Here is a 115,343-nt window from a genome sequence, read left to right on the forward strand (position 1 = left end):
CGGCACTTATTGCGAATTATAATTTAAGTTATGGGCATACTGAAAATAGTTCACGGTATAACTCAGATAGAAAAACCGATAACTTCTTTGCAACAGTAAGAGCTGGTTTGAACGCGGGGGCATGGCGTTTACGGAGCACGATCACCCATAGCCAAATAAAAACGGATGGTGGTGATAACCAAGATAATAACCAGCACTATACCCGTTTTACGAATACATATTTATACCGCGAATTATTCCCACTGCGCTCTGTGCTGTTAGTTGGTGAAAATAATACGGGGAGTGATGTTTTTGATAGTGTTCCTTTTCGCGGTATAAAATTGAGTTCTAGCGAAGAGATGCTACCAAGCCAGCTACGGGGCTATGCTCCACCCATAGAAGGGGTTGCGAATAGTAATGCAAGGGTAACCGTTCGCCAAAATGGGAATATTATCTATGAAACCTATGTCGCTCCAGGTGCTTTTTACATCAATGATATTCAAGAAGCAGGGCTTTCAGGTGACTATGATGTCACTATCACTGAGGCAAATGGTACTGAACGGAAGTTCATTGTGCCTTACTCATCATTACCTGTCATGCTAAGGCCCGGTGGCTGGAAATATGAAGTTACGGTTGGACGTTATGACGGTAATGTGACGAATCAATCCCGCGAGGCCGATTTTTTATTAGGAACGGCTGTTTATGGGTTACCTTATGACACCACAGTTTATGGTGGTGTATTAGCTGCTGAAGATTACCAAGCTGCAAACGTAGGAACGGGTATTTCACTAGGCAACATAGGTGCCATTTCTCTTGATATCACGGCTTCTGCTGCAAAATTAAATCACAACTCACGGAAAACGGGGCAGTCTTATCGCCTTCGTTACTCGAAAAGTATGATGAATACGGGAACCTCCGTAGATCTCACCGCATTACGTTATTCAACACGTAACTATTATAATTTTAGTGAATTTAACTCTGAAGGTTATCAGCTTGAAGACGGGGTTTACCCGTGGTCAATGCAAAGACGGCGTAGTAGTTTCCAAACTCAAGTCAGCCAGCGTATGGGAGAATGGGGAACAATTTACCTTCGAGCTACGCGTGATGATTATTGGGGAAGCTCTAGAACCCAAACTGGAGGTTCGATTGGCTACAGTAATAGCTATAAAGGGATAACTTATGGCAGTAACTTTACTATTGATAGGGTTAAAGATGATAACGGAAATTGGCCTGAGAATAGACAAATTTCCTTTAACATAAGTATTCCATTTAGTGTATTTGGTTATTCAGATTCCTTACAGTCTATTTATTCTACTAGCTACTATACACGCGATAACAATGGTAAATCGCAAATTCAAACTGGGATAAATGGTAGTTTGATGGATGGTGATTTTACCTATAGCGCTTCTCAAAGTTGGGAAAATAAAGATGGCGCTAATAGCAGTAATATTAATGCTGGTTATCAAGGAAGTAAGGGAAGTATTACCGCGGGGTATAGTTATAGTCGCCAGATGAAGGCATTTAATATGAACGCAAATGGCGGCATGCTGCTCCATTCCGGCGGACTTACACTGACAAAAAATATGGGGGAATCAGTCGCATTAGTTTATTTACCGGATGCACCGAATGTCAGTATTAATAATGGTTCCTCTTACTCTGATTGGCGAGGTTATGGTATAGCTCCTTATCTTTCTGACTATAAGAGAAATAGTATCAGTATCGACCCAACAACATTACCTGATGATGTCGATGTTGCTCAAACAAATATCAATATTTATCCGAGTAAGGGCGCAGTTGTTCCGGTTAAATTTGCGACAAAACGAGGGTATCAAGTGTTAATGACGTTGATTAAGAATAATGTCAATGTGCCGTTTGGTGCGATAGCTAGCTTACAAAATACGTCAGATAGTTATAGCAGCATCGTTGGTGATTCAGGGCTGGTTTATTTAACAGGATTACCTGAAAAAGGAAAATTATTGGTTAAATGGGGGGAGTCTACAGAAAAACAATGTGAAGTTCGCTTCGATTTAGCCAATATCGAGTTAGAGGCAGACCAACCAATACGCCAAGTAACTTATACATGTACCCCTGTGAAATTATAAAATAGATTAAGGTATTTGCCTGACCATGAAATATTATTATTTTAAATATAAAACCATGATGAGTTCAGTGTTTAATAAATATATGACTAGCACAGTCATTACCTTTGGTTTTATCCATCCAGTCGCGTTGGCTGCAAATTTTAATGCGATGCCTGGCCAAGAGATTATTTCACTTGGTAATGTGAACGCCGAAATAACCCTAACAAAAATTAGTGCCGTAAATTCATCTAGCGCGATTAGGGCCGATGGTTTTGGTATTAATACATCTTCTTCTAAGGTTGATTGCTTACCAAGCTCGTATGAAATGACGGTGGGTAAAATGAAAGGTTATAGGGTAGATCAGGACATAATTATTGGTTTTCGTAGTACAAATGCAACAGGGGTTGCGTCGGTTGGAGCAGGTGCGAGCACATCAGGACCTTTTCATGATGTTACTGTAAAAGGGGCGTGGGATAACTACGGTAATTATACACCGTCACCAGTACAAAATGCGTCGACCATGTGGTGTGGCTCTGCTTGGCCTGAAGCAACTCAGCATCAATGGAATACGAATAGGAAAAATAATAAGGCATCAATACGAGGGGAGTTATTTTTATATGTTGGTAATAATGCAAAGCCTGGCTCTTATACGTTACCGAGTCTTTATCTTATAAAATCAGCTTCATCGGGTGATTTGGTCTCCCATCTAATTTTTCCGAGCGGAACAGTGACGGTCAGTTATCCACCTTGTTCCATTTCAACGCCGACAGAAGTCTCATTTGATACGAGAAAAGGGCTTCCCGTTATCAATCCAACATCTTCAATTAGTGTGAATTGTGGTGCTAATGATGGGCGAGCTTTCCAAATTGCTATTTCAGGCCAGCCTGTTGCCCCATCAACTGCCGTCGGAAATCATGCAATTAGCTTACACTATAGTGATGGCACAATCGGGGGATTAGTGCGCGGCTATATTGGCAGTAATGCGGCAGCAGATGCAGTAGGCTGCGTGGATAGGACTTCAAGTATCCCTTTTTCAGTCAATAATCAAGGGTTAAATTTCATGCAAATAGGCGCACAAACCGCAAGCTCTTCACAATCTCAGCCGCTGGTATGGTCGCTATGTCCTAATAAGACGGAAAAACCAGGGAAAGCAACCGGCGCAGCACAGCTTGATATAATTTTCAAATAAAAATAAGTAAGATAAAAAAGTCCCCCATTGAAGGGGGAAAACAGAAGTATATTAATTGTTATCATAATCAAGTAGGAGTTGCTATTAGGTGTGGTTGTTGCACCTCTTACAAACTTGCTTTTCGATAATGGCACACAGTGCAGCAGAAAGGCAATATAGGTATAGGCGGTTATTATCACATTTCGAGACTAAATAATTCTTGGGCTATTAATTTCTTAAATTAATCATCTAGTTTAGGAAGAATAGTTTATTGGAATAGAGTGCAAATATTTCTCCTAATTCGGATGTCGGTCACAGATAAGTTATTCAGTTATAGCTCGTTGGTGGGATAAAGCTTACTCGCCTTCATTTTAAGATGAGATTGAGATGAGCCGACTCGGTGGTAAGTGAGAGAGAAAAGTATGTTAATAGAGAAAATGGCGGTAAAAGTAAGCTGATCTGCACATCAGCTTACTTGTTGGTATTTAGTCTTGAACTTTGATTTTTTGGTCGCCCATAGAAACTACTTTTCCTGCCGCGATTTTGCAACGCTTGCGAGTTTCTATTACGCCATCAACTTGCACTAAGCCTTCAGCGATCATGGCCTTAGCCATTGCCCCGCTTTCTGCCCATCCTTCTATTTTGAGCAAATCACACAGTTCTATGTGTGGGTGGCCTTCAAGCCTGAAAATATCCATGACAGCTCCTGATTTCATTAAATATCGTGATACTCTTCGCACGCTTGCAATGTATTTTGGATCAGTGTGGCTACCGTCATCGGGCCAACACCACCAGGTACAGGGGTGATCCAAGAGGCATATTTGGAGGCCTCATCAAAGTCTACATCACCGGTGACTTTACCATTTTCAAGGCGGTTGATGCCAACATCAATCACGATAGCACCCGGTTTAACCCATTCACCCGGAATAAAATTCGGTTTTCCTACTGCAACAACTAAAAGATCGGCATTGCGAACGTGTTGCTCAAGATCTTTTGTAAAACGGTGAGTCACGGTGGTTGTACAGCCAGCAAGTAGCAGCTCCAAGCTCATAGGGCGACCAACAATATTAGATGCACCAATGATAACGGCATTTAGCCCATAGGTGTTAATACCGTAGCGGTCGAGCAGGGTAACAATCCCTCTTGGTGTGCATGGGCGTAGACGTGGTGCGCGTTGGCATAAACGGCCGACATTATAAGGGTGAAACCCATCAACGTCTTTATCTGGGTGAATGCGCTCAATAACTTTAACGTTATCGATGCCCGCCGGCAGAGGTAACTGAACTAAGATACCATCGATTTCAGTATCTTGGTTTAAATCATCGATCAGTTTTAGAAGCTCTGCTTCAGTTGTTGTATCAGGCAAATCATAAGAGCGAGATAGGAAACCCACTTCTTCACATGCACGGCGTTTGCTGCCGACATAAATTTGTGAAGCCGGGTTTGCACCGACTAAGATAACAGCAAGGCCTGGTGCGCGTTTGCCCTGTTCTATACGTTGTTGGACTTTTTGGGCAACTTCCTGCCGAATTGTCTGCGCAATCGTTTTCCCATCAATAATTTTTGCTAACATCTGTGACTTAATCCATATATGAGACTTGGGGATGTGCCTATTTTGTCAGAAGTTAGCGCCAATGTCAGTTCAATCTGTAACATAAAATGAGCAGATAGTTATTTTAGTAGAGAAAAGCCATTGACTCAGCGCGTAGCAACCGTATAATTCAACGCCATCAACCGTATAGGTTGCCGCATTTCTCTTATGCGCCCTTAGCTCAGCTGGATAGAGCAACGGCCTTCTAAGCCGTAGGTCACAGGTTCGAACCCTGTAGGGCGTACCATTTCGAAGTCAATGGACATCAACCGATGTCTTTTTTTATGCCTAAAATTCAGTGAATTAATTGAATTACTGTGAAAATAATCAGATAGCGTTATGCCATATTCAACCCGATAAGCTACAGCAAAATGGCTTTATCGAGCGTTTTAATGGTTCGTTTTGTCGTAATTTTTTGATTTGCTTATTTATTTGAATCGTTGAGCCAAGCTAGAGAGTTAGCGTGGTATTATCATCATTGATTCTTACCTTTTCTATCAACTAGTACAAAAAGGAACAAATGGTTTATAAATAAAACATATTCGATTTGACGTATGTGTTTTTTAGGTATAATTTAAAGAAAAGGCTAAAGAGGTACACATGGAACCATTACAACTGTTTAAAATTTTAGGCGACCAAACTAGGCTCGATATCGTGCTGCTTTTGAAAGCATCCGGTGAGCTATGTGTCTGTGATATCTATACGGCCTTAAATTTATCGCAACCGAAGACCTCTCGACATCTAGCAATGCTTAGAGAGGCGGGTCTTCTACTCGATTCAAAACATGGGAAATGGGTTCATTATCGGCTATCTCCGGCATTACTACCGTGGGTAAAAAGTATCATTGATGTCACCTATGCCACAGAGAAAAATAGAGTCGCAGATTTACTCAAAAGCTTAGAGAAAAAAGAATCTGCTAATCGCTGTTCTATATAAAATTTTTTAAATTAACATATTCGAAAAATCATATATAAGGTTGAGACATGAAAAAACTCGAAGTATTTGATCCCGCGTTATGCTGTAGCACTGGCGTTTGTGGAACAGAAGTTGATCAAGCATTAGTGGACTTTGCAACAGATGCAGATTGGTTAAAAAAACAAGGAGCGAATGTAAAGCGTTTTAATTTAGCGCAAGAGCCTATGGCATTTGTTAACAACATAAAAGTAAAAACATTTCTGGAAACCGCTGGCGCCGAATCACTCCCACTCTTTATTCTTGATGGTGAGATTGTGCTGACAGGTCGATACCCTAAACGTCATGAGCTAGCAAGATGGTTTGGTATTCGCCTGAATATTGAGAAGGTGGAGACAGTTAAGTCGTGTTGCGGTAATGACAAAACATGTTGTTAACAGGGGCGATAAAATGAATTTTTTAGACAGCACACCTAATTATTTATTTTTCACTGGAAAAGGGGGGGGGGGTAAAACCTCTATTTCCTGTGCGACAGCAATCAAGTTGGCAGAGGAAGGGAAAAAAGTCTTACTGGTGAGTACGGATCCGGCTTCTAATGTTGGGCAGGTATTTTCTCAATCGATTGGCAACAATATTCAGCCAATAACATTGGTTCCAAACCTATTTGCCATTGAAATAGACCCTCAAGCTGCTGCCGAAGAATATCGAAATAAAATTATTAATCCAATCAAAGAAAATTTACCTGAAGCGGTAATTCAAAGCATTACGGAGCAGCTATCAGGCGCCTGTACCACAGAGATTGCGGCTTTCGATGAATTTACTGGATTGTTAACCAATACCGAAATTACCCGCCAATTTGACCATATCATTTTTGATACCGCACCTACGGGGCATACCATCCGTTTATTACAACTCCCGAGCGCGTGGAGTGATTTTATTAGTGACAATCCTGACGGTGCGACATGTTTAGGCCCAATGTCTGGCCTTGAAAAACAACGTGAGCAGTACAGCATGGCAGTGCAAGCGTTGAGTGATAACTCACTAACAAGGTTAGTATTGGTTGCACGTCCTCAGTCAGCCGCTTTGAGGGAGGTTGCGAGGACCTATAGTGAATTGTCTTCTCTGGGTATCAAAAATCAACAATTGATTATAAATGGTGTTTTCCCGGAAACGGCGATGACTGAAAATGATAAGTTATCCCATGCACTCTACTCTCGAGAGCAAGCCGCATTAAAGTCTCTGCCTGAGGCATTGCGTTCGTTACCCATTGATATTCTTTATTTACAAAATATCAATATGGTTGGTGTCGATGCATTGAAGCAGTTGTTATCGAATGACATGCCACAATTTTCAACCATTACTCCGACAAAACAACCTATTTCTTTACCCTCCTTGTCAGAACTGGTTGGGGAAATATCTCAGCAACAACATGGGCTGATTATGTTAATGGGCAAAGGCGGTGTTGGGAAAACAACGATTGCAGCATCAATAGCGGTTAAATTGGCAGAAAAAGGGCTTGATGTGCATCTGACTACATCAGATCCTGCTGCTCATGTTGAATCAACACTTGATGGTGTTTTACCCAATCTTCAAGTTAGCCGAATTGATCCCATCGCCGAAACTGAACGCTATCGTAATTATGTCTTAGAAACAAAATGGAAAGATTTAGATGCAGAGGGGCGTGCATTACTTGAGGAAGATTTGCGCTCTCCATGTACTGAAGAAATTGCTGTGTTTCAGGCCTTTTCTCGCATCATTAGAGACGCAGGGAAACGTTTTGTCGTCATGGATACTGCACCGACTGGACATACATTATTACTTCTTGATGCAACAGGGGCATATCATAAAGAAATTGCTAAGAAAATGGGCAAAAAAGGCCACTTTTTGACCCCTATGATGCAATTACAAGATCCTGAGCGCACCAAAGTCATTATTACGACACTCGCTGAAACAACGCCTGTGCTTGAGGCGGAAAACTTACAGAATGACTTAATACGAGCAGATATACATCCGTGGGCGTGGGTAATTAATAATAGCCTATCTATCACGGAAACTACCTCACCATTGTTACTTTCAAGGGCAGAGCAGGAAGTCGTTCAGATTGAAAAGGTGGCATCAACGTTAGCAAAACGTGTTGCTATCGTTCCTTTACTTGAGACTGAGCCTGTGGGGATATCCGCATTAAGTCAGCTCGCAGAATAAGTTTTATTTTTAGAAAATAAAAGGTGCACGAAAGCACCTTTTAAACGAGGTTGTTATGTTTATTGCCGCATTAATTTTTGTTCTAACGATTACGTTTGTTATATGGCAGCCCAAAGGGTTGGGGATTGGCTGGAGTGCTACAGTAGGGGCTGTATTAGCACTGATCTTTGGTGTGATCAGTTTTCAAGACATTCCGATTGTTTGGAACATTGTTTGGAATGCCACCGCGACATTTGTTGCAGTGATTATTATTAGCCTACTTTTAGATGAAAGTGGTTTCTTTGAATGGGCGGCATTACATGTTGCCAAGTGGGGCGGTGGTAAAGGAAGGCTGTTATTCAGTTATATCGTATTGCTTGGTGCAACTGTTGCAGCCTTATTTGCCAATGATGGTGCGGCATTGATATTAACGCCCATTGTGATTGCGATGTTACTAGCACTTGGTTTCAACAAAGGCACGACGTTAGCGTTTGTCATGGCGGCGGGTTTTATTGCAGATACAGCGAGCTTACCGCTTATCGTTTCAAACCTCGTGAATATTGTTTCTGCGGACTTCTTTAATATTGGATTTACTGAATATGCCTCAATTATGGTGCCAGTGGATATCGCGGCGATTATTGCAACGTTAGTGATGCTGCATTGGTTTTTCCGTAAAGATATTCCTAAGCAATATGATATGACTAAATTGAGTGAGCCTGCTTTAGCCATTAAGGACATGACAACGTTTAAAGCAGGTTGGCTTGTATTGGTGCTGTTGCTCATCGGTTTCTTTGTCTTAGAACCATTAGGTATTTCTGTTAGCGCTATTGCTGCAATTGGCGCCTTAATTCTTTGGGTGATTGCAGCCAGAGGCCATACGATTAATACCAAAAAAGTCTTACGTGGTGCACCGTGGCAAATCGTCATTTTCTCTTTAGGTATGTACTTGGTGGTTTATGGCTTAAGAAATGCAGGGTTAACCGATTATCTTTCTGAAACGCTCAATTACCTTGCCGATAAAGGGTTATGGGTAGCAACTCTGGGAACTGGATTTATTACCGCATTTTTATCATCCATAATGAATAACATGCCAACGGTATTAATTGGTGCTCTATCCATTGAAGGGAGTGAAGCGTCAGGGGTAATTCAGCAAGCAATGGTTTATGCCAATGTAATTGGCGCAGATTTAGGGCCAAAAATTACACCAATTGGTAGCTTAGCAACATTGTTGTGGTTACATGTGTTATCACAAAAGAACATGACCATTACATGGGGATATTATTTCAAAACAGGGATTATCATGACGATCCCTGTGCTCATTGTCACACTCGTTGCTTTAGTGCTTCGACTTTCATTGTTAAATTAAGGGTAACCCAATGAATGAGATCACCATCTACCACAACCCAAATTGTGGCACTTCACGTAATACCCTTGCAATGATCCGCAATAGTGGTATTGAGCCGGCGATTATTCATTATCTAGAAACACCACCCTCTAGAGATGTGTTAGTAAAACTTATTGCCGATATGAAAATCACGGTAAGGGCGTTATTACGAAAAAATGTCGAACCCTATGAACAATTAAATTTAGAACAAGATAGCTATACAGATGACCAACTCATTGATTTTATGTTGCAGTACCCGATACTGATTAATAGGCCGATTGTCGTCACTCCGCTAGGCGTAAAGTTGTGTCGGCCTTCTGAAGCCGTGTTAGATATATTACCTAATCAGCAACAAAATGAATTTATCAAAGAAGATGGTGAAGTTGTCGTTGATAAACAAGGGGGCAGAATAAAGTAAATGATGTTTTGAAATCATTGTTGTTGGTTAATGTTTATCAGCGACATTCTTTGTTGGAATAGACCAAATGCCCTTATGGCAAGTAGGGCAGTATTTTTGATTATTTGTAAAGTCGTCATGGCACGGTACACAAAACCAATCCATAACCTTTAAAATCGGTAAAACGGAATGAAATTACTGAGTAAGTTTATACGTTGAATGAGTTAACAATAAGGGCCATTTTAATAGATACATTAAAATGGCCCTTATTGTAATAAGTTGATTAATCAAGCGAAGATTAAAATGTCACTGTTACTTTTGAAGAGATTGTTTTATCCGTAGCTTCTAATAAGGCTCTTTCTATCTCTTTTGATGTAAGAAGGGGGGAAGATGCGTGATAGTTATCTTATTTTACCTTCTATTTTTATTGAAATTTTATTCTGTTTAAAAACAAAGTGTTATGATACCCTCTAAAAAATAAGGTATTTTGCACAAATTAGCCATAATTTATTGTTGCACGAAGGTTTTTTCCTGATAGTTTATAGTGTACTGCCGTATAGGCAGCTTAGAAAAAGGTAGCTGGCTGGATAAGCGCATCGCGAAAGTGTACTGCCGTATAGGCAGCTTAGAAAATGCATTGTTGTCATAATAGTTTCCCCATATTGTGTACTGCCGTATAGGCAGCTTAGAAAACAATTTCGGCACAGTTCGTCACAGTGATATCGTGTACTGCCGTATAGGCAGCTTAGAAAAGACCATCTACTCAATGATTGTTTGCCTGAATGTGTACTGCCGTATAGGCAGCTTAGAAATATACGCTCACGGCTCCAAATTACGTACTACTGTGTACTGCCGTATAGGCAGCTTAGAAAATGCCTAATGTTCTTGACGAGTTGGCGCGGGTGTGTACTGCCGTATAGGCAGCTTAGAAAACGAGGCGATGGAGGAATTAAGCCTTGACCACGTGTACTGCCGTATAGGCAGCTTAGAAATAAACCAGTCAGTGTTGAAATGGTTGGCGGTAGTGTACTGCCGTATAGGCAGCTTAGAAAAATGAAATGATAGGTGTGTTCGAACTCAGAACGTGTACTGCCGTATAGGCAGCTTAGAAATCAAGTATGACCCAAGCCTTTATATCCAAAATGTGTACTGCCGTATAGGCAGCTTAGAAAATTGCATCCAACGACTTGAAATCGCCTTTTTCGTGTACTGCCGTATAGGCAGCCTAAAAATGATAAATGATTATCCTGTGTGCTTTCCAATAAGCTGCACAGGCTTCTTTTTTCGCTATTTTAAGATTAATAATTAGATTATATTTATTGAGATTTCTAGTTTATTAAAACAGTGCAATTCCTTTAAACAATAAAATTAATCGGTGAGGCAGGATGAAGCTGCTAAATAAAACAATCTATACGCTTATTGTGGCATTTATATCAACAGCGGCAATGGCAGAGGAGTGTATAGGTGATAGTACCTATCAAGCATGTACAAGATCGAGTACTAATGCACAAGGCGATAATATTATTGAATCGTATGATACTGACGGTAACTCATATTCAATAACATCTGGCTCAAGAGACTATGCGGATGGTTCATCTGAAGTCTTTTCAGTTGATAGTGAAGGCAATGAATACTCGATAAAAAGTTGGTGTGACAGCTCTGGATGCCATACATCTGATAGCGAAGGGAATACGTGCACAATAACAAATACTGGCGAGATGATAGGCTGTTAAATGATAAAGAAAATACTAATAATATTTATTGTTTTAATCAGTGCAATATCTGTATTTGCATATAATAAGCTGACAATTTTTACTGTTCAGCCAATAGGCGCAATACCGGATGGTGTCACTGTTGTTATGTGGAAGAAAGGTGATATGCGTTTTTTTGAAAGTCCTGACGGATTATGTATGCAGAGAGTCGGCAAGGTTAATTTACTCTGTAGAATGACAATGTTAGGAAGCGCTATTGATAAAGATAATATTATTATCAGACTTCCCTATAGTGAATATGCCTATTTAAAATCAACAAATGGCAGAAAATTTGATAGATGATAAGACTCATAGCTATTATTAGGGATATGATGAGTTAGTGTTTTTAACTATTTTTGATATGTCTTCGCTAAATGGTGATTTAAACTTTTATACACATTAGGTGCGTGATATATAAAATCAATCATTACAAAGTGATTGATATCTTTTCTCTATCACTTATCTTATTGAAAACAAAGGGTAAATAGACGATGGCGGATTGATGAAATTTTTGAATTAAAAATAAGAATAACTGTCTAACTTACATTGCATATCGCAAAGACGAAGTGTTGAGATACATATGTACGCTAAAAACCTGTTTTCCCTAAAGTTACTCCATCCCAAATACGCTACAACATGGTTAGGAATTGTTATTTTATTTTTATTGGTTCAACTCCCTTATAAATGGCTTGTTCGGCTTGGTGCATTTTTGGGGGTTAATTCGAAGTATTTTATTAAAAGACGAGTTTCCATTATAAAAAGAAACTTAGAATTGTGTTTTCCAAATAAAAACCGCAAAGAAATAGACGATTTAGTTATCGAAAACTTGAGATCGCTAGGTATTGCGTTATTTGAAACCGGAATAGCGTGGTTCTGGAGTGATAAAAGAATTAAAAAGCTCTTTCAAGTCAAAGGAATATCTAATTATCAAGAAGCTATTGCCAAAAATAAAGGGGTAATTATCGTTGGGGTTCATTTTATGTCGCTGGAGTTAGGTGGCAGAATTATGGGGCTATGCTTTCCTGTAAATGCGATGTATCGACCACATAACAACAAAGCAATGGAATATATTCAAACAAAGGGTCGATGTCGTTCTGGCAAAGGAATGATTGATCGTAAAAATTTAAGATTTATGGTTCAAGAATTAAAAAGTGGCAAGGCCATTTGGTTCGCACCTGACCAAGATTTTGGTCGAAAGGGAACTGTATTTGCTCCGTTTTTTTCAGTCAAAAATACTTCAACGTCAAAAGGTACATCAACGCTTGCTCAATTATCTCACTCACCAACATTAACTGTCACACTGCTACGTAACCGTAATGGTATTAGTTATGACTTGGTGCTAGGGAAAGAAATAGTCAATTACCCAACTAGCGATACGCTACATGATGCCGCGACAATTAACTCTGTACTAGAGAAAGAAATAATGAAAGCACCAGAGCAGTACTTGTGGGCGCATAGAAGGTTTAAAACTCGCCCTGATGGGGAGCCTTCTCTCTATATTTAGAAAATGGTGACGCAAGATAAGGGGGATTCCCCCTATAATATAAGACCCGCATTGGTTGGGTCTTTTTAATTATTTGGTACTTCAAACATAAAGGGTATTTATTGGTAAGAGAGGGAATAGGAATAATTAATTATAGCAAATAATCCTATTTCTAGGTTACCCGTAATATTACATTTCCCAATGATCATCAACCCATGTAGCTTCTGAGTCTTCGATGCTAACACTCCATTGTGCTGTCGAAAACGCTAGAGTTAATTGCGAAAGACAATCTAACCAGTAATCGATAGACTCGAGCAAAATGGACTCATCATCAAGTGGTAATTTTGTTGAACCTTGTAGTAAGAATTGATCTGATGGCTCTTCATAAAAATAGAGAGTCTCCGCATCTTCTTTGTATGGAAAGGCTTGATTCAACTGATTTACCATGGTTTCAAACGTATTTTTTTCTTCAAAATTGAAAGGAGTCTTTTTTGTTGCGGAATAATAAATAGAAACGCCCATATTCGTACCTTGCTTGTAAGAATCCAATGTAAGAGATAAGTCAGATAATAAAAAAGAGGGGTAATATTTTAAATAAGAGTTAACTGAGATTGGCATGCTCAAGCAGAGCCTTTGCTTAAAATGTGACGTTAATTGATCGCTGTGACTGTGGTAGCTGGCTAACCTCTGGGCTAAGGCGAAACTAAATGCTGTTATTGAACTTATCGCTTAATCATTGGCTAGTCTGAATACCTCGATACTGAAAAATGACTTAAGAAGGTGAAAAGGCAAAGAATATTAAAAAACGTGTATCGCACAAAGAAGGAGACTATAAAAATAGCGAATTTTATTTTGCTAATTACCTTAATTTAAAAAAATATTGCCATACAGACGATAACATAAAAAATTATTGTAAGGCTGCTTAAGAAGGTCAGTAAGTTATTTTTATCTTCATTTATTATGACATAGACAAGCGGTGCGATAAAAAAGAGGATAGAAAAAATATAAAAATATAATGCGTAGCCGCGTAGAGAAAACATGAATGTCCAGCCTTTAATTTTACTGACTATCGTATGCTGCATACGAACAATAAAAATCAAAGTATAGTATTTAATTCTCTTGGTGAGTAGGATATTTCTTATTTTTAATGAAGTGAGAATTAAGATATATCTGACAAATTTAGTTATTAATACTTAATAATGATGTGTGTTTTTATTTTAAATTTCATTTTGTCGTGATGAACAAATCGAGAGTAGGAAAGAGACAGATCACAACCTCCGTCGACTTTTTATATAAACTCAGTGCCCATCATTAGGGCTATTGATAGAAATTTTATTTTTAAATATCGGATTAAATTGATGTGATAGTTTGTTTATTACCTTGTAGTTTCTATGCTTAATTTATCTGATAAATTTAATGGTAATTGATATTAAGGCACCTATTTGCAGATTATTTATTTCCTAGATACAATGAAAATACTTTAAAAATCATTGGTTACAAATCTATCGCGTACCATTAATCTTAACTTTTAGGGTAAAAATGAAAAAACATATTCTCTCAATTACAGTACTTAGCGCCGCCACATTGTTGGTTACAGGCTGTAGCTCAAATAATGATATGTGGGGTGAATTCGCGAATATTCTGAGCGACGCCAACCCAGTTGTTCAAGAGTCAGAGGAATGGGAAGCATATAGTATTAAAACAACACAGCAGGGTGTGACTTACGCTTCTGCTAGCTCTGCTGATCAACAGTTTGTCAGCAAAAAAATGGATGCTGAATATGCTGATGCTCTATATCGCGTATCAAGCCCTTTTGCGAGAAGCGATAAAACGAAAGAACAGTTAGCTAAAGACAACCAAGGTTATCGTTTTAAATATAATGAAATCATGGTGGTAAAAGATAAAAAAACGGCTAACACAATTGGGTATTGTGTGAATTATGACTCTGACCAAATAGAAAATGGTCAAGTAAAACCAGTGAAAGAAAAAGATAAGATTAGAAACCACTTTATCTATGTCGATAAAGTTAAGCCTTTATCTGTAATGACCGTTGGCAGCGACTTTACTAAAGTGATGTGCGGTGAAGAATTTTATAATAAATATAAAAAATAAGTTTCATCACAATCACTTCTTATAGGCAAAAAGAATTATTGTTGTGCCATCATTTAATATCCAATGAGTTAGGAGGAAGCTCCTAACTCGGACTGGGGGATTTTTATATCAGACTAAATTGAATATAGCACAGTTAGTTGATATCAGATCAGCACCTCTCTAGACCACCTTATTTTTAAGCATGATTTTTTTGATCAGCCTTGAAAGGGAAATACCGACAAAGCTAGGCCTAGCAATGAAAATGAATGAGTGAGAAAAGGTTGACAAAGGGCGCCTATTATTTGTTCTAGCTCCCAGTTTTATATCAATATAATTTATTCTTTGATTCGAAGAAAGTCGGGGTTTAGGTACTGATAATACAATACGTAAGCACTGTAGGTTAAATTGTGGTGAGATATGAGATAACCATTAAATAGCTTTAACTAACATGAATAGTCTCGTCATAACAGCTCAAAGAATAAGGTTAATTTTAGTGTGAAATTTAATCTTAAAATAATAGAGAGTAAAGTGCGATGGCATAAAAAGACCTTAATTAATAAGTGATCAATAATATCCGTAAGAGTGATTCAAGAGTCCCTCTTTTTTTAATGGTTATTGATATATTAAGCTAAAAATGAATTGATAAAATACTTAAGTAAAATAACGTATCCTGTTAGCTTTAATATTGCCCAAATCGTAGGTCTACGATAGGTTAATTTTCCTACAGATGTTACAAATTCTCCCTAGCGACCAAGTGTTTTTCTTTTAAATAATGAAAATAACTATTCATTTATAGTGACTTGTCATTTTTCTGTTAGCGCTAAATATATTATATCTTGCAGAAGTTCCGATATTGATAGAATAGGGGTTTTGCATTGCTGTTTGTCTAAAAAGTATTCAGTTTTATTTAGTTAATATTCTATTTTTATTTTATGAATAAACATTCATTAAAAATAATTTTTAACAAATAAATTTAATTTTAATCTAAATTAGAATACAATTACGTTACAAATAAAAATTAAATGATGATCTTATTATTTAGATACTGACGTTCATTTGATAAAAGGAAATGTTTTAAAATGGCAATAACTAGAAGAAAGTTTCTTATCGGCGGGGCTGTTGTAGCCGTGGCTGGTGGGGCGGGAATTTTAACCCCGATGTTAACTCGAGAAGGTAGATTTGTTCCTGGCACACCAAGACATGGGTTTGTTGAAGGAACCGCAGGTCCTCTACCTAAGCAAGCTGACGTTGTTGTGATTGGTGCTGGTATTTTAGGTATTATGACCGCTATCAATCTTGTTGAACGCGGCTTGTCTGTTGTAATCGTTGAGAAGGGGAATATTGCTGGCGAACAATCTTCTAGATTCTATGGCCAAGTCATTACTTACAAAATGCCTGATGAGACATTCCTGCTTCATCATATTGGTAAACAGCGTTGGAGAGAAATGAATGCGAAAGTGGGTGTCGATACTAGCTATCGTACTCAAGGGCGCGTAGAAGTTCCTCTTGATGAAGAAGATTTAGATCACGTCAGAAAATGGATTGATACAAGAAGTAAGAATGTCGGTTCAGATATTCCATTCAAAACTAGAATTATTGAAGGTGATGAATTAAATCAGCGCCTTCGTGGAGCTACATCAAATTGGACAATCGCCGGTTTTGAAGAAGACTCAGGTAGCCTAGATGCTGAGATTGCAACCTTTGTTATGGCGGAATACGCTAAAAAAATTGGGGTTAAGATCTACACAAACTGTGCTGCAAGAGGCTTAGAAACTCAAGCGGGTGCAATTTCTGATGTTGTGACAGAAAAAGGTGCGATTAAAACTTCTAGAGTGGTTGTTGCTGGCGGTGTATGGTCTAGACTGTTCATGCAAAATCTGAATGTTGACGTACCAACATTACCGGCTTACCAATCTCAGCAATTGATCAGTGGTTCACCTACTGCACCGGGTGGTAACGTCGCTTTACCAGGTAACATTTTCTTCCGTGAGCAAGCTGATGGCACCTATGCGACTTCACCTCGTGTGATCGTTGCTCCAGTCGTAAAAGAATCATTTATCTATGGTTATAAATATCTGCCATTGCTATCAATGCCAGATTTCCCAGTACACATTTCATTAAATGAACAGTTAATTAATTCATTTACACAACCGACACACTGGGAGCTAGACGAAGTTTCTCCGTTTGAGAAAAATAGGAATATGACCGCACTGCCAGATATTCCTGAGCTAAATTCTTCATTAGAGAAATTGAAAGCAGAGTTCCCTGCATTTAAAGACTCTAAACTTATCGACCAGTGGAGTGGTGCGATGGCGATAGCACCAGATGAGAATCCTATCATTTCTCAAGTTAATGAATACCCAGGTCTGGTGATTAACACCGCGACAGGTTGGGGTATGACAGAAAGCCCTGTTTCTTCTGAAATCACGGCAGATCTACTGTTAGGTAAAGAACCTTCATTGGATGTGAAACCATTTAGCCTTTACAGATTTTAGATTAAATCGATTTTAAGTTATCCGACCCATATTTGATAACAGCCCTCCTTGTGAGGGCATTTTTTGCTTTCTGCAATCTATTCCCTCATGCTAATGCTAAATAAGGCCGCTATTAGCGCATTCGAGAATCCATGCAGGAGGGGAGTCATCTCATTCGTGTAAAGGAAAATACAAAATATGTTAATCCTTTAATGGGGTCATTTAATTTCTTCTCTCTCTCTATGCAGAAAGGAATGATTGTATTTACGCTAACGGATACAGTTACTTTTTGAAGCTGTAGTAATACGGTGATGTACCATGATGGTAGAAATTTATATTGGTTGATTGGTTGTCGTAAGATATAGAAAGTGAGGTGACAAAGCAGCCATGGTTAATAGGTATTTAAAGGAAGAAACAGCGATTGAGCATCATTACAAATGAAGCTAACTGTATTTAAGGCGGGTCGTAGGTATTTACTCTGACTTTAAGGATAACAATACGCAGGCTTTTATCTTTGCTGATGTGATTAGTGACCATTGGTAGTTATTTTTACTGATTACGTATTGCTCTTTTGATTTATGGTAAAAAGTGAATTAGGTGCTAATACGTAATTTTTAATCAACTAACGGCAAAAACAGGTGCATGTGTGTTGTTAAAAAGACAAAGTCAAATGTTATAGCTCAATGTATTCAACGTTACTTAGTTTACCCTGTTCATTATAAATTTATATATTTCAGGTAGATATAGTGAAAAACTAATAAATATAAATGCGGCTATAAAATAGATGTTGATAGACTCCATGGTTACTGTTGTTGAAATCGTTGCGACAGCTAAGATTGTCACAATGATACGTCGGCTATTTGCAGTCATTATATTGGACAGCTCATTAAAAAATGTTTCAAAAAATCTAAACATAACAATTCCTTTTTATCGTTTCATGCTGAGTGTATATGATTTAAATAAATTATTGAAGTTTTTATTAGCTATTTGTGCTATTTAATATTACACCAAATTATCAAACTGGCTGATTTTTATCTTTTTTTAATGCAGGGCTATAAAAAGTAATTTATAAAATTTATTATTACGATGAAATATTTAAATTAAAATAATAAAGAGATATAAAAGGCAATGGATGTTGTTTCCATCTGATTGATTTGAATGGGTTATTTTTTATTCTTGTCCTTTCTAATAAGAATATTTCATGCTGAAATTATTATTAAAACATCAATGATTAAGTTGGTGTGGAAATAAGGTTAAGTGTTAATACTTAACTTTTTTATAGTGGTTTTCAGATTGATCGACTTCACAATTTTATTCTTTTAATAAAATATCTCGCGTATTCTAAATAAGCCTTCTATTAACCACTATATAGGTGATTTAATTATATTGTGATGCTATTATAATTAAAACGTCAGGTAATAATCACGATTTGATATCGATAAATTTAAGATAAGTTAGGGTTATTGGGCGATTTAGCATGTTTTCATTTAAAGGCAGTGAAAACATTTTTTAGCTTATCGATTGTATTTTAGTCATGACATAATATTGACAAAGGGGATAAATAGGTGGTGTATTTAATAGATGAGTTTTAACACGATTCTGATTGATAGTTTTAATTGGATTATTTATCCTGCTGAGAGCCATCAAAATGAGGAATGAGTATGCCAACAGTTGATATAACTGACCTACTAGGTTATTCCATTATCAATACCATAAATATGATTTTTAACCCATTGGAGTATTTCTGCCAGGAAAACATGATTGAGAGTATGGGCACCTTGTTGCTATCTTTTATGATTTAATCACCTTATTGCTTGAAACCACTATTTTAAAGATCAAAAAACGATAGTGGTATTTAGTAAAGCAAGTAAAAAATGATTGTTAACTAATTGATAGTATTGGGTTTTTGTGATTATGACGCTTTTTTTAATTTATCCTATCAATAAAAACATTATTCTCTAACAAAACTCCCCCCTTATAGATAAATATTGTAAATAAAATAATCAATCAAATGATTATTATTTTATCGATATGAATGATGTGGCATAGCGCTTTATTGCGTGTGTGGTTTTTTATTGTGTGTGGTGCATCACAAAAAATAATTACTATTCAAAATGGCATTGTTTTTATCTTTAATCGACGGATAGTTGTGGCTGTTACCGCAATGGTTTCTACTGATTTTGTGATTAATAAAGATGATTAATAGGGAGTTAATAGATATTACCGTCATTAATTATCAATAAATAATTAATAGGTAAGATTAAACAAAAACAGTATCGCCAAAGAAATATAAAAAATTTTTGTTAACCAGAAAGTAAATAATTTTTTCACTATTGAATGAGGGTAATTATGCCAGGATCTCTATTTCCTCAAGATTTTCTGTGGGGTGGTGCAATAGCGGCAAATCAAGCGGAGGGGGCTTGTTTTGAAGGGGGAAAAGGACTCAGTATTGCAGATGTTATTCCTTATGGAGCTAACAGGCATCCGGTAAAAATGGGGATCGAAAAACGTTTTAAATTACGAGATGATGAATATTACCCAAGCCATTTGGCAATTGATTTTTATCATCAATACAAGCGTGATATTGCGCTAATGGCAGAAATGGGATTTTCGGTGTTTCGCACATCGATTGCATGGAGCCGTTTATTTCCGCGTGGGGATGAAGTCACTCCAAACCCAGAAGGTATCGCCTATTATCTCGACTTATTTAATGAATGCAAAAAATATCATATTGAACCGCTAGTAACCTTGTGCCATTTTGATGTTCCGATGCATTTGGTCACTGAGTATGGCTCATGGCGTGACCGGAAGATGATTGATTTTTTTGTGACCTATGCCAAAGCCTGCTTTGAAGCATTTGATGGGATAGTGAAATATTGGCTGACATTTAATGAAATTAATTTGCTATTGCATACGCCGTTTTCATCATCAGGGTTAGTCTTTGAAGAAGGGGAAAATAGCGAACAAGTTAAATATCAAGCCGCTCATCATCAATTAGTTGCTAGCGCATTAGCGACAAAAATAGCCCACGAAGTCAATGCTCAAAACCAAGTCGGCTGTATGCTTGCAGGTGGTGGATATTACCCTTGGTCGCCTAAACCAGAAGATGTATGGGCGGCAATGGAAAAAGATCGTGAAAACTTGTTTTTTATTGATGTACAGGTGCGTGGGTATTATCCCGCCTATGCGCAACGTGTTTTTCGTGAAAACAAGGTGACACTTCTGGTCACGGAAGAGGACGAGCAAATCCTTAAAAATACCGTTGATTTTGTTTCGTTTAGTTATTATGCCTCCCGCTGTGCCTCAGCGGATATGGGGGATGGTACAAACCTGTCGATTAATGCTGCACAATCTTTAAGCTCTCCGTATATAAAACAGAGTGAGTGGGGGTGGGGAATTGACCCTCTCGGTTTAAGATTAACCGCAAACATGCTCTATGATCGCTATCAAAAACCATTATTTCTAGTAGAAAATGGTTTGGGGGCGCATGATAAGTTAAATGAGGATGGTGAAATTATTGATGATTATCGAATCGATTACCATCGTTCACACATTCAAGCTTTAGGTGATGCTATTGCTGATGGTATCCCCATTATGGGATATATTTCATGGGGATGTATTGATTTAGTCTCTGCTTCAACAGGCGAAATGAGTAAACGATATGGTTTTGTGTATGTTGATAAGGATGATCAGGGAGCTGGCTCACTAACAAGGATACGTAAAAAATCTTTTTGGTGGTATAAAAAAGTGATAGCAAGCCATGGTAATGATTTGTATTAATTGCTTTTTACCATATTAAAACATAAAAAAAAGAGTCCCTTTAGGGACTCTAACTGAATGAAATCACTACTACATGATTTGTTCTTTACAGCGATATTATAATTATGCAATCGGTACTATAGCATATCTACGTACATGATGAAGACGTTAGTTTTTAATAAATATCTTAGCTTTTCGTTGATACATAGCTTAAATATATAATGTTTATATGATAATAACTTAAGTATTCAACTTAGCGTGTTATTTTATATTACAAGCGTAATATTTTGTTACGCGCTATATCAGATAGGAAATGATATAACACTGGTACTAATAAATTCCCTGGTATTAGAATTCAGTATTCAACTGGTTAAATATTATACTTTTATTTTTGCGAATATTATTATTTACTATTTTATGGTGTAACGACATTGATACTGGTTAATGTGATTAAAGAACATCAACATTAATTTTTATTCCTCAATGATGAGATATCTCTCCCTTCGTTTGACTTGACACTAATGTACCGTATAAATCCGATGATAAAAATGTGAACTGTGTATCAAAACACACGTCAAGTGTTAATATTTTTAAAGATATTAATATTGCTTATGTAAAATTTTCTTGTGTATTCAATAGATTGGCTTTTTGGCTTATGTAATAAATAGACATGAATTGAAGGAGATTAACAATATTCATCAATGGGTTGAAGAAAAGAGGGCGTGCTGGTTTATTAAGAGTGATTTATTACTAAGCCAAAAAGGTGAGCTGATAAAGGTTAAGTTGCATACTACAGGCGTCAAAAGAGATTATTCTTTCTTATCAGATTGTTCACGGCAAAATTGATCCCAGATGATGTTGAAGTTGTCGTTAGGAAAAATATTTCCAGAACGTTCAATTAAAGGGATAGAAACGACATTTCTTCCATCTTGGTGCATATATGTTTTGACGAGGAATCGTTTATAGCCAAAGGAATTTTCGCTTTTAAAAACGAGTACCTCTCCACATACATAACCAAGTATTCCGTGATCGAGTGTTTGCCGAATTTCATAGTAATGAACATTTTTATATTCGGCGGTTTCGGGAAATGTAAGGAAATCCTCCACTGCTTTTTGTGATTTTTTAACGATATCCAGATCAGGGGTATAATTTGCCATCATGCCAGCAACAAATGAGCCGCCTGCGATAAGAGCAATAATTAAATATGAAAATATATTCTTTTTCATGAAGTTACTCTTTTTATATTTGAATAATAGTAGTAATTTTAGAATTAGGCGATATTAAGGTAGCATAAGCATAGGCGTGTTTATATGGGGATGAAATAACAATAGTCAATTAAAGACAAAGGGTTACAATTAATAATAAATTGTTATGTTAAGTTTATTTGAATAGTTATTGTTATTTTAAGTTTTTTATTGATGACGTGTATGTACTTTAAATGAAAAATAATCAAAAAATGATTTAATGATTATTTTTCATTATTGTTGCCATATTTATCGCTTCTATTAATTGTGAACGATTAATTCTAGGGCTATTACTATCGAGTAGTTGTTGCCATAGGCTAATGGCTTTTTCATAGTTGGCGTGCATAAAGGCGTCTGAGGCTAATAGCATTAAAGCGGTCACTTCATGTTTATCAATGGATAATGCATGCTCTATTACTTGCATTGTATCTTCAGTCATCTGTTGCCCCGCTTGATAATAGAGCACAGTCGCGATAGCTGAATAAAGTTGCGCGTTTTCTCCTGTATATTTAAGTGCTTGGTTATAGGCAATCAAGGCATTGTCATAGCTATTTTGATATAAATAATATTCACCGAGGATTGCCCAAAGGTCACCATTTTGGGGGGATTGTCGAATATTATTTTGTAAGCGTATCAGATCACTTTGTTGTTGCTGTAGTGGGGTCAATATATGTAATGGGTCTGAGATGCGCTGGTATTCATGATAAGTGGCGCTAAAGCGCGGTAGAAAAAAATACCCTGCTATTGTAAGGAGCAGTAATAGAGCTACGCATAAATGGATAGCATAATAAGAAAGGGTATCGTTGCGCTTCACTTCGGCGTGCTGTGATGGAATTTCATGAGTTAATTGTATGGACAGCTTAGACGCCGGAGTAATGGTAGCTTCCGTTGAATTATGTTGATTTGTTCGCGGTACTGAGGCTCTTTTTTTTATTAAATAATAGAGCAGGGCGATGACAAAGATGAATCCGATAAACGGCAGGCTCCAGAGTACAATGGTTCCCATGTGTAATGGCGGATTGTAGAGTACAAAATCACCGTATCGCTCGGTCATATAAGAGCGTATTTCAGCTTCAGTTTTCCCTTCCGCTACCATTTTATACACTTGATGGCGCATACTGACAGCGGTAGGGGCATTGGATTCGAGCAGGTTTTGATTTTGGCACTGAGGGCAGCGTAATTGAGCCGCAATTTGTAATGAAGTTGTTTGCTGTTCTGCGGTAGCAAATTGCCAAGTATCCACAATGTCGGCTTTGGCTATATTCGTCGCCATAAGTAATAATGTTAGAACAACATAATGCAAGAGTTTATTCATGCTGACTTCGCCCTTTAAACCACCCAATAAAGAGACCGATGCACATGATAAAAGCCCCTCCCCAGATCCACTGGATACCATCTTGCACATAGAATCGTAGCGCATAGCGGTTATTTCCCGTCTTTTCACCTAATACGGCGTACCAATTTCGCATCCATCCCCAGTGCATACCAGGTTCAATCATTATCTGTTGGCGAGCGGTATAAAATCGACGTTCAGTCTCAAGGTGTGTAATAAATGTATCTTTTTGATAAACGGCAATGAGCGCTTTTTCAGTGGTGTAATTGGATTGAGTATCCAACTGTAATTGCTTGAAATTAAATTGATAACCGGCGAGTGAAACGGTGTGATTAACCGTCATATTGGCACTGATTTCTTGTTTGCTTACAGTAGAAAAAGCAATACCAGTGGCAAAAATAATCACGCCAGTGTGTGCAAGTAATGAGGCTAGTCGCTTCTGTATTTCATTGAGAGGGCGTAGCCATAATAGCAACAGTAAGCCAACCATTATAGCCGTTGCGCTCGCGATAAATTTAGCATCACTCCATCGCAAAAGTAGGGCGATTACAGCGGCAATGATGCTAACAGACAAACGCCAACGGAAAAAAGAGCGGGTAGATGATTTGAGGCTCCCCACGGCCCAAGCGCCGATAACCATCAGCATAATTAAGCCAAAAGGCAGTAATGTTTGGTTAAAATAAGGCGCTCCGACTGATATCTTTCCCCACCCAAGTAGGCTGTAGAGCATGGGATATAACGTGCCGACTAACACAATAAACAGGACAACCACAAATAAAATCAATGTCATCTGTAAATAGATTTCGCGTAGGGTTAATGCCCGTTTAGAGGCTGATGCTGCGGGTTTCGCCTTACAACCATAAATAAGTAAGGCGACGATGCTCATGCTAATAAATAATAAAAATAATGGTATTGCACGAACATTATCTAGGGCAAATGCATGGACTGACACGAGTATGCCCGAACGAACAATAAGCGTGCCAAGTAATGATAAAATAAATGTGACTATGGCTAAGATCATCGACCAATGGCGGTAACTTCCCTGTTTTCGCGAAGCCGCTAAACTGTGTAGTAGGGCGGTTGCCGCTAGCCAAGGCAACAGTGAGGCATTCTCGACAGGATCCCAAAACCACCAACCGCCCCATCCTAATTCGCTATAGGCCCACCATGAGCCTAGCGTGATCCCCATGGTAAGTATGCACCAACTTGGTACGGCCCAACGCCAACAAACCCATGCAATAGTTTGGCTGAAATTTCCAGCAATCAGCGAAGCCAAAACGCATGATGTGACGACCATCAAGCCGCTATAACCCAAGTAAAGTAGCGGAGGATGTAAAATAAGCCCCCAATGTTGCAACATTGGGTTGAGGTCGCGACCTTCAATCGCGGGCGGAAAGAGCCGCATAAAAGGGTCTGAATAGAGCACGATAAACCAAAGTAGCGCTGCGCTCATTGCGGCAAGAATAGCTAAGGTTAAAGCAAAAAAGGGGTGATCTTGTTTGCGATAGCGCCAAGCGAATAACAGATGCCAAGTCGACAGTAAAAGCACCCAAAGAAGGAGTGAACCTTCATGCCCACCCCAAACCGCCGCTATTTTTATTAATAAAGGGGATAAACGGTGGCTATGTTGAGCAACATACACCACCGAAAAGTCACTTTGAATAAAGGAAATAGTTAGGCAAAGAAACGCAATAACGAGAAATATAAATTGCAGAGTAGACCAATAAACCCCAAGTAAGCGTGATTTTTGGGTGTGTTTGTAGGTACTAACCAACCCAAACAAGGCATGAAAATTGGTTATGCAGAGTGTTAACAGCAAGCTAATAAACCCGATTTCAGGGAGTATAAGTTCCAATGAGCACCTTGTTTGTGTTAATTAAGCGACCGTTAATTGCCCTGCATAAAGGACAAAGAAACGTAATAAAAAGACCCCAACCAAACTCGCACTACTGACAAAAACCACTCGGGCGGCACTTTGGCTATTATTGACCCATTTTTTCAAGGCCAGTGGGATCATAAAACCAATGCCAACCACACCAATCCAAAACCACCAAGTCCAAAAGCCTCCACCAAGTGCTGCGATAAGCGCGCGCATTTTGCCATCATCCCCTAATGCTAAACCGACAAAGAAAGCCGCTAATAAGAAGATTTCCAGCCAAACGACAAAGCCTTCAACGCGATGTAGAAAATGCGCTTCTGGGTTATGGACATTTTGGCGATAGCGCAATGCTAAAGCAATGAGCGCGACGGCAAGCCCCGATGAGATCCCTGAAAAGAGAAAGAGAGCAGGTAAGATAGGGTTATTTAAGAATGGATAGGATTTTAACGCGGAAAGTAAAAAACCGGTATAAGCCCCTAATAATACCGCCAGTACGAGCATGGTGATTTCAATGGCACGTATAGCAGGTGTGAATAAATTTAATAATGAGCGAATAAAGCCAAAACGCGGTAGCCATTTTTGCTGTATTGCGACCAGTTCAGTTTCGAAAACTTTAGCTAACCAGACAACGAGTACCACCATGTAGACTTGGAAGAGCATAACCCCCATCGACATGACGGAGGTCGGACTGTAGTGGAACATCAATTTCCAAAAGGTCCATGGGCGTGTTAAATGGAAAATTAAAATGAGTAATCCCAAAATAACGGTCGTCGGTGCCAGAAATAGAGTGGCTCTCATTAGTGTGCTCTTACTGGTTGCTTCAGACGGATAATATTGACGCAATAGCACGGCAAGCACCACTAACCCTGCTGAAATACCAATTAGAAAGAGGTAAACGGCAATGGGCCAATCCCAAACTAAAGATTCAAAATGGAAAGCAGAAGCAGTTGTCATTGGCTAACCTCCCCATATTTGAACGGAACTCGGTACATTTTGGGGCGAGTACCGAGGGCTATTTTATAGCGATACGTGGTTTTTTGACGCAACATAAGAGAAATATCACTGTTAGGATCATCCAGATTGCCAAAGACCAATGCCTTGGTTGGACAGGCTTCGACACAAGCCGGTTGTTTACCTTTTTTCAAGTTTGTTTTTCGGCAAAAATCGCATTTGTCGGCAGTTTTATTGACTGGGTGAATGAATCTTACTCTGTAAGGGCAAGCCGCAATACAATATTGGCAACCAACACATAGGTCTGGGTTAACATCGACAATCCCTGTCGTTTTATCAATAAATGATGCGCCCGTTGGGCAAACATCGACACAAGGTGCATGCTCACAGTGCTGACATGAATGCCGGAAAAAGCGATATTTGATATCTGGGAAGTGACCAATTGGCTCGCTGCGAATAATGGTTAGCCGAGAAACCCCTTCCGGGACTTGGTTGACTTCTCGACAGGCATCCATACAAGCAGTACAACCTATGCATAAGGTTTCATCGTGGATCATGCCGTAACGTACGCCATCCACTTTCATCGTATTTGCGAGGCTATGGAGTGTCGCACCTCCTGACGCCGCCAAGGCTCCTGCATAAATAATAAACTGACGACGCGAACAACTCATGGCTGCTCCTTAAGCAATTTTACCGCCGCTGGATTGAAGTCAGGGTTATTACGTTGGTCTGAGTGACAATCAACACAAATTTTTACGCGACCTTTGTCATTAAGTGTTTTCATCGTATCTTGTTTTGGATGCAGATCATGGCAACTGGCACAGGCAACTTTAGTCACATGAACATCGTGTGGCCAAAACGCTTTTTGTAGCTGTTCGGGTAAGTGACATGACATACAGACACTATTTTGTTGCTCCACCCTATACATAGGGTGGTTAAACCGCATCACATCTTTAGCCCCCTCACGGTGATGAGGGCCTGGGTTACCATGGCAGTTGGTACAGGTAACGGGAAGGTTATTATTAGGGTTAATGACCGATGCGTGAGTGCCATGCATACCTTCTTTGTCGGGTTTATGACAATCCAAACAGGCTGCATCTGGGTTACGTTGCTGAGTAACAACCCAACGTTCACCCGTCTCTGTCGCGGGAGGTGTCGCAGTAGAGGCTGCAATGCTCCATAACAAGCCTAATGCCAGCCCCCCAGCAGTGAATAACGAACGTAGTACGCTCATATTAACTCCATTGGTTATACCGCCTCTGTATGAGGCGGATCACGGTTATTGGCTTAACAGGTTGTTTTTACGAGCTTGCGCATCCCATTCGGGCACGACAGTTTTCAAAAACTCTTGTTTTTCAGCGTTGATTTTTTGCATATCCAGACCAATTGCTTGTTGCGCTTTTTCTTTGGTTGAAATGTCTGGAATAGCAATTTCATGTGTAATGCCTTTAGCACCTAATAGACGAACGAGTTTGGTGCGAGCATCAGCAGCTTTGTTCATTGCGCCACCGAGCATGCGCAAGCCTTCCTCTGGTGCGTGCATATGAATACCATGAGATGCAATAGCTAAATCCCAGCGCCATTGTGCATGGCGAATATCAGCTAAAATGGGCGCCATCTCTTTTTCGGTTGCCCCTGCATCCCAAGCTGCTTTAGCTTCAAAATGGGCATGAACAAGTTGATCTTCCACTTTGATTTTCATCTCTTGGATAGCTTGTTTGCGCTCGGCAACGACAGCTTGTAGCTCTTGCTTGCTTTGGGTATGGCAGTTACGACAGGTTTGTTCGAAATTATCGAATGGATTACCTATCTTATGGCTGGTGTAGAGCTCGCCTTTTTCATTTTGTAATTTAGGCATGTGGCAGTCGATACAGGTCACGTTGTTTTTACCGTGGATCCCCGCACTCCATGTTTCATACTCTGGGTGCTGTGCTTTTAACATAGGGGCTTTCGACAGTGAGTTTGTCCAGTCAGAGAAGGCGATATTGTCATAATAGACTTCCATATCCTCCACTTTCGTACCGTTATCCCAAGGGAATTTGACGGATTTATTTTCCCCTGCAAAGTAGTACTCAACGTGGCATTGCCCACACACCATAGATTGCTGATCAAAACGACTGGCTTTATCGAAGGGTTTACCAATCGCTTCCATGGCTCGAGCGGCATAAGGACGGGTGAGTGTTAAAGCGGGCTGGCCTTGCGCGAATTCTGGAGAGTCGGTTTTGTGGCAGTCAGCACACCCTAGTACGTTAACAATTTCAGGCCCACCTTTAGCCCATTTACCGTGGAAATATTCATCTTCCCCTTGCTCTTGGATAAGTCTGGCGACATCTGGGCTTTTACAGCTCCAACAAGCCATAGGGAGAGGGCCATCTTGTGCATCTTTCGGTGCACCAGTACGTAGTGTTTCTCGTACGTCAATTAAAGCATAAGCATGGCCTCGAGGCTTGTTGTAATCACGTGAAAAAGGGTAGCCAGCCCAGAGGATCACCAACCGGGGGTCTTCTGCCAGCGCATCTTCACGTTGTGATTGTTCGGATGTTGCACGCCACGAGTGATATTGATCAGGGTGAGCCTGAGCAAAGGATTCATTTTTAGTATTTATTGTTGATGATGCTTCCTTTGATGCAGTTTGTGCATGAACAGCAGGGGTTAACAACCATATCCCAGCCACCAAACTGAGTAAGTACAAAGTCCTGTTGATTATCTTTGCCATAAGGGCCTCGAGTGATATAAGCCAGCCATCCCATTGGCTGTGATATTATTATTTATAGGTGATGGCATAGGTTTTGATGCCATCATGACATGCTCAAGGAATAGCTCTAACAAATAACCACACTTAAAATATTGTTTTTGATCAAAGCTAAATTTACTAAAAGAAATGTCATTAAAATAATGTGATTAATATCGAATCGTGAATGTAAATTAGGAAAGAAAACATTGAGTCAGTTAAAATAAATGAGAGCAAAGCATTTAAGCGTCACTTTCATGTGAGTGAGGGTTTTTATTTATTGAATTCATATTGAAAGGCTTTATTATCAGTAGGATATGACTAAGTAATCTGCTTATCTATTATTTAACTAATAACCAAAGTGTGCAGCACCTCTAATATTTTCAATGTGGATATTCATCGTTGATGACTATAACTACTACTTTAGTGGTAGTTTGTAATGTTATATATATGAGGGTTTCATGAAACATTAGGATTAATTTGGTTTCTCATATTTAAAAAATGTTAATATTTTTTGTTTGAAGATAATTTATTTAAGTTCTAGTCAATAAGTTACATCGTTATTTCAAATAATACTTTCTGTATAAATTATTTCATTCTAAATAGCACATTCATTAATGTTACCTATTAGGTGGTATGTATTTTTTTACTCTCTATCGATAAGATTCTGCGTGAATACACATATAATAATTGCGGTTAATTTTTACTTTTTGCATTAATTTTGTTTGGGCAATGTTAAGGAAATCAACATGGCTGATATCACCCGTCGGGGAGTGTTGACTGGTGCATGGCGTCGCGCCGCACCCGTTATTCGACCGCCATGGAGTCGTAGTGAAGATCATTTCATTGAAAGTTGTACTCGTTGCAACCATTGCCTGACGCATTGTGAAACCTCAATTTTAATATCTGGCCCCGGTGGCTATCCCGTTGTTGATTTTTTGCAAGGGGAGTGCACGTTTTGTTATGCCTGTGCTGCCGCTTGCCCTGAGCCAATATTTCTTCCACAACTCTCCCAACCTTGGGATATTTCCATCTCAATTGCTCAAACCTGTCTGGCATATCGCTCTATTGAATGTCGGCGATGCGAAGACAATTGTGAGCCACAAGTGATCGCGTTTCGCCCATCACTGAGTGGAATTTATCAGCCCAATATTGATAAGCAAGGTTGTACAGGTTGTGGTGCCTGTGTTGCCGGTTGCCCCGTATCAGCCATTACTTTGGAGCATGAAAATGCGCAATAGCTGGCAAGTATGTAGTTTGATTGTACAAGTAAAAAGTGAACAGGCTTGCGCTGTGACGGCAGCTTTAAATCAATTACCCGGTTGTGAGGTGGCTATCAGTTCACCGGAAACAGGCAAATTGATTGTTGTTGTCGAGTCAGAACACAGTCGCACCCTGATTGAGACTATTGATTCAGTACGCAATGTTAATGGTGTGCTGGCTGTTTCGCTGGTTTACCACCAGCAGGATGAGCAATGTGAGGAAAATGATGAAACTCAGTCGTCGTAGCTTCATGAAAGCCAATGCTGTTGCGGCCGCTGCTGCGGCGGCAGGTATTGGCGTTCCGAGTATCGCTAAAGCGGTCGTCGGGCAACAAGAGGCCATCAAATGGGATAAAGCACCTTGCCGCTTCTGTGGTACAGGTTGTGGTGTACTTGTGGGAACGCAAAATGGTCGCATTGTGGCGAGCCAAGGTGACCCAGAAGCGCCAGTTAACCGTGGCTTAAACTGTATTAAAGGCTATTTTTTACCGAAAATCATGTACGGTAAAGATCGCTTGACTCAGCCATTGCTGCGAATGAAAGACGGTGAATATGACAAAAATGGTGAATTTACCCCGGTGACTTGGGAAAAAGCCTTTGATGTCATGGAAGAAAAAGTAAAAACCACATTAAAAGAGCGCGGCCCTGAAGGGATTGGCATGTTCGGTTCAGGCCAATGGACTGTGTGGGAAGGTTATGCTGCATCAAAATTGTTTAAAGGTGGCTTCCGCTCTAACAACTTAGACCCTAACGCACGCCATTGTATGGCCTCAGCGGTTGTTGGTTTCATGCGTACTTTTGGTATGGATGAACCTATGGGCTGTTATGATGACATCGAGCAAGCCGATGCATTTGTGCTTTGGGGTTCGAACATGGCAGAAATGCATCCTATCCTATGGTCACGTATTACCAACCGGCGTTTATCTGACCCTAATGTGCGTGTTGCTGTACTCTCCACATTTAAGCATCGTAGCTTTGAGTTAGCTGATAACGGTATTGTCTTTACCCCACAGTCTGACTTAGTGATCCTCAATTATATTGCTAACTATATTATTCAAAATGATGCGGTGAATCAGGAATTCTTCGATAAACACGTTAACTTACGTCGAGGAACAACGGACATCGGTTATGGATTGCGTCCTACTCATCCATTAGAACAAAGTGCTAAAAACCCAGGTTCAGATGCCTCTGTGCCGATGACTTGGGAAGAATATAAGGCCTTTGTGGCTGAATACACATTAGATAAAACCGCTGAAATGACAGGGGTGCCGAAAGATCAGCTAGAAGAACTAGCAAAATTGTATGCAGATCCAAACACAAAAGTCGTCTCTTATTGGACAATGGGCTTCAATCAGCATACTCGTGGTGTTTGGGCGAATAACCTCTGTTATAACTTGCACTTACTGACAGGTAAAATTTCTCAGCCGGGTTGTGGTCCGTTCTCATTGACGGGGCAGCCGTCTGCGTGTGGTACTGCTCGTGAAGTCGGTACGTTTGCCCATCGCTTACCCGCCGATATGGTGGTAACGAATGAAAAACACCGCGAAAAAGTGGAGCAAGTTTGGCAACTCCCCGCCGGCACGATCCCAGAAAAAATTGGCTTACATGCCGTGGCGCAAGACCGTGCATTAAAAGACGGCACGCTTAACTTTTATTGGGTCATGTGTAACAACAACATGCAGGCAGGCCCCAATATTAATCAAGAGCGGATGCCGGGCTGGCGTGACCCACGCAATTTTATTGTTGTTTCTGATCCTTATCCAACCGTGAGTGCTATCGCCGCAGATTTGATTTTGCCAACCGCCATGTGGGTAGAAAAAGAGGGGGCTTACGGGAATGCGGAGCGCCGGACACAATTTTGGCGTCAGCAAGTGAAAGCGCCGGGAGAAGCAAAATCTGACTTATGGCAAATGGTGCAATTTGCCCGTCGCTTTAAAACGGAAGAGGTTTGGCCTGAAGAGTTACTGGCTCAAAAACCGGAGTATCGCGGTAAAACCCTGTATGACGTGCTGTTTGCTAACCAAGCGGTTACCAAGTTCCCGATCACTGAGTTAGCTGAAGATCAGCTCAATGATGAGTCACGCGAATTGGGCTTCTATCTACAAAAAGGGTTATTTGAAGAGTACGCCAGTTTTGGTCGCGGTCATGGTCATGACCTTGCGCCTTTCGATGATTATCACAAAGCACGCGGTATCCGTTGGCCTGTGGTCGATGGCAAAGAGACGCAATGGCGTTACAGCGAAGGCCATGACCCCTATGTCAAAGCCGGTGCGGGTTATCAATTCTACGGTAAGCCAGATGGTAAAGCAGTCATTTTTGCATTGCCGTTCGAACCCGCGGCGGAAGTACCTGATAAAGAATATGACTTATGGCTATCAACGGGGCGTGTGTTGGAGCATTGGCATACCGGCAGTATGACTCGTCGTGTACCAGAACTGCACCGAGCTTTTCCTGAATCACAGGTCTTTATCCATCCTCTAGATGCGAAAGAGAGAGGGTTACGTCGTGGTGATAAGGTAAAAGTGATTTCACGCCGTGGTGAAGTGACCACTATTGTGGAAACACGAGGGCGTAACCGACCACCAAAAGGATTGGTGTATATGGCTTTCTTTGACGCATCTCAGTTAGTTAATAACTTAACGCTGGATGCAACAGACCCACTCTCTAAAGAGACGGATTACAAAAAATGTGCCGTTAAATTGGAAAAGGTGTAATTGCATATGTCCCAGAAACCTAAACCTCAAAATAGTCGTCGCCGTTTCTTACGCGATGCCGTTCGTGCGGCAGGCGGATTGGCGGCGGTTGGTGTGGTACTGGGCTTACAGCAACAAACTTCCCGCGCGAGTGGAATTCGTCTCCGCCCGCCGGGAGCCATTAATGAAAATGCATTTGCGAGTGCGTGTGTTCGTTGTGGGCAGTGCGTACAAGCTTGCCCTTATGACATGTTGAAATTAGCAACATTAGCATCAGGACTGGCAGCGGGAACGCCTTATTTTATTGCGCGAGAAAACCCTTGTGAAATGTGTGAAGAGATCCCGTGCGCCAAAGTGTGCCCGAGTGGTGCACTGGATAAAGAGATTGAGTCTATCAATGACGCACGAATGGGGTTGGCAGTGTTACTTGATCAGGAAAACTGTCTCAATTTTCAAGGGTTGCGCTGTGATGTGTGTTATCGCGTTTGCCCGCTAATTGATGAGGCTATCACGCTGGAGCTTGAGCAAAACCACCGTACGGGGAAGCATGCACGTTTTTTACCAACAGTGCATAGTCAAGCTTGTACGGGATGTGGTAAGTGCGAGCAGGCTTGTGTCCTCGAAGAAGCGGCCATTAAAGTCCTGCCGCTAACGCTTGCGAAAGGTGAATTGGGGCATCACTACCGTTTTGGTTGGCTGGAGGGAAATAATGGCAAATCGTAAACGTGATGCAGGACGCGAAGCGCTGGCGAAAAAGGGCTGGTGGCAGAGCCATAAATGGTTATGGATGCGTCGTATCAGTCAACTATTGGTAATCGCGATGTTTTTGAGTGGACCTTGGTTTGGGGTCTGGATCTTACATGGTAATTACAGTAGCAGTTTATTGTTAGATTCAATCCCGCTCACTGACCCTTTGATCACGTTAGAAAGTCTTGCTAGTGGCTATTTACCTGCTATTTCGACATTAATTGGTGCAGCAATAGTATTGCTAGTTTATGCATTACTTGGAAAACGTATTTTTTGCAGTTGGGTTTGCCCTGTAAACCCTGTTACGGATGCGGCAGCATGGTTACGCCGTAAGCTCGATTTTAATCAATCCGCAACGATCCCTCGTTATATCCGTTATGTGTTGCTTGTGGTGATTTTAATCGGCTCTGCGGTAACAGGGACTTTATTGTGGGAATGGATCAACCCCGTTTCATTAATGGGCCGAAGCCTCATCTTCGGTTTTGGTAGCGGTGCTTTATTGCTGCTCGCCTTATTTTTATTCGATTTACTCGTTGTGGAGCATGGCTGGTGTGGTCACCTTTGTCCTCTCGGTGCCTTATATGGGATCGCCGGTTGTAAAGGGGCACTGATGGTCACAGCGATAAACAAGCAAAATTGTACTCGCTGTATGGATTGCTTTCACATTTGTCCGGAGCCGCAAGTTTTGCGTACCCCGGTTTTAGATAAACAGGCCCCAGCATTCATTTCGGATAAGGACTGCATAACATGCGGTCGTTGTATCGATGTGTGTTCTGAGGATGTTTTTAAAATAACACTACGATGGAGTTCGGGAGCGAAATCATGAAAACCCATGCCCTGATTAAGACAATGAGCCGTTGGATGGCGGTAATAGGACTCGTTGCCTCGAGCCTTGCTTGGGCGACAAATGGCGTTGATCTGTCTAAGTCACCAGAAGTTTCTGGTACTCAAGAAGGTGGCATTCATATTCCTAAAGAGCAGGAAAGAATGGCTTTAAACTATGTGAATCAACCTCCAATGATCCCACATAGCGTTGATGGTTATCAAATTACCACCAATACAAATCGCTGCTTACAATGCCATGGTGTTGAAAGTTATCGAACAACAGGGGCGCCTCGCGTTAGCCCGACACACTTCGTGGATGCTACGGGGAAAGTATTAGGTGGCGTAGCACCAAACCGCTACTTCTGCCTACAGTGCCATGTGCCGCAGTCCGATACATCACCGATTGTGGAGAACACATTTACCCCATCCAAAGGTTTTGGGAAATAAGAGGCCGACATGGGAAACAATAACGCTAAGCCTGGTGTGATCCGTAGAGTGTGGCAATGGTGGCGACGCCCGAGCCGTTTGGCTTTGGGAACCTTACTATTGATTGGTTTTGTTAGTGGCGTCATTTTTTGGGGCGGCTTTAATACGGGAATGGAAATGGCTAATACTGAAGAATTTTGTATTAGTTGCCATGAGATGCGTGAAAACGTGTATGAAGAGTATATGGAAACGATCCACTACACCAACCGTAGTGGTGTTCGAGCAACCTGTCCTGATTGCCATGTACCTCATGAGTTCGGACCTAAAATGGTCAGAAAGATTAAAGCCAGCAAAGAGCTTTATGGCAAAGTATTCGGCATCATTGATACACCACAAAAATTTGAAGAGCACCGTTTAGCCATGGCGCAAAATGAGTGGCGACGGATGAAAGATAATAACTCTCAGGAGTGCCGTAATTGCCACAATTTTGAATACATGGATTTTACGGCACAAAAAAGTGTGGCAGCCAAAATGCATGATCAGGCCATTGTTGATGGAAAAACCTGTATTGATTGCCATAAAGGGATAGCTCATAAGCTACCTGATATGCGCGAAGTTGAGCCGGGTTTTTAAATGGAAAAGCGTCACTCAGGAAGGTTGATTAAATGGGATCACGCCTGAGAAGCATAGAGGCTAGTCAACAGTTAATGGTTTGACTAGCCTCAGTTTATATTTGTGCTATATCAATAAACCCATTGTTATTACGTGTATTGTATATTGCAGCAGCGCAAAGTTTGCCTGAGATATGATCTGGAGCCTTTAAATATGTGGAAAAAGCTTCACCAACTTGCTATTCCTGCCAATCTCTACCAACTATGTGGGCGGTTGACCCCTTGGTTTATTACCCTGAGCGTGATTTTTTTAGCACTAGGTTGGGGGTGGGGATTCGGATTTGCGCCCGCCGATTATCAGCAAAGTGATAGCTATCGCATTATGTACCTCCATGTTCCAGCAGCAATGTGGTCAATGGGGATCTATGCCATTATGGCGTTCGTCGCTTTTGTTGGTCTTGTTTGGCAAATGAAAGTGGCTGAATTAACGATTGCCGCTATGGCACCTATTGGTGCGGTATTTACCTTTATTGCCTTAGTCACGGGGGCAACGTGGGGCAAACCCATGTGGGGCGCATGGTGGGTATGGGATGCACGTTTAACCTCAGAACTTATTCTCTTTTTTCTGTATGTTGGCATTATCGCGCTTTGGCATGCATTTGATGACCGCCGGACAGCAGGAAAAGCTGCGGCGATCTTAGTCTTAATTGGTGTGATTAATTTACCTATCATCCATTATTCCGTTGAATGGTGGAACACATTACATCAGCCTTCAACGCGAATGCAGCAAAGTATTAACCCTGCAATGCGCACACCTTTGCGTTTGGCTATCTTAGGCTATCTATTTTTATTTATTTCTCTGACGCTGGTGCGTTTACGCAACCAATTATTACTACTGGAGCGTAACCGCTCATGGGTTATGGATATCGTGAATAAGAAGGGGCGTAAATAATGAGTCGTGCATTTGCATCTTGGGCGGATTTTTTTGCAATGGGCGGTTATGCCTTTTATGTCTGGCTGGCAGTTCTATTGACGGTAACACCGCTATTGCTGTTGTGTATTCACACCGTTTTACAACGCAAAATGATTATAAATTCCATCACTGCACAGCAAGCAAGAGAAGCAAGACAGAAAGCAGCACGAGCGCGTCGGGAGGCTGAGTGAATATTCGTCGTAAAAATAGATTATGGCTAGTTTGTTCCATTCTAATTGGTGTGGGGTTAATGGTCGCGCTGCTTTTATATGCACTTCGCTCCAGTATCGACCTATTTTATACCCCCGGTGAGATCATTTATGGGAAGCGAGAAACCCAGCAGATACCTGAAGTTGGCCAACGCTTACGTGTCGGGGGAATGGTGATGCCAGGTACTGTTCAGCGTGATCCGGACTCCCTGAAAGTCACCTTTACGGTGTATGACGCGGAAGCGGAAGTTGATGTGAGCTATGAGGGGATTTTGCCTGATCTGTTTCGAGAAGGGCAAGGGGTAGTTGTCCAAGGGGAGCTGGCTGAAAACCATCATGTCATTGCCAAAGAAGTGCTCGCTAAACACGATGAAAATTATACGCCACCCGAAGTTGAGCAAGCGATGCAGGAAAATCACCGTCGACCTGCCGCGGCTTATAAGGATAACACACTATGATCCCTGAGGTTGGCAATATACTGCTATGCCTAGCGTTAGGTATTGCAGTATTACTCTCTATCTATCCATTATGGGGCGTATCTCGTCACGATGAGCGCTTAATGCGGGCTTCAAGGCCTCTTGCTTGGCTACTGTTTTTGTGTGTGGCTGGCGCATTTTTAGTGCTAGTCAACGCCTTTGTCATAAATGATTTTTCAATTACTTATGTTGCAAATAACTCCAACACGCAATTACCTGTTTGGTATCGGGTTGCGGCAACATGGGGTGCGCATGAAGGTTCACTGCTGTTGTGGGTGCTATTGATGAGCGGCTGGACGTTTGCGGTTGCATTATGTAGCTACCGCATGCCGCTGGATATTGTTGCTCGTGTTTTAGCAGTAATGGGGATGGTGAGCGTCGGGTTTCTGTTGTTTATCATTTTCACCTCTAACCCCTTTTCGCGCACCTTGCCCTCCTTCCCAATTGAAGGACGTGACTTAAATCCGCTCTTGCAAGATCCCGGCCTGATTTTCCATCCACCATTGCTGTATATGGGGTATGTTGGCTTTTCAGTCGCCTTCGCATTTGCTATCGCGGCGTTGCTTAGTGGCCGGCTGGATAGTTCATTTACCCGTTTCGCTCGCCCTTGGACGATGGCTGCGTGGTTTTTTTTAACGCTCGGCATCATGTTAGGTTCGGCTTGGGCCTATTATGAGCTAGGCTGGGGCGGCTGGTGGTTCTGGGATCCTGTTGAAAATGCGTCGTTTATGCCTTGGCTAGTAGGAACCGCGTTAATCCACTCGCTGGCGGTGACAGAGCAACGAGCAACATTTAAGGCATGGTCTTTATTGCTATCGATATTTGCGTTTTCACTTTGTTTACTCGGTACTTTCCTCGTACGTTCAGGGGTGCTGGTTTCTGTGCATGCCTTTGCATCTGACCCCTCGAGAGGACTCTTCATTCTCGCCTTTATGGTCTTAGTTATCGGTGGCTCATTGCTGCTGTTTGCCATAAGAGGTCACAAGGTTCGTTCTCGTGTTAATAATGCGCTTTGGTCTCGGGAATCAATGCTACTGGCGAATAACGTCATCCTAACCGCTGCAATGCTGGTCGTGTTATTAGGCACCTTACTGCCTTTAGTTCACAAACAAATTGGTTTAGGCAGTATTTCGATTGGTGAGCCCTTCTTTAATACCATGTTTATCGCGCTAATGGTGCCATTCGCACTCTTACTGGGGATTGGGCCTCTAGTGCGTTGGGGGAGAGACCGCCCCGCAGCGATTAGAAAATTACTCTTAATGGCCTTGCTCGTGACCTTGATTTTGTCATGCCTACTGCCATGGCTAATGCAAGATAGATTAGAAGCGTTGACCGTGCTTGGTTTAATGATGGCTTGCTGGATAGCATTACTGGCGTTCGCCGAAATGCGTGTACGTATTAGTAAAAAAATCAAGCTCACACCAAGTTATTGGGGAATGGTACTTGCACATTTAGGTTTAGCAGTAACTATTGTGGGGATTGCCTTTAGTCAAAATTACAGCATTGAACGTGATGCCAAAATGAAGCCCGGTGAAAGTGTGGTTATTCGTGATTATACCTTTGTCTTTAATGGGGTACATGAAGCGAATGGCCCGAATTATCAGGGTGTGATAGGGAATATTGACGTTAAGAAAAATGGTGAATTACTCACTAAATTACAGCCTGAAAAACGTTTTTATAGCACCAGCCGTGCCGTGATGACCGAAGCGGCTATCGATGGGGGAATAACCCGAGATTTGTATGCTGCATTAGGAGAAGAGGTCGGTAAAGAGGTATGGACTATGCGCCTTTACTACAAACCTTTTGTGCGCTGGATTTGGTCGGGAGGCATTTTAATGGCTGCTGGAGCGCTATGCTGCCTATTTGATCCGCGCTATCGTCGCCGTAAACCCGTGCAGGAGGCTGCATGAAACGCAAAGTTTTCTTGATCCCTTTTATTATTTTCGCTGCTATTGCCGCCGTTTTGTTATGGCAATTGATGCGTAATGCCGAAGGGGATGACCCTCGTTTACTTGAATCTGCATTAGTGGGTAAACCGGTGCCTGTGTTCCGTTTAGAGTCACTTGAAAACCCCGGTCAACATTATGAGTCAAATGTATTGATTCAAGGGAAACCTATCCTCTTAAATGTTTGGGCGACATGGTGTCCTACTTGTCGCGCTGAACATAAATACCTCAATCAGCTTGCTGCCGAAGGTGTACGCGTGGTGGGGTTAAACTATAAGGATGATCGCAATAAGGCGATTGTTTGGTTGCGCGAACTTGGTAACCCTTATGCTTTAAGTCTTTTTGATGGTGAGGGCATGTTAGGCCTTGATCTGGGCGTTTATGGGGCTCCTGAAACCTTCTTAATCGATGGCAATGGGATTATTCGTTATCGGCATGCAGGCGCAATGGATGAGCATGTCTGGAATAAGGAAGTGAAACCATTATGGGAACGCTATAGCAAGGAGGCCAGCCAATGAAATATGTTATTGGTTTGCTGATGCTAGCGGTTAGTGCAAGTAGTGCTTTTGCGGCGACTGAAGTTTTTACCTTTGATAATGAGCAGCAAGAGCAGCAATTTCGTAAGTTAACAGAAGAGTTACGTTGCCCGAAGTGCCAAAACAATAGCATTGCAGATTCAAACTCAATGATTGCTTTAGATTTACGGCAAAAAGTGTATGAGTTGATGAAAGAAGGCAAGAGCCGCGATGAAATCGTTGACTATATGGTGGCACGTTACGGCTATTTTGTGACGTACAATCCTCCATTGACGCCATTAACGGCCATCTTATGGGGATTACCTTTTGCAGCCATGATTGTCGGTGGGTGGATCATTTACGCACGTACTAAAAAACGTGTTCGCATAAAACAAGATGTTCCAAATGATCAGCAACATACCGCTTCAATAAAGCCAATGCGCTCAACTGGGTGGGTGTATGTCCCCGGGGTGATCATGGCTTTCGGAATTGGGGCCGCGGCTTATTATCAGGTAGGCAGTTATGGCAAAGTTGCAGATTGGCATTTAGCTTACCAACAGGCGCCAGCGTTGCTTGACAGAGCGTTAGATCCCTCAGAGCCACCACTTAATCTTGAAGAAATGGAGCGCCTTGCGTTAGGTTTACGTACTCGTTTGCAGGATGAGCCTCAAAATGCCGATGCATGGGTGATGCTAGGTCGGATTGGCATGGTATTAAATAATGCCACGATGGCGACAGATGCTTATGAGCGGGCTTATCGACTCAAGCCGAATGATGATAACGTGGCGCTAGGGTATGCCGAAGTGTTAACGCGTTCGTCTGATCCAGAAGATAATCGCATTGGTGGTGAGTTATTGCGTAAGCTGATTGCTGAAAATAGGACCAATGTTAAGGCATTAAGCATGTTTGCTTTTAATGCATTTGAGCAGGCTCGTTATGCAGAAGCTATCTCAGCTTGGCAGATGATGCTGCAATTATTACCTGAAAATGATCAGCGACGAACAGTCATTGAGCGCAGTATTGAACAAGCATTGATGATGGTGCATGAGAAAAAAACAGTTCAATAGTGGGTTGTTAACTGATTCAAAGCACTAAAACGGGAGCAATCGCTCCCGTTTTTATATTCTGCGTACCATTTTTTGATTTTATTTTTCTCGATACGTTTTATTTAAATGGTGGTCATTTTTAGTTTGAATCGATTCAATATTGAAATTAGGCGATTAAAATTGAAAAATAAGTAATTTATTTATTTGAAATCCTTTATAGTTAATTATTAATGATAAATTAACTTGGTTCCTTGTAAGCTATTGAAGTTAATATTTAATTTTATTTAATCTTATGATTGTTTTATAAGTAATATAATTATTATTTTATGATTAAATTAAATGATGATTAGATTACTTAATGCTTTCCTATTTTGTTTTGCATTAAAAACTAAATTTACCTTAACGTAATATGCTTTTGCTTTTTTTTGTTTTAGCTTTTGTGTTTTTTGCTTTTTTTTGCTTTGCATTGGGAACATATGATTATTATCACATTAAAATAACATTATCTAATTTAGAGTAAATGCCATGAGGTAAAATGGCATGAAAGCAGAACGACATAAAAAAATAATTAATTTTTTAAAAAACGCAGGCTCAGCAAAAGTTTCTGTTTTATCGAAAGAACTGAATGTCACAAAAGAAACCATTAGAGCAGATTTAAATTCTTTGGCAAAAAAAGGAATTATTAACCGTTGCCATGGTGGCGCATTCATTGAATTTGAATCCCTAGATAAGGTTGCTAAAAAAGAAATTATACAGTTTCTGGAATGTAACGATAGCCTTAATGAAATAACCAATAAGGATGATTCAGTGAACGGCAAAGTTTGTGTATTAGGTTCATTTAATGTTGATATGATTAGTTATTTGCCTCGATTACCAGAGGCAGGCGAATCATTATTATCAAACAAATTTATTTTTTCACCAGGTGGCAAAGGTTGCAATCAGGCTTTAGCTGCAAGTTATTCAGACTCACAAGTCCATTTTATTACTAAAATTGGCACTGACCAATTTAGTGATTATGCGGTGAATTTTATTTCATCATCAAAAATTAAGACATCAACAATTTACCAAACTGAAAAGTTCCAAACGGGTACAGCATCAATTTTCGTGTCAGAAAATAGTGGCGAAAACATTATCTCCATATATCCTGGCTCAAATATGGATATCAGTGCTGATGAGGTAAAAATTCAAAAAGATAAAATTATTAATTCGAATATTATCTTGCTACAACTTGAGACAAATATTGAAGCCTTAAGGGAAATTATATCGATAGGTAATGAGTATAATATACCGATTATTTTAAACCCTGCACCTTATAGTGATATTGCTATCGAACTACTTGAAAAAGTCGATATTTTAACGCCGAATGAAACGGAAGCCAGTTTGCTATCCGGAGTGAATGTTGTGGATATGGAGTCGGCTAAAAAAGCAGCCGACGTCATCTATCATAAAGGTGTTAAAAAGGTTGTGATCACATTAGGAAGTAAAGGCTCTATTGCTTACGATGGCAATAAATTTATTTACTCACCGGCCTACACAGCGGTGGTCAAAAATACGGCTGGCGCTGGGGATGCTTTCAATGGCGCATTGGCGGCCTCACTAGCAAAAGGTAAGCAATTTTCGTATGCGTTGCGTTATGCTTCGGCATTTTCATCGCTTGCGGTAGAAACGAGCAAAGCTTCAGAAATGCCTGAAGATATTAACGTGATATATCGTATTAACCAAACAACCTACTCTCAGGTTGTCACTCAATCCCCTGAATAATTCATATTCTGAAAGAGGAATAAAAATGAAAATTTTATTTATTGGTGAGTCATGGCACATTCATATGATTCATACTAAAGGCTACGACAGTTTTACTTCGAGTAAATATGAAGAGGGTGCAACATTTTTATTAGATTGCTTAAGAAATAAAAATGTTGAAATTGATTATATGCCTGCTCATACCGTTCAAATGGCATTTCCTAAAACGGTAGAAGAGTTAGAGAAATATGATGTCGTTGTCATTAGCGATATTGGTGCAAATACTTTCTTACTGCAAAACGATACTTTTTATAATATGAAAGTATTACCAAATGCACTGCAATTAATTAAGCAGTATGTCATTAATGGCGGTGGATTATTAATGATTGGTGGCTATCTATCCTTTATGGGAATTGAGGCTAAAGCGAATTATAAAAATACATTATTAGCAGATGTATTACCGGTAGAAATGCTTGATGGTGATGATCGTGTTGAAACACCTGAAGGTATTTTTGCAGTACCAGTCAATGCAGAACATGAATCCGTTAAAGGATTTGGACAATGGCCAATGTTTTTAGGCTATAACAAAGTTAAAGCTAAAGAAAATACAGAAACTGTTTTAAATATTGGCGAAGATCCTCTATTAGTCTTTGGTCAATATGAAAAGGGTAAAACAGCCTGCTTTATGAGTGATTGCTCGCCACACTGGGGAAGTAAAGAATTTATGGCTTGGGAACATTACTCTGACATGTGGGTAAATATCCTAAAACAGATCGCTCGTTAATTCAGTTATTGTCAAAAGTAAAATATCAAAAATAAGAAATTAAGTGTGGGGAATTTCCCCCGCACTTTGTACTCCGATTACAAAAATAATGACTCATAGTCAAAAAATCCAAAAGGAATATTTTATGAGTGCAAAAAGTTATTCTACACCATTACTGATGATAGCGACGGTTTTAGCCGGGATGTTATCGCCAATGCAATCTGCCGTTAATGGGCAGCTCGGGGATGTATTAAAAGATGGCAACGCAAGTGCGGTAATTTCGTTTGCTAGCGGTCTTGTCGTCATGTTTTTTATTATCATAGCGAAAAAACAGACTCGTCAGCAATTTGCCTCTATTCCAAGTTTAATTAAACAACGTAAAATTCCATTGTGGAACTGGTTTGCAGGCCTTTGTGGCGCAATGGTGGTTTTCTCTGAAGGGGCTTCTGCCAGTGCACTAGGGATTGCTACTTTCCAAACCGCATTGATATCGGCGCTATTATTATCAGGCCTATTGTGTGACCGTTTCGGTATTGGTATCGATGAGAAAAAACCGTTCACCCTTTTTCGCGTATTAGGCGCTGTTTTTGCCGTGGTAGCCACCTTATTTGTGGTGTCTCCACAATGGCACTCTACCTCTGCTATCTATTTAGCCATTCTTCCTTTCTTAGCGGGTCTATTAGCGGGTTGGCAACCAGCGGGTAACTCTAAAGTGGCAGAAGCGACAGGTTCAATGATGGTATCTATCACATGGAACTTTATTGTCGGCTTCACGGTTTTGACTGTCGCTTTGGTGATCCGTATGGCTCTTGGTCACATTACTCTTGAATTACCGGGGGTGTGGTGGATGTATCTCGGTGGTCCATTAGGGCTAATGTCTATTGCGTTAATGGCAATCTTAGTTCGTGGATTAGGGCTGTTAATGCTCGGAGTTGCATCAACAGCAGGGCAATTGCTGGGTTCAGTTCTGATTGATTTACTCTTGCCATCATTGGGTAACACTGTCTATCTGGTCACGATTATTGGCACACTGTTTGCGCTGGTTGGTGCAATTATCACAACAATTCCTGAGTTTAGAGAAGCAAAAGCTGTGAAAACGGCGGGAGTGTAAAATGAAAGGTTATATTCAGACTGTCACTGGGCCAGTTAAAAAAGAAGATATGGGTTTAACCCTACCACATGAGCATTTGTTTAACGATCTCTCTACCGTTGTCGATGAACCTTTTTACGATTTCTCGCATGTGTTGGTCGATAAAAAAGTCAGTGCAGATATTCAATGGGGGCTAAAACACGATCCTTATTGCTGCTGTGACAATATGGATAAAAAACCTATCGACGATGTGATTTATGAAGTGAATAACTTTAAGGAGCTTGGCGGTAAAACGCTTGTTGATGCGACAGGCTCCGAAGCAATTGGTCGAGATGTTCGTCAATTGCGAGAAGTGTCCATTAAAACAGGTATTAATGTCGTTGCCTCATCAGGCTTATACATCGAAAAATTTGAAGGCGAGCGCCTAGTAAAAAGTATCGATGAAATGGCGAAAATGATTGATGACGAATTGAATATTGGTATTGATGGCACTGATATTCGAGCGGGGATGATTGGCGAAATTGGGGTTTCTCCATTTTTTACTGAAGGGGAAAAAAATAGCCTTAGAGCCGCATCCGTCGCTCAGCTTGCCAATGATCATGTCTCGATGAATATCCATATGCCAGGTTGGCAACGTCGTGGTGATGAAGTATTGGATATTTTAATCAAAGAGATGGGCGTTAATCCCGCTAAGATCTCATTAGCGCATTCAGACCCATCAGGAAAGGATATCGATTATCAGCGTCGTATGTTAGACAGAGGCGTATGGCTTGAGTTCGATATGATAGGGCTTGATATTTCATTCCCTAAAGAAGGGGTCGCACCAACTGTTACAGAAACTGTTGATGCGGTTTATAAGTTGATAGAGCTGGGATATAGCAATCAGATCGTTTTGAGTCACGATGTGTTCTTAAAACAGATGTGGGCAAAAAATGGCGGAAATGGATGGGGCTTTGTACCGAATGTTTTTCTATCGCTTCTGGCGAAGAAAGGCGTCGATCAAGCTACCCTTGACCGCTTATGTATCGATAACCCAGCTAACTTATTAGCTTAATCAATAATCTCCCCTTGTTTTTTTCTGTTCGATTTTGCGGTGATAGCTAAACTATTGCCGCTTTTTGTTTTTTTATGGGGCGTGAAAGCAAAAGGGCTTTTTGTCGATAATTCCCGTTTTACTATTTTTTATTATTGAGAATGCTATTGGTGGATATGACTTGTAAAAATAATATTTCGAATGGTTTTTATTTCAGATGAATGTAATGGAAATTACGCCAATATAATGGTGCCAAATTGTTCTATTTGAATATAGAGGGAATGTAGGCCAAGTAACATTATTGACAAAAAACGATAACAACGATGATGTAAATGAGATACACTTTCGCGCATTAAAATAACAATAGATATTACGGAAAAACGTTGCACCTGCATGATAGATTAAGACAATTTGCAGCCTATCTTGCGCTACTTGCAGTAGCAATGCTGTTTATTGCACCATTGGTCTCAAAGTCAATGATGCAAATGGCTGATTGTTCTTCAATGGAAAATATGGCACCACACGTGATGCACCATTCGCATCAAGGTGCTCTATTGCCTGAAGAATGCCATTCTAACGGCATGATGAATCATCTGTTAATGTCGGGAGTCGGACTATCGCCGATGGAAGACATTGCCTGTGGCTATTGCCAGTTGTTGATCCATTTTCCATTTATCATTCTATTTATTGCCATTGCAATTCGCCAATTGGCAACGCTGACGACGCGGATCCCCCTTGAGCCTTGTATTCATCCATATTTGTTTCGGCCTTGGTCTCTGCGTTTTGCGCGCGCTCCTCCGCCTCTCTTTTCTTATTAATTATTGATCATTTTAAATTCACAATGTTGCATTTGCCGTATTGAGTGCAAAGGGCTTCGCCTGCTCTCTATCTTGAATTTGATTATCGAATTCAGGCGGCATGGCTACGTCATAAAGAAAAGAATTAGGCAAAATAATGAACAAAGAAAAATGTGTAATCGCACCACTGACACTTTTAGTAACGACCGCGCTATTGTTGAATAGCGCAGTCGCTGAGGCAGAGAATCAAAGTCAATTTTCAGAACACTCAGTGATGATAGTCACTGCCCCCGTTGATTCACCATTAACTATCAGCACCTCACCAAAAACACCTAGACAGCCAGTGCCGGCGAGTGATGGTTCTGATTATTTGAAAACGATCCCCGGCTTCTCGCAAATTCGTAATGGCGGCACGAACGGTGACCCCGTTTTTCGTGGCATGTTTGGCTCTCGCTTACGGATTTTAACTAATGATAGTGAGATGTTAGGCGCTTGCCCATCTCGCATGGATGCCCCAACCTCTTATATTTCGCCAGAAAACTTCGACCTATTAACGATGATCAAAGGGCCTCAGTCAGTTCTTTGGGGACCAGGTAACTCGGCAGGTACAATTCGTTTTGAGCGTGAAAAACCCATTTTTGATAAAGCGGGTGTTCAGGGGAATGCAAGTGCGTTAACGGCCTCTAATCAGCGTTGGGATGCGAATGCAGATGTCAGTATGGGGAATGAAAAAGGTTATTTACGCTTAATAGGTAATAAATCTCGCTCTAATGATTATAAAGATGGAGATGGTAAGAAAGTGCCATCAAAGTGGGATAAATGGAATGCGGATGTTGCTGTAGGCTGGACGCCAGATGAATACACGTTACTTGAGCTTACCGCGGGGAAAGGGGATGGTGAAGCTCGCTATGCAGGTCGTGGAATGGATGGCTCGCAATTCAAACGCGAAAGTCTAGGTGTGCGTTTTGAAAAGACAAATATTGGCACAGTGCTTGATAAGCTAGAAGCGAATATGTACTACAACTATGCCGACCATATTATGGATAACTATTCATTACGTGACACAAGTGGCTCAATGGGGGGCGGCTCTGGTCATATGGGGCATATGATGGGCGGTGGTCATGGCATGATGAATATGCCAATGAAAATGCGTGTTGATCGTAAAACGGTGGGTGGCCGAGTTATGGGAACTTGGTTATGGAGCGATTACGAATTACGTGCAGGGGCCGATATGCAAACTAATACTCACCGTAAGGAGAGCAATAACCACTGGAATAAGGATGCAACATTCCAAGATTATGGGCTGTTTGGGGAGTTAACGTGGAATGCAAATGCGCATGGGAAAGTCGTTACAGGTGCGCGTGCCGATAGGGTATTAGTGGATAATGAGACCGCGGTAGGGTCATCGGGGCGCAATACTGTGATGCCAGCAGGGTTTGTGCGTTATGAGCATTCGCTTTCTGATATGCCTGTCATGCTGTATGCCGGTGTCGGTTACACTGAGCGTTTCCCTGATTATTGGGAGTTATTTTCACCAACCTACGGCCCTGATGGAACAAGCAATGTGTTCGATCATTTAAAAACGGAAAAAACGACCCAGTTAGATATCGGTGCAAAATATAGCAATGATAAAACTAACGCATGGGTTTCCGCTTATATTGGGCGAGTCGATGATTTTATCCTATTCCGTTATAACCCACATAATTCGCGACAAAGTCAAGTTGAAAACGTGAATGCGATGATCATGGGGGGAGAAATGGGCGTCGCCTATAAGCTCAGTGATGCATGGAAAGCGGATGCAAGTCTCGCTTATTCTTGGGGGGAAAACCGCAGTGATAGGCAACCATTACCGCAGATGCCGCCATTAGAAACCCGTTTTGGTTTATCTTGGGAAAAGAATGATTGGACGGCAACAGGGCTAATGCGTATTGTCAGTAGCCAACATCGTGTGGCGATTAATGATGGTAACGTAGTCGGGAAAGACTTCGGTAGCAGTGCTGGTTTTACGATTTTCTCCGTTAATACCGCTTATCGGGTGAATGATCATGTTAAGTTAAGTGCTGGTGTTGATAACCTATTTGATAGAAATTATAGCGAACACCTAAACTTAGCGGGTAATAGTGGGTTTGGTTATTCCTCTAATCAACCCGTGAATGAGCCGGGCAGAACGTTTTGGGCGAAATTGAACTTAACTTTCTAACGAGAAGCGGTTTTATCAAAACAGAACACCCGAGGTAATATCGGGTGTTCTACAAAAATAAGGTTTAATTGTGGATGCTTATCGACCAATATTGCGTAGCGCATTGCCTTTCATTAGATTCTCTTCTATCTGCTCTAATGAAACATTTTTTGTTTCTGGGACAAAATAGAGCGTGATAATAATAAATACAGCATTTAACCCAGCATAAACCCAGAAAGTATTCGTATCCCCTAAAGTCGATAGCAGTGTTAAGAACGTAGCGCTAACGATCATATTTGCTACCCAATTTGAGGTAGTTGAACAGGTGATACCGAAATCACGACCTCTCAGTGGTTGTATCTCAGAACATAAGACCCACATAATCGGTCCCGCACTCACGGCAAATCCAATAATAAAGATAAGTAAAAAGGCAATACTACTATATTGGATTAGAACGGTATGCGTATCAAAAGAGAGCAAGTAGGCGAGTAAGCCGATACTGATTGCCATGACACTAAAGCCAAAGATCAATAATTTTTTACGGCCAAAACGGTCAACGATTGAGATGGCCAAAATGGTTGTGATGACGTTGACTAAGCCAATAAGAACTGTGCCATACATTTGTTGGGTGGTACTTTCAAACCCCGCTAATGAAAATATTTTAGGGGCATAGTACATAATGACATTGATACCTGTCAGTTGCTGCATAAATTGCAGAGCAATACCCAAAAATACAGTACGTCGGAAATTACTGTTATTTTTAAATAAACCGAATCCCGATTGCTTGATCTTTAGGCTATTAAAAATATCATCCAGCTCTTGGATCGCTTCATTTTCTGATTTTCTTAATTTTAATAATATAGTTTTAGCATCATTCGATCTATTTTTACTGGCAAGCCAACGGGGGCTTTCGGGTAAAAAAGTGACGCCAATAAAAAGCAAAACAGCAGGGATAGCTGTGATCCCTAACATCCAACGCCAAGCATGATCATAACTAAAAGCGGTATCAGAAATAAATGCAAGTAAGATACCTATTGTAATCATTAATTGATACATAGATATCATTCCACCACGGATCTTTTTCGGTGCGATTTCTGATAAATAAGCTGGAGTTGTGAATGAAGAAATACCAATTGCGAGTCCTAATATGACTCGAGAAATAATAAGTATATTGGCATTAGGGGAAAAGGCGGAGCCTAATGCACCAATAATAAATAATATTGAACTGATCAGTAAACTCTTTTTTCTACCACTTAAAGATGATAACCACCCGCTAATAATAGCGCCGGCTGCGGCACCAAACATCATTGAGCTGACAACCAGTTCTTGCTGGGTTGATGAGATATCAAACTGTTGACTAATAAAGGGAAGTGCACCAGAGATAACCCCCGTATCCAAACCAAAGAAGAGGCCTGCGAGTGCTGCCAGTAAACCGACAAAGATAACCATAAGACTTGTTGAGGTATTATTCTTAACCATTATTATTAGTCCTTTATTGCAAAGTTGGATTATTAACTCAGTTATCTGTCCTTTAAAAAGATGAAACTAAAATTTATGCTAACGTGATATTTGTTTATTTTCAACACTCGATATATTTAATATGAACTTTAATGAAGTAATATTCAAATAATTATTAACATCATAGAATTGATTATCTATATTTGATGGACTTTTAATGATGATTGTTTTTATGAAAATGAAATGAAAGTTAATTATCTGTTAGATAAGTTATTAAGATTAAATATAAGAAATAAAGAAAACTAACTCAGTGTAAGTTAGTTTTCTTTAATTTAATCAAATAATGACAGGGATATAATAATTTAATTCTTTAAGATAGAGGCGTGAGTTTTCAATAAACTCTTTATAATCGGGCGTAGACTTTAAAACATAGTTTTCAATGTCACAGCCTTCACCTCGAGCAATATCCATACTCGCAAGTACTTTTCCATATACGGTATAGATAATGTCGTTGTAATCAATACCGTGGAGTTCATCACACGTAAACTTAATTTGTAGATAATCGCCAGCAGGGAGAGTTATGCTTTTAAGATTAGGGGTAGGGGAGTCAACACCACTTTCTTCAAAGGTTGTGGTATAGCAGAATTGCCCCTCTTGATCATTGATAGAATCAACACCGTGGATAGCATACATATTGGTTGTGACACACTGAGCCTCATTGATAAAGTCTCTCCAATAGTAGCGTCTCAGCTCTTGGGTTTTAAAATTCCATTCATTGATGCTTTTGGTATAGCGATGCTGTTTACCGATAACCTTAACAGGATCTAATTTGGTTAGGCTGACCTTAACGCTGAACTCTTTACTTTCTCTTAGTGGCAGGCAAAAACCTTCAATTTTCCATCCGGTACGTTTGCGGTATTCAGAAGGGGTGATATTGAATTGTTTTTTAAATGCACGACAAAATGTTTGCTGTGAATCGAAACGATAGCGTAAAGAGATATCCATGATGCTATCATTAGTTAGCCTCAATGCCACGGCTGAGCACGATAATCGTCTAGCACGAATGTAAGAACCGAGAGCAAGTCCTGTTTGGTTTTTAAATAGGCGCTGAAAATGCCACTTGGTGTATCCTGATTTTTCGGCAACAGTATCTAAAGACAGGCGTGACTCTAAGTTTTTTTCGATCCAGAGAATCATTTCTCTAATAACACTTTCCTGAAGCATGATGACCCTTTTAAATTAACTTTGCCCAAAGTATAAAATCATAACTGGCTAAAAATCGGACTTTTATACTAGACAGATACATCCCAGTCGGTATCAGGATAGCATGCCGACTGAGAATTTTTTTAAATAGTTGTGAAGTTAAGTAAGTTTCTCGTTAAATTGACCTTAACCAAAATGTCTAGATTAATCTAATTCATAGGGTCATAAATTGATAGATTCGATATTCCAAATTTGTGAGGCATAGTCTTGGATTGTTCTATCAGTAGAAAAAAAGCCCATATTACAGATGTTTTTTGCTACCTTAGACTGCCAAGATAATGGGTCTTGATATAAATCGTCGACTTGTTCCTGTGTATTGATGTAACTACGATAATCTGCAAACAATAAATATGGGTCACCGCCATCGAGCAAGCTGTAGGTTAAATCTTGATAAAAGTTAGGAACGTCAGGTTTAAAGTAACCCTGTGCTATCTGGTCTATCACTTGTTTCAGTTCAGCATCATTTTCATAATACCAACGTGGATAGTAGTAATTCTGCTTGATTTGTTTTACTTCATCGATGGTATGACCAAAGATAAAAATATTATCGTGGCCAACATGTTCGCGTATCTCAACATTTGCGCCATCGAGTGTACCGATGGTCAATGCACCATTTAGTGCGAATTTCATATTACCGGTTCCGGAGGCTTCTGTACCTGCAAGTGAAATCTGCTCGGAAAGGTCGGTGGCCGGAATTATTTTCTGAGCTAGGCTTACTCCATAATCAGGAATAAACACCACTTTCAAGCGCGAACCGATACGCGCATCATTGTTGATAACCGCAGCAACATCATTAATGAGGTGGATGATTTTTTTTGCCGCGCTATATGAGGAGGCGGCTTTACCTGCAAAGATCACCACGCGGGGCACCCAGTTGTGCTCTGGATCTGCTAATATTCGATTATAACGAGTGATGACATGCAGTAAATTTAAGAGCTGCCGCTTATATTCATGAATACGCTTGATCTGTACATCAAATAAGGCTTCAGGGCTAACCACAATTTGTTGTGTCTGGGCAATAAAACGCGCTAATTTAATTTTGTTACTGTGTTTAACTTGTTGCAACTTATCTAAAAATTGAGGGTAATCCATCCACTGCTTCAATTCAGTCAATTGAGGCAAATTAACTAACCATTGTTGGCCGATATAGCTTTCTATAACCGAAGTCAGCTCTGGGTTAGCAATAGCTAGCCAACGTCGCGGTGTCACGCCATTGGTGATGTTGCAGAATTTATTAGGGAAAATTCGGGCAAAGTCGGCAAACAGAGAGTCGGTCATAAGTTGACTATGTAACTCAGAGACGCCGTTGACTTTATGGCAGACAATAGCCGCCAGCCACGCCATTCGCACAAGCTGCCCATACTCTTCATTAATGATGGAGACACGACGCGGCAATTCGTAATCTTGCGGAAATTTTTGGCTCACATGTTGCAAAAATTCGTCATTAATTTGATAAATGATTTGTAGATGGCGCGGCAGAATTTTACGGATCATCTCGACAGGCCAAGTTTCTAAAGCTTCACTCATCAGCGTGTGGTTAGTATAAGAGAACACGTTTTGTGCTAATGCTAAGGCATCCTGCCAACTGACTTGGTGTTTGTCGACTAATAGACGAATTAACTCAGGAATGGCAAGAACAGGATGGGTATCATTTAAATGGATTGCCACTTTGTCAGCTAAGTTATCCCAACGTTGGTAAACTAACCAATGGCGGTGAAGTATGTCTTGCACAGATGCAGAAACTAAGAAGAACTCTTGTTTTAAACGCAGCTCTTTGCCTGAATAGGTTGAATCGTTTGGGTAGAGGACGCGAGAAACGTTTTCAGACTCATTTTTTTTCTTAACCGCGGCATAATATTCGCCATCATTGAAAATTTGCAGATCAAATTCATCGCTAGCTTTGGCACTCCATAAACGCAGGGTATTTGTTGCCTCAGTATTATAGCCAGGAATAATTTGGTCATAAGCGACAGCGATAATATCGTTCGTTTTTACCCACTGATAGCGGCCCTCTTCTTCGGTCACATGGCCTTCAAATTGGATTTGGTAGCGATTTTCTGTTCGAGGAAACTCCCAAGGGTTGCCATGAATCAGCCAATCATCAGGGGATTCGATTTGTTGTCCATTACGAATGGTTTGTTTAAACATGCCGTATTCATAACGAATACCATAACCACATGCGGGGAGATTCAGGGTTGCGAGAGAATCGAGAAAACATGCGGCAAGGCGGCCTAAGCCGCCATTACCGAGGCCGGGATCTGTCTCTTGCTCTAACAATTGCTCAAAATCAAAGCCAAGCTCAGCCACGACTTGGGTTAGATCCTCATACATATTCATTGAAATTAATGTATTAGATAATGATCGACCGAGTAAAAACTCCATCGATAGATAGTAAACCTGCTTAAGCTGCTGTGAATAGGTTGCACGGTTCGTCGCCATCCATCGGTCAACGATCCGATCGCGAGCCGCCAGTATGATGGCTTCTAACCATTCTCGTTGTGTCGCAATATAAGGTTCTTTGCCAATCACAAATTTTAATTTATAGATAATGGAGCTTTTTAGTGCTTCTTGTGTCACTAGTGGCGAATGACATTCGTAAACAAAATGAGTGCTCACAATATTATTCCTTATTGTTATGTAAATTATCTAACATCTCTTTTGTGACGAGAACGATACCTTGTTCTGTGCGATAGAAGCGTTGGCTATCTTCTTCAGGGTTTTCGCCAATAACGGTATTTTCTGGAATGACGCAGCCTCTATCGATAATACAGCGGCGTAAACGTGATGAGCGCCCAATATTCACTCCGGGCAGTAAAATAGAAGATTCGATATTACAGAATGAATTGACTCTCACGCGAGGGAATAACACAGAGTGTATGACAATCGATCCTGAAATGATACACCCCCCCGCAACAAGTGAATTCATGGTCATGCCATGGCTTCCCGAGCGGTCTTGGACAAATTTTGCAGGTGGTAAAGGCTCCATATAAGTACGGATAGGCCAGTTGCGGTCATACATATCTAACTCAGGGGTTACCGAGGCAAGATCCAGTGTTGCTGACCAATAGGCTTCTAATGTTCCGACATCGCGCCAGTAAGGAGGAACATCGGCATTGCTGGTGACACATGAATATTCAAAGGGATGAGCGAGAGCTTCTCTTCTGGCCACTATTTTGGGAATAATATCTTTACCGAAATCATTACTGGAACTCGGGCAAAGGCTATCGTCTTCTAACATTTTGTAGAGGTAATCACTGTTAAAAATATAGATCCCCATGCTCGCTAAACATGAATCAGGCGAATCTTTTAGTACCGGCGGGTCTTGTGGTTTTTCATGGAATTGGGTTATCCAACGATTCTCATCAATTTCCATTACACCAAATTGATGGGCTTCCTCTTTTTTCACTTTGATGCAGGCAACGGTAAATTTTGCATCATTGTTAACATGATCGAGCAACATGCGTGAATAATCCATTTTATAGATGTGGTCACCCGCAAGGATCACAATATATTCTGCACGATAATTACGGATAATATCCATATTTTGATAGACCGCATCGGCCGTGCCTTTATACCAATGGTCGGTAATTTCGCGTTGCTGTGCGGGTAGTAAATCGACAAACTCATTCATTTCTTCATTAAAAAACGACCATCCTCTTTGGATGTGTTGTACTAATGAATGAGATTGATATTGGGTAATAACACCAATTCGTCTAATACCCGAATTTAGGCTATTTGATAATGCAAAATCGATAATACGAAATTTACCACCAAAATGAACAGCAGGCTTGGCTCGTTTACTCGTTAATCCTTTAAGGCGAGTACCTTTACCTCCAGCAAGGATCAAAGCAACAGCCTTTTGAGGCAAATGACGAGCTAACATCATCATATTATTCATATCATTTTGAGACATACCTTAGAACTCTCCAAAATAAGCAAACTGTTATTTAAAGATTTCCCTATTGGTGTATACCTTTCATATTTCAAGTTTTTGTTCTTTTGAACTCAATGACTTAACTATTATTTTGTTCGCCATCTACTGTTATTCAAAATATTCAAGTATAGTAAAACTTAATATAATCGTTTATTGATTACTTTTAATCTAAAAAAGATGACTTTTTTTATTTTTTTATATTACTTACATTCAATAATATACTAGACTTTAGAAATTTAAATATGACTTTAAATGTTTTTCTTTTTTGGAATAAAATTAGTCCTAAATCAACTGACATAAAATGTCATAATTAGTAACAATAAAGTTATTTATCTTAATAATAATATGGCGATAATCTTATGAATGTTTTTAAAGAGTGATTATATAATTTAATAAATAAAAATAATAAAACACATAAAAACCACATAAAACTTACATGTATAAAATTCTTAAAAAGACGGTTTAATGCTGAATAATACGAAGTTAGGATACACATTTTTTGTGATTAATGTCACAATAAATATCTAGGGATAAAAAGATCTATTTTAAAAATGTCCTTATGATTCACTGGATTATGTTTTATGGTTGAAATTAATCATTTAGTGCTATTCATAATTCGATGAGTTTTTTGGCGTCATTTTTTAATTTAAATCAATTAATTTATGGAAGCAGAATGCTAATTTACGCATCGTCAAAACTAACTTTACTTAATTTATTTTTTTAGGGGGTTATTATGCAAAAAGATAATATTGCAAAACTACTTGGTATCAAAATTCGTAAACAAAGAGAAAGTCATAAAATGACGTTAAAACAAACGGCTAGACTAATTGGCGTTTCTGAAGATGAGATGACTCGCTTTGAAAGTGGTGAAAGCTGTATCGATGTCGATTCTTTATTCCAATTTGCCTGTTTATTTAACTTGGAGCCAACGACGTTTCTGTATGGTGTTGTTAACGTTAACCTAGGTACACGCTGCACCATTCATTAATAGGCGTATGATACACTCAGGGAAGGCTATAAAATATCTTGTAAACACCGTCAACAAAAGCACCAAATATCAACATAGAGAGATACTATGAGAAAGTTAATCGGACCGGAAGGAATGACAGAGTCATTATCTTTTTTGGCTCTATTTCTTCCGGCCTTGATTGTTAATTAAGTAATTATACTGAATAGTTTGATTTTTATTATCAAAAAATAATCAACAAGGTTATTATTGAATACATTATTGATTTGGGTAGATTATAAATTCACTTATCAAATAAACTGATTTAATTCCAATTGATTTAAAATCGATTCAGTTATTTTATTGATATCAATTAATTGTGAGTTTATGACGATTTTGTTTGTTTTATGTGGATTTAAGATGAAATGGTCAAGCTGTTTTATAATCAATGAATTTTCGTTAATTATTGAGAATTGGTTATTAGACATTAGAAAATTCTCAAATTGGAGATCATGATGGCATTGCTTAAGGGATAATTTATCAGAAACATTCCCTGTATTAAAAAACAGTTCTAGCGAGGCTAAAAAGCCATTGCTGTCTTTTAAATTAATCATAAGCACATCACCTTTTTCAATGTGTGAAAATGGACGAGAATATTGAATTGAGAGGGAATCAAATTTAAATTCAGGCAGTAAATTAAGGAGCAGCGATACTTTTTCTGCAATTAATGAACGTAATGTCTCTTTGGAAAGGCAATCCATTTTATCAATTTGACGGTGGGCGGATAAGCGCAATAAACCACTATCACGAGTACTCTTATTTGATAAGATTGATTTCATTTCATCATACTGGTGAGAAAAACGAAGCAGGCTATTTTGGCAGATATTAACATCGTTGTATTTAGCTAATTTGAGTAAATTAACTAACTCATTGGTTCCATAATTTGGAACATTATTGAGTAAAATATTTTTTCCTGAATTAATCGCAGATTGAATAATAAACTTTAATAACTCTTCACCGCATAGGGATGTCACGATAATTGTATCAACCGCATCATTGTCGATGAGATGCTCGATTTTTCTTTTTTGGCAAATAAAGTATGCAGCTGAAGGTATCGGTGAATCTAACGAACAAACGGAGTTGAGTTGACAATGATGTTGGCTATGCAATATCGCTTCTGTGTACCATGTATTGTGCGTGGGGGAGCCTATGAGGCCAATACCTGTCTTATTTAACGAGACAAGCGCATGCTGCTCTTCAAGTAAGCGAAGGTGGCCAAACAAATAGAGAAAATGTGTATTCATTACCAAGCTCCTCACCGAAAGGTTAGTTTCAGGTGTTTACATAATCTCAACATAACAGTGTGAAATAATAATTTCATTATTATTTTTATTGAAATTCATGTTTTCTGATGAGTCTCACAATTTTTAAAGACACTGGTAATAGGCTTAGATTTCATCCATGAGTGGTGATTAATAGCATCAAGAAACGAGGTACAGGTTAGTGAGTTTGGAGATTGCCGAAATTGAGGAATATTGAAAGGGAAGGGGAATCGATACCGCTTTGTAATGTTCCGGGCTAAGTCACAACGGAGGTATTTGTGTCCAAAGCCCGTCTTAAGATTAAACTAGCTTACTGCCTTGGCGATAAGCCAGTGCAACAGTGAGTGATTGCGCAAGACACAAGGTTGCTGACTGGGAACGGAAGGCATCAACTTGGGCTTCTTTGATCACAAAACAGACATCACTAAAACTAGCGAGTGGGCTGATTTGGCTATCTGTGATAACAATCTGCTTTGCGCCAGTTTGGGCGGCTTTTTCGCTCACCATAATGGTTTCTTCTGCATAAGGTGTGAAACTAATAGAAACCACAACATCTTTTTCGTTAATTCGGTTGATTTGCTCTTTGAACATACCACCAAGGCCATCGATCAATTGTGGACGGCACTCTAAGTGGCTAAGGGCATAGCTAAGATAGGTTGCAACGCTGAACGAACGACGTAACCCAATGATATAGACATTTTCTGCTTCGGCTAATAGGGTGACGGCTTTTTCAAGATCTTCAGCGGGGGTTCTCGCTGCCATTTGTTGTAGCGCTTGCGCATTTGAGTGAGCAAACTCTTTTAAAATCTGAGCAGGATCATCACTCAGTTCTTGGTCGCTATCCATTTCACGAAATAAACGGGCGCGATCGGTGTAACTTGCCGTTTCTTCCACTAAATTCATACGAAATAACTGTTTCATTTCGTTAAATCCGCTGAAATTAAAGGCATTAGCGAAACGGATTAAGGTAGATGGTGGAACATTGGCTTCCTTAGCGATGACAGCAACTGTATCAAAAGCCACACTATTTGTGTTATCTAAAACATATCGTGCTACTTGCTGTAGCCGTTTACTTAGTTCATCGTAACGGGAACGAACTTGCTCCTGAAACTCATTTAAATTCGATGCAGTTGACATAAAACCTCCGTGACTAGGCTATTGATTGTAGTTATTTTCAGCCGTTAGTCGAATTTTTTTGAAAAACTAATCCAACTAAATGGAATAATCAATTCATATTGCTTTTTATCTGAGGGCTGATTAAAACGATTTTTGAAACCAGTGTCTTTATCTTCAATCGACAATTTCATAAAAACTCAGTCTGGATCACATAAATTGAATGTTATTTCAGTTTTAGTTGAAAATGAAATGAATATTTCATATATCTTTAGCAACAAGGTAACTCTATCAGCTAAAGAGAGGCAACATGCAACAGATTCAGAATTTCATTGGCGGTGAACTTGTATCCAGCCAAAGTGGGCGTTTTGCACCCGTATATAACCCTGCAACCGGTGAACAAACAGCTCAAGTTGTGTTGAGCAGTGCTGCTGAAACTAAACAGGCAATAGAGGTTGCCCATAAAGCCTTCCCTAAGTGGTCAAAACTGTCTCCACTAAAACGTGCGCGTATCCTATTTAAATTTAAAGCGCTGCTTGAAGAGAATATGGATGATTTGGCGCGTTTAATCTCGAAAGAGCACGGTAAAGTATTTTCAGATGCTGTCGGTGAATTAACTCGCGGTCTGGAAGTCGTTGAATTTGCTTGTGGCATTCCACATTTACAGAAAGGTGAACATTCCGCCAATGTGGCAACCGGTGTTGATAGCCACTCCTTAATGCAGCCGTTGGGGGTATGTGCTGGCATTACGCCATTTAACTTCCCTGCGATGGTGCCTATGTGGATGTTCCCAGTCGCATTGGCAACGGGCAACACCTTTGTCCTAAAACCGTCGGAAAAAGATCCATCACTCGCTATTGAATTAGCAAAACTATTAAAAGAAGCGGGTTTACCCGATGGTGTTTTTAACGTTGTTCAAGGCGACAAAGAGTCCGTTGATGTATTGCTTCGTGCACCTGAAGTTCAGGCGGTCAGTTTCGTGGGTTCAACACCAATTGCAGAATACATTTACACAACAGCCTCAGAGCATGGCAAACGTTGCCAAGCACTAGGTGGTGCAAAAAACCACTGTATCCTAATGCCTGACGCAGATATGAACCTAGCGACAAATGCGATTATGGGGGCGGCGTTTGGTGCGGCTGGTGAGCGTTGTATGGCATTATCCGTCGTGCTTGCTGTTGGTGATGAGACCGCAGATACACTGATTGCAAACTTGAAACAGCAAATCGCTAAAATGACCGTAGGTCCGGGTATCGTTGATGGTAAAGAAAATGATATGGGGCCTGTGATTTCAGCACAGCATAAAGCAAAAATTTGTGACTATATCACCAACGGTGAAAAACAAGGTGCTAGCCTGTTAGTTGATGGACGTGATTTCAAAGTGGCAGGTTTTGAAAATGGCTACTTTGTAGGGCCCACTCTGTTTGATAATGTCACTCCAGACATGGACATCTATAAAGATGAAATTTTTGGTCCAGTACTCGCCATTGTGCGTGTTCCAGATTTTGAAACAGGTCTGAAACTGATCAATCAACATGAGTATGGCAACGGTACGGCTATCTTTACTCGTGATGGTGAAACGGCTCGTGAATTCCAAGAGAATGTGATGGCGGGGATGGTGGGTATTAACATACCAATTCCAGTTCCGATGGCTTTCCACAGTTTTGGTGGCTGGAAACGTTCTATCTTTGGACCGCTGAATGTTCATGGAAATGATGGTGTACGTTTCTATACACGCATGAAAACGGTTACCAGCCGTTGGCCTGCAAGTGTCCGTCTGGAACATCATGAAAGCAGTTTCACAATGCCAACTATGGAATAAATGGAGCCCCATATGAATAAGCAGACAATGACCACAGCTCAGGCATTAGTTAAGTTTCTTAACCAACAATATGTTGAGGTTGATGGCGAGCAGTATCCGTTTATTCAGGGAGTATTTACCATCTTCGGCCATGGTAACGTAGTAGGTTTAGGGCAGGCGCTAGAAGAAGCGCCTGGGCACCTGCAAGTTTATCAAGGATGCAATGAACAAGGGATGGCGCATATTGCTACAGGGTTTGCGAAACAGAAAAAACGCAAGCAAATTTGTGCAGTGACATCCTCTGTTGGACCGGGGGCAGCAAATATGGTGACGGCGGCTGCGACAGCGACCGCGAATCGCATCCCTCTTTTATTGCTGCCAGGTGATACTTTCGCAACACGTCAGCCTGATCCAGTATTACAGCAAGTTGAGCAATATGGTGATGGCACGATCAGTACGAATGATTGTTTCCGGCCTGTTTCGCGTTATTGGGATCGGGTATCTCGTCCAGAGCAATTGATGTCAGCGATGATCAATGCCATGCGTGTCTTAACCGACCCGGCAGATACGGGAGCGGTAACAATCTGCTTGCCACAAGATGTTCAAGGTGAAGCTTGGGATTATCCGGACTATTTCTTTGCTAAACGTGTTCATCGCATTGAACGTCGTCCAGCGACAACCGTGAGTTTAGAAGAAGCGGTCAGTTTAATTCGTAGCAAGAAAAAGCCACTGTTAGTCTGCGGTGGTGGGGTACGTTATTCCGAAGCGCATGATGCTTTCCGTACTTTCGCGGAGCACTATGCAATCCCATTTGGCGAAACTCAAGCAGGTAAAAGTGCCATTGTGGCAAGCCACCCTTTAAATGTGGGGGGGATTGGTACAACAGGCGGCCTAGCCGCGAACCTACTAGCAAAAGAAGCCGACTTAGTGATTGGTGTGGGAACACGTTTCACTGACTTTACTACCGCATCAAAGTCGCTGTTTAGTCACCCTGATGTACAGTTTTTGAATATTAACGTTGCTGAGTTTGATGCCTATAAGCTCGATGCCTTAAAAATTATTGCAGATGCAAAAGAAGGGCTAACGGCACTGGATGCTTTATTACAAGGTACTGGCTATCAAGCACAGTGGGGTGAGCGTATTCAACAAGCTAAGCAACAGTGGCAATCTGAGTTAGATAGATTATTCTCGATTCAATATAGCCCATTGAATTTTGTGCCAGAAATAGCGGGTCACCTTGATGATAAATTAGAGGAGTATCGTGAAGCGCTTGGTACAGAGTTGGCACAGACTCGCGTCTTGGGGCTAATGCAGCGCCATATGGAAGATGATGCCATCGTTGTTGGTGCAGCAGGGTCATTGCCGGGAGACTTACAGCGTATTTGGTTACCTAAGCATCCTGATACTTATCATTTGGAATATGGTTATTCATGTATGGGGTATGAAATTGCTGCTGCCATTGGCGCAAAAATAGCAGCCTCGGAACAACCTGTTTATGCGATGGTCGGTGATGGCTCCTATTTGATGCTACACAGTGAGTTACAAACGGCTATCCAAGAAAACGTGAAGATCACCATTCTGTTATTCGATAACGCAGGTTTTGGTTGTATTAATAATCTGCAAATGAGTCAAGGCATGGGGAGTTTCGGAACGGAAAACCGTCATCGTAACCCACAAACAGGGCAAATGGATGGTCCATTAGTTAAAGTTGATTTTGCTAAAAATGCCGAAAGTTATGGGTGTAAGAGTTATCGCGTACATGATGAAGCTCAATTGATCGCCGCAATTGAGGATGCTAAATCGCATTCAGGTTGTGTATTAATTGATATCAAAGTACTCCCTAAAACGATGACTAACGGTTATGAAGCGTGGTGGCGTACCGGAACAGCGCAGGTCGCGAAGAAACCGGAAGTGGTTGCCGCAGCAGACAAAATCAAAGACATGGTTGCTAACCGAGTACGGCAGTACTAAATCATTACTCTGTAGGGAGGGTAATGGGCTAAATGCTTTAGCCATCTCTTTGCATCGCTCAAAATAAGTTGAAATATGCTTGTTTAATAAGGGGAAATAATCCGCCTTAGCCAATCGGCACATTGAAATATTGAGAGCGGTGATGAGCTCTAATCAGACAAGATCAGGTTATTTATCGGGAAGTTTGCATGGATGCAGTGGTTGTTATTTGACGATTAAAGTGGTTGACGTCATTAGGTTATTTCTTTTTACCCAGCGAAAGCTGGGTTTTTTGTTTGTCCATTTTGGGCATTGAAGGTTAAAAGCGATTTAATAAAATGATGAGCGTCGGCAAAGACTAAGTGAGATTGATGAAAAAAAATACCATCAATCAGCGAAGAAGAGACACCTCAATGTTTCTCTAATAGGGCTGGGCATTGTCGAAGATTGTCGGGAAAGCAATATGATTTAGGTTGATGTATCACGGCAAGTGTTAACTCGTTTTACCGAGTGCGAGAAAAAACGCATTTTGGTGAAGGTATGAAGTACTCGTTGGTGAAATGGCAACAACAATTCAAAGTCGAAAAGTCGTTTTTTTGGCATAAAGTGGCGTAACTCCTTTCACTTCACATCTTAAAGCTGTTCCTTTGATCGTTGGTCGTTCAGTTCGCTGGGAGCTTATCTTGTGCCATATTTATGGTTTTAGCGGGGGAACTCACGTCGACTCTTTCATTTTATCAGGAAAAAGGCAGTCAAAATAAAAGGAGTCGCTGTGACGAAATGATAATTAATGAAATGAATATTCTAAAATATCCGTTAAGTTGAATATCTCCCGTTATTAACCTTACTCTAATTGTGACTATCGGCATGCTCTAAAGGCTAATTGATTGAGTTTACATTGTTATTTTGTGATCAGAATAACACTAAAAATCCACTTTATTATAGCAATTGTTATCTAGTCCTCAAAAACATAATTTTCAATTAATTATAAATTGAAATGAATGTTTTATTTGTTATATTTCATCATATCCTAATAGTGGATTTATCGCCTCAAGGAGCATTTCAATGTTCAATATAGCACTATTTGGCGCAGGACGTATCGGGCAGGTTCATGCTGTCAATATTGCCGGCCACAAAGAAACTACACTTTACTCTGTGATTGACCCTTACCAACCTAATGCGCAAGCATTGGCTGAGAAGTACCAAGCGAAAGTTCAATCTACAGAAGAAGCGATGCAGGACCCAAATGTTCATGGCGTTCTGATTGCTTCTGCAACGGATACTCACGCAGATTTAATTGAACTTGCTGCAAAAAATAAGAAAGTGATTTTTTGTGAAAAGCCGGTGCACTTAGATCTTGAGCGTGTTAAAGCGTGCTTAAAAAGCGTTAAAGAGCACAATGTACCTCTCTTTATTGGCTTCAACCGCCGCTATGACCCACAATTTCGCCACCTGAAAAATTTATTCGAACAAGGCGCAATTGGTAAAGCTGAATCTTTAATTATTACATCACGGGATCCATCACCTCCACCAGCGGAATACGTTAAGGTTTCCGGTGGTATGTTCAGAGATATGACAATTCATGACTTTGATATGGCTCGCTTTATGATTGGCGAAAACCCATGCTCAGTCTATGCACAAGGTAGCAATGTCGTTGATCCTGCAATAGGGCAAGCAGGGGATATTGATACCGCGTTTATTATTTTGAAATTTCCATCAGGAGCCATGGCAACCATCTCTAATAGCCGTCGTTCAGGTTATGGCTATGACCAACGTATCGAATTACATGGTGAAAAAGGGTTGTTAACAGCAGGGAATATCAAAGAAAACAGCGTTGAGTTTTTAAGTGACGTTGGTTGCTTATCCGCAAAACCTGAATTCTTCTTTTTGCAGCGTTACCACGAAGCGTATAAAGCAGAATGGGAGCATTTTGTCGATATCCTTGCAGGCCGTGCTGAATCAGAGACAACAGGTACAGATGGTGAATTGGCGCTTTACTTAGCAGACAAAGCCCTTGAATCACTAAAAACAGGCAAAGAAATTCAACTTTAGTTTTAAATACCTCTTGTTTACCGATTACTAAATAAAAAGCGGGAAATGCCATTCCCGCTTTATCAGTCACCTTACATAAATTTATGCGCTAATTATAAATAGAAAGGCTTGGGGGTACTAATGCTGGCTCTACTTTCATTTATCGGCTTTACCTTATTGGTTGCTGGGATTGCTTATTATAAAACCCGAAATGCACATTTGACCTCGTCTGCCGAGGGCTATTTTTTGGGTGGCCGTTCCATGACTGGCCTGTATATCGGTGGCTCTATGCTACTGATGAATTTATCTACTGAACACCTTGTGGGACTAAATGGTTTATCTTTCCGAACCGGTTTTATTGTAATGGCTTGGGAAGTTATGGCGGCATTAACCATTGTGTTATTCGCTATTTATTTTTTACCGAAATATCTTAAATTAGGTATTTCGACTATTCCGGAATATTTAGAGCGCCGTTTTGATAAAAACACCTTATTAATTACCTCTATTTTATTCCTCGCAATGTATGTGATTTCATTGCTACCTATTGTGTTATATACGGGAGCTATTGCTCTTGAAAGCTTATTCCAAGTTTCACATGTTTTTAATGTCGATAAAACAACCGCCCTGTGGATTATGGTATGGGGAGTTGGTGGTTTAGGCGCTATTTACGCCATTTTTGGTGGTATTAAGGCGATCGCGATTGCAGATACTGTGAACGGCGCAGGTTTGATTATTGGCGGTCTATTAGTGACAATATTTGCCCTGATTTATGTGGGAGATGGCAACGCTTGGGCTGGATTAACTGAAGTCTATCAATCACATCCAGAGAAATTTAACTCCATTGGTGATGAAGACTCACTCGTACCATTCTCGACTCTATTTACAGGGTTAATTGTTTCAAATATGTTTTTCTGGTGTACTAACCAGTCAATTGTCCAAAAATCATTGGGTGCTAAAAACTTAGCGGAAGGGCAAAAAGGGGTGATGCTCTGCGCGTTCTTTAAGTTGATCATCCCATCAATCATTATTTTACCGGGTATTATTGCATTCCATATTCTTAATGGCGAAATTGATAATCCAGATAACGCTTATCCCGTCTTAGTACACATGGTTCTACCTGAATTCTTAGTTGGATTCTTTGCCGCGGTGGTGGTTGGTGCAGTTTTCTCAACATTTAGTGGTGGTTTGAACTCTTCGGTCACTTTATTTACGGTTAATATTTATAAAGATCGTATCAATAAGAATGCGACAGAAGCTCAGACGGTTAAAGTCGGTAAATATTTGGGGATCGCTTTAGCGCTGGCAACCATGATTATTGCTCCTTTGGTTGCTAATGCTCCTGATGGCCTATTCTATTTAATTCAACAATTACAAGGTATCTTTAACGCACCTATTTTAAGTGTGGTGTTAGTTGGTTTGATGACTAAGCGTGTTCCTGCCATTGCTGCAAAATTAGGTTTATTGTTTGGTATGTCTGCTTACATCATTTGTAACTTTATTTTGGATCTAGATATCCACTTCTTCCATTTAGTGGGCATTTTGTTTGTCGCAAATATCCTCTTTATGCTGACTATTGGTTACTTCTTCCCGGGTAAACCTTATGAAGATGTTTATACTGAACAGGTTGATATCTCACCATGGCGTTTTGCGACTCCTGTTGCTTGCTTGATTGTACTAGGCGCTATCTCAATGTATGTCTATTTGGCTCAAGGTGCACCAAGCTATGTCATGATTGGTTACTATATTTTTGCCGCTATCCTTTTAACCTTTATTATTTATAAATTCTCAAAGGCGTGGTTAGTGGGTAAAACTCAGTCGGTTAATGCATAAAGGAGAGTGACGTATTATGGAGCCATCACTTATCCCGATGGTTAAGCAGTTTATCTCACAGCGTGACCCATTTGATCGCTTAGATGATATGCAGCTAGACCAATTAGTAAATAGCGTTGAAATTATCTATTTGACTCAACGGGAAGTGTTGAAGCCGCACCAAATTGCTGGTCAAGGTTTATATCTGGTAAGAACGGGAGCGGTGGAACAACGTTATGAGGATGGCTCCTTAAGAGCAAGGCTGGGGTCTGGGGATGTTTTTGGGTTCAGTGTGTTAAACAAAACCCCAGAATCCCCCGGTGAATACCAAGTGATCGCTATAGAAAACACATTGCTTTATTGCATCCCTCGCGACTCGTTGTTGTTAGCGATGGAACAAAACCAAGCGGTTCGCCATCATTTTGCTTGTGAGGAAGGGCAGCGATTAGCATCACGGCCCAAAATCGATAACCTCACAGAAGATAGCCTGTTGTACTTAAATCCAGTCTCCTCCATTGAAAATGGCAATATCGTCGTGATTACACCCGGCACAAGTGTTCAAGATGCAGCTCAAGAGATGGTGCGAAAGCACCGTTCATCGGCATTAGTCATGGATGGAGAGACATTACTCGGGATCATTACCGATCGTGATCTGACGAAGCGGGTTGTGGCTTTAGGGCTGGATATTAAAACCCCCGTCAGCAAAGTGATGACTGAAAACCCAATCACCATTGCAGCCAATGCTCCTATCATTAATGCCATTGAATTGATGATGCAGCATAACATTCGTAGCTTGCCAGTGATGACAAACCACCGTATCACTGGTGTTTTAACTGCAACGAGCTTAGTGCAGAAAAACAGCATGCAAGCGGTGTATTTGATTAGCCGCATTTATCGCCAAGAGAGCCTTGCTGAATTAAAAATGCTTGGGGTACAAAGGCAAGCTGTGTTTGAGTCTTTGATTGAATCCGGTGTTCAATCACACACTATTCAATTAATGATGACATTAATTGCTGATGCATTTAATAAGCAATTGTTAAGGCTGGCGGAACGAGAGCTAGGAGAGCCTCCCTGTGACTATTGCTGGTTTGCCGCAGGTTCACAGGCACGACAAGAGATGCATTATCTTTCAGACCAAGATAATGGGATCATTTTAGCGCGTGAAGTGACTAAGGAGGAGGAGGGCTGGTTTAGGCAACTGGCAGAGTATGTCTGCTATGGTTTAGACGAGTGCGGCTATTCTCTCTGTCCTGGGCATATTATGGCGACCAATCCCAAGTGGTGTAAGCCGTTAACACAGTGGCAGACCTATTATCAACAGTGGCTCAAAGAGCCTGAGCAACTGGCCTTATTAAACATTTCAGTTTTTTTAGATATTCGGTTTCTTTATGGTAGCCAAGTGCTGTTTAACTCATTGGTGCGTTCAGCAGAATCACATTTAAAAGGAAGTAAGCGGTTACTTTCAATGTTGGTCGCTAATTCAACGCGCATAAATCCACCTTTAGGTATGTTTAGGCAGTTTGTGTTGGTTAAAAATGGCGAAAACCACAGTGTCTTTAATATTAAAAAGCAAGCCGTTAATTTATTAGTGGAGAGCTTGCACGAGTTTACGCATTAGAAGCTGGTATTTTTACGCCATCAACCTTGACTCGGTTTGAAGTGGCGCGTGATTCAGGCATTATCAGTGCAGCGTCTTGCCAAGAGTTAACAGAAGCTTATTTGTTTATTAATCAGGTGCGATTTGGCTGCCAGCGCAGGGCATTGTTAGCCGGAGATGCGTTATCGAATTTAATTGTGCCTCAGCGGCTCACGCAATTTGAACGAAATCATTTGAAAGATGCGTTTCGTATTATAGCTCGCACGCAAGAAGCGGCGGAACAACGTTATCATGCTAAAGGTGTGATGAAATGATAGGTTCAATGCTGTGTTACCACCAGCCATTGGCGCGTTTAGCACGTCGCCGTGCGAAATTATTGCGTTCACCCCAACTACCGAAGCTATTGCAGGCAGCCTTACAATCACCGATACCGAGCGAGGATAGTTTATTAAAAACCCAACAAATTCTGTCGATTGATTTAGAAACTACAGGGTTAGATCCTGAAAAAGATAGAATTTTAAGTATTGGGATGGTGACCATTGCAGATAGCAAAATCCTACTCAAAAGCGCCCAACACTATTATGTGAATGATAACGAACCGGTGAAAGCAGAAACGGCGGTGATTAACCACATTACGCCGGAACAGCTCAGCGATGGGGTATCGTTGCCTCACGCGATTGCATCATTTTTACATGAAGCAAAAGGTAAGTGTATTTTGGCGCACGGCAGTGCGATAGAACATGCTTTTCTTTCTAAGGCATTGAATATCAAAGAACTCCCTTTGCTCTGGTTTGATACGCTTAACATTGAAAAAACGTTACTAAGCCATAAGAATATTAATCGTAATGATTTTAGTCTGTCAGCCTTAAGAAGCCGTTATCAGCTACCCGATTATGATGCCCACAATGCGCTCTCTGATGCTATTGCTACAGCAGAACTCTTTTTAGCACAATCTAAAGTGATTTACCCTTCCCAACATCCTGTTATTAAACAGCTCTATAAGCGCTCACAATAGTATTTATAATGATTTTTTGAAATTTTCATTTCATTTTTAACCCTTTTTTATTTCATTCGTGAGATTAGATATAAAGAATATTATTTTTATTTCTTTATATATTAACTAATTACACAAAAAATTAAGGCTAGATCACATAATGAAATTAATATTTCTCGTTTTGTTGAAAATGAAATAAATATTCCGTATAAAGTCAGTATCAAATAAAAACATCAGGCACAGACATCGGGCTAGCTTGCGCTACACATGATGAGTTGCACGAAGGGAGAATACAGAATGAAAGAAATCCGCATTGGTCTGATTGGTACTGGCTATATTGGTCGTGCTCACGCAATAGGCTTATGCGCAAGCGCCGACTGTTTTCCCATTAAAAGGTAAATTGGTTCGCGAAATGATCGCGGAAGTCACGCCTGAATTAGCCGAAGCACGTGCTAAAGAGTTGGGCTTTAATCGCTCAACGGATGATTGGCGAAAATTAGTTGCGGATCCAAACATTGATGTGGTCGATATTTGTTCACCAAACTTTTTGCACAAAGAGATGGCGATGGAAGCAATTAAGCATGGCAAACATGTTTATTGCGAAAAACCATTAGCCCTCAACTCTGACGATGCGAAAGAGATGGTGGCTGCCGCTGAGAAAGCTGGTGTGAAAACCTTAGTGGGTTTTAATTACATGAAAAACCCAACGGCACAATTGGCAAAAGAGATCATCGCTAATGGTGAGATTGGAGAAGTTATTCATTTCTACGGCACTCATAATGAAGATTATATGGCAGATCCTAATGCACCAATCCATTGGCACTGCTTTAAAGAAAAAGCCGGTTTAGGTGCTCTAGGTGATTTGTCAGCCCATATTGTCAACATGGCGCAATTCTTAGTCGGTGATATTGAAACGGTATGCGGTGATATGGAAATTGTCATCAAGCAGCGTCCAGAAAAGGCCGGCTCGTCAGTGATGGTCGATGTAGAAAACGAAGATCAGGCCCATGCCATGGTACGTTTTGCGAGTGGAGCGATGGGTGTTATCGAAACTTCACGGATCGCGGCAGGGCGTAAAATGGGGTTAACCTATGTGGTTACGGGTACTAAAGGGACTTTATCCTTCACCCAAGAGAGAATGGCTGAGCTAAAACTATACCGCCATGATGAGCCTTCCAATCGCCAAGGTTTTAAAACAATTTTAGTTGGCCCAGAGCATCCTGACTATGCACCTTTCTGTAATGGCGCAGGGCATGGTATTGGGTTTAATGACCAAAAAACAGTTGAAGTCCGCGATTTAATTGATGGTGTCGCGACCGGTGAAAATATGTGGCCTGATTTTGAAGAGGGCTGGAAAGTGTCGCGTATTCTCGATGCTATCGCACGTTCTTATGAAGAACAGCGTTGGGTTAAAGTCACTGAAATCAATTAATTCTGTTCAAGGGGTAATTAATGGATAAGCAGAAGAAGTTAGATGTTATCTGCATGGGCCGTATCGCCGTTGACCTTTACGGACAGCAGATAGGTGCACGCTTAGAAGATATGAGTAGCTTTGCTAAGTATCTCGGAGGATCTTCAGGGAACGTTGCGTACGGAACAGCAATACAAGGCTTGAAGTCATCAATGTTGGCGCGTGTTGGTGATGAGCACATGGGACGTTTTATCCGTGAAGAATTACAGCGGGTAGGTTGTGATACTAGCCATCTAATTACGGATAAAGAGCGATTAACTGGGTTAGTGATCTTGGGGATCAAAGATGAAGATACTTTCCCTCTGATCTTCTACCGTGAAAACTGTGCTGATATGGCTATCACGCCAGATGACTTTAGTGAAGAGTACATTGCATCGGCACGTTGTCTGGCGATTACAGGCACCCATTTATCACACCCTAAAACCCGAGCAGCAGTGTTAAAAGCCCTAGAATACGCGAAACGCAACGGGGTGAAAACGGCGATTGATATCGATTACCGTCCAGTACTTTGGGGACTCACTTCATTAAGGGATGGTGAAACCCGCTTTATTGAATCGGACAAAGTGACAGAACAACTGCAAGAGGTTTTATCGTTATTTGATCTGATTGTCGGAACAGAAGAAGAGTTCCATATTGCAGGTGGCTCTACCGACACCATTCAAGCACTAAAAAATATTCGTCAATTGACCGGCGCTGAACTGGTGTGTAAACGAGGTGCACTTGGATGCTCAGTATTTACTGATGCAATCCCAGACACCTTGGATGAAGGTATTACTGTCAAAGGGGTACGGGTTGAAGTCCTGAATGTATTGGGAGCAGGTGACGCCTTTATGTCGGGCTTACTTCGCGGTTATCTCAATGGGGAAGGTTGGGAAAAAGCCTGTACTTATGCCAATGCGTGTGGCGCGCTGGTGGTTTCTCGTCATGGCTGTGCACCGGCGATGCCAAGTCAGCTTGAGTTAGATAACTATCTTGAGCGTGCGGCGGTTGTACCGCGCCCTGACTTAGATCCGATGTTAAATCACTTACATCGTGTTACGACTCGTGCAACACAGTGGGAAGAGCTGTGTGTCATGGCTTTTGATCATCGAATTCAGTTCGTTGATATGGCTCGCGCGGCGGGAGCTGATGTTTCATGTATTCCTTATCTGAAAAAATTGATTTTCCGTGCCAGCCGTGAAGTCGCGGAGGAAGCAAACTTACAAGGTAAAGCGGGGCTACTGTGTGACAGTACATTTGGTCAAGACGTGCTAAATGATGTGACGGGACGTGGTTGGTGGATTGGGCGTCCAATTGAACTACCGGCTTCAAGACCACTGTGTTTAGAGCACGGTAATATTGGCTCACAGCTAGTCAGTTGGCCAAAAGAGCATATTGTGAAGTGCTTAGTTTTCTTCCACCCAGAAGATAACCATCCACTACGCCTTGAGCAGGAAAAAACGGTACAAGAGGTCTATAGCGCTTGTTGCCAATCCGGCCATGAACTACTGCTTGAAGTTATTCTACCGGCTGATATGGAACGTAATGACGAACTATACCTCAGAGCCATCAAACGCTTCTATAACCTTGGTATCAAGCCAGATTGGTGGAAACTGCCGCCATTGAAAGCCGAGAATTGGGATGAAGTGGATAGATTGATCCAAGAGCGAGACCCTTACTGCCGTGGTGTCGTGTTACTGGGTCTTGATGCGCCACAATCAGAGCTAGAAGCGGGTTTCAATGCTGCTGCTGGGAAATCGATTGTAAAAGGGTTTGCAGTAGGTCGCACCTTATTTGGTAAACCTTCTCTCGCATGGATGAAAGGTGAACTGGATGATGACGCGTTAGTGCAGACCATTAAATCTAATTATCACAACCTGATCGCCTTATGGCGTCAGCGTAAATAATTTTACTCTTACCTATACACAGGAGCTTCATCATGGCAATCCAACTCGGAATTAACCCTTTGACATGGACCAATGATGATTTACCAACATTGGGCGCAGAAACGCCTTTAGAAACATGTTTAACTGAAGGTCGTCAGGCGGGGTTTGCCGGTTTTGAATTAGGCAATAAATTTCCACGTAAAGCCGAAATTTTAGGGCCAATTTTAGAAAAGCATGATCTTAAATTAGTTTCAGGTTGGTATTCAGGCGAACTACTGACTCGCAGCGTAGAAGAAGAAATTGAAGCAGTGCAAGGCCACTTAGCGTTATTACGCGATTTGGGCGCAAAAGTGATGGTGTTCGCGGAAGTCACTCACTGTATTCATGGCGACCAAGACAAACCTGTCCATATGCGTCCTTTGTTCCCTGCGGATAAATGGGAAGAATACGGTAAAAAATTAACCGAATTCGCTAAATATACCTTATCTCAAGGCGTACAAATCGCGTATCACCATCATATGGGAACCGTGATCGAATCAGCGGAAGATGTTGATAACCTGATGAAACACACCGGTGATGAAGTTGGTTTACTGCTTGATACAGGCCACTTAACGTTTGCCGGAGCAGATCCTGTCGAGGTTGCGAAACGTTGGGCTAAACGCATCAACCACGTTCACTGTAAAGATATTCGCCCTGATGTGCTAAAAGACGTGAAAAACCGTAAAACCAGCTTCTTAAATGCTGTTTTAGCGGGTGTCTTTACGGTTCCTGGTGATGGTTGTGTTGATTATCCAGCGGTATTTAAAGTATTGAAAAATAGCCAGTATGAAAATGGCTGGTTAGTGGTTGAAGCGGAGCAAGATCCTGCCATCGCTCATCCGCTGACTTATGCGACAATGGGCTATAAGAATCTGCATAAATTCGCGAAAGATGCAGGTCTTATCTAAATGACCATGGATAGCAAATCTCAATTATTTGAGTTGCTAATAATTGAAGAGTGAAGTTAGCCCGATGAGTCGAGTGATATCGATGATTCGGGTAACTGAGCTTCCACAGCTTAAAGTATTTTTTAGAGGCCGAGGTAAGCGATATGTCTAAATTATTATCAAAGTATCATTCTCCAGATGCGCATAAGCGTACTCAGCATATTACGCCTGAAATCGCCAACTGGGGATATGTGCACTTTGATGTGTATGAACTCAAACAAGGTGAATCTATTTCCTTGCCGGCATCTGAGAATGAAGTTTGTCTAGTGTTGGTTGCAGGTAAAGCAACGGTGAAAACGCCGGGGCAAACATTCGAAAATATCGGCGACCGTATGGATCCTTTTGAGCGCAAAAAACCGTATGCAGTTTATGTGACAGCACAAGAAGCGGTTGAGGTGAAAGCAGAAACGGCGCTAGAGCTAGCAGTATGCCAAGCAAAAGGTAAAGGCACGTATCCGACACGCTTGATAGGGCCAGAAGACATTGATGCTGAGCAGCGTGGTCATGGTAATAACAAGCGTTATGTTCATAACATTCTACCTGATAATAAATCAGCAGATAGCTTACTGGTGGTTGAAGTCTTTACTGATGAAGGGTGCACAAGCTCTTACCCAAGTCACAAGCATGATACCGATAATGAACCCGCAGAAACTTATTTGGAAGAAACCTATTACCACCGTCTGAATCCATCTCAGGGTTTTTGTATGCAGCGTGTTTACACGGATGACCGTGAATTAGACGAGTGCATGGCGGTATATAATAAGGACGTCGTCATGGTGCCTAAAGGCTACCATCCAATGGCAACAATGGCGGGTTACGATAACTATTACTTAAATGTAATGGCTGGCCCGACACGTAAGTGGCTCTTTACGTGGGAAAAAGACCATAGTTGGATCAATAGTGAAACGTATGCCGCTAAACATCGTGATGAAAAGTAGTTATTAATACTCACAGACGGTTGTTTCTTGAATTAGTGAGAAACAGCCGAGGTTGTAGAGTACGTACCAAAACCAAAATCTGTTATCTATTGTTTGCCGGTAATTTATTACCGGCTTTTTTGTTTATTATGATATTAATAAGTTTGTGATGCCATTATTGCCAGTAATAAACAGTATAAATGTGAAAAATTGAATTGTAATATCAGTCACATTATTAATATATTAACCTGTTTGTGTGTTTCCATTGTGTTAATTTTGTGTAAACAAAAAACATGATGAGTGAGGTGTCAATGAAGCGTAAAACAGGTTTTTTCTTCGATGAACATTGTTTTTGGCATAGTACTGGCTTACATGCCACAACGTTACCCGTTGGCGGCTGGGTACAGCCTCCCGCTGGAGCTTCACATGCGGAATCACCGGAAACGAAAAGGCGGCTGAAAAGCCTAATGGATGTTTCTGGTTTAAGCCGCTCTCTGATTTTATCTTCCGCTGAGCCTGCAACTGAAGAGACATTACTTAAAATACATCCTCAAGAATATTTAACCCGTTTTAAACAAGTGAGTGATAATGGGGGAGGGCTGTTGGGCAAAGAAGCACCATTAGGCCCTGGAAGCTATGAGATTGCTAAATTATCTGTAGGATTGGCTTGTGCTGCTGTAGAGGCAGTACTTAAAGGCGAATTGGACAATGCTTATAGTCTTTCACGCCCGCCGGGTCACCACTGTTTACCGGATGAATCGATGGGATTTTGTTTCCTTGCGAATATCCCATTAGCGATCGAACGCGCTAAGACACTATTTAATATTGAGCGTATCGCTGTCATTGATTGGGATGTTCACCATGGCAATGGAACTCAACATATTTTTTGGGATCGCTCAGATGTTTTAACCATTTCAATACACCAAGATGGTTGTTTTCCTCCTGGGTACAGTGGGGAAGATGATATTGGTGGTGGAGATGGTACAGGGTATAACATAAATATTCCGCTACTCGCGGGAGCAGGGCACAACAGTTACATCTATGCGATGGAGCAGATAGTGATCCCTGCATTGGCACGTTTTAAGCCTGAATTGATTATTGTGGCGAGTGGTTATGATGCGAATGCCATGGATCCATTAGCCAGAATGCAACTGCATAGTGAGAGTTTTCGTGACATGACTCGTCTTGTGATGAATGCCGCGGATAGCTTGTGTGACGGTAAGTTAGTTATCGTTCATGAAGGTGGATATTCAGAGGCGTATGTGCCTTTCTGTGGACTTGCTGTTATAGAAGAGATGAGCGGTGTACGTACCGAAGTGGCTGACCCCTTATTGGATTTTATTAGGTTACAGCAACCAAGAGCGGAGTTTGAACATTTTCAGCAACAGTTACTGGATAAGCTGAAAAAGAAATTTGGCTTATAACCAAATAAGTTTAGGTTTGCTCCTCGTGATGTGAGTCAGGAGCAAACCCTGCTTTTTAATAAGCAGCTGTAAATTGTTTGCGAATAAATTGCGGCTTTTCTGCTTCATCAAGAATGGCAACCGCAAGATCTTCAACTGAAATTTTGGCAGGAACGTTACCGTTCATCAATAATTGGTTGCCTGCAAGCCGAAATGTTTGTGTGCGCTCACCTGATTCTAACACCGCGGCAGGAGAGACAAATGTCCAATCTAGCTCGGGGGTGTTTTGCAGTTGTTGTTTGAACTCTCTGACCGCTTGCGCTCCCGGTTTGATTTCGGCAGGGAAGTCAGGAGAATCGATTAATTCTACTCCAGGAGCGATTTCAAGACTCCCAGCACCCCCTACGACAATAAAGCGTTTAACGCCAGACTGTTTGACGGCCTGTAAAATAGCCTGATTGCCTGTCACTGTATCTTGATATAGGTTTGGGTTTTGCCAGCCGCCATTAAAAGCACTGATTACAATATCCTGCCCTTTAAGGCGTGCTGTTAGCCAAGCAATATCAGTAACATCCCCTGAAGCGGTGACTAAATGAGCATGTTGCTGTAGTTGGTTACTATGGCGAGAAATGGCTGTCACTTGATGTTGGCGAAATAAGGCTTCATTCACGAGAACCTTGCCGACGAAACCCGTCGCTCCAATAATCGATATTTTCATCATTTTCCCCGCAAGTTATTAATAACATTAAGCTATAGTTAAATTTTATAGCTGCAATTGGATCAGATTTCCTACATCGCTCTATTTGAGTATATCTCAATGTGGAGAAGTATAGTGGTATTCCCTTAACCATTTACTGAACATTACGCGCAGTTTTCGGGGGAAATAATGGAAACGCCCTGAACACTCAGGGCATCTTAGCTAGACAGGTTGTTATTTGGCATCCCTAAACAGTTTTAAGATGATACTTGTGATAATGGCAATAACGCCACCTAATGCCGTTTCCAATACCCTATCAAATAGCAGTACATAGGCAGGGTGTCGCCAATAGATGACCTGTTCAAGCACGGAAAGGATCAAACTTGTCACGATAAAGGTCATAAAAGTATAACCATGATGGAAACTCATCGGCATTAAAAAGGCAAAAACCACAATAGCGGTAAGACCAATATAAGGCATCAAAGGGGTATTGAATAAAAAATAAAGTAAAATAACCGAGAGCAAACTACCCGCAACACGTTGTAGCGTTATATGAATAATACTTTGTGATTTTGGATGTAGAACAAACACAAATGTCAGTAGCGTCCAATAAAAATGGCCGAGCTCCAACATCCGAGGGATCGCTAACGAAAGTGATAAACCAATAGCATAAGTCATCGACCGAGGAATAATGTATTTGCGTAGCGTAAATAAATTTTGTTCGACGAGGCTACCAGTAAGGATAATATGGCGATGCATCTTCTTACTTAGCAGGTAACAGGTCATTAGGGTGACGCTGCTCCCAATTAAAAAACCCAGTGCAAGGCTCTTTGATATATCCGGTAGAACCGTTCCAATGGTTGACATGATAATCATAAATTTCATCGTCAAATCCATAACGGGATCGGTTCCATAGAGTTGATAATAAATAAAAGAGAAAATAGCTAGGTAAACATAAAAGCTGGTGCCTAACCGTAAGGTATCCCCAATAAAAATGGCGAGCATGATCATGGCTAACCAAAAAGCCGTATAGAAATAGTTTTTATACTCTTTAGCGGCGTTAAAAAGGTTAAAGGCATATAGTGTTGAGAAAGCGGCCCACATAGAAGCTTGCACATCCATAATGGCGAAAGCAACTGCTGCACTTAATAGCATACAGCCACTAAACATAAGACCGTCATTAATCGCTGGTATTTTCCTCATAAAAAGATGCTCACAAATTGCAGTGTAAGTTATTATTTATTAAAGTAAATTTATAATATCATAAATATCAGCCAAAGGTCTGTACTCAATCAATTAGAATGAAAATAGACACAAAATGCCAAATTCCATCTAACGGTATTTTTTGCCATCTAAAAATTGCATAATAATCTAAGAGCATGTCATTAGAATTAAAATAAGGAATCTGTAATGCAAGTGAATCCCCATGATTTTGTCTGGATCAGCAGCCTTGATGATTTACCCGTGGAATCACTGCCGGAATGGGTTATTTCTCAATGGAATAAGCAATTGCCATTGGTCGTGCGCCGAGAAGCAACGGATGAAAATAAACTTTCAGTGGGTATTCGAGGGATCAAACCGGGACAGCGTGTTATTACTCAAATAGATAAGTCAGCAATTACTCATATTATGAATGTAGAGTCTCTCGTTTCTAACTCACGAGAATTACAGCGCTCTATGTTTATCGCATTACCGCCAGTACAAGTATTATTATTACTTTCACAGCATAATTGGCCATGGAAATGGGCGGTGACAGGGAGCTGTGCCTATACATTAGTGACCGATATTCAAAGTATGCTCGCAGATTGTGATTTGGATGTTTTGATCCGTTGCCCTACGCGCCACAAAAAAGAAGACTTTGCGGAGTTTGCCATTAAAGCGAATACGCCTTTATGCCGCATTGATATACATGTTGAGACACCAAAAGGTGGTTTCTCTTTGGCAGAATGGTTTAAAAACGAAAAAGTTACGCTTCATACGCCGAATGGCGATGTCATGACAGCAGATCCATGGGATGAAAACCTGTAATTGATGGTGTTACAACCGATATTTGCGGGCGATTTAGCCATATTGAACAAAAATTAGTTTTGATGCTCGTACAGATGATTTTTTTATAAACAATCGGTTAAGTTGGGCTGCAAACAGCCCAATCGTATTAGATATGTTCAACGCTTGGCTCTTCAAGCCCTGCTCGATACCATTCCTGCATTGCCGGTAACGCTAGCATGCGGTCAACCCATTGTTGAGCGGCATTACTCATAGGCAGTTGATAACTACGGATCCTAAAGGCGACAGGGGCGTAAAAAGCATCCACCGCCGTAAATTGATTTCCTGCTAGCCATGATCCACCAAAGGTCGTAAAGCCTTCTTGCCATAACTGTTGAAGCCGATTAAGGTCGGCTTGTAATTCTCGAGAAAGTTTTTCTAATGGAGCTTGGTGAGTCAGATTCATCGGGCATGTTTGGCGAAGCGCCGTGAATCCAGAGTGCATTTCTGCACTAGCGCAGCGAGCCCATGCACGTGCTTGTTTATCAGCAGGCCATACTTGAGGGAACGCTTCATAGAGATACTCACAAATCGCCAGCGAATCCCAGATCGTTTGCTTCCCATCGACTAAGCAAGGAACAAGACCAGTGGGCGAGAAATTTTTAAACTTATCGTGGCTACTTTTCCCTCTACCAGTTTCAAAATAACAGAGGTTTTCATCGAAAGGGATACCGAGCGTTTTGAGCAAAACCCAAGGGCGTAGTGACCACGAAGAGTAATTTTTATTAGCAATCCAAAGTTTGTACATAGTATGACCACCCTATATCGGTAGAATAATGAGAGGGAAGATAGTGGCTAACAAGCCCATTTAATTTAAGTGTTTTATGGACAATGACAACGATTTATTAGACAGAATACAAAATTAGGTTATATTTTTTTTATATAAGTTATAACGAAAATTATAGTTGCAATAAGAGTAATAAAAATAAATGGTTTCTTTTATTTACATAAACTGAAGATAATTTTATTTACATTAAATGATTGGCACTAGACAAATTGAAATTTATTGAAAAAACGATAATGTTGATAGTATTTGAATATGTTCAACAAAATATTTGTTTAAGTTAGGGATAGGAATAATTTAAAAATCCCCTTATGATTACGGCAGGTTATTAAAACAAATGATTACCTTTTAATTTATAAGGCTATTTATCATGCAATGGAAAAATAGTGCCACTCGTTATGGGCATATATCACTGCTCATACATTGGTTAGTTGCGATTGTTGTATATGGAATGTTCGCACTGGGTTTATGGATGGTGACCCTTGGTTACTATGATAGTTGGTATCATCAAGCACCCGAAATTCATAAAAGTATAGGTATTTTATTATTTATTGTTATGGCATTTCGTGTGATTTGGCGGTTTATTTCTCCGTCACCTAAACCGCTTGAGAGTTATAGTCGTTTAACCAAAATAAGTTCAGCGATCGCACAAATATTAATTTATGTGATTTTATTTAGTATTTTGATCAGTGGTTATTTAATCTCAACTGCTGATGGCCAACCCATTAGTGTTTTTGGTTGGTTTGAAGTACCCGCTTTATTTACTGGTGCAGCAACACAAGCAGATACAGCAGGGGATATTCATCTTTATCTTGCTTGGGCAGTTGTTTTGCTATCACTTTTACATGCCTTTGCAGCATTTAAACATCACTTCTTTGATGGTGATATTACTTTAAAAAGAATGTTGGGTTTTAATCCCGATAAATAAACGTGGAGAAAGATATGTTTAAGAAAACGGTTCTTGGTCTGGCAACTGGAGCATTATTTTTAACAGCAGGTTCTGCATTAGCTGAAACCTATAAATTTGATAAGCAAGGTCAACACGCATTTATCGAATTCCGTATCCAACATTTGGGTTATAGCTGGGTTTATGGCAGCTTTAAAGACTTTGATGGTAGCTTTACCTACGATGCAAAAGATCCTGCAAAAGACAAAGTCGAGGTGACAATTAAAACGGGTAGCATCGATACTAACCATGCTGAACGTGATAAGCACCTACGTAGTGGCGATTTCTTGAATGCGGCGAAGTACCCAGAAGCGAAATTTGTCTCTACTGACGTGAAAAAAGAGGGTGAAAATTACAAAATTACAGGTGATTTCACACTCAATGGTGTCACTAAACCTATCACTTTAGATGCTAAATTGATGGGTGAAGGTAAAGACCCTTGGGGTGGATACCGTGCTGGTTTTGAAGCACAAGGGAATATTAAACTGAAAGATTTTAACATCAAATCAGACTTAGGTCCTAAATCTCAAGAAGTTGAGTTGTTAATTTCAGTTGAAGGCGTGCAAGAGAAGTAATGATTCTTTAGCCTAAAATGCCCTCAATGCGACCCGCGCATTGGGGGCAATATATTTGGATTTTTAATTTCCTTTTTTCCTATAGCTTAATGACTTTGTAACAGGGTAGAATACATTAAAAATCAAATGGCTTGATCGTAAGTGCTTATTTAGGATAAGTCAGTTGAGGCGATTTATTAGTCAGGCATTGTTATAAAGGTATAGGCTCTTGGAGACAAATAATTCACGTAAAACAGCACTGATTGTTGTTGTTATTTTTATCGCGTTTGCACTCGGTTTTTATTGGTTGGGCAAAGATAACAATACATTATCAACACAAGCAGAGGCTGAAGTTCAATCAAGCTCTTTAGAGGCACCATTAAGCGTTGCTCAGATAGAGGCATTATCTGATATCGAAAAAGATATGCCGGTTATTAAAACGATAAAAAAAATCAATCCTGATGTTTATCAAGCCATAGAAAATATTGTTCGTGATTACGATCCTTCTAATGAACTACTGAGCCGACATATGTTTGATCAGATAGTGGGTAGTGTCATGAAGCTCGTGACTGAACGTATCCCTTATGCTTCGGATGAATCCATCATTAATTTTACCAGCAAAGTGAACGATTATTTAAATGTGCTGTTGGAAGCAGACCCGTCAGGAAAAACCTGTTTCTATTCACTGTTCCCATATTTGCGTGATTCAGCGGCGATTATGCCACCACAAAAAAGTCATTCGGTCCTCCTTAAACAATTAGAGGCAACCAATGAATTACTGATTTCCAGTGAAGCTGGCGTTAAACAGCCGACATTGTCGAATGAAGAAAAAAACACAATTCTGACGAATATTCAGGCTAAATTAACTGCAAAATATGGTAAGAAAACCTCATTACTAGGGGATTTAGAAAAAGCTAAGCAGCAACCGGCCGTCACTTGCCGTATTACAATGAGTTTTTACGATCACATTTTGGCGATGCCAGATAGCCAGAAAAAAGCGGCCTTTTTACGCTCTCTATTCGCTGGCACGAATCAATAATCAGTGACGCAATATCCCATCTTAAAATGATGGGATATTGCTTCATCATGTTATTTCCCTGCCAAATATGACGGTTTAATAGACAAAGTCGAATATATCCTCACATTAATGAATGTATTTTTTGAAGCTAAATAGCCTTTAATTGTTATTGAATGTTTCAAAAGGTTGATTCGTCCTGTGCATAGCTCATAATTCTTCTATACTTTTATCATCAAATTATATTTTCAATTTTATGATGAATATGAACATGTTAATTGAGCCAAGTTGATACATTTTATTTATTCAGTCCATCACTGTTTGACGATGTGTAAAGTCTATTGGCGGTAACTCTTTGTTTCTAGGAGGTCAGATGTCGTTTGTTAAGAAAAGCATGGTTGCACTACTCACCGCGGCCGCAGTTTATGTTCCCTCAGTTGTCACTCAAGCATGTACGCGCGTCGTGTATTTAGGTGAAGATCAGCAAACCATGACCGCGAGAACGATGGACTGGAAATATGATATTGGGACTAATTTATGGATATTTCCGCGAGGAATGAAGAGAGAGGGTATCGCTGGGCCTAACTCCCTAAAATGGACGTCAAAATATGGTAGTGTGATTGCATCAGGCTATGATATTTCAACGACCGATGGGGTGAATGAAAAAGGTTTAGTGGCTAATTTATTATGGCTTGCAGAATCACAATACCCACCAGCGAATGATAAGCAGCCAGCGCTCTCTATCTCATTGTGGGCCCAATATATGCTTGATAACTTTGCAACGGTGGCTGAAGCAGTAGAAGCATTAGAGAAAACACCGTTATTGGTTATGACCGATAACGTACCCGGGCAAGACCGTTTAGCCACTTTGCATTTATCATTGTCAGATGCGAGTGGTGATAGTGCGATTGTTGAATACATTAATGGTAAGCAAGTTATCCACCACAGTCGCCAATATCAAGTCATGACAAATTCACCTATTTATGAAAAGCAATTAGCTATGCAAGAATATTGGCAAGGAATAGGTGGTACGGTTATGTTGCCGGGCACAAACCGCTCAGCGGATCGGTTTGCACGTGCACAATTTTATATTAATGCTATCCCACAACAGACAACACCAAATAAAGCCGTTGCCAGTGTGTTCGGCGTTATTCGTAATGTGTCTGTTCCTTATGGATTAACCACAGAAAACTCACCTGAAATTTCCTCGACTCGCTGGCGGACTCTAGTTGATCATAAACGTCAACTCTATTTCTTCGAATCCGCTCTAACCCCAAATATCTTTTGGACTAACCTTAAGAAGATTGATTTCTCTGCTGAAACGGGCAAGGTGAAAAAACTGACCCTCGGTGCTGAGCAGAGTCATATTTTTTCTGGCGATGCGACCAATGAGTATGTAGAGAGTGAGCCTTTTGAGTTTTTAGGTTTATCAGCAAAACAACTGGGTTATTAATCTTCCGCTATCAACCTTCTGGTTTTCCAGAAGGTTGATTCTGATCAAGCTACCAAACATCATCTTATGAAACCTTTGCAGGTCGATTAATAAAGTTATAAGATGTATTTAATATGCAACTTAAAGGTGATGATATGAGCGAGTTAGTTTGTTATAAGACTATGCCTGTGTGGGATAAAGCCTCTCTTCCTCTGATGTTTCAAGAGCGCCATAACACGAAAGAAGATACCTATGCACAACTTCGAGTACTAAAAGGAACACTCGATTTTGTTATTTTTTCAGAAGACGGTAGCGAGCAAAAATTTACATTTGATATTAATAACCAACCACCGATTATTGAGCCTCAAGTTTGGCATCGAATTTCGGATTGCAGCGATGATATGCAGTGCCAACTCTCCTTTTTATGTCATCCCGATATCAAATTCTATAAAGAATATGGCTTAACTATCCCACATTCGGAAGTGAGATTTTTGTGTGAAAATAACCTGTCTCAGCCATGTAAAACGTTAGATTTAGGATCAGGACGTGGACGCAATAGCTTCTATCTTGCATTGCAAGGTTATGACGTGACAGCGGTAGATATTAACCCACAACATATTCAGGCCATTGAATTTGTCAAAAAACAAGCTGGTATAGAAAATATTAAAACTGCGATTTATGATATTAATAGCCATCAAATCAAAGACGATTATGATTTAATCATCTCTACCGTTGTATTAATGTTTTTGCAGCGTGAACGTATTGCGGATGTTATTGCTAACATGCAAGCACACACATTACCGGGTGGTATTAATGTGATCGTATGTGCTGCTGAAACGCCAGATGCTCCTTTAGATTTGATCCCATTCAAATGCTTCCTCAAAGCAGGGGAGTTGCATGAATATTACAAAGACTGGGAGATTTTAAAATATAATGAAAATCCTGGTCATCTGCATAGAACGGATGCGCAAGGTAACCGTATAAAACTTAATTTCGCGACATTAATTGCCAAAAAGCGGTAGTGTTTGATTAGGTTAAGACAATTGCGGGATGCGTAAAACATCCCGCTGGTTGATTAAGCTTAGCTCGCCGCTTTGGTTTGCTCTGCTGATTTTTCTTGCGCACTTCTTTGCAATGTTCTTTCTAATAAAACCGAGTAAAGTGGTCTACCACCTAAAAATTGCGCTACCATGGTCGCGCCTAGACAGGTAATAATCATAGGTAAAATAAGTTGGTAGTTACTGGTCATTTCGAGTACTAACACTAACCCCGTTAGCGGCGCTCTGACTGTCGCGGCAAATAAAGCGCCCATACCCGCAATAGCAAAAGTGCCCACTTCAATGTGGTAATCCGGAAAAAGCTCTAACACGCAGTAACCGTAAATGCCCCCGAAAAGCGTACCTAAAGCGAGTAGTGGAGAGAAAATACCACCGGGGGCACCAGAGCTAAAGCTGATAGTGGATGTGAGGAAGCGTAGGGCAAAAAACAGTATTAAGACCGATACAGTAAAACTTCCTGCTACCATTTGGTGGATCACAGAAAAACCGCCTCCAACAACTTCAGGAGTATAAACACCAATAGCACCACAGCATCCACCGATTAGGCCTCCCATTAATACAAAACGAGAAACTTTATTTTGATAAAATGCGAGGAATTTCGTTTGTAGATAAAGCAAAAAGCGGTTAAAGCAAATACCAATCACCCCAAATAGCATTCCTAAAATTAAATAAAGCCATAATGTATTTAAGGGAGCAGATGAAAATTGTCCAATATTTAAGATGGCGGCTTGACCACTGATTAATTGGTAGACAATGGTAGAGGTAATTGAACCAATAAACACTGCTTTTATGGATATTAAGCTATATTTAAACTGTGGACGCATCTCTTCAATAATAAATAAGATACCTGCCAGTGGGGCATTGAACGCCGTTGATAGCCCCGCTGCTGCACCCGCAGCTAATAACGTATGACGTGATTCATTATCTTTAATACGAAAAATATCATAAAACATTTGGCTGATATTGGCGCCGAGCTGTACTGTTGGGCCTTCGCGGCCTAGCACCATTCCAGAGCCTAATGCACCTAATCCACCAAAAAATTTAACGGGGATAACGCGCCACCATCGTACAGGGCGTAGGTCTTGTAATGCGCCTTCAATTTCAGGTATCCCTGATCCCCCTGACTCTGGTGAGATTTTCTTGACGAGATAATAGCCTATCATCGCTAATATTGCAGATACTGCAAACATAGCAGGAATAAGTAGCCATTTGTCGGTAATAAGTTCATTAACAGAACTGCTTCGATAGTTGCTCACCCATGTTGTGCCTAGTTCAAATAAGGTTCCCACCAAGCCAACAAATGCACCAATGACCGCGGATAAAAGCAATATGCCAAATGGGGTCTTATTAGATTCTTTTAATCGTCTGAGTATTCCGAAACGATATTTCATTGCGGATTGACTCATTGAACTTTGTTCAGACATCTTTTTATGACTCTCTATTAGTGATGTATAGCAACTTATTGTAATTTTAGTATGACAAGCAGTATGTCAAACCATACCACAATTTTATTGTCAGGTATTTTATTTAATAAACAAAGCAAATAAAACGTAAGGCTTTACTTTTTTTAATTATTGGAATATGACATTATTTAATTAAAGTGAAATTAATAAGTCATAAATGTGTAATCATTTATAATATCTGTATAAAGTAAGCTAGTTTAAGTAAATAATAAGGGATATGCGCTAAAGTTTATTAGATTTGTTAATAAAATAATCGGTAAGTTAATATTTAAGTCGGTGAATGACAGGACGTTTGGGGATAATTGCGTATGATGGAATTCACCCCACTATGAAAACCATAATGGGGGTGAATTACTTAAATAGATTTAAAATTGGTAAATTAAACCTAAGCCAAGCACATTGTCTGTATTGATACCATAGTCATCGGTGAATTGGTTATCTTTTAATAAATTGATTTTGTAATCAATGACAGCGGCCATATTCTTGTTGAAATCGTAGGATGCACCAACCGCAATATACTTCACTAAGTCTTTATTGCCATAATTACCTAGGTTTTTACCTTTAGATTGGTTATAGCCAATGGAGGGGGTCAGGCCAAAATCGAACGAATACAATGCAACTAGTTCAAGATTTTCTGTTTTGTTGGCAATCGCCTCAGCGTCATCGTCGCCAAATCGGGTTGTGTTGAGTGTTTGCCCATACATCGCGGCTAAATATAACTCATCAAGTTCTAATTTACTGCCAACGTTCCAAGCTTCGGCGCGTTTTCCTGTTGCTCCCGTTTTAATATTATTCTGGCTTGGCGTACGCGATGAATTTGAATAACCGCCACCAATTGAGAGACCCCAACCTAATTCATAAGCGGTAGAAAAACCGTAGCCATCACCATTGTTATCTAATGCGCTTGAGCCGGTTGATTTATTTTGATCGCCATTTTTACCTTGGTACTGTAGAGCGAAGCTTAAACCATCAATATAACCAAAACCATTGTTATTACGATAAGTTAGTAAATTGCGGTTACGGCCCATCATGAAGGTATCTTCTTGATCCATGGTATCAGCACCCCAAAGTGGCAATACGTCTGTCCAAGCGTTGGTATCATAAATCACACCATAATTACGACCGTAATCAAGTGAGCCGTAGTCTGCAAATTTTAATCCAGCGTACGCTAAACGATTTTGGTTATCATTACTGGTTTCCGCTTTATTGGTCGACGTTTCCCACTCAAAACGACCAAAACCAATTAACTGATCTGTAATTTGTGTGTCACCTTTAAACCCTAAACGGACTCGTGAATCATCCCCATCTTCCCCGCTTTTTGCATCGGCAAAATAGTGGCGAACATCAATTTGACCGTAAACATCCAGTTTATTGCCATCTTTGTTATAAACCTCAGCAGCATTGGTAACACCCGCCGCGAATAATGAGCAGATAGTCACTGCAAGAATAGTCTTTTTCTTCATAAAAAATCCTTTAAGCCATTTACTAACTAAGTGAAATCTTTTTGTACCTAACAAATTAAGCGCAGGTATTATCAAGTTAACAAATCAAATTTAGCAAGTACTAATTCGAGCAAAAATGAAACTATTTATCTTAAGGATACTGTCATAAGGCTAATTTAGCAAGTACTAATTCGAGCAAAAATGAAACTATTTATCTTAAGGATACTGTCATAAGGCTAATTTTCCTTATTTTATTAGTGAGATAGATGCAAATAGTTCTCATTTACTAAAAACATTAATATAGATCAATAAAGCATCAGATAAGCTTTAAATCCGCTTTCTTATTATCGAAAAAGGTTTAACCTTAATGTTGTATTAAAAATGCAACTTATGAGGCAATGAACATGTACTGTGTGCAATGTGAACAAACAATTAGAACTCCAGCTGGCAATGGCTGTGCATACGCGCAGGGTATGTGCGGTAAAACGGCGGAAACGTCTGACCTGCAAGATTTATTAGTGGCTGTACTACAAAGTCTGTCGGCGAGTGCAGTTACGGCCCGTGAATTGGGAATTATTGACCACGATGTCGATAGCTTTGCTCCTCGAGCTTTTTTCTCAACACTGACAAACGTTAACTTTGATTCAGAGCGTATTATTGGCTATGCACGTGAAGCGATTTATCTGCGTGATAAATTAATCAAGCAATGCCAAGCTAAAAATAGTGCCATTGTGTTTAATCACCCCCTGATTAATATCCAATTAAATGGCAACGATATTGCGACCTTGCAAAAACAAGCCGAAGCGTTCGCACTTGATATTGATAAAGCACAAGTGGGTGATGATATTCATGGCTTACGCATGCTTTGCTTATATGGGCTAAAAGGTGCTGCCGCTTATATGGAGCATGCTCATGTATTGGGCCAATATGATAATGAGATTTATCGTCAATATCATCAAATCATGGCGTGGCTCGGTACGTTACCAGCAGATATGAATGAACTGCTTGATAACGCGATGGCGATTGGCCAAATGAATTTCAAAGTCATGGAAATTCTAGATGCAGGTGAAACAGGGGAGTTTGGTCACCCTGTGCCAACAGAGGTCAATGTTCGCCCTGTTGCTGGTAAATGTATACTTATTTCAGGTCATGATCTGAAAGATTTGAAAATGTTGTTAGAACAAACGGAAGGAACGGGGATTAATATTTATACTCACGGTGAGATGTTACCTGCTCACGGTTACCCTGAACTTAAAAAATATTCACACCTTGTTGGTAACTATGGTAGTGGTTGGCAAAATCAGCAAACGGAATTCGCGAAATTCCCGGGTCCTGTGCTGATGACATCAAACTGTATTATCGACCCTGATGTCGGTCAGTATAAAGAGCGTATTTGGACTCGCAGTATCGTGGGCTGGCCTGGAGCGAAACATTTAACGGGAGATGATTTTTCTGAAATGATCAATCAAGCTCTATCAATGAATGGCTTCCCATATACAGAAATTGAACACAAAATTACGGTTGGTTTTGGTCGTCAAACATTATTGAGTGCCGCTGATACCGTAATTGATTTAGTTTCACAGAAAAAATTACGTCACGTATTTTTAGTAGGGGGTTGTGATGGTAGCCGTGGTGAGCGTAGTTATTATACGGATTTCGCTCGCAGTGTACCGGAAGACTGCTTAATTCTCACGTTGGCATGCGGTAAATATCGTTTCAATAAATTAGACTTTGGTACATTGGAAGGCTTGCCTCGTCTACTAGATGTGGGTCAGTGTAATGATGCTTATTCAGCAATCATGCTTGCAGTGAACTTAGCCGAAAAATTAGGTTGTGGCGTTAATGATTTACCATTGAGCTTGATTCTGTCTTGGTTTGAACAAAAAGCGATTGTTATTTTACTGACGCTGTTGTCGCTGGGCGTTAAAAATATTTATACCGGCCCAACAGCACCTGGTTTCTTAACTGAAAACTTATTAAATGTGCTGAACGAAAAATTTGGTATGCGTAGCATTACAACAGTTGAACAAGATCTAGCTGAAATTCTGCCTGCTTAATATTAAGAGTGAAGGGGGGATATTTCCCCCCAATTGGAGTGATAGGATGACAATGCCGAGTAGTTTATGTCCAAATAGAATGCAAATACATTCTATTCATCAAGAAACCTCCGATGTATGGACGATTAATTTAATCAATCACGACTTTTATACATATTCACCCGGTCAATATGCACTTGTTAGTATTAAAAACAGCGATGAAATCATGAGAGCTTATACGATTTCATCGACACCTGGGCAAAGCCGTTTTATCACGATTACGGTAAGACGCTTAGAACAAGGCACAGGATCATGCTGGTTAACGGGGGCAGTAAAACCCGGTGATTATCTCTGGCTTTCTGACGCTCAGGGGGAGTTTACCTGTGCAGAGCTCAATAGTAACCAATATCTGATGTTAGCCGCTGGCTGTGGTGTGACGCCAATTATGTCGATGGTGCGTTGGTTGATGGCTAATCGGCCTCAGGCGGATGTCAAAGTTTTGTTTAACGTGCGTGATAACCAACAAGTCATTTTTGCGGATGAATGGGATCAGTTGATTGAGCGATATTCATCTCGATTACAACTGTGCATTATGGCGGAAACGCCAGATAATGGTGGCGTCGCAGAAGGGCGATTAACCCTTGAGAAACTTTCTGCCTTGGTGCCGGATATTAGCGCTAGAGTGGTCATGACTTGTGGGCCTACACCTTATATGAAGAATGCTCAGCAATTCGCTAAAAGCCTAGGTGTACCTGCTGATCATTTCTTTATGGAACGTTTTTCGCTAGAGCCGGAGCCGGTTGAAAGTGAAGACGTAGTGACATTAAAAATACGCCACCGTTTGGTCGATTTTAAAGTCCCTGTCGGAACGTCGTTGATGTCGGCTTTAGAACAAAATAAACAGCCAGTCATTGCGGCTTGCCGTGCTGGTGTTTGTGGTAGCTGTAAAACAAAAGTACTCTCAGGCAATTATACGACGAGCAGTACCATGACATTGACAGAAGAAGAGATTGCGGCCGGTTATGTCTTGGCTTGTAGCTGCCAATTACAAGGTGATACAGAAATAGCGTAAGTGACCTCATCAATGAACTGTCTCATTATAGTGGCTAAGTAATGAGACAGTGACCTATGTATTATTTATTAAACAAAAATACGTAATTGGTTGTAAGTTATTATATAATAAAAGGTAACTGAATATCGATATAACACATTAAACGAGTTTATTTAAGTGTATATCCTTCAGGTATAAAATAAACGGATAATTTACTTAATGTGTTGATAGCTGATACTGCAATCTCTTTATTTGGATCTTGGCAAAGATTGATAATACGAACAATAGCTTCTTGGTGTTCAATAGTTGCTTTATAATCTCCTAACGCTGATATAGCGGCGATTTTTATCTCATCATTCACTCGAAATGTTAGATTTGTCAGCATACCGACAATGGTTCTGTCCATAATTAAAACTTCACTCTTTAATTAACCTTGCGGTATTTTAAAATAAAAATAAATATATTAACCACTAAATTAATATGTGATTATGTATTTTTATTTTGAAATACTAATAAGCTGAGACTTTTTTCGAATTAAATAATGCATTAAGTGCATTCTCTTATTGAGACGTTTTTTATGATGGTTGATTAAAATCAAATAAGATGTGACAGAAATAAAATAATTTACCTGTTTGGCGGGTTTGTTTTATATAGTATAGATTATTCAAAAAATTATAATAATGCAAATTAATATATTCAATATTATTCTTTTATCTTAGGATGAAAGATAAAATAAATTAGATAAAATCAAGTAATTTTCCTTTTTTGTCATTGCGTTATAAATTTATTAATCGAGTAACTACGTTTTTTATTCACGTGTAAAAAATAAGTCAAAAGCAGCGTATTTTGAACAGTGAATAAAATATTAATACATGCTTGGTTACATTTAGTAACGCGACGAATTGTTGTCATACATCAACTTAAACAAAACCTAAACAAGATAATCAACATGTGTTATTAACGCTATTTTCGGGGTGGTAATTAATAATCTTATGGTTATAATTCGCGTCGCATCAAAAGTGCAGTATCTCGTTAGGCGAGGCTCCTATACAAACACAGGTTACTGATCTGACGACGTCGAGAGACGCCCAAGATCAGGACAGGATATATCGAACGAAGGTATATCCCCATGTAACTTCCAATGTAAGTTGGATACGTTGTATAGTGCTAAAACCGAGACGTAGAGATAGCCACCGCATTCTCTCATCTGGTTTCGCCCCTATGTGAGTACTGTTTGAGTAAACAACAGTAACTAGGGACTAAAAAAATGACTTTCACTACCCAGAACAAAGCGGGATCTGTAGCAATTGCTCAGTCCGCAATGAAAGGCGCACGCCTGAATAACAACAACACTCAGCAACCAAAAATTGATGACGCAACTGTCAGCGCATATATGAGCCAATCTTATTTGCCTGTTTCTATTGCAGATTCTGTTGCTTGCGTGAAAAAGAATTTGATCGAACACTTAGACGGTGAGCAGATCCCAACGTATTTATTTGTTGTTGATCAGGAAAATTATTTAAATGGTATTCTTTCAGTCAAATCGCTATTAGCGGCGGATGAAGGGTTGCTTGTATCCGATATTATGAGACACAACTACTTTTCAGTGGCGCCTGATCAATCACGTCATGATGTTTATGATCTGATCAACCATAGTGGTTTGGATATGATACCCGTTGTTCAATTTGGCAAATTGATGGGGGTATTACGTCCTCAAGATATTGCTGAATTAATTGAAGATGAGAATACGTTAGACGCACAACTTCAAGGGGCGACTACACCACTTGAAGAGCCTTATTTAGCAACCAGTCCTATTACGTTATGGCGTAAACGTGTCGTATGGCTATTAATGCTATTTGTTGCGGAAGCGTATACCGGTACAGTATTAAAAGCCTTTGAAGAGCAATTAGAAGCTGCGATTTCTCTGGCCTTCTTTATTCCATTATTAATTGGAACGGGCGGGAACAGTGGAACGCAAATCACTTCAACCCTTGTCAGGGCGATGGCGCTAGGGGAAGTGAGCCTACGTAATTTGGGCGCGGTATTGAAAAAAGAAGTATCAACCTCTTTCTTAGTGGCCGTGACTATTGGTGCAGCTGCTTTGATTAGGGCATGGATACTGGGTGTGGGTGCTGAAGTGACGATTGTAGTAAGTCTAACTATTGTTGCTATCACCATGTGGAGTGCAATTGTTTCTTCGATTATCCCAATGGTATTGAAGAAATTAAAAGTTGACCCCGCAGTAGTATCTGCGCCGTTTATTGCAACCTTCATTGATGGAACGGGTCTAATTATTTACTTCGAAATTGCCAAATTGGTAATGACGGAGTTCGCCTAAAGACACACCATCGACTTGATGCGGCAGTGTTATTCAACATCTGCCGCATTCACCCACTCATTCTGTTTTAAAACCTCCCCACATTTTCGGCACAAATACTGATACTCCCCTCTGACAATTTTATTATGCCTTCTAATGGTTAATTCGTGCGTTGTGGAACATGCACAATGGTAGGTAAAAGTGCGACTTTTGACGGACGTGACTTCAAAGCGATGTGTACGTTTTGCGGGAACGTCTAAAACGTGTTCCATCATCCACTTCCACTCTTTGCCATGGGGAGCAATACCTTTACGGCCAAAGACTTGATACACTAATAGATGAGCCAACTCATGAGGGATCACCTCATTAATGAAGCTATCACCATTTTCAATCAGTAAGACAGCATTTAAACGAATTTCCCACTCTTTTAAGTAGGCACTCCCTGCTGTTGTTCCTCGCTGCTTATAGTTAAGTGTTGGTTCTGGAAAGATTTGTTCCAGCTTTTGTTGGGCTAAATTCAGTTTTGCCCTCAGCATGCGCATGGCTTTTTGTTGAAGATAAATGGGGATTCGAACGGTTTTCATATAACTAAGCATAATATAAGCCGATATGAGGAAACAAGCATTATTGGCTATCATTATATAAAAATATATATTATATTTTATTATAATGTATTTATTGGGAGGATTTATGAGCGAGGACTCTACAAACCAATTGCTTTTGGCGATGAAGCAGGCTGCAACACAAACGTCATCATTGCTGAAAACATTAGGTAATCCGGATCGATTACTTCTGTTATGCCAGTTAACGCAAGGTGAGGCGTGTGTGAGCGATCTTGAAACGTCGCTGGGCATACAGCAACCAACCCTTTCTCAACAACTAACGGTATTGCGTCATGAAGGGCTCGTGACGACACGTCGTGAAGGTAAACGAATTTATTATGCGATTGCCGATGAAAAGCTCTTCACGTTACTGAATACACTTTACCAACTTTATTGTCCGGTTCAGGAGAAATAATGATGTCTATTGATTGGGCTAATTTTACCCCTTGGTCAGCTGCGATGGGAGGCTTATTAATTGGCGCGGCAGTTTCCCTATTACTTCTTTTTAATGGCAGAATTGCTGGTATCAGCGGTATTTTAAGTGGCGTTTTAAAACCGATTGCAGGGGATACCGCTTGGAAGGTGGCATTTGTGCTCGGGATTATGGCGGCTCCTGCTTTATTTACGCTCTTTTTCTTTTCACCGGAAGTGTCGATCACGACGAGCACCCCTATCCTTATCCTCGCCGGTTTATTCGTCGGCTTTGGTACGCGATTAGGGAGTGGCTGTACAAGTGGTCACGGAATTTGTGGTATGGCGAGGTTTTCTCGGCGTTCGATAGTTGCGGTTATCACTTTTATGTTAGTGGCATTTGCGACGGTAGCGGTTATAAATTTATTGGGATTAAGAGGATAAAGTTATGCCAGTTATTATCGCATTAATCTCAGGTTTATTATTTGGCTTGGGGCTATTATTAGCGGGGATGGGAAATCCGGCTAAAATTCTTAGCTTCTTAAATATTACGGGTAATTGGGATCCTTCTTTATTAGTCACTATGGCAGTGGCGATGGTGATCAGTGCAATTGCATTTGCCTTCGCCAAAAAACGTCAAGCTAGCGTATTAAAATGCCCTATGCAGATCCCGACCAATCAAAAAATTGATAAGCCTCTAGTGATAGGGAGTGTGTTATTTGGACTTGGCTGGGGATTAGCCGGTATTTGTCCTGGGCCTGCATTGCTATTAACGGGGATGGGGTTAACACAAGGGATCATTTTTACATTAGCCATGATTGCGGGCATGTCCGTTTTTCAATTATTCAAAAAATAATAGCGTCAGCCCCAAATTTAAAGGGGCTGAATTTTTTATTAAAGATTAGTGATATCTATTAAATAACATTTCTGCTTTTCTATTTTCATATAAAAATATATCTATTCATATTTAAAAAAATACTTATCATGATAAATATTTAATTTAGCTCGTTGATTTATTCATAAAAAACGCTTTTAAACTGATAATAATATAAATGAACCGTGTGATGGCTATTAATCGCACTGTTTAAAAAACATTTATTATAAAGTGAATAAAGAGGTGCATTATGAAAAATCAATTTAAGCATCTTATATCCTTAAGCTGTTTAGGATCGCTATTACTAGGCGTTTCTCAGTTTGCCCTAGCACATGGTTATACAACAGAGCCACCAAGTCGTGCTTATTTATGTTCGGTGCGTAATACCACTGAATTAAAAAATACGGGCTGTGGCAATCAAGTACCTTATGACCCACATAGTTTTGAAGCACCAAAAGGATTCCCTGAGGCTGGTCCGGCTGATGGAGTCATTGCCAGTGCTGCGATAGCAGCTCACTCTGAAATGGATGAACAGTCGCCGACCCGGTGGGTAAAAAGTGAGCTTAAAACGGGGAAAAATACCTTTGCTTGGTATTTAACCGTTGTGCATTCTACCGATAGCTGGCGGTATTTTATCACTAAGCCTGATTGGGACCCATCACAGCCACTCACACGCGATTCTTTTGATTTAACGCCTTTCTGTGTCAAATATGAAAATGGCGTTAGACCACCAGTCGTCACAGAAATCGAGTGTGATGTGCCGAAAGATCGCTCTGGCTATCATGTCATCCTTGCGGTGTGGGATGTTTATGATACGTCAAATGCATTCTACCAAGTTAGTGATGTCAATATCAGCGATTAATATCGAACGATTAATTGTTGAACTCAATAAAATATCCCGTATTCCTTAACACATTAAGGGGTAAAACATGTTTAGACTAAATAAGTTAATGCTAGCAGCACTTATCGGTCATTGTGCTACTCAGTTTGCATATGCAGCGTTGCCCGGAAAGCCCACAATTCAATGGATGGATAACACCTATAGCATTGTTGAAATTAACCCTAATGAGGATAAATATGAATTATTAGTGACGAGAAAAGAGGCGGCAACTTTTAATGTCTCCTGGGATTTATGGTATGGAGATTATGGAACTACGGCAAAAGTGTATTTGAATGACCAAGAGGTATGGAGTGGTCCTTCAACCAGCTCTTCAGGTCAAGCAAGCCTTTCAATATCTAAAGGCGGGAAGTATAAATTGAAGGTTGCACTATGCAATGGCGACGAATGTAATTTTAGTGATGTGGTTGAAATTACAGTCCAAGATACAGATGGAAGTCATTTTGCTCCGTTGCAAACGCAACTTTTAGAAAATAACCAAGCTTACAAGCAAGACTCAGGAAAAGTCGTTGCTGCATATTTTGTTGAATGGGGAATATATGGACGGAAATTTTCTGCCGATAAAATACCGGCACAAAATCTTACTCATATTTTGTATGCTTTTATTCCTATATGCGGCGGAAATGGAATTAATGATAGCTTAAAGCAAATTGAAGGTAGTTTTGAGTCATTGCAGAAGTCATGTACAGGTAGGGATGACTATAAAGTGACTATTCATGATCCTTGGGCTGCAATTAATGTCTCTCAAACAGGAACTTCATTGTCATATAAAGGTAACTTTGGGCAGTTAATGGCAATAAAGCAAGCCTATCCCCATTTGAAAATATTACCTTCTGTTGGTGGATGGACATTATCAGATCCATTTTATGCAATGAAGGATAAAACCAAACGAGACAAATTTGTAACGTCTGTCAAAGAGTTTTTGTTGACATGGAAATTCTTCGATGGTGTTGATATCGATTGGGAATATCCTGGTGCAAATGGAGCCAGCACCACATTAGCGTCAGATAAAGATGGTGAAACTTATTTATTGTTGATGCAAGAGCTTCGCGCGATGTTGGATGAATTAGAGAAAGAAACCGGGCGCGAATATCAATTAACATCAGCTATTAGTGCCGCGAAAGCCAAAATAGATAAAGTCGATTTTGGTGAGGTACAAAAATCGGTTGATCACTTTTTTATGATGAGCTACGACTTTTATGGTGCATTTGATTTAAATACACTTGGCTACCAAACCGCACTTAATGCCTCCAGTTGGCGTCCAGATACGGAATATACAACGGTTAATGGGGTAAATGCTTTATTGAATCAAGGTGTTGATCCCGCGAAAATCGTGGTAGGTGCAGCGATGTATGGACGTGGATGGACAGGTGTGAATGGCTATACCAACGGTAATCCATTTACAGGGAAAGCGACAGGCCCAGTTGCAGGGACATGGGAAAATGGAGTTGTTGATTATCGCCAAATCAAAAATCAGTATATGAGCGGACAATGGGTATATAGCTATGATGAAGTCGCAGAAGCGCCCTATGTATTTAAAGCATCAACAGGGGATCTGATTACCTTTGACGATCAACGTTCAGTGCAAGCAAAAGGGAAGTATGTGTTAGAGAACAAACTTGGAGGATTATTTGCATGGGAAATTGATGCGGATAATGGAGATATTTTAAATAGCATGAATTCGAGTTTAGGTAATAGTCTTGCTAAATAAATTGATATTAATATTTATTATAGAGGGAGTCTATTTCCCTCTATAATTATCCAGCGTTAAATGAGCGCTGTTTTTCATAAAGATATACTTCTATAAGATCTATTATTTTATATTACCAATGACTTTTATTTTAATTCTATTTATTAATTATATATCTACTAAGAAAATTAATGACTATTAAGTTAGTAGATTAGGATGTTTCTTGATTGTTTATGAACAACATTATGATAGTTCTATATATGAAGTCGACTAAATATTAATGCGCTGAAATCATTGTATTAGCTATTTAAATTAATTAGGAGCTTATATGACTAGATTATCCGTGGATGCAATTAATATAATAAGCACTATCAAAAAAACAGGTTCTTTTTCAACAGCGGCAGATGTATTGCATAAAACACCGTCTGCGATTTCCTATCAAGTATTAAATATAGAAAGTCGATTGAAAGTTAAGCTTTTTCACCGTAATGGACCTGTAATTCGTTTAACTAAGGAGGGGGAATTTTTATTACAGGAGGGGGCATGGATCTTAAATGCAGTGCAAGATCTCGAAAATAGAGTGAGAAATATTCCAACATTTGATAACCAAATTCGTATTGTGGTTGAAAAATTTCTACCGCTAGATATCTTTGTTCAAGATATTCGTGATTATATTAAGGCAAATGGTGATGTTCATATTTCAATCCTAAGAGAAGCAATGACAGGGGCTTGGGATGCATTAAAAGAAAATAGAGCAGATTTTATTATTGCTCTTGGGGGGATCCCTGAAAACATAAAGGTAAGAACCCAGCTACTAGGAAAACTTAGTTTTGCCCTTTGTGTTTCCCCATCACATCCATTTGCTTCACAAAAAACGATAATAACGAGAAATCAGTTAATAAACGATATCCACGTTGAAATTGCAGATAGTAGCCATGAGCTATCAATTAATAGAGAAAAAGAAGTCATATTAGGAAGGCAAATATTGGTTTGCGATTTAGAAAGTAAATTAGTCTTAATTAAGCGAGGAATAGGGTATGGGTTTATTTGTCCTTCACATATTAAAAAAGAGTTAAAGAACCAAGAATTAGTCATTGTTCCGGTAGAGATCCCTAAAGATGATCAATTTATTTGGCTAGCTTGGCATCCATCAAGTCAAGGTGGTAATTTCTCTTGGTGGAAAGAGCGATTAATAAAGAAGATTGATACATCAAGTTTTATTGAAAATTTATCTACGGTATAATAGAAAGCATACATAATATCTTGCATATTGTAGGCTTGGATGACGCTGAGCTACCCTAGTTATAAAAATACCTAATATATCTAGGGTTGGCTTCTTCTACGATTTCATTACGTTTATTATTCCATAGTAAATAAACGTTTTCTCTATAGACACTACCGCCTTTAACTGGTTTTTATAACCACTTATCTCTTTCCACTATGAAATAAATATGAGATATGCGTTTCTAAGTGCGAATCATTGCTAATATAAAAATTATTACATGGCAATACTTATTCTATAGGTATGATAAGGCATAAACGTGATGATTATATTCTTTAGCCCAATTAGTTTAGGAGAATTGTACTTTTGCTCAAGGAGTTCTAAAAATGAATTTAAGCGAGGAAATAAGATAGAGGATGAATAAAGAAATAAACCCCACAGTGTGGGGCTTATTGGTTTGGCTAATTATTTTAGGCCAGCAGCTTCACGTAAAATAGCGGCTTTGTCTGTTTTTTCCCAAGGGAATTGAGAACGACCGAAATGCCCGTAAGAAGCCGTTTGTTGGTAAATTGGATGTAGTAAATCCAGCATTTGAATCAAGCCGTATGGGCGTAAATCAAAGAATTCACGCACTAACAGAACCAGTTGCGCTTCTGGAACTTTACCTGTACCAAATGTTTCAACCATGATTGAAGTTGGCTCTGCAACACCAATTGCATAGGAGACTTGGATTTCACAGCGATCAGCTAAGCCGGCTGCAACAATGTTTTTGGCAACATAGCGAGCAGCATAAGCCGCTGAACGGTCTACTTTAGAAGGATCTTTACCGGAGAATGCACCGCCACCGTGACGAGCCATGCCGCCATAGGTATCAACGATGATTTTACGACCAGTTAAACCACAGTCGCCCATTGGTCCACCGATAACAAAGCGACCTGTTGGGTTGATAAAATATTTTGTTGTTGGCACTAACCACTCTGCTGGAAGAACAGGTTTAATAATTTCTTCCATTACAGCTTCATGTAAATCTTGCTGTTTAATATCTTCTGCGTGCTGTGTGGATAAAACAACCGCATCAATGCCAACAATTTCGTTGTTGTCATATTGGAAAGTGACTTGGCTTTTGGCATCTGGACGTAACCATGGCAGAGTGCCATTTTTACGAACTTCTGCTTGGCGCTGTACCAGACGGTGAGCATAAGTAATTGGTGCAGGCATCAGAACGTCAGTTTCGTTTGTCGCATAACCGAACATAATACCTTGGTCGCCAGCCCCTTGTTCTAATGGGTCTGCGCGGTCAACACCTTGGTTGATATCAGGTGATTGTTTACCAATCGCACTTAAAACCGCACACGAGTTTGCATCAAAACCCATGTCAGAGCTGGTATAACCAATTTCGCGAACGGTTTTACGTGTGATCTCTTCAATATCAACCCAAGCACTGGTGGTGATTTCTCCCCCGACCATCACCATACCTGTCTTGACATAGGTCTCGCAAGCAACGCGAGCTTTTGGATCTTGCTCAAGAATCGCATCAAGAACCGCATCAGAGATTTGATCGGCAATTTTATCAGGATGCCCTTCCGATACAGACTCAGAAGTAAAGAGATGTGTAGCCATGAGATTAATACCTTAAGAATTCGCTGATTGTAATTGGATGTTTTAACATCTAGACGTCTATTTTAATGTTTTAACAAAAAAAGTGCTACCTGTTTTTACGTTTGACAGAAAAACAATAAGTAAAAAGACGAGCCTTACAAATTTTATTTCTATTAAGCCAATAACGTTTTGCAATTTCTGCCTAATCAATGTATAAACAGCGACCGTGACGGTTAGTTAAAAATGTTCCGTTATATACCAGTAGGCGTACAATGTGCCTGCTATCTATCAGGAGTGTTTATCTTTCTCGCTATTGATAAAGATTAAACAGTTATATTGGGGGTTAATGGGTAATGATCCATAATCTACTGAATAACAGTAATCAGCAGCTAAATGCGGATCGCCGCGTGTTTTTGGCGTTTACTTTCCTGTCTTTATTTACTTCTTCTCGAAGTTACTATCATCTTCCTAGTACACCCTTGGCTATCAGTCAGTAACTGTCAGCCAAATGGTTGTATTTGTCACCGTTTAGATGTTCTAAGCACTTTAATTAATCCGAGTAATAGCTGTTTCCCCGACATAACTGCCTTGCAGAGCCACGTCTTAGGACGGGTCGCTGTCTGGCCGGAGAAAGCGTCACTCACCCCTCCATAAAGGAGTTTGTTATGAATGATAATATCGCTCGCAAAATGCGCCAGACGTACAACATCGCGTATTGGGGCGGTGGTTACTATCAGGTGAATGAGCGCGGAAATGTCTGTGTTTGCCCAAATCCTGATAACCCAGACACGTCTATTGATCTAGCCGAACTTGTTAATCAAGTTAAAGAGGAGCAGGAGCACTTGCGTTTACCCGCATTATTCTGTTTCCCACAAATCTTACAGCACCGTTTGCGCTCAATTAATGCGGCATTTAGGCGTGCTCGTGAATCGTACGGCTATACAGGCGACTATTTTCTGGTCTATCCGATTAAGGTCAACCAGCAGCGTCGAGTCATCGAATCATTAGTCAATTCAGGTGAACCGCTTGGACTAGAGGCAGGGTCGAAGGCTGAATTGATGGCTGTGCTAGCAAATGCCGGCCGTACTCGTACCGTTATTGTTTGTAATGGTTATAAAGATCGTGAATATATTCGATTAGCGCTTATCGGGGAAAAATTAGGTCACAAGGTTTACCTTGTTATCGAAAAAATGTCTGAAATTGAGGTTGTTCTTAAAGAAGCGGAAAGCTTGAATGTGACACCTCGTTTAGGCGTTCGTGCTCGTTTGGCGTCGCAGGGGTCAGGCAAATGGCAGGCAAGTGGTGGCGAGAAATCAAAATTTGGTTTAGCGGCAACACAGGTTTTACAACTTGTTGAAATTTTACGTCAGGCAGGTCGCCTAGAAAGTTTACAGTTGCTGCATTTCCATCTTGGTTCACAAATGGCGAATATTCGTGATATCGCGACAGGTGTCCGTGAATCTGCACGTTTTTATGTTGAGTTGCACCGTTTAGGCGTAAAAATTCAATGTTTTGATGTGGGTGGCGGCTTAGGTGTGGATTACGAAGGAACGCGCTCCCAATCAGATTGTTCAGTAAACTATGGTTTAAATGAATATGCGAATAATGTGATTTGGGCGATTGGTGATGCGTGTGAGGAGTTTGATTTACCACATCCGACGGTGATCACCGAATCAGGGCGTGCATTGACCGCACATCATACGGTTTTAGTTTCTAATGTGATCGGGGTGGAGCGAAATGAATTTACCAAAACATCTCCTCCCGATGAGGATGCACCGCGTTCATTGATTTCATTATGGGAAACCTGGGAATCAATGCAGCACCAAGGTAATAGCCGTTCGTTACGTGAATGGCTCCATGATAGTCAGTTTGATTTACAAGAAGCGCATACGCAGTATGCTCATGGTGTACTCGACCTGACTCAGCGAGCGTGGGCCGAGGAGCTTTATTTGAATATTTGTCGTCGTATTCAACAAGACTTAGATCCAAGTAACCGTGCTCATCGTCCAATTATTGATGAACTGCAAGAGCGGATGGCTGATAAGTTCTATGTGAATTTCTCGTTATTCCAATCGTTGCCAGATGCTTGGGGGATTGATCAGGTGTTCCCCGTTTTACCGATAGAAGGCCTTGATAAGCCTCTTGACCGTCGCGCGGTATTATTGGATATCACTTGTGATTCGGATGGTATTATTGACCATTATGTCGATGGTGACGGTGTTGAAACAACTATGCCAATGCCTGCATACGACCCTGAAAACCCACCCATGATCGGCTTCTTTATGATAGGGGCCTATCAGGAAATTCTAGGTAACATGCATAACCTATTTGGCGATACAGCAGCAATCGATGTTTGGGTTGATAGCCAAGGCAACGTGCGTTATCTGCAAAGTGAAGAAGGCGATTCGGTCGCTGATATGCTGCAATATGTGAAGCTAGTACCAGAAGTATTGCTTGAAAGCTTTACAGAGCAAGTTAAAGGCACTGGGTTGAGCGAGCAGTTGCAAAAAGATTTCGTTGATGAGTTTGAGAATGGGCTTTATGGCTATACTTATTTAGAAGACGAATAATTGGCGATAAATAAACGGTAGCTAATCACAGGTGGTGTAGAGCTACCTATGAGTCTAAATAATAAAAGTATTTGTAGATTACAAATACTGATAGAGGAAGAGTGATGATTAATAGCACATTAGGTAATCAGGTCGATAATTCACTGGTTTCTAACGCATTTGGCTTTTTACGTTTCCCATTAAACTTTCAACCTTATAACTCAGATGCTGAGTGGGTGATAACGGGGGTGCCGTTTGATATGGCAACTTCTGGTCGTGCGGGCAGCCGTCATGGACCTGCTGCTATTCGTCAGGTATCTACCAACTTAGCGTGGGAAAGCCATCGTTGGCCATGGAATTTTAAACTAACAGAGCGCTTAAATGTTGTGGATTGTGGCGATGTGGTGTTTGCTTTTGGTGATGCACAAGACATGTGCGATAAGCTACAAGCACATACAGAAAAATTGCTGGAGGCGGGCAAGCGCTGCTTAACATTTGGCGGTGACCATTTTGTGACTTTGCCTCTGTTGCGCGCCCATGCAAAGCATTTTGGTAAAATGGCGTTAGTCCATTTTGATGCACACACAGACACTTATGGTAATGGTAGCCAGTATGACCATGGCACTATGTTCTACCATGCACCAAAAGAAGGGTTAATTGATCCGACTCGTTCTGTACAAATTGGTATTCGTACAGAGCATGAAAGTGATAACGGGTTTACAGTCATTGATGCCGCACAAGTTAATGATCGCGGTGTTGATGAGATGATCGAACAAATTAAATCTATTGTGGGTGATATGCCTGTTTATCTCACTTTCGATATTGATTGTTTAGATCCTGCTTTTGCGCCGGGAACCGGAACACCTGTCATTGGTGGATTAACCTCAGATCGTGCATTAAAACTGTTGCGTGGTTTACAACCGTTAAATATCGTTGGTATGGATTTAGTTGAAGTCGCACCAGCTTATGATCAATCTGATATCACTGCATTGGCCGCAGCAACCATTGCTTTAGATATGTTGTACTTACAAGCATCTAAAAAATAACCTATAGTTTGTCTGATTTTTAGGCTGCCTTCTAGGCAGCCTAATTTATTCTCAATAAAATAGATTGTTATTTAAACAAATATGAGGAAATAGCACTTTTTGCTATACCTCTTTGTGAGTAGTTCCACTTCGATTTGTTACCTATTTCCCTTTTAAAAGTTATTTCTTTCATAAATGCGAGTGATTATCACTCAATTACAGTCATATTTATCTCTATAGAACATAGTTGTAGTCTAATATCATGATTTTGTAACTTATTGTTAATCTTGCTAACGTATTAATCAGTTAGAGTCATTCATTTAACTATCCTTATTGGGAGAAAGCTTATGGCACTGAATAATAAAGTCATTTTAGTTACTGGCGCAGCACAAGGTATTGGTCGTGGTATCGCATTACGTTTAGCGAAAGAAGGTGCCAATATTGCACTTGTCGACCTGAAAAAAGAAAAATTAGCGGATGTGGCTAAAGAAATTGAAGCATTAGGCCGTAAAGCGACAACATTTGCTGCTGATGTCAGTAAGCGTGAGGAAGTTTTTGCCGCAGTTGCACATGCAGAAGCTGAACTCGGTGGTTTTGATGTAATGATCAATAACGCAGGGATTGCACAAGTTAAGCCTATTGCTGATGTACGCCAAGAAGATATGGATCTGATTTTCAAGATTAACGTCGATGGTGTGATGTGGGGAATTCAAGCGGCGAGTGAAAAATTCCAGCAGCGTAAACAAAAAGGGAAAATTATTAACGCTTCTTCCATTGCAGGGCATGACGGCTTTGCAATGCTAGGTGTTTATTCCGCTACAAAATTCGCTGTACGTGCATTGACCCAAGCCGCTGCTAAAGAGTATGCAAGTTCTGGCATTACCGTTAACGCATATTGCCCTGGTATTGTAGGTACGGACATGTGGGTTGAAATTGATGAGCGTTTTGCTGAAATTACAGGTGCACCAAAAGGTGAAACCTATAAAAAATATGTTGAAGGCATTGCATTAGGACGTGCTCAAACTCCAGATGATGTTGCTGGTTTAGTCGCATTTTTAGCAAGTGATGATTCAGACTATATTACAGGGCAGTCGATCTTGACTGACGGTGGTATTGTTTACCGTTAATCAAACCACTTATTAAGCAGAGCATTTTCTGTAAATTAACATTGTGCCTTGGCTAGTTAAAATAGGCCCAAGGCACAATTTAAATATTAATTCGCTATTATATTAGAAACTATATTTCTCCTACCTTTATTAACAGTAGATAAAACTATTTTATTTATTGTTATCATCCATCAAAAATCTTTAGGTAATGCATTAATTAATAATATGTTCAGGCATGTTAGTCTCGTTTAGCATACTCCTTGTCGTCATTGTGAATTCAATGTTTTCAATAAAACAGTATTGATAGGATAAAGAAATTTATACATTTATTAATGGAAAACGAATAAGGAAAAACTATGCCACATAAAATTAAAGTGATGACATTCAATACCTATTTATTGCATATTCCTTTTTTTAGTATTGGCGCATCCACTCAAGATGCTCGCATTAATGCGATGATAAAAGATAATATATTCTATGATGTTGATATCGTTATTTTACAAGAGGTATTTAATACTCATTCAGCACAAAAGCTTTTTTCGGGTATGAGGAGTTTAGGCTTTTTTTACCACACACCGGTTGCCGCACAATATAATGAATCTGTCCTCTCTTATTGTGATTCAAACCATTGTTGGAATGCTAAAAAAGGTGAATGGGATATGGTTCAGCAGGTCAATTCAGGGATCGCGATAGTTTCCCGTTATCCTATAGTTTATCGTGAATATCAACTGTTTGATGATGCAGGATGCGGTGCTGACCGTTTCAGTGCTAAAGGTGGGGTGAGAGCCGTTATTGAAATAGAAGGTAAAATGCTTCAAGTCATAGGAACTCATCTGCAATCGGATGACAACTTCTGCCTAATGACCTCACCTTCATCCCATCGCAAAGCCCAACTTACTCAGTTAATTAATTGGGCTGAAACTTCAATCACTGAAGATCGTCAAATAACAATCTTAGGGGGAGATTTAAATATTAATTATGGTTCGGAAGAGTACGAGCAAGCATTAGATATTATTGGTTGGGGAGAGCCTCACCATTTTAATCCACGACCGTCATGGGATTTTTCAACCAATAACGTGATTAGAGAAGCTTATCCCGATACTAGGCAAAGTTGGCATTTGGATTATATTTTTGCCAAAAATATGCGTTCAATTAAACAGCAAACACGGGTGATCAAAAGCAAAATTGGTTATAACTATAATAATAAAGTCTTTTTTGATTATTCCGATCATTATCCTGTAGTGGCTGAAATTGAGTTGTGATAATTAGATATTTCAGCCACATATTTTTAAGGCGCCTTTATTGTGGAGCTAAATGGGTTAAGATGCGCTCCGCTTGTGTCCAGAGTAGTGAACCACCATCATCTTCTAACACGAAATGTTGGCAATTAGGGAAACGCGTTGCGAGGGTTTTACCAAAGTCTGGTGAATGAACAGTGCTTTCATCTTTCTCACCATACCACAGTGAAACAGGGCAATGGATCTCTTCAGGCTGGAAAGGCCAAGGCTGTAATGAGATCAATAAGTCTTGTACATAGCCTAAATTGCCTTGAAGAAAGGCTCGGTTCATACAGTCAGTATAGGCTTGCAAAAATGAGGGGTGATTGTAAACATTTTGATCAACCGTCGCGCTGCTATTGAGTATAAAAGCCAGTAACCAAGGTGCACTCACGTTTTTCTGTAACCAATCAGACAGCGCATCAGGTGTATTTCTGGCTTGCTCTTGCATATTGATAATATCGGCTTTTAATAAAGCGCTTGTCGCGGGATAGTCAAATTGATCTTGCCCAGCAACAATAGATAAAGTGTTAGGGGTGCCATAGAAAGCTAATGCCATGGCAAATACAGCACCTTGAGAAAAGCCAATAACAGAATATTGCTCAATTTGCTGAGCTTGCAATAACGCGTCAATATCTGCCGCAAAACGTGAAAGCGATTTTTGTGGATCTTGTGACGATTCGCCTAGCCCAGCACGTTCAGGTACGATGAGTCGGATATTAAGTGGATCAAGTTGCTCAAGGCCAAAGCCTAACGTTCCACTCATACCCGCGCCAGTACAAAAAATAACAGGGAATCCCGTTTTTGGGCCTGATTCATACCAACTTAAGTTGCGGCCATCAGACAATTGAAGTGAACCTTGGCGCGTGTTTGTGAATGTGTTTGTCTGCATTGCTGAGTCCTAACTTATTTTGGGGCACGGGATGGTCACAATCAATGTGAAAGTGGCAAGGGTATATTTGATTGAATCTTAATAATGCTAGCCATAAAACGAATAATAAAATAATCGTCAGGTATAATGCAAAGCCAATTACGAAAAAGATTATTTGTTCTCTCAATAAGGAGCTGATATGGGGTTTTCAGATGCGGATAAGCAGTGCCTACTGGCGGTAAAAGGTGTTGGCCCAACAGTTATAAGTCGGTTAGAACAAATGGGATTTTCGACATTAGCTCAACTGAGTGAAGCATCATATGAAGACATTTTAATTGCTGGGGCTGCTTTAACAGGCTCGAGTTGCTGGAAAAATAGCCCACAAGCGAAGAAAGCCGTAGAAGGGGCAATTGCCGCGGCGAAACAAGCCATGAAATAACCCTGATTCGGTAAAAGGGTTTCATTATCTAATTTGATAAAAACAACCTCTCTTTTTGCATGAAGTACTAAAAGGTTTGCTTTAAGGTTAGCTTAAAGCTAAATCATAATATTATTAACATCATGTATAAGAAAACTATTAGGGCAGTCATTATTATATTCGCTGTTATGGCGATGACTGCGAGCCCAAAAGGTATCAATATTTTTTCGAATCAATGTGAAGCCTATAAAGGGATACCAAAAAGAATTGCCGCAATGACATTCGGTGAGCAGCTGATTAATCAGCAACGTGTTTTTTATACAATAACGTTAGTTGATGGCAAAAAAACGACGCAACAAATCGCCGTATTAAATACCATTGAGCATGAGCTAAACAAAAAAATGTTGGAGTTAATCCAAGCGGCTTTTGTCGTTGGTGCTCCGGTTACGATACAACAGTGTGAGCAGGCGAGTATTGCAGGGTTAATGGTCGACTTTAACGGAGGAAAAACCATTAATCGATTTTAAAATGTCGAGCAAGCAATGGGGCGGTAAAGTCTTTTTTCAGATAGAAACCCCTCGGCAGCGTCATGATTGTTTGCCCAAATTCGCCAATACCCTCTGTTAGTGCTTTGCTATTTGCCGCTTTAGGGCGTATTTGTAGGACTTGTCCATGTCGAGCGGTGATACTTTCCACTTTGCCTAACACAATCAGATCCATCAACTCTTCCCAGTCTTGGCGCAGCAATTGCTCTTCCAAAGGAGAAGGGCTCCATAATAATGGGCTTGCGATACGACGTTGAGCGAGTGGTATTTGTCGTTCGCCTTCAATTGGAAACCATAAAACACGAGAGAGTTTTCGGTACACATGGCTATTTTTCCATGTTAACCCACTATTGCCTGTGAGCGGTGCGACCGCCACAAATGTGGTTTCAAGGGGCATTCCATTTCGGTCAATAGGGATGGTTTTTAGTTCGACACCAATATTGGCGAAATCTTGTTCGGGTTTACTGCCAGCGGTAGCTCCTAAAAAATATTCTAACAGCATACCCACCCAGCCTTTGTCACGTTTAAGATCGGGCGGCATAGGTAAGCCAGCGTATGCCGCTAATTCACCAAGAGTATAGCCAGCGAGAGCTTGTGCCCTAGCCATTAAAACGGACTCATTTTCAGGAGGGGATGGTGGTATAAATGGCATAATACGATTAAATAGTAACCAGAAAAAATTCACAGGGTAGCAATAGTATATCACTTTTTATAAGAGATATTTAATTTGCTGATATATAAGGAAATAATTCAGTCTATTAAAAAATAATCCTCAAAGAAAAATAGGTTATTCATGTTCATCCCATAATAATCACAGGATCATTCACTAGGTTATCCACAGAATTATTGGATAACTGTGAAAAACTTTAATTACTGTGTGTATTTACAGGCTTGACTTACGTGGTTTTTTGAACCTAATCACATAAATTGGGTAAGTTAAGCACATTACTTGTGGATAAATCATACATTGATTGATCTTTGCGCATTTGAACTCCTAAAGCATAAAGTCGAAAAGATAAACTGTGTATAAAGAGTGGGTGATTGATTCATCCTATTGTTTTTAATGAAGTTAATTAGTTTTCTTGTTTTCTGTTAAAAAACAGGGGAAGGGATATACCCTGATTACTAGCGGGTTGTTCACATGGATATCCACAGAAAAAGTGAATAACATCCTTATTATTCACTCTCAGTGTTTATAACTTTTATGATTTCTGTGTATTATCCTCAGTAGGTTGAAACCATGCAGATTTAAAATCAAACCAACCAAAGGTATTCATGCGTGCTCCGCGCATGGTTTTTTGGCCTTGCAACTCTAGCCAATGGTGAAAAATAGGGTGAAAAATTTGTGTGTCAATGAGGCTTTCACACCAAGATTCGACATGCAGCTCCTGCCGACGCCATTTTGATAACGCCTCAGAGAGCGTAGAGCCTAAACATTTGCGCAATAGTGGCATTTCATACAAGGTGGCAAAAATAGAAAACTCGAGCGGTTTAAAGAAGTTAGCGGTAGCAAGCCAAATATCGCTCTCGACAGTGCCATTAAACCACTCAGGATAATCAACAATGTTGATTTTTAGATCAACACCTTGAGTTTTCAACACACGTTTCATGATTTGGCTAATAGAATAAAATTCATGGTGTTGATGATAGAAAGTGACGGTGAGTTCCGTTAAATCAGCAGGCTTAGGTAACTGTGTGAGCATTCGGCTATGATGCCAATGTAGCAATAATCCGTAAGCAGGCGCCCAATGCCGCTGATAGAAGGATTCACAGTGAGCTAATAAATTGATTGGTGTTAAAAAACTACACAGCCATTTACGTATATCGCTACGTCTGGAAAGCTCAGAGCGTTGATCCATTAATAAAAAGTAGCATCCTTCTTCCATTCTGCTTTCTAATGAATCATTAGGTTTATTATCGCTGTCCATTTTCAACGTGGTACAGACCATCTGCTCAGATAGTTCAGGCACCACCCAAATGGTCACTTCATCAAGGAGTGCTCGATAACCAAAATAGCGATCAAATGCGGTAATCGTGAGTTTTTGAGGCAGGTTTTTCTCAACGAAAAAAGGGCCGGTACCAATTGGCATTTTGTCAAAATTATCAATGGACTCCCACTCTTTAGGAATAATTGCTGCATGGGGGCTACCAAGTAGCAAAGGGAGTTGTTTATCCACTTCACTTAATTGAATATCGATGACATTAGGGAGAGGAGAGGTAACCGATTGGATGTGTGAAAACAGAGGCCAACAATGTCGTAAACGCATAAGCGAACTGATGATGTCATCGACTAACATTTCTCTACCATGATGAAAGTAGATGCTAGGCCTTAAATAAAAGCGCCATTCAGTATCACTTATCGCCTGCCAATGATGTGCGATACCATTTTCAACTTCCCCTTTTTCCTCATTTATATGGGTTAAGCCATTAAATATTTGGCTCATTAAATGAATTTCTGAACGCCGCATAGGTGTTCCCGGTAATAAATTGGGGAAGTCTCGATAGTAGATAATACGTAATAAATTTTTACCTTGCCGATAGCTTCTTTCTAATTCGGAGAGCACCATTTGGCGAATAGTTTCTTTATCGCCGACTAAGGCAACCAATTTTTCTATGCTCTCTTCTTTTAATAGGCGCTCTGCTTGGGCTTGCTGTAGCTCTAATCCATTAACATGAAACAGAAGGGTAGAACGCTTTCCTCTACCCGCTTCGGCTTGCCAACTAAGCCATCCATGAGACTGCATACTATTGAGCAAGGTACGTACATGGCGTCGAGAACAAAACAGGGTATCTGCAATATGCTGCAATGTGGTTTCACTGTCTTACCCCTGAAAATGTTGCCACAGACGAACAAATTGTGTTTGTAAACGAGAACTGGTCATAAAAGAGGAACTCCGCTGGCGATTGTATCAATTTTTATTTCCTAATATCCGTTGATAATAGATACCAGTATGTAGCTCGTTTGGTCTGTTAGTTGACAGACTGACTCCCCGAATTATTGAGTAATGGTAATTTACCAGCCGATAGCATCATTATCGGCTTTTTTATTACCTTTATTTTGATGGCAATTTTTTAATGATTATACCTAATAATAGGGATAATTTTAAAAGAGATTAACCCTCTATGGTAAATTTATTCACTATTTTACAATAAAAAACGCCTGCGATTGGCAGGCGTTTGGGGCAGCGTTTTTGCTCTTAACGCATAAATGAAGGGATATTTTGCTCATATTGACGGATTTGATCAGCATGTTGCAGCGTTAAGCCAATGCTATCAAGGCCGTTCATCATGCAGTGGCGGCGGAAGCCATCAATATCAAATCGATAAGTCTTTTCACCCGCCTTGACCGTTTGCTTTTCTAAATCAACAGTGAATTGGCAGCCTTCATTGCTCTTCACATAGTTAAACATTTCGTCGATTTCTGCTTCGCTCAATTTAATCGGTAACAACTGGTTATTGAAAGAGTTACCATAAAAAATATCAGCAAAACTCGGCGCGATGACGACTTGAATGCCAAAGTCTGTTAAAGCCCATGGAGCATGCTCTCTCGATGAGCCACAACCAAAGTTTTCACGCGCAAGTAAAATCGTCGCCCCCTTAAAAATGGGTTTGTTTAACACAAAGTCAGGGTTGGGCTGTTGGCCTGCATCATCAAGAAAGCGCCAGTCATGAAACAGATGTTGCCCGAACCCTGTGCGAGTCACTTTTTGTAAAAACTGTTTTGGAATAATGGCATCAGTATCGACATTCGCTGCATCTAAAGGGGCAACAATGCCAGTATGGGTGATAAATTTTTCCATGAATGATCTCCTTTAGATTTGGATATCGCGAACATCCGCGAAATGCCCGTTGATTGCTGCCGCTGCCGCCATTGCTGGGCTAACTAAGTGGGTGCGTCCAGCACGGCCTTGGCGACCTTCAAAGTTACGGTTACTGGTCGATGCGCAACGTTCGCCGGGGTTTAAGCGGTCATTGTTCATTGCAAGGCACATGGAGCATCCAGGTAAACGCCATTCAAAACCTGCGTCAATAAAGATCTTATCTAATCCTTCTTGCTCAGCTTGGGCTTTAACAGGTCCAGAGCCTGGAACAACAATCGCCTGTACCCCTGAAGCCACTTTTTTACCTTTTGCGATAGCGGCGGCTGCACGCAAATCCTCAATGCGTGAGTTAGTGCAAGAACCAATAAACACTTTATCAATCTTAACGTCAGACAATTTAATGCCCGATTCTAACCCCATATAAGCTAATGCTTTTTCTGCCGATGCGCGTTCTACTGGGTCACTAAAAGAGTCCGGAGATGGGATCGGCTCGTTGATGGCAATCACTTGACCGGGGTTCGTTCCCCAAGTGACCTGCGGTGCGATTTCGCTGGCTTGCAAGGTGACAATTTTATCGAATTGTGCACCTTCATCGGTTTTTAATGTTTTCCAGTAAGCAACGGCGTCATCCCACTCTTGGCCTTTAGGGGCAAATTGGCGACCTTTCATATAATTAAAGGTGGTTTCATCTGGTGCAATGATCCCAGCTTTCGCCCCTAATTCGATGGCCATATTACACACTGTCATACGGCCTTCCATGCTGAGGTTTTCAATGGCTTCACCACAAAACTCAACAATATAACCTGTGCCACCCGCGCTACCAGTTTTACCAATAATCGCCAAGACGATATCTTTTGCGGTGATCCCCACAGGTGCTTTACCAACAACTTCAATTTTCATCGTTTTGGCTCGAGCCTGTTTCAGGGTCTGTGTCGCCATGACGTGCTCAACTTCAGAGGTTCCGATACCAAACGCCAATGCACCGAATGCACCGTGTGTTGCTGTATGTGAATCCCCACACACAATAGTCATTCCCGGCAAGGTAATGCCTTGCTCAGGCCCCATAACATGCACAATCCCCTGATAAGGGTGGTTGAGATCATATAAAGTAACGCCAAATTCTTGGCAGTTTTTCATCAACTCTTGCATTTGAATGCGTGCCATATCACCGCAGGCGTTGATATCTTTCGTTTGAGTGGAAACGTTATGATCCATCGTTGCAAATGTTTTGCTTGGTTGGTGCAACGGACGGTTTTTCGTTCTCAGTCCATCAAATGCTTGAGGTGAGGTGACTTCATGAACCAGATGGCGATCGATATAGATAAGCGGGATCTCATTATCCACTTCGCGCACAACGTGAGCATCATATAATTTCTGATATAAAGTTTTGGCCATGTTACACCCCTTCGGCGATATAACGGGCGATAATATCACCCATTTCACTGGTACTGACTGATTTGCCCCCTCCCGCTAAGTCAGCGGTACGGTGACCATTTTCTAACGCTTTATTTACAGCCCTTTCAATGGCATCAGCGGCATCACTTTGATTCAAACTGAATCGTAATAACATAGCGGCTGATAAAATTTGGGCGATTGGGTTAGCGATATTTTTACCTGCAATATCTGGGGCAGAGCCACCAGCAGGTTCATATAAGCCAAAGCCTTCTTCATTAAGACTGGCTGACGGTAGCATTCCCATTGAACCTGTGATCATTGCGCACTCATCTGAAATGATGTCACCAAACAGGTTTGAACACAGCACGACATCAAATTGAGAAGGTGCCTTGATCATCTGCATCGTCGCATTATCAATATACATATGACTAACAGACACATCAGGGTATTCTTTCGCGATTTGATTCACGACTTCACGCCATAATACAGAGCTTTGTAATACGTTGGCTTTGTCAATTGACGTCACTTTATGGTTACGTTTACGCGCAGATTCAAATGCAATACGAGCAATCCGCTCTATTTCATAGCGATGGTAAACCTCAGTATCAAAAGCATATTCATCTTGACCTTCGCCTTTACGACCTTTTGGTTGACCAAAATAGATACCGCCAGTCAACTCACGCACACAGAGGATATCAAAGCCTTGTGCTGCAATATCAGCTCTCAATGGGCAAAATGCTTCTAATGCTTGGTACAAACGAGCCGGACGTAGATTACTAAATAATTTAAAGTGTTTGCGTAATGGCAGTAATGCGCCTCGCTCAGGTTGACTATCGGGTGGCAAATTTTCCCATTTAGGGCCACCAACAGAGCCAAACAGAACGGCATCTGCACTTTCGCAACCCGCGACTGTTGCTTCTGGCAGCGGTTTGCCATGGCGGTCAATTGCAATACCACCAACGTCATACTCTTTTGTTGTGATAGATAATGCAAAGCGCTGGCGGATCGCATCTAACACTTTATGGGCTTGGGCCATAACTTCAGGGCCAATGCCATCTCCAGGCAATACAGCAATATGATAGCTTTTAGACATTGTTATACAGCTTCCTTTGTATTGGATTGTGATTCTTTTTGATTTATTTTTTGTTTTTCTTTTTCAACTTGTTCAGAGCGCCAAATACTATTCAATACGTGCACCATTGCTTTGGCTGACGATTCGACGATATCCGTTGCCAAGCCCATTCCGTGGAAACGGCGGTTAAAACATTCCACGACAATATCCACTTGACCTAACGCATTTTCCCCTTGGCCTTTCGCTGATAATTTATAAGAAACCAATTTAATAGGGTAATTGGTGATATTGCTAATCGCTTGGTAAATAGCATCGACAGGGCCATTTCCTGTTGCCGCTTCTGATTTAACCTCTTCACCGCAACGCATTTTGACGGTAGCCGTGGCGACAACGCTAGAGCCTGACTGAGTACTGAAATAATCCATCGAAAAATGGTCGGTATCATCTTGTTGACTAGCGAAGAAGGCCAGAGCTTCCAAGTCGTAATCAAACACTTGGCCTTTTTTATCCGCTAAACTTAAGAAGGCGGTATACAACTCATCCAAGTTGAAATCTTTCCCTTCTTGATACCCCATTTCTTCCATACGATGTTTAACCGCAGCACGGCCAGAGCGGGAAGTTAAGTTCAATTGAATCGCTTTTAAGCCGATGGATTCCGGTGTCATGATTTCATAGGTTTCACGGTTTTTCAGCACACCGTCTTGGTGAATACCGGATGAGTGAGCAAAGGCATTGCTACCAACAACCGCTTTATTGGCTGGAATAGGGGTGTTGCATAATTGACTAACTAATTGGCTGGTACGATAAATCTCTTTGTGATTGATGTTGGTATGGACGTTTAACATTTGCTCGCGCAATTTAATCGCCATGATCACTTCTTCTAAGGCGGTATTACCAGCGCGTTCACCTAACCCATTAATCGTTCCCTCAACTTGGCGAGCCCCCGCTTGGACGGCAGTGATAGAGTTGGCAACAGACATACCTAAGTCATCATGGCAGTGAACTGAAATGATGGCTTTATCAATATTTGGTACTTTTTCATATAAAGAGGTGATGATCCCACCGAATTGGTAAGGGGTTGTGTAACCGACAGTATCTGGAATATTGATGGTTGTCGCGCCAGCTTTAATGGCTGCTTCAACAATGCGGCATAAGTTATCAATATCAGTACGGCCCGCATCTTCACAAGAAAACTCAACATCATCAGTATAACGTCTTGCGCGTTTGATAGAGTCGATAGCCATGTCCATCACCCCATCAAATGTTTTATTCAATTTCTTTTCGACGTGTAAATTTGATGTCGCTAAAAAAATGTGGATGCGGAATGCTTCGGCAACTTTCAATGATTCAGCGGCCACATCAATATCATTTTGTACGCATCGCGCTAATGCACAAATACGGCTGTTTTTGATTTCACGAGCGATAGTTTGTACTGACTCAAAGTCTCCCGGTGAAGAGACGGGGAAACCAGCTTCAATGATATCGACCCCAAGGCGCTCTAAAGCAAAAGCGATTTGCAATTTTTCTTTAACGGATAAACTTGCCTG

Annotated in this window: 96 protein-coding genes, 1 tRNA gene, 3 pseudogenes, 1 CRISPR repeat array and 1 riboswitch (2 of these 102 running past the window's edge); of the genes and pseudogenes, 68 read left to right on the plus strand and 32 right to left on the minus strand. The window is 40.5% G+C overall.

Annotated elements, in window-relative coordinates; translation table 11 throughout:
* Both PSE69_RS00780 and PSE69_RS00785 read left to right on the plus strand, forming a co-directional pair.
* Nucleotides 1-2,081: the 3' portion of a fimbria/pilus outer membrane usher protein gene (locus PSE69_RS00780; protein WP_272674902.1), read on the plus strand. It extends 520 nt beyond the left edge of the window; 2,081 of the gene's 2,601 nt are visible here — the last part of the coding sequence; its start codon lies beyond the left edge, outside the window; it ends in the stop codon at nt 2,079-2,081.
* Between the two features lie 25 nt (nt 2,082-2,106).
* A complete protein-coding gene (locus tag PSE69_RS00785) occupies nt 2,107-3,249 on the plus strand; it encodes a hypothetical protein (protein ID WP_121874621.1) in 1,143 nt (380 codons plus the stop codon).
* 464 nt (nt 3,250-3,713) lie between these two features.
* On the opposite strand, the gene ybcJ is transcribed toward PSE69_RS00785, so the two are convergent.
* Nucleotides 3,714-3,926, minus strand: coding sequence for a ribosome-associated protein YbcJ (gene ybcJ / locus PSE69_RS00790; protein WP_014656527.1), 213 nt, complete (start codon nt 3,924-3,926; stop codon nt 3,714-3,716).
* Nucleotides 3,927-3,943: 17 nt separating this feature from the next.
* A complete protein-coding gene (folD, locus tag PSE69_RS00795) occupies nt 3,944-4,801 on the minus strand; it encodes a bifunctional methylenetetrahydrofolate dehydrogenase/methenyltetrahydrofolate cyclohydrolase FolD (protein ID WP_004922311.1) in 858 nt (285 codons plus the stop codon).
* Between the two features lie 188 nt (nt 4,802-4,989).
* Here folD and PSE69_RS00800 point away from each other — a divergent pair.
* The 7 genes and pseudogenes from PSE69_RS00800 to arsC all read left to right on the plus strand — a co-directional run bounded on the left by PSE69_RS00800 (nt 4,990) and on the right by arsC (nt 9,714).
* A tRNA-Arg gene (locus PSE69_RS00800) sits at nt 4,990-5,066 on the plus strand.
* A 60-nt stretch (nt 5,067-5,126) separates the two neighbouring features.
* Nucleotides 5,127-5,292: pseudogene (locus tag PSE69_RS00805) on the plus strand (integrase core domain-containing protein); the annotation flags it as partial.
* Nucleotides 5,293-5,419: 127 nt separating this feature from the next.
* Nucleotides 5,420-5,755, plus strand: coding sequence for a metalloregulator ArsR/SmtB family transcription factor (locus PSE69_RS00810; protein WP_004922304.1), 336 nt, complete (start codon nt 5,420-5,422; stop codon nt 5,753-5,755).
* Between the two features lie 47 nt (nt 5,756-5,802).
* Nucleotides 5,803-6,168, plus strand: coding sequence for an arsenite efflux transporter metallochaperone ArsD (gene arsD / locus PSE69_RS00815; RefSeq protein ID WP_004922301.1), 366 nt, complete (start codon nt 5,803-5,805; stop codon nt 6,166-6,168).
* Between the two features lie 13 nt (nt 6,169-6,181).
* A complete protein-coding gene (gene arsA, locus PSE69_RS00820) occupies nt 6,182-7,933 on the plus strand; it encodes an arsenical pump-driving ATPase (protein WP_272674903.1) in 1,752 nt (583 codons plus the stop codon).
* Nucleotides 7,934-7,988: 55 nt separating this feature from the next.
* Complete coding sequence (locus tag PSE69_RS00825; protein ID WP_121874620.1) at nt 7,989-9,278, plus strand: arsenic transporter; 1,290 nt, start codon at nt 7,989-7,991, stop codon at nt 9,276-9,278.
* 10 nt (nt 9,279-9,288) lie between these two features.
* A complete protein-coding gene (arsC, locus tag PSE69_RS00830) occupies nt 9,289-9,714 on the plus strand; it encodes a glutaredoxin-dependent arsenate reductase (RefSeq protein ID WP_121874619.1) in 426 nt (141 codons plus the stop codon).
* Between the two features lie 27 nt (nt 9,715-9,741).
* Here arsC and PSE69_RS19830 read toward each other — a convergent pair whose 3' ends face one another.
* A complete protein-coding gene (locus PSE69_RS19830) occupies nt 9,742-9,858 on the minus strand; it encodes a putative zinc ribbon protein (protein WP_113742863.1) in 117 nt (38 codons plus the stop codon).
* Nucleotides 9,859-10,237: 379 nt separating this feature from the next.
* A CRISPR array of direct repeats spans nt 10,238-10,925; the repeat unit is 28 nt; unit sequence GTGTACTGCCGTATAGGCAGCTTAGAAA.
* A 153-nt stretch (nt 10,926-11,078) separates the two neighbouring features.
* Here PSE69_RS19830 and PSE69_RS00835 point away from each other — a divergent pair.
* The 3 genes from PSE69_RS00835 (at nt 11,079) to lpxL (ending at nt 12,948) form a co-directional block, all read left to right on the plus strand.
* The gene (locus PSE69_RS00835) at nt 11,079-11,426 is read left to right on the plus strand and encodes a hypothetical protein (protein WP_014656468.1); all 348 of its coding nucleotides are present in this window, start codon (nt 11,079-11,081) and stop codon (nt 11,424-11,426) included.
* On the plus strand, nt 11,427-11,747 hold the full coding sequence (locus tag PSE69_RS00840) for a hypothetical protein (RefSeq protein ID WP_004922284.1): 321 nt from the start codon (nt 11,427-11,429) through the stop codon (nt 11,745-11,747).
* A 277-nt stretch (nt 11,748-12,024) separates the two neighbouring features.
* Entirely contained in the window at nt 12,025-12,948 is a 924-nt protein-coding gene (gene lpxL, locus PSE69_RS00845) for an LpxL/LpxP family Kdo(2)-lipid IV(A) lauroyl/palmitoleoyl acyltransferase (protein ID WP_014656467.1), read from the plus strand.
* Between the two features lie 168 nt (nt 12,949-13,116).
* Here the strand turns inward: lpxL and PSE69_RS00850 are convergent, their stop codons facing one another.
* Complete coding sequence (locus PSE69_RS00850; RefSeq protein WP_004922279.1) at nt 13,117-13,449, minus strand: hypothetical protein; 333 nt, start codon at nt 13,447-13,449, stop codon at nt 13,117-13,119.
* A 1,017-nt stretch (nt 13,450-14,466) separates the two neighbouring features.
* Here PSE69_RS00850 and PSE69_RS00855 point away from each other — a divergent pair.
* From PSE69_RS00855 to ascB, 3 genes are all read left to right on the plus strand, one after another.
* Nucleotides 14,467-15,039 (plus strand): hypothetical protein, encoded by a 573-nt coding sequence (locus PSE69_RS00855; RefSeq protein WP_014656465.1) that lies wholly within the window; start codon nt 14,467-14,469, stop codon nt 15,037-15,039.
* Nucleotides 15,040-16,097: 1,058 nt separating this feature from the next.
* The gene (locus PSE69_RS00860) at nt 16,098-17,513 is read left to right on the plus strand and encodes an NAD(P)/FAD-dependent oxidoreductase (RefSeq protein WP_004922269.1); all 1,416 of its coding nucleotides are present in this window, start codon (nt 16,098-16,100) and stop codon (nt 17,511-17,513) included.
* Between the two features lie 2,328 nt (nt 17,514-19,841).
* Nucleotides 19,842-21,272 carry a 6-phospho-beta-glucosidase gene (gene ascB / locus PSE69_RS00865; RefSeq protein WP_121875347.1) on the plus strand — a complete coding sequence of 477 codons (1,431 nt, stop codon included), beginning with the start codon at nt 19,842-19,844 and terminating at the stop codon, nt 21,270-21,272.
* A gap of 788 nt (nt 21,273-22,060) precedes the next feature.
* Here ascB and PSE69_RS00870 read toward each other — a convergent pair.
* The 7 genes from PSE69_RS00870 to nrfA form a co-directional block, all read right to left on the minus strand.
* Complete coding sequence (locus PSE69_RS00870) at nt 22,061-22,477, minus strand: hypothetical protein (RefSeq protein WP_004922246.1); 417 nt, start codon at nt 22,475-22,477, stop codon at nt 22,061-22,063.
* 235 nt (nt 22,478-22,712) lie between these two features.
* A complete protein-coding gene (nrfF, locus tag PSE69_RS00875) occupies nt 22,713-23,810 on the minus strand; it encodes a heme lyase NrfEFG subunit NrfF (RefSeq protein ID WP_014656462.1) in 1,098 nt (365 codons plus the stop codon).
* Nucleotides 23,803-25,683, minus strand: coding sequence for a heme lyase CcmF/NrfE family subunit (locus PSE69_RS00880; RefSeq protein ID WP_076914256.1), 1,881 nt, complete (start codon nt 25,681-25,683; stop codon nt 23,803-23,805). The genes nrfF and PSE69_RS00880 overlap by 8 nt, the downstream gene beginning before the upstream one ends.
* Nucleotides 25,684-25,704: 21 nt before the next feature.
* Complete coding sequence (nrfD, locus tag PSE69_RS00885; protein ID WP_004922237.1) at nt 25,705-26,661, minus strand: cytochrome c nitrite reductase subunit NrfD; 957 nt, start codon at nt 26,659-26,661, stop codon at nt 25,705-25,707.
* Nucleotides 26,658-27,329, minus strand: a complete 672-nt coding sequence (gene nrfC, locus PSE69_RS00890) for a cytochrome c nitrite reductase Fe-S protein (protein ID WP_004922233.1) — start codon at nt 27,327-27,329, stop codon at nt 26,658-26,660. The genes nrfD and nrfC overlap by 4 nt, the downstream gene beginning before the upstream one ends.
* Nucleotides 27,326-27,892, minus strand: a complete 567-nt coding sequence (gene nrfB, locus PSE69_RS00895; protein WP_121875050.1) for a cytochrome c nitrite reductase pentaheme subunit — start codon at nt 27,890-27,892, stop codon at nt 27,326-27,328. Before nrfB ends, nrfC begins: the two co-directional genes overlap by 4 nt.
* Nucleotides 27,893-27,937: 45 nt before the next feature.
* Nucleotides 27,938-29,374 (minus strand): ammonia-forming nitrite reductase cytochrome c552 subunit, encoded by a 1,437-nt coding sequence (gene nrfA, locus PSE69_RS00900; RefSeq protein WP_041705038.1) that lies wholly within the window; start codon nt 29,372-29,374, stop codon nt 27,938-27,940.
* A gap of 764 nt (nt 29,375-30,138) precedes the next feature.
* Here nrfA and napF point away from each other — a divergent pair.
* The 19 genes from napF (at nt 30,139) to PSE69_RS00995 (ending at nt 48,741) form a co-directional block, all read left to right on the plus strand.
* Nucleotides 30,139-30,630, plus strand: coding sequence for a ferredoxin-type protein NapF (gene napF / locus PSE69_RS00905; protein ID WP_004922221.1), 492 nt, complete (start codon nt 30,139-30,141; stop codon nt 30,628-30,630).
* The gene (gene napD, locus PSE69_RS00910) at nt 30,620-30,898 is read left to right on the plus strand and encodes a chaperone NapD (protein ID WP_014656456.1); all 279 of its coding nucleotides are present in this window, start codon (nt 30,620-30,622) and stop codon (nt 30,896-30,898) included. Before napF ends, napD begins: the two co-directional genes overlap by 11 nt.
* Nucleotides 30,879-33,365: a nitrate reductase catalytic subunit NapA gene (napA, locus tag PSE69_RS00915; RefSeq protein WP_040132254.1), complete on the plus strand. Its 2,487-nt coding sequence runs from the start codon at nt 30,879-30,881 to the stop codon at nt 33,363-33,365. The genes napD and napA overlap by 20 nt, the downstream gene beginning before the upstream one ends.
* Nucleotides 33,366-33,371: 6 nt before the next feature.
* Nucleotides 33,372-34,067 (plus strand): ferredoxin-type protein NapG, encoded by a 696-nt coding sequence (gene napG / locus PSE69_RS00920; protein WP_004922210.1) that lies wholly within the window; start codon nt 33,372-33,374, stop codon nt 34,065-34,067.
* Nucleotides 34,054-34,917 (plus strand): quinol dehydrogenase ferredoxin subunit NapH, encoded by an 864-nt coding sequence (napH, locus tag PSE69_RS00925; protein ID WP_004922205.1) that lies wholly within the window; start codon nt 34,054-34,056, stop codon nt 34,915-34,917. The genes napG and napH overlap by 14 nt, the downstream gene beginning before the upstream one ends.
* Complete coding sequence (gene napB, locus PSE69_RS00930; protein ID WP_004922202.1) at nt 34,914-35,363, plus strand: nitrate reductase cytochrome c-type subunit; 450 nt, start codon at nt 34,914-34,916, stop codon at nt 35,361-35,363. The genes napH and napB overlap by 4 nt, the downstream gene beginning before the upstream one ends.
* Before the next feature lie 9 nt (nt 35,364-35,372).
* A complete protein-coding gene (gene napC, locus PSE69_RS00935; RefSeq protein ID WP_004922200.1) occupies nt 35,373-35,975 on the plus strand; it encodes a cytochrome c-type protein NapC in 603 nt (200 codons plus the stop codon).
* 192 nt (nt 35,976-36,167) lie between these two features.
* Nucleotides 36,168-36,905 carry a heme ABC transporter permease gene (locus tag PSE69_RS00940; RefSeq protein WP_121875052.1) on the plus strand — a complete coding sequence of 246 codons (738 nt, stop codon included), beginning with the start codon at nt 36,168-36,170 and terminating at the stop codon, nt 36,903-36,905.
* Nucleotides 36,905-37,117 carry a heme exporter protein CcmD gene (gene ccmD, locus PSE69_RS00945; RefSeq protein ID WP_004922193.1) on the plus strand — a complete coding sequence of 71 codons (213 nt, stop codon included), beginning with the start codon at nt 36,905-36,907 and terminating at the stop codon, nt 37,115-37,117. The genes PSE69_RS00940 and ccmD overlap by 1 nt, the downstream gene beginning before the upstream one ends.
* Nucleotides 37,114-37,593, plus strand: coding sequence for a cytochrome c maturation protein CcmE (gene ccmE, locus PSE69_RS00950; protein ID WP_121875053.1), 480 nt, complete (start codon nt 37,114-37,116; stop codon nt 37,591-37,593). Before ccmD ends, ccmE begins: the two co-directional genes overlap by 4 nt.
* Nucleotides 37,590-39,521, plus strand: coding sequence for a heme lyase CcmF/NrfE family subunit (locus tag PSE69_RS00955; RefSeq protein WP_004922185.1), 1,932 nt, complete (start codon nt 37,590-37,592; stop codon nt 39,519-39,521). The genes ccmE and PSE69_RS00955 overlap by 4 nt, the downstream gene beginning before the upstream one ends.
* Nucleotides 39,518-40,075: a thiol:disulfide interchange protein DsbE gene (gene dsbE, locus PSE69_RS00960; RefSeq protein WP_004922181.1), complete on the plus strand. Its 558-nt coding sequence runs from the start codon at nt 39,518-39,520 to the stop codon at nt 40,073-40,075. Before PSE69_RS00955 ends, dsbE begins: the two co-directional genes overlap by 4 nt.
* A complete protein-coding gene (locus PSE69_RS00965) occupies nt 40,072-41,139 on the plus strand; it encodes a cytochrome c-type biogenesis protein CcmH (RefSeq protein ID WP_121875054.1) in 1,068 nt (355 codons plus the stop codon). Before dsbE ends, PSE69_RS00965 begins: the two co-directional genes overlap by 4 nt.
* Nucleotides 41,140-41,658: 519 nt before the next feature.
* Nucleotides 41,659-42,879 (plus strand): PfkB family carbohydrate kinase, encoded by a 1,221-nt coding sequence (locus PSE69_RS00970; protein ID WP_004922173.1) that lies wholly within the window; start codon nt 41,659-41,661, stop codon nt 42,877-42,879.
* Nucleotides 42,872-43,642 (plus strand): glutamine amidotransferase, encoded by a 771-nt coding sequence (locus PSE69_RS00975; protein WP_376738360.1) that lies wholly within the window; start codon nt 42,872-42,874, stop codon nt 43,640-43,642. The genes PSE69_RS00970 and PSE69_RS00975 overlap by 8 nt, the downstream gene beginning before the upstream one ends.
* A 124-nt stretch (nt 43,643-43,766) precedes the next feature.
* Entirely contained in the window at nt 43,767-44,732 is a 966-nt protein-coding gene (locus PSE69_RS00980; protein ID WP_036941236.1) for a DMT family transporter, read from the plus strand.
* A 1-nt stretch (nt 44,733) separates the two neighbouring features.
* Nucleotides 44,734-45,765, plus strand: coding sequence for a phosphotriesterase family protein (locus tag PSE69_RS00985; protein ID WP_004922160.1), 1,032 nt, complete (start codon nt 44,734-44,736; stop codon nt 45,763-45,765).
* A 362-nt stretch (nt 45,766-46,127) separates the two neighbouring features.
* Nucleotides 46,128-46,562 carry a DUF2946 family protein gene (locus tag PSE69_RS00990; protein WP_076914251.1) on the plus strand — a complete coding sequence of 145 codons (435 nt, stop codon included), beginning with the start codon at nt 46,128-46,130 and terminating at the stop codon, nt 46,560-46,562.
* A 136-nt stretch (nt 46,563-46,698) separates the two neighbouring features.
* Nucleotides 46,699-48,741, plus strand: coding sequence for a TonB-dependent copper receptor (locus PSE69_RS00995; protein WP_076914250.1), 2,043 nt, complete (start codon nt 46,699-46,701; stop codon nt 48,739-48,741).
* Between the two features lie 78 nt (nt 48,742-48,819).
* Here PSE69_RS00995 and PSE69_RS01000 read toward each other — a convergent pair whose 3' ends face one another.
* The 4 genes from PSE69_RS01000 to glgC form a co-directional block, all read right to left on the minus strand.
* Complete coding sequence (locus PSE69_RS01000; RefSeq protein WP_121875055.1) at nt 48,820-50,199, minus strand: sugar porter family MFS transporter; 1,380 nt, start codon at nt 50,197-50,199, stop codon at nt 48,820-48,822.
* A 315-nt stretch (nt 50,200-50,514) separates the two neighbouring features.
* Nucleotides 50,515-51,402: a helix-turn-helix domain-containing protein gene (locus tag PSE69_RS01005; RefSeq protein ID WP_004922140.1), complete on the minus strand. Its 888-nt coding sequence runs from the start codon at nt 51,400-51,402 to the stop codon at nt 50,515-50,517.
* A 201-nt stretch (nt 51,403-51,603) separates the two neighbouring features.
* Nucleotides 51,604-54,057, minus strand: a complete 2,454-nt coding sequence (gene glgP / locus PSE69_RS01010; protein ID WP_076914249.1) for a glycogen/starch/alpha-glucan family phosphorylase — start codon at nt 54,055-54,057, stop codon at nt 51,604-51,606.
* Nucleotides 54,058-54,061: 4 nt separating this feature from the next.
* Entirely contained in the window at nt 54,062-55,354 is a 1,293-nt protein-coding gene (glgC, locus tag PSE69_RS01015) for a glucose-1-phosphate adenylyltransferase (RefSeq protein ID WP_004922133.1), read from the minus strand.
* A gap of 754 nt (nt 55,355-56,108) precedes the next feature.
* Between glgC and PSE69_RS01020 the strand changes: the two genes are divergently transcribed.
* The gene (locus PSE69_RS01020; protein WP_004922128.1) at nt 56,109-56,363 is read left to right on the plus strand and encodes a helix-turn-helix domain-containing protein; all 255 of its coding nucleotides are present in this window, start codon (nt 56,109-56,111) and stop codon (nt 56,361-56,363) included.
* A 269-nt stretch (nt 56,364-56,632) separates the two neighbouring features.
* Here the strand turns inward: PSE69_RS01020 and PSE69_RS01025 are convergent, their stop codons facing one another.
* Complete coding sequence (locus PSE69_RS01025; protein ID WP_036941230.1) at nt 56,633-57,625, minus strand: hypothetical protein; 993 nt, start codon at nt 57,623-57,625, stop codon at nt 56,633-56,635.
* 318 nt (nt 57,626-57,943) lie between these two features.
* A complete protein-coding gene (locus PSE69_RS01030) occupies nt 57,944-58,780 on the minus strand; it encodes a MurR/RpiR family transcriptional regulator (RefSeq protein WP_004922124.1) in 837 nt (278 codons plus the stop codon).
* Between the two features lie 286 nt (nt 58,781-59,066).
* Between PSE69_RS01030 and PSE69_RS01035 the strand changes: the two genes are divergently transcribed.
* From PSE69_RS01035 to PSE69_RS01090, 12 genes and pseudogenes are all read left to right on the plus strand, one after another.
* Nucleotides 59,067-60,578 carry a CoA-acylating methylmalonate-semialdehyde dehydrogenase gene (locus PSE69_RS01035; RefSeq protein WP_121875135.1) on the plus strand — a complete coding sequence of 504 codons (1,512 nt, stop codon included), beginning with the start codon at nt 59,067-59,069 and terminating at the stop codon, nt 60,576-60,578.
* A gap of 12 nt (nt 60,579-60,590) precedes the next feature.
* Complete coding sequence (iolD, locus tag PSE69_RS01040) at nt 60,591-62,528, plus strand: 3D-(3,5/4)-trihydroxycyclohexane-1,2-dione acylhydrolase (decyclizing) (protein ID WP_121875136.1); 1,938 nt, start codon at nt 60,591-60,593, stop codon at nt 62,526-62,528.
* A gap of 1,044 nt (nt 62,529-63,572) precedes the next feature.
* Nucleotides 63,573-64,559 carry an inositol 2-dehydrogenase gene (gene iolG, locus PSE69_RS01045; RefSeq protein WP_004922108.1) on the plus strand — a complete coding sequence of 329 codons (987 nt, stop codon included), beginning with the start codon at nt 63,573-63,575 and terminating at the stop codon, nt 64,557-64,559.
* Between the two features lie 120 nt (nt 64,560-64,679).
* The gene (locus PSE69_RS01050) at nt 64,680-66,368 is read left to right on the plus strand and encodes a solute:sodium symporter family transporter (protein WP_004922104.1); all 1,689 of its coding nucleotides are present in this window, start codon (nt 64,680-64,682) and stop codon (nt 66,366-66,368) included.
* Nucleotides 66,369-66,384: 16 nt separating this feature from the next.
* Nucleotides 66,385-67,965 (plus strand): DUF294 nucleotidyltransferase-like domain-containing protein, encoded by a 1,581-nt coding sequence (locus tag PSE69_RS01055; RefSeq protein WP_272674904.1) that lies wholly within the window; start codon nt 66,385-66,387, stop codon nt 67,963-67,965.
* Nucleotides 67,966-67,991: 26 nt separating this feature from the next.
* Entirely contained in the window at nt 67,992-68,258 is a 267-nt protein-coding gene (locus PSE69_RS01060; protein ID WP_272674905.1) for a putative nucleotidyltransferase substrate binding domain-containing protein, read from the plus strand.
* Entirely contained in the window at nt 68,255-68,959 is a 705-nt protein-coding gene (locus tag PSE69_RS01065; protein ID WP_004922098.1) for a 3'-5' exonuclease, read from the plus strand. The genes PSE69_RS01060 and PSE69_RS01065 overlap by 4 nt, the downstream gene beginning before the upstream one ends.
* Before the next feature lie 276 nt (nt 68,960-69,235).
* Nucleotides 69,236-70,370, plus strand: a pseudogene (locus PSE69_RS01070) (Gfo/Idh/MocA family protein).
* 20 nt (nt 70,371-70,390) lie between these two features.
* Nucleotides 70,391-72,295: a bifunctional 5-dehydro-2-deoxygluconokinase/5-dehydro-2-deoxyphosphogluconate aldolase gene (locus PSE69_RS01075; RefSeq protein ID WP_272674906.1), complete on the plus strand. Its 1,905-nt coding sequence runs from the start codon at nt 70,391-70,393 to the stop codon at nt 72,293-72,295.
* 32 nt (nt 72,296-72,327) lie between these two features.
* The gene (gene iolE, locus PSE69_RS01080; RefSeq protein ID WP_004922086.1) at nt 72,328-73,221 is read left to right on the plus strand and encodes a myo-inosose-2 dehydratase; all 894 of its coding nucleotides are present in this window, start codon (nt 72,328-72,330) and stop codon (nt 73,219-73,221) included.
* A 143-nt stretch (nt 73,222-73,364) separates the two neighbouring features.
* A complete protein-coding gene (gene iolB / locus PSE69_RS01085) occupies nt 73,365-74,198 on the plus strand; it encodes a 5-deoxy-glucuronate isomerase (RefSeq protein WP_004922083.1) in 834 nt (277 codons plus the stop codon).
* Between the two features lie 290 nt (nt 74,199-74,488).
* A complete protein-coding gene (locus tag PSE69_RS01090; RefSeq protein ID WP_014656437.1) occupies nt 74,489-75,601 on the plus strand; it encodes a class II histone deacetylase in 1,113 nt (370 codons plus the stop codon).
* Between the two features lie 55 nt (nt 75,602-75,656).
* Here PSE69_RS01090 and PSE69_RS01095 read toward each other — a convergent pair whose 3' ends face one another.
* Together PSE69_RS01095 and PSE69_RS01100 are read right to left on the minus strand one after the other, a co-directional pair.
* Entirely contained in the window at nt 75,657-76,298 is a 642-nt protein-coding gene (locus PSE69_RS01095; RefSeq protein ID WP_014656436.1) for an NAD(P)-dependent oxidoreductase, read from the minus strand.
* A 213-nt stretch (nt 76,299-76,511) separates the two neighbouring features.
* Nucleotides 76,512-77,480: an FUSC family protein gene (locus PSE69_RS01100; RefSeq protein WP_004922072.1), complete on the minus strand. Its 969-nt coding sequence runs from the start codon at nt 77,478-77,480 to the stop codon at nt 76,512-76,514.
* A 207-nt stretch (nt 77,481-77,687) separates the two neighbouring features.
* Between PSE69_RS01100 and PSE69_RS01105 the strand changes: the two genes are divergently transcribed.
* On the plus strand, nt 77,688-78,305 hold the full coding sequence (locus PSE69_RS01105; protein ID WP_004922067.1) for a malonate decarboxylase holo-ACP synthase: 618 nt from the start codon (nt 77,688-77,690) through the stop codon (nt 78,303-78,305).
* 127 nt (nt 78,306-78,432) lie between these two features.
* Here the strand turns inward: PSE69_RS01105 and PSE69_RS01110 are convergent, their stop codons facing one another.
* On the minus strand, nt 78,433-79,071 hold the full coding sequence (locus PSE69_RS01110; RefSeq protein WP_121875137.1) for a glutathione S-transferase family protein: 639 nt from the start codon (nt 79,069-79,071) through the stop codon (nt 78,433-78,435).
* A 406-nt stretch (nt 79,072-79,477) separates the two neighbouring features.
* Here PSE69_RS01110 and PSE69_RS01115 point away from each other — a divergent pair, with 406 nt between their 5' ends.
* From PSE69_RS01115 to tehB, 5 genes are all read left to right on the plus strand, one after another.
* Nucleotides 79,478-80,035, plus strand: coding sequence for a cytochrome b (locus tag PSE69_RS01115; RefSeq protein ID WP_004922061.1), 558 nt, complete (start codon nt 79,478-79,480; stop codon nt 80,033-80,035).
* 14 nt (nt 80,036-80,049) lie between these two features.
* Nucleotides 80,050-80,628, plus strand: coding sequence for a YceI family protein (locus tag PSE69_RS01120; protein ID WP_014656434.1), 579 nt, complete (start codon nt 80,050-80,052; stop codon nt 80,626-80,628).
* A 208-nt stretch (nt 80,629-80,836) separates the two neighbouring features.
* Nucleotides 80,837-81,646, plus strand: coding sequence for a hypothetical protein (locus PSE69_RS01125; RefSeq protein ID WP_004922055.1), 810 nt, complete (start codon nt 80,837-80,839; stop codon nt 81,644-81,646).
* Nucleotides 81,647-81,995: 349 nt separating this feature from the next.
* Complete coding sequence (locus tag PSE69_RS01130; protein WP_004922053.1) at nt 81,996-83,075, plus strand: linear amide C-N hydrolase; 1,080 nt, start codon at nt 81,996-81,998, stop codon at nt 83,073-83,075.
* 113 nt (nt 83,076-83,188) lie between these two features.
* Nucleotides 83,189-84,076, plus strand: coding sequence for an SAM-dependent methyltransferase TehB (gene tehB, locus PSE69_RS01135; RefSeq protein ID WP_004922049.1), 888 nt, complete (start codon nt 83,189-83,191; stop codon nt 84,074-84,076).
* Nucleotides 84,077-84,135: 59 nt separating this feature from the next.
* Here tehB and clcA read toward each other — a convergent pair whose 3' ends face one another.
* Both clcA and PSE69_RS01145 read right to left on the minus strand, forming a co-directional pair.
* The gene (clcA, locus tag PSE69_RS01140) at nt 84,136-85,536 is read right to left on the minus strand and encodes a H(+)/Cl(-) exchange transporter ClcA (RefSeq protein ID WP_036941215.1); all 1,401 of its coding nucleotides are present in this window, start codon (nt 85,534-85,536) and stop codon (nt 84,136-84,138) included.
* Nucleotides 85,537-85,940: 404 nt separating this feature from the next.
* Nucleotides 85,941-87,038: a porin gene (locus PSE69_RS01145; protein WP_060560860.1), complete on the minus strand. Its 1,098-nt coding sequence runs from the start codon at nt 87,036-87,038 to the stop codon at nt 85,941-85,943.
* A gap of 383 nt (nt 87,039-87,421) precedes the next feature.
* Here PSE69_RS01145 and hcp point away from each other — a divergent pair, with 383 nt between their 5' ends.
* A complete protein-coding gene (gene hcp / locus PSE69_RS01150; RefSeq protein ID WP_121874981.1) occupies nt 87,422-89,074 on the plus strand; it encodes a hydroxylamine reductase in 1,653 nt (550 codons plus the stop codon).
* Between the two features lie 46 nt (nt 89,075-89,120).
* Complete coding sequence (gene hcr, locus PSE69_RS01155; RefSeq protein WP_121874980.1) at nt 89,121-90,125, plus strand: NADH oxidoreductase; 1,005 nt, start codon at nt 89,121-89,123, stop codon at nt 90,123-90,125.
* 148 nt (nt 90,126-90,273) lie between these two features.
* On the opposite strand, the gene PSE69_RS01160 is transcribed toward hcr, so the two are convergent.
* Complete coding sequence (locus PSE69_RS01160) at nt 90,274-90,510, minus strand: HEAT repeat domain-containing protein (protein ID WP_004922032.1); 237 nt, start codon at nt 90,508-90,510, stop codon at nt 90,274-90,276.
* 615 nt (nt 90,511-91,125) lie between these two features.
* Nucleotides 91,126-91,297: riboswitch (M-box (ykoK) riboswitch) on the plus strand.
* Nucleotides 91,298-91,371: 74 nt separating this feature from the next.
* Here PSE69_RS01160 and PSE69_RS01165 point away from each other — a divergent pair.
* A complete protein-coding gene (locus PSE69_RS01165) occupies nt 91,372-92,442 on the plus strand; it encodes a magnesium transporter (RefSeq protein WP_004922030.1) in 1,071 nt (356 codons plus the stop codon).
* A 29-nt stretch (nt 92,443-92,471) separates the two neighbouring features.
* On the opposite strand, the gene PSE69_RS01170 is transcribed toward PSE69_RS01165, so the two are convergent.
* Nucleotides 92,472-93,005: a SprT family zinc-dependent metalloprotease gene (locus PSE69_RS01170; protein ID WP_147441372.1), complete on the minus strand. Its 534-nt coding sequence runs from the start codon at nt 93,003-93,005 to the stop codon at nt 92,472-92,474.
* Nucleotides 93,006-93,111: 106 nt separating this feature from the next.
* On the opposite strand from PSE69_RS01170, the gene PSE69_RS01175 reads away from it, so the two are divergent.
* From PSE69_RS01175 to PSE69_RS01200, 6 genes are all read left to right on the plus strand, one after another.
* Nucleotides 93,112-93,438, plus strand: coding sequence for an ArsR/SmtB family transcription factor (locus PSE69_RS01175; protein ID WP_040133352.1), 327 nt, complete (start codon nt 93,112-93,114; stop codon nt 93,436-93,438).
* 2 nt (nt 93,439-93,440) lie between these two features.
* Nucleotides 93,441-93,878 (plus strand): YeeE/YedE family protein, encoded by a 438-nt coding sequence (locus PSE69_RS01180; protein ID WP_169342121.1) that lies wholly within the window; start codon nt 93,441-93,443, stop codon nt 93,876-93,878.
* 4 nt (nt 93,879-93,882) lie between these two features.
* Nucleotides 93,883-94,290, plus strand: coding sequence for a DUF6691 family protein (locus PSE69_RS01185; protein WP_004922016.1), 408 nt, complete (start codon nt 93,883-93,885; stop codon nt 94,288-94,290).
* Nucleotides 94,291-94,558: 268 nt separating this feature from the next.
* Nucleotides 94,559-95,170: a lytic polysaccharide monooxygenase gene (locus PSE69_RS01190; RefSeq protein WP_004922007.1), complete on the plus strand. Its 612-nt coding sequence runs from the start codon at nt 94,559-94,561 to the stop codon at nt 95,168-95,170.
* 67 nt (nt 95,171-95,237) lie between these two features.
* Nucleotides 95,238-96,917 (plus strand): glycosyl hydrolase family 18 protein, encoded by a 1,680-nt coding sequence (locus tag PSE69_RS01195; RefSeq protein WP_004922004.1) that lies wholly within the window; start codon nt 95,238-95,240, stop codon nt 96,915-96,917.
* 307 nt (nt 96,918-97,224) lie between these two features.
* Complete coding sequence (locus PSE69_RS01200; RefSeq protein WP_004922001.1) at nt 97,225-98,139, plus strand: LysR family transcriptional regulator; 915 nt, start codon at nt 97,225-97,227, stop codon at nt 98,137-98,139.
* Nucleotides 98,140-98,583: 444 nt separating this feature from the next.
* Here the strand turns inward: PSE69_RS01200 and metK are convergent, their stop codons facing one another.
* Nucleotides 98,584-99,738, minus strand: a complete 1,155-nt coding sequence (metK, locus tag PSE69_RS01205; protein ID WP_004921998.1) for a methionine adenosyltransferase — start codon at nt 99,736-99,738, stop codon at nt 98,584-98,586.
* Between the two features lie 644 nt (nt 99,739-100,382).
* On the opposite strand from metK, the gene speA reads away from it, so the two are divergent.
* From speA to PSE69_RS01225, 4 genes are all read left to right on the plus strand, one after another.
* Nucleotides 100,383-102,287 (plus strand): biosynthetic arginine decarboxylase, encoded by a 1,905-nt coding sequence (gene speA / locus PSE69_RS01210; RefSeq protein WP_004921992.1) that lies wholly within the window; start codon nt 100,383-100,385, stop codon nt 102,285-102,287.
* A 104-nt stretch (nt 102,288-102,391) separates the two neighbouring features.
* Nucleotides 102,392-103,312: an agmatinase gene (gene speB, locus PSE69_RS01215; RefSeq protein ID WP_004921989.1), complete on the plus strand. Its 921-nt coding sequence runs from the start codon at nt 102,392-102,394 to the stop codon at nt 103,310-103,312.
* Between the two features lie 326 nt (nt 103,313-103,638).
* Complete coding sequence (locus PSE69_RS01220) at nt 103,639-104,418, plus strand: acetoin reductase (protein ID WP_004921987.1); 780 nt, start codon at nt 103,639-103,641, stop codon at nt 104,416-104,418.
* 335 nt (nt 104,419-104,753) lie between these two features.
* Nucleotides 104,754-105,659: a sphingomyelin phosphodiesterase gene (locus tag PSE69_RS01225; protein WP_004921983.1), complete on the plus strand. Its 906-nt coding sequence runs from the start codon at nt 104,754-104,756 to the stop codon at nt 105,657-105,659.
* Between the two features lie 37 nt (nt 105,660-105,696).
* Here the strand turns inward: PSE69_RS01225 and PSE69_RS01230 are convergent, their stop codons facing one another.
* A complete protein-coding gene (locus PSE69_RS01230; RefSeq protein WP_121874978.1) occupies nt 105,697-106,566 on the minus strand; it encodes an alpha/beta fold hydrolase in 870 nt (289 codons plus the stop codon).
* A 178-nt stretch (nt 106,567-106,744) separates the two neighbouring features.
* Here PSE69_RS01230 and PSE69_RS01235 point away from each other — a divergent pair, with 178 nt between their 5' ends.
* On the plus strand, nt 106,745-106,984 hold the full coding sequence (locus tag PSE69_RS01235) for a Pathogenicity locus (protein ID WP_104872873.1): 240 nt from the start codon (nt 106,745-106,747) through the stop codon (nt 106,982-106,984).
* Nucleotides 106,985-107,157: 173 nt separating this feature from the next.
* On the plus strand, nt 107,158-107,490 hold the full coding sequence (locus PSE69_RS01240) for a hypothetical protein (protein WP_223854819.1): 333 nt from the start codon (nt 107,158-107,160) through the stop codon (nt 107,488-107,490).
* Here PSE69_RS01240 and mutH read toward each other — a convergent pair.
* From mutH to leuA, 6 genes and pseudogenes are all read right to left on the minus strand, one after another.
* Entirely contained in the window at nt 107,477-108,160 is a 684-nt protein-coding gene (gene mutH / locus PSE69_RS01245) for a DNA mismatch repair endonuclease MutH (protein ID WP_004921972.1), read from the minus strand. The genes PSE69_RS01240 and mutH overlap by 14 nt on opposite strands.
* 550 nt (nt 108,161-108,710) lie before the next feature.
* Nucleotides 108,711-110,390, minus strand: a pseudogene (sgrR, locus tag PSE69_RS01250) (HTH-type transcriptional regulator SgrR).
* A 315-nt stretch (nt 110,391-110,705) separates the two neighbouring features.
* Complete coding sequence (gene leuD, locus PSE69_RS01255) at nt 110,706-111,308, minus strand: 3-isopropylmalate dehydratase small subunit (RefSeq protein WP_004921966.1); 603 nt, start codon at nt 111,306-111,308, stop codon at nt 110,706-110,708.
* A 12-nt stretch (nt 111,309-111,320) separates the two neighbouring features.
* On the minus strand, nt 111,321-112,724 hold the full coding sequence (leuC, locus tag PSE69_RS01260) for a 3-isopropylmalate dehydratase large subunit (protein ID WP_004921962.1): 1,404 nt from the start codon (nt 112,722-112,724) through the stop codon (nt 111,321-111,323).
* Between the two features lies 1 nt (nt 112,725).
* Nucleotides 112,726-113,817 (minus strand): 3-isopropylmalate dehydrogenase, encoded by a 1,092-nt coding sequence (leuB, locus tag PSE69_RS01265; protein ID WP_004921959.1) that lies wholly within the window; start codon nt 113,815-113,817, stop codon nt 112,726-112,728.
* Between the two features lie 2 nt (nt 113,818-113,819).
* Nucleotides 113,820-115,343, minus strand: the 3' portion of a protein-coding gene (gene leuA / locus PSE69_RS01270; protein ID WP_004921957.1) for a 2-isopropylmalate synthase. The gene runs 57 nt beyond the window's last position; only the last 1,524 of its 1,581 coding nucleotides appear in the window; its start codon lies off the right edge, out of view; it ends in the stop codon at nt 113,820-113,822.

The organism is Providencia sp. PROV122 (assembly GCF_028482365.1).
Classification (GTDB): domain Bacteria; phylum Pseudomonadota; class Gammaproteobacteria; order Enterobacterales; family Enterobacteriaceae; genus Providencia; species Providencia stuartii.

Coding starts and splice junctions, on each gene's coding strand:
- PSE69_RS00785 (WP_121874621.1), top strand. CDS start 2,107: ATGAAATATTATTATTTTAAATATAAAACCATGATGAGTTCAGTGTTT.
- ybcJ (WP_014656527.1), bottom strand. CDS start 3,926: ATGGATATTTTCAGGCTTGAAGGCCACCCACACATAGAACTGTGTGAT.
- folD (WP_004922311.1), bottom strand. CDS start 4,801: ATGTTAGCAAAAATTATTGATGGGAAAACGATTGCGCAGACAATTCGG.
- PSE69_RS00810 (WP_004922304.1), top strand. CDS start 5,420: ATGGAACCATTACAACTGTTTAAAATTTTAGGCGACCAAACTAGGCTC.
- arsD (WP_004922301.1), top strand. CDS start 5,803: ATGAAAAAACTCGAAGTATTTGATCCCGCGTTATGCTGTAGCACTGGC.
- arsA (WP_272674903.1), top strand. CDS start 6,182: ATGAATTTTTTAGACAGCACACCTAATTATTTATTTTTCACTGGAAAA.
- PSE69_RS00825 (WP_121874620.1), top strand. CDS start 7,989: ATGTTTATTGCCGCATTAATTTTTGTTCTAACGATTACGTTTGTTATA.
- arsC (WP_121874619.1), top strand. CDS start 9,289: ATGAATGAGATCACCATCTACCACAACCCAAATTGTGGCACTTCACGT.
- PSE69_RS19830 (WP_113742863.1), bottom strand. CDS start 9,858: ATGGATTGGTTTTGTGTACCGTGCCATGACGACTTTACAAATAATCAA.
- PSE69_RS00835 (WP_014656468.1), top strand. CDS start 11,079: ATGAAGCTGCTAAATAAAACAATCTATACGCTTATTGTGGCATTTATA.
- PSE69_RS00840 (WP_004922284.1), top strand. CDS start 11,427: ATGATAAAGAAAATACTAATAATATTTATTGTTTTAATCAGTGCAATA.
- lpxL (WP_014656467.1), top strand. CDS start 12,025: ATGTACGCTAAAAACCTGTTTTCCCTAAAGTTACTCCATCCCAAATAC.
- PSE69_RS00850 (WP_004922279.1), bottom strand. CDS start 13,449: ATGGGCGTTTCTATTTATTATTCCGCAACAAAAAAGACTCCTTTCAAT.
- PSE69_RS00855 (WP_014656465.1), top strand. CDS start 14,467: ATGAAAAAACATATTCTCTCAATTACAGTACTTAGCGCCGCCACATTG.
- PSE69_RS00860 (WP_004922269.1), top strand. CDS start 16,098: ATGGCAATAACTAGAAGAAAGTTTCTTATCGGCGGGGCTGTTGTAGCC.
- ascB (WP_121875347.1), top strand. CDS start 19,842: ATGCCAGGATCTCTATTTCCTCAAGATTTTCTGTGGGGTGGTGCAATA.
- PSE69_RS00870 (WP_004922246.1), bottom strand. CDS start 22,477: ATGAAAAAGAATATATTTTCATATTTAATTATTGCTCTTATCGCAGGC.
- nrfF (WP_014656462.1), bottom strand. CDS start 23,810: ATGAATAAACTCTTGCATTATGTTGTTCTAACATTATTACTTATGGCG.
- nrfD (WP_004922237.1), bottom strand. CDS start 26,661: ATGACAACTGCTTCTGCTTTCCATTTTGAATCTTTAGTTTGGGATTGG.
- nrfC (WP_004922233.1), bottom strand. CDS start 27,329: ATGAGTTGTTCGCGTCGTCAGTTTATTATTTATGCAGGAGCCTTGGCG.
- nrfB (WP_121875050.1), bottom strand. CDS start 27,892: ATGAGCGTACTACGTTCGTTATTCACTGCTGGGGGGCTGGCATTAGGC.
- nrfA (WP_041705038.1), bottom strand. CDS start 29,374: ATGGCAAAGATAATCAACAGGACTTTGTACTTACTCAGTTTGGTGGCT.
- napF (WP_004922221.1), top strand. CDS start 30,139: ATGGCTGATATCACCCGTCGGGGAGTGTTGACTGGTGCATGGCGTCGC.
- napD (WP_014656456.1), top strand. CDS start 30,620: ATGCGCAATAGCTGGCAAGTATGTAGTTTGATTGTACAAGTAAAAAGT.
- napA (WP_040132254.1), top strand. CDS start 30,879: ATGAAACTCAGTCGTCGTAGCTTCATGAAAGCCAATGCTGTTGCGGCC.
- napG (WP_004922210.1), top strand. CDS start 33,372: ATGTCCCAGAAACCTAAACCTCAAAATAGTCGTCGCCGTTTCTTACGC.
- napH (WP_004922205.1), top strand. CDS start 34,054: ATGGCAAATCGTAAACGTGATGCAGGACGCGAAGCGCTGGCGAAAAAG.
- napB (WP_004922202.1), top strand. CDS start 34,914: ATGAAAACCCATGCCCTGATTAAGACAATGAGCCGTTGGATGGCGGTA.
- napC (WP_004922200.1), top strand. CDS start 35,373: ATGGGAAACAATAACGCTAAGCCTGGTGTGATCCGTAGAGTGTGGCAA.
- PSE69_RS00940 (WP_121875052.1), top strand. CDS start 36,168: ATGTGGAAAAAGCTTCACCAACTTGCTATTCCTGCCAATCTCTACCAA.
- ccmD (WP_004922193.1), top strand. CDS start 36,905: ATGAGTCGTGCATTTGCATCTTGGGCGGATTTTTTTGCAATGGGCGGT.
- PSE69_RS00955 (WP_004922185.1), top strand. CDS start 37,590: ATGATCCCTGAGGTTGGCAATATACTGCTATGCCTAGCGTTAGGTATT.
- dsbE (WP_004922181.1), top strand. CDS start 39,518: ATGAAACGCAAAGTTTTCTTGATCCCTTTTATTATTTTCGCTGCTATT.
- PSE69_RS00965 (WP_121875054.1), top strand. CDS start 40,072: ATGAAATATGTTATTGGTTTGCTGATGCTAGCGGTTAGTGCAAGTAGT.
- PSE69_RS00970 (WP_004922173.1), top strand. CDS start 41,659: ATGAAAGCAGAACGACATAAAAAAATAATTAATTTTTTAAAAAACGCA.
- PSE69_RS00980 (WP_036941236.1), top strand. CDS start 43,767: ATGAGTGCAAAAAGTTATTCTACACCATTACTGATGATAGCGACGGTT.
- PSE69_RS00985 (WP_004922160.1), top strand. CDS start 44,734: ATGAAAGGTTATATTCAGACTGTCACTGGGCCAGTTAAAAAAGAAGAT.
- PSE69_RS00995 (WP_076914250.1), top strand. CDS start 46,699: ATGAACAAAGAAAAATGTGTAATCGCACCACTGACACTTTTAGTAACG.
- PSE69_RS01000 (WP_121875055.1), bottom strand. CDS start 50,199: ATGGTTAAGAATAATACCTCAACAAGTCTTATGGTTATCTTTGTCGGT.
- PSE69_RS01005 (WP_004922140.1), bottom strand. CDS start 51,402: ATGCTTCAGGAAAGTGTTATTAGAGAAATGATTCTCTGGATCGAAAAA.
- glgC (WP_004922133.1), bottom strand. CDS start 55,354: ATGTCTCAAAATGATATGAATAATATGATGATGTTAGCTCGTCATTTG.
- PSE69_RS01020 (WP_004922128.1), top strand. CDS start 56,109: ATGCAAAAAGATAATATTGCAAAACTACTTGGTATCAAAATTCGTAAA.
- PSE69_RS01025 (WP_036941230.1), bottom strand. CDS start 57,625: ATGAATACACATTTTCTCTATTTGTTTGGCCACCTTCGCTTACTTGAA.
- PSE69_RS01030 (WP_004922124.1), bottom strand. CDS start 58,780: ATGTCAACTGCATCGAATTTAAATGAGTTTCAGGAGCAAGTTCGTTCC.
- PSE69_RS01035 (WP_121875135.1), top strand. CDS start 59,067: ATGCAACAGATTCAGAATTTCATTGGCGGTGAACTTGTATCCAGCCAA.
- iolD (WP_121875136.1), top strand. CDS start 60,591: ATGAATAAGCAGACAATGACCACAGCTCAGGCATTAGTTAAGTTTCTT.
- iolG (WP_004922108.1), top strand. CDS start 63,573: ATGTTCAATATAGCACTATTTGGCGCAGGACGTATCGGGCAGGTTCAT.
- PSE69_RS01050 (WP_004922104.1), top strand. CDS start 64,680: ATGCTGGCTCTACTTTCATTTATCGGCTTTACCTTATTGGTTGCTGGG.
- PSE69_RS01055 (WP_272674904.1), top strand. CDS start 66,385: ATGGAGCCATCACTTATCCCGATGGTTAAGCAGTTTATCTCACAGCGT.
- PSE69_RS01065 (WP_004922098.1), top strand. CDS start 68,255: ATGATAGGTTCAATGCTGTGTTACCACCAGCCATTGGCGCGTTTAGCA.
- PSE69_RS01075 (WP_272674906.1), top strand. CDS start 70,391: ATGGATAAGCAGAAGAAGTTAGATGTTATCTGCATGGGCCGTATCGCC.
- iolE (WP_004922086.1), top strand. CDS start 72,328: ATGGCAATCCAACTCGGAATTAACCCTTTGACATGGACCAATGATGAT.
- iolB (WP_004922083.1), top strand. CDS start 73,365: ATGTCTAAATTATTATCAAAGTATCATTCTCCAGATGCGCATAAGCGT.
- PSE69_RS01090 (WP_014656437.1), top strand. CDS start 74,489: ATGAAGCGTAAAACAGGTTTTTTCTTCGATGAACATTGTTTTTGGCAT.
- PSE69_RS01095 (WP_014656436.1), bottom strand. CDS start 76,298: ATGAAAATATCGATTATTGGAGCGACGGGTTTCGTCGGCAAGGTTCTC.
- PSE69_RS01100 (WP_004922072.1), bottom strand. CDS start 77,480: ATGAGGAAAATACCAGCGATTAATGACGGTCTTATGTTTAGTGGCTGT.
- PSE69_RS01105 (WP_004922067.1), top strand. CDS start 77,688: ATGCAAGTGAATCCCCATGATTTTGTCTGGATCAGCAGCCTTGATGAT.
- PSE69_RS01110 (WP_121875137.1), bottom strand. CDS start 79,071: ATGTACAAACTTTGGATTGCTAATAAAAATTACTCTTCGTGGTCACTA.
- PSE69_RS01115 (WP_004922061.1), top strand. CDS start 79,478: ATGCAATGGAAAAATAGTGCCACTCGTTATGGGCATATATCACTGCTC.
- PSE69_RS01120 (WP_014656434.1), top strand. CDS start 80,050: ATGTTTAAGAAAACGGTTCTTGGTCTGGCAACTGGAGCATTATTTTTA.
- PSE69_RS01130 (WP_004922053.1), top strand. CDS start 81,996: ATGTCGTTTGTTAAGAAAAGCATGGTTGCACTACTCACCGCGGCCGCA.
- tehB (WP_004922049.1), top strand. CDS start 83,189: ATGCAACTTAAAGGTGATGATATGAGCGAGTTAGTTTGTTATAAGACT.
- clcA (WP_036941215.1), bottom strand. CDS start 85,536: ATGTCTGAACAAAGTTCAATGAGTCAATCCGCAATGAAATATCGTTTC.
- PSE69_RS01145 (WP_060560860.1), bottom strand. CDS start 87,038: ATGAAGAAAAAGACTATTCTTGCAGTGACTATCTGCTCATTATTCGCG.
- hcp (WP_121874981.1), top strand. CDS start 87,422: ATGTACTGTGTGCAATGTGAACAAACAATTAGAACTCCAGCTGGCAAT.
- hcr (WP_121874980.1), top strand. CDS start 89,121: ATGACAATGCCGAGTAGTTTATGTCCAAATAGAATGCAAATACATTCT.
- PSE69_RS01160 (WP_004922032.1), bottom strand. CDS start 90,510: ATGGACAGAACCATTGTCGGTATGCTGACAAATCTAACATTTCGAGTG.
- PSE69_RS01165 (WP_004922030.1), top strand. CDS start 91,372: ATGACTTTCACTACCCAGAACAAAGCGGGATCTGTAGCAATTGCTCAG.
- PSE69_RS01170 (WP_147441372.1), bottom strand. CDS start 93,005: ATGAAAACCGTTCGAATCCCCATTTATCTTCAACAAAAAGCCATGCGC.
- PSE69_RS01175 (WP_040133352.1), top strand. CDS start 93,112: ATGAGCGAGGACTCTACAAACCAATTGCTTTTGGCGATGAAGCAGGCT.
- PSE69_RS01180 (WP_169342121.1), top strand. CDS start 93,441: ATGTCTATTGATTGGGCTAATTTTACCCCTTGGTCAGCTGCGATGGGA.
- PSE69_RS01185 (WP_004922016.1), top strand. CDS start 93,883: ATGCCAGTTATTATCGCATTAATCTCAGGTTTATTATTTGGCTTGGGG.
- PSE69_RS01190 (WP_004922007.1), top strand. CDS start 94,559: ATGAAAAATCAATTTAAGCATCTTATATCCTTAAGCTGTTTAGGATCG.
- PSE69_RS01195 (WP_004922004.1), top strand. CDS start 95,238: ATGTTTAGACTAAATAAGTTAATGCTAGCAGCACTTATCGGTCATTGT.
- PSE69_RS01200 (WP_004922001.1), top strand. CDS start 97,225: ATGACTAGATTATCCGTGGATGCAATTAATATAATAAGCACTATCAAA.
- metK (WP_004921998.1), bottom strand. CDS start 99,738: ATGGCTACACATCTCTTTACTTCTGAGTCTGTATCGGAAGGGCATCCT.
- speA (WP_004921992.1), top strand. CDS start 100,383: ATGAATGATAATATCGCTCGCAAAATGCGCCAGACGTACAACATCGCG.
- speB (WP_004921989.1), top strand. CDS start 102,392: ATGATTAATAGCACATTAGGTAATCAGGTCGATAATTCACTGGTTTCT.
- PSE69_RS01220 (WP_004921987.1), top strand. CDS start 103,639: ATGGCACTGAATAATAAAGTCATTTTAGTTACTGGCGCAGCACAAGGT.
- PSE69_RS01225 (WP_004921983.1), top strand. CDS start 104,754: ATGCCACATAAAATTAAAGTGATGACATTCAATACCTATTTATTGCAT.
- PSE69_RS01230 (WP_121874978.1), bottom strand. CDS start 106,566: ATGCAGACAAACACATTCACAAACACGCGCCAAGGTTCACTTCAATTG.
- PSE69_RS01235 (WP_104872873.1), top strand. CDS start 106,745: ATGGGGTTTTCAGATGCGGATAAGCAGTGCCTACTGGCGGTAAAAGGT.
- PSE69_RS01240 (WP_223854819.1), top strand. CDS start 107,158: ATGACTGCGAGCCCAAAAGGTATCAATATTTTTTCGAATCAATGTGAA.
- mutH (WP_004921972.1), bottom strand. CDS start 108,160: ATGCCATTTATACCACCATCCCCTCCTGAAAATGAGTCCGTTTTAATG.
- leuD (WP_004921966.1), bottom strand. CDS start 111,308: ATGGAAAAATTTATCACCCATACTGGCATTGTTGCCCCTTTAGATGCA.
- leuC (WP_004921962.1), bottom strand. CDS start 112,724: ATGGCCAAAACTTTATATCAGAAATTATATGATGCTCACGTTGTGCGC.
- leuB (WP_004921959.1), bottom strand. CDS start 113,817: ATGTCTAAAAGCTATCATATTGCTGTATTGCCTGGAGATGGCATTGGC.